This is a genomic window from Mesorhizobium sp. M2A.F.Ca.ET.043.02.1.1 (assembly GCF_003952405.1).
Lineage (GTDB): Bacteria > Pseudomonadota > Alphaproteobacteria > Rhizobiales > Rhizobiaceae > Mesorhizobium.
Genome location: NZ_CP034445.1, coordinates 1,072,150 through 1,183,876, shown reverse-complemented (window position 1 = coordinate 1,183,876; position 111,727 = coordinate 1,072,150). Strand labels below are relative to the sequence as shown.

Here is a 111,727-nt window from a genome sequence, read left to right as displayed (position 1 = left end):
AGCCGCACGCGCTTGACGCGGCGGTCGTCCTTGTCGGGAAAGGTCTCGACATAACCGTCGCGGATCAGCGGTTTCAGCGTGTGGCCGAGCGCCGACAGGTCCATGATCAGCACCTCGGCGATGGCGCCCATCGCCGGCTCGTCGCTGATGTGGATCTGAAAGAGCAGGCCGAACTGCGTGCCCTTCAGGCCTGACGGCGCCAGCGCGTCATCATAGAAGCGGCCGAGACTGCGCGCGGCGCGGCGCAGCGTGGCGTTGTTGCAGTCGCTGAATCCAGGCTTGCGAGCTTCGGTCATGATCACTCCTTGCCGGCGCAAAGACGCGCCAGCCTGCCTCAGAAATAGTTTTTGCCGCTGCCGTTGACAAGATAGTGGCATATACCTACTTCGGTGAAAGTGGCATATGCCACTAATCGAAATCAGAGGCTCGGCGGATGAACTGACCATCGGCGCCGAACCAGCGAAGCGAACAAAAGGAACAGGACAATGAGCACGAAGGACAACAAGGGCACGGCGGTCATCACCGGCGCATCCTCAGGCATCGGCGCGGTCTATGCGGACCGGCTGGCAGGGCAGGGCTACGATCTGGTGCTGGTGGCGCGCCGCGCCGACCGGCTGCAGGAGGTGGCGGAAAGGCTCGCCTATGCCTATGGCCGCAAGGTCGATACGATCGTCGCCGACCTCTCTGTCGATGCCGACCTGCACCGCGTCGAGCAGGCGGTGTCGACGGATGACAGCGTGACGCTGCTGATCAACAATGCCGGCGTGGCCGGCCTGGAGACGGTCGCCGATGCCGATGCCGACACGGCGGAGCGCATGATCAAGGTCAATGTCGTGGCGCTGACCAGGCTGACTCGCGCGGTGTTGCCGGGCTTGCTCAAGCGCAATCGCGGCGGGATCATCAACATCGCCTCGGTGGTGGCCTATGGCATCGCCGTCGGCGGCATCTACAGCGGCACCAAGGCCTATGTCGCCAACTTCACGGAAGCGCTGCAGAAGGAAGTCGCCGGCACCAATGTGAAGGTTCAGTCGGTGGTGCCCGGGCCGATCCGCACCGAGTTGTGGGACGTCTCCGGAATCAGCCTCGACAGGATCAATCCGGACTGGATCATGAGTGCCGAGGATCTGGTCGACGCGGCGCTTGCCGGCTTCGCCCAGGGCGAGACGGTCACCGCGCCCGGCCTTGCCGATGCGGCCGGGCTGACGACGTATCTCGGCGCGAGGGATCAGTTCTTCGGCAGCCTGTTCTCCGGCAAGCCGGCGGCGCGCTACGCCGTCTGACCTCTCTCAAGCTGGCCGCCACATCTGCAGGATCGAGGCGGCCAGCAGCAGGCCGAGCACGATGTTCAGCGCGCGCCACTGGCGCTCCGTCTTGAGCAGGCGGGCAAGCAGGGTTCCCGCCACGCACCACAACGACAGCGACAAAGCCGCGGCCAGGCCGAACACGGCGCCGAGCAGCAGCGCGAGTTGCAACGGACCATCCGCCAGGGCCGCGAAGGACGCGGCGGCGCCCAGCCCCATCGCCCAGCCCTTCGGGTTCATCCATTGGATGCCGGCGCCGCCGAAAAAGCTGTTCGGCCTGGCCATGCTGATGTCGAGGTTGGGCGGACCGCTGCGGCCGATCTTGATCGCCAGCCATATCAGATAGAGCGAGCCCGCTATCTTCATGGCGAGCTGGAGGGAGGGCACCGCGGCGAGCAGGCCGGCGAGGCCTGCGGCGCCTGCGGCCGCCACGGTCGCCAGCCCCGCCGCGCTGCCGGCCATCAGCGGCACCGAGCGGCGAAAGCCGAATTGCGCGCCGGAGGCGGTCGACAATGTCGTGGCGATGCCGGGCGTCGAGGTCGAGATCAGCGCGAACAGGACCAGCGGGATGATGGTTTCGGACATGCGGGGTTCCCAGTCGAGGAGCCGCCATGCTTATGCGCTTGGCGGCATCAGTAAATGCAATGTTTGATATGGTTTGCATTAGAGAATATAATGGAAGCCATGATCCGCGATCTCGACACGAGTCTCATCCGCACCTTCGTCATGACGGCCGACAAGGCCAGCATGACGGCGGCGGCCAATGCGCTCCACCTGACGCAAGGCGCCGTCAGCCAGCAGGTCAAACGGCTGGAAGATGTGCTGGGGCAACGCCTGTTCGAGCGCGACCGCCGCCGTCTGAAGCTGACCCGTTCCGGCGAGCGGCTGCTCGACAAGGCCAGGCGCCTGCTGCAGCTCAATGACGAGATCCTCGCCGAAATCAGGGGCGGGGCGGTTGCCGGACAGGTGCGGATCGGCGTGCCTTACGATCTCGTCGGCACGCTGCTCGCGCCGGTGCTGAAAGCCTATGCCGAAGCCTATCCGCAGGTGGAGATATCGCTGGTCTGCGCCTCGTCGCCGGAACTCGCGGCGGCCCTGGCTGCGGGCACGATCGACCTTGCCGTCATCGAGGAGCGTGTCGGCCCCAGCGCCGGCGAATGCCTGCTCGTCGACCGGCTGGTCTGGGTCGGCGCCAGAGGCGGCTCGGCGCGCCTGAAGCGGCCGCTGCCGGTTTCCATTGTCGCCGACACCTGCGCCTTCCGGCCGGCGGTGCTGGCGGCGCTTGCCGAGCACGGGCTCGACTGGCGCACCGTGTTCGAGAACGGCAACATCGATGCGACGACCGCGACGGTGCGCTCCGACCTCGCCGTGACCACCTGGCTTGCCTCGACGGTGCCGGCCGATCTCGACATCCTGTCCGATGCCGGGCTTCCGGCCCTGCCGAATTTCTCCGTCAACCTGCATCTGCCGAAACATGCCACCCAGCCGGCCGCACAGGCTTTCGCCAGCCATATCCGCGAAGGTCTGGGGCGCTACCGCCAGGCGGCGTGAGCATGTTTTCTTCCTCGCCCGCGGCTCGGCGGGGGCGAGGAAAAGCGCCGGCGCTACTTCCAGGTCCTGCGCCGTTCGATCTCGGCTTGCGAAGGCTCCTGCTGGGCAAACGAGCCAGTGCGGATTTCGCCCGCGCGCTCATAGGTCGCCATGATGACGCCGGTGGTCGTAGCCTGCGATTTGACGAGCTTGAAGGCGGCCGGCATCGCGTTGTCGCCGAACAGCCGCTTGCCCTTGCCCAGCAGCAACGGGAAGATCATCAGCCGGATCTCGTCGATCAGCCCGTTGGCGAGCAAGGTCTGGATCAGATCGCCGGAGCCCTGGATGAGCAGATCGGGCCCGTCTTCCTGCTTGATCTCCTTAAGCCTGGCAAGGATATCGGGCCCGAGCGACTGGGTGTTCTCCCAGGTCAGCGAATTTGGCCGATGCGTCGCTACATATTTGGTCGTGGGGTTGAAAACATCTGCGATCGAATCCTTCTGATACGGCCAGTAGGCGGCGAAGATGTCGTAGGTTCTGCGGCCGAGCAGCAGGGCGAAGGGTTTGGAGAACAGTTCCTCCATCGCCGTGCCCGCGACCTCGTCGAAGTAATGGAACGTCCAGCCGCCGAATTCGAAGCCGCCGACCGGATCCTCTTCCGGTCCGCCGGGCGCCTGCATGACGCCGTCGAGGCTGACGAAGGTGGCGGCGATGATCTTGCGCATAGTCTTTCTCCTTTTGGCTGGCCTGCGCCCGTCACGGCGGGATTTCGAGCTAAGGACGAACGGCAAGGCCGCTTTCCGACACGGCCCCGCGAATTTCTACCGCGTGTTGTCAGCGCTAATGGTGCGTGACGAGAACCAGACATCGCCGAAGACGGCGGTGGCGGTGCGGTCGGGCGCCTTGTCTTCCCTAACCCAGATCGAGCGGGTGCGCGCGGCGCGCTCGCGGGTCGGTATTTTCGCGCCTGGCTCGACGGCGGAGGCGCCGACGCAAGGAATGAACCAGGAGCCCATGAAGGGCCGGCACGCGAAGCCATTTTCCAGGCGGGTTATGAGGACCGCGAGGCCGACGGTTTCGGACGGGCGCCAGGGGAAGATCATGCGGCCGCCAGGCTTCAGCGCTCCCAACCATGCGGCGGGCGGGGCGACGACGCCGGCATTGACATAGATGATGTCGGATAGCGGCAGCGGATTGGCGACGGCGTCGGCCTGGACGATTTCGACATTGTCGTAAGCCGCAAGGTTCGCGTTGGCGCGCGCGGCAAGATCGGCCTCGATCTCGAAGGCGGTGACGCTGCCGCCCGGCTCGACCAGCTTAGACAGCAGCGCCGTATAATATCCGGTGCCGGCGCCGATATGGGTGACGGCCTCGCCAGGCTTCGGCTCGACCTTGCCGAGCCACATGGCATGCAGCAGCGGCTCGCCATTGTTAATGCCCTTGTCGGCATCGAGCACGACGAGCACGTTCTGATAGATATAGCTTGGGTCGGCGCTCGGCGTCTCGAACCGGCCTTCTCCGGCAAAGACGGTCCACGGTCCCGGGCCGAGAAAGGCCTCGCGCGGCACCGAGGCGAACACCTCCTCGATGCGCGGATCGGCCGAGCGGGCCTGCGCGGCCATTAGCCTGGCGTAGAATCTGCGAGCTTCGTCCGGTTTGACCATAGCGCCAAGATAGCGCGTCCGGCTGGAATGTCGCGATCAGCCGGCGAAGGTATCGTAGAGCAGCTTGAAGTTGAGAACGAGGATGACGGCCGCCACCACCCAGGCCAGCGCCGCAAGGCCGCGCGGTATGGCGAAACTGCCCATCTTCTTCCTGTCCGACACGAACTGCACCAGCGGGATGACCGCGAAGGGCAGTTGCATCGAGAGCACCACCTGGCTGAAGACCAGCAACTCGGCCGTGCCCTTTTCGCCATAGAGCGCGGTGACGACAACGACGGGGACGATGGCGATGCCGCGCGTCAACAGGCGCCGCGCCCATTGCGGAATGCGCAAGCGCAGAAAACCTTCCATCACGATCTGGCCGGCAAGTGTCGCGGTGACCGTCGAGTTGAGGCCGGAGGCGAGCAGCGCGACGGCGAACAGGATCGAGGCGATGCTGAGGCCCAGCAGCGGCGACAGCAGCTCGAAGGCCTGGCCGATCTCGGCAACGTCCTGATGCCCGGTGTTGTGGAAGGCGACTGCCGCGACGATCAGGATCGAAGCGTTGACGAACAGCGCCAGGATCAGCGCGATGGTCGAATCCGTCGTCGCCCATTTGATGGCGTCACGCTTGCCGGTCTCGGTGCGCTCATAGGCGCGGGTCTGCACGATCGAGGAATGCAGATAGAGGTTATGTGGCATGACCGTGGCGCCGATGATGCCGATGGCGATGTAGAGCATCGCCGGATTGGTGACGATCTCAGACGACGGCACGAACATCGAATGCAGGATCGTGCCGGCCGGCGGTGCGGCGACGAAGATCTGGATGGCAAAGCAGCCGAAGATGATGATCAGCAGCGCGACGACGAAGGCCTCGAGATAGCGGAAGCCCCTGTTCATCAGCAGCAGCACCAGAAAGGCGTCGAGCGCGGTGAGGATGGCGCCGCCGATCAACGGAATTCCGAACAGAAGCTGCAGCGCGATCGCCGTGCCGATGACCTCGGCGAGGTCGCAGGCGATGATCGCCAGCTCGCAGGCGATCCAGAGCATCAGATTGACGGGGCGCGGATAATAGGCGCGGCAAGCCTGGGCGAGGTCGCGGCCGGTGGCGATGCCGAGGCGCGCGGCCAGCGCCTGCAGCAGGATCGCCATCAGGTTCGACAGCATTATGACGAAAAGCAGCGTGTACCCGAACTGGGCGCCACCGGCGAGGTCCGTCGCCCAGTTGCCCGGGTCCATATAGCCGACCGAAACCATGTAGCCAGGACCCATGAAAGCGAACAGGCGGCGGAACCAGACGCCGGTCCGCGGCACCGCGATCGAGGCGTTCACCTCGCGCAGGCTGGGCTGCTCGTCGTCCGGCCTGTCGAATCGCCATGCGGGTCGGGCTACGGTTACTGCATCGGCATCGGACATGGGATTTCCGCTAGAATTATCGAACGTGCCTCCTATCTATGCCACAGCTCAACATTATGCAATATGCTATATTTCATTGATCATGCTTTCGTGATCGCGGGAGCAAGTTCCAGGGCGGGCGGCGGAAACGCCGGTTGCGCCCGCGCGGGAATGCAAATAAACGGCCGGGCCATCAGGGGTTTCGTGCTATGGATGCGATCCCGATTCAGGAGGAGCGCATATTGGCGCTTAGGAACAAACCAGTTCGACGCGAGGAGCCGCTTCCCGATGCCGAAATCCATTCGGAAGGATTCCGGCAGCAGCGCCAGGCGCGCCGCAGCGCGCTGGTCGAAGACTATGTCGAGCTGATCGCCGATCTGATCGAGGATGGCAACGAGGCGCGGCAGGTGGATATCGCGGCAAGGCTCGGCGTCGCGCAGCCGACGGTTGCCAAGATGCTGACCAGGCTCTGCGCCGACGGGCTGGTCTCGCGAAAGCCCTATCGCGGCGTGTTCCTGACCGAGACCGGCCGCAAGGTCGCGGAGGAAAGCCGCATCCGCCACCAGACGGTGGAAGCCTTCCTGCGCTCGCTGGGCGTCAGCGCCGAGACGGCGCGCATCGACGCCGAAGGCATCGAGCACCATGTCAGCGCCGAAACGCTGGATGCTTTCCGCCGAGCGATGACTCACCGCCAGGCTTAGCTCCCCGGTTCCCATCGCGCGTGTTGACGCGGAACCTACGCACCCCGGCCGCATTACCTCCCACATCGCGCGATTATCGCGCTTAGGGAGGAAGCAATGGGCATCGAACAGGCACCGACCGCCAAGGGAGAGCAGGCAGCCAGGGGATTGCGGCAGGCGGCCGCCGGCGACGAAGGCAAGACCGAGGCAGAGACCGGCCATCCGCTGAAGAAGGGCGCGGCGCGTTTCGAGGAACGGTCGAAAAGTTCGGACGGCAAAAGCGCCGGCGCCAAGCTGAAAAGCTGAGATTTTCAGCCGGTTTATCGGGAGTGGAAATTAACCGGCCGATCGGAGTCTCCTCCGCCTCGCGCATTTTTCGGGCGCGAAAAATTCTGTGACTTGGGCTGGCCGTTGCGATAATTGTCAGCGCGGGGCGGTCGCGGGCCAGCCCCTCCAGGACATTCGCATTGCGAGGAGTTGCCATGCTTTGGAGAGGCCGTCGTCAGAGCGACAATATCGAGGACGAGCGCAGCGACAGCGGCGGTGGCGGCGGATTGGGTGGCGGCGGTCAGTTCCGCGTTCCGATCGGCGGCCGCACCGGGGGTGGCGGCAGCATCCTCCTGGTCATCCTGGTTGTGCTCGCGGGATGGTATTTCGGCTTCGACCCGTCGCAGATCCTGGGTGGCGGCGACGGCGGACTGCTGCCCGGGGGCGGCGGCCAGATCACCGAGACACAGGACAATGGCAACGCGCCCGCCAATGACGAGATGAAGCAGTTCGTCGCGACCGTGCTTGCCGATACCGAGGACACGTGGACCGGCATTTTCAAATCGCAGGGGTTGATCTACGAGGACCCCAGGCTGGTGCTGTTCAGCGGCCAGGTTCGCTCGGCTTGCGGCTTCGCCTCGGCGGCGGCCGGGCCGTTCTACTGCCCTGGCGATCACAAGGTCTATCTGGACATGACCTTCTTCCAGCAGCTCGACCAGCAGTTCGGCGCTTCTGGCGAGTTCGCGCGCGCCTATGTGGTGGCGCACGAGATCGGTCATCACGTGCAGAACCTCACCGGCATCATGGGCAAGTTCAACCAGATGCGGCAGGGCATGAGCGAGGCCGACGCCAACCAGCTCTCGGTGCGCATCGAGCTTCAGGCCGATTGCTTCGCCGGTGTCTGGGCGCATTTCACCCAGCAGAAGGGCATTTTGGAGCAGGGCGACATCGAAAGCGCGTTGAACGCGGCCAAGCAGATCGGCGACGACACGCTGCAGAAGAAGATGCAGGGCTATGTCGTGCCGGAAAGCTTCAACCATGGCACTTCGCAGCAGCGGCAGACCTGGCTGGCGCGGGGCTTCAAGAGCGGCAAGCTGTCCGACTGCAACACGATGAGCGGTCCGATCTGAGGCGGCGTTTCCCCTCTTTTCGAGTGACGATCCGTGATCGGCGCCCGCTGGCAAGTGTGTCAGCATAAGGCATTTGCGTTCGTTCGCGGATTGTTCCGGCCGCTGACCTCGCCTATAAGGTCCATCCGCCCGTCCCCCAGGGCGGATGAGGAACTTGTCACCATGATCGACCCGAAAACCGCCAAGCGGGGCCTTGCGCTCGTTTTCACGACACTTTTGCTCGACATCATCGGCTTCGGCATCATCATGCCGGTGCTGCCAGCCTATCTTGAGGAACTGAGCGGCGTCAGCGTCAGCGAGGCCGCGATCGAGGGCGGCTGGCTGTTCTTCGTCTATGCGGCGATGCAGTTCTTCTTCGCGCCGATCATCGGCGGCCTGAGCGACCGCTTCGGACGCCGGCCGGTCCTGCTTGCCTCGGTGCTGACCTTCTCCATCGACAATTTGATCTGCGCCATCGCCTGGTCCTATCCGATGCTGTTCATCGGCCGCGTGCTCGCCGGCATTTCCGGCGCCAGCTACTCGACGACATCGGCCTTCATCGCCGACATCTCGAATGATGAGAACCGGGCTAAGAATTTCGGCCTGCTCGGCATCGCCTTCGGCGTCGGCTTCGTCATCGGCCCGGTGCTGGGCGGGGTGCTCGGCACGTTCGGGCCGCGTGTGCCGTTCTATTTCGCCGCCGCGCTTGCCTTCGTGAATTTCCTGATCGCCATGGTGTTCCTGCCCGAAACGCTGGACGAAAAACACCGCCGGCCCTTCGAGTGGAAGCGCGCCAATCCGGTCGGCACGCTGATGCAGATGCGCAATTATCCGGGCATCGGCTGGATCGGGCTGGTGTTCTTCCTGATGACGCTCGGCCACATGATGTATCCCGCGGTCTGGGCGTTTGTCTCCAACTACCGCTATGGCTGGAACCAGCAGCAGATCGGCTTCTCGCTCGGCGCCTTCGGCCTGTGCGGCGCGATCATCATGGCGACGGTGCTGCCGCGGATCATTCCGAAGCTCGGTGAGTGGAAGACGGCGGCGATCGGGCTGACCTTCACCGCGCTCGGCGCCTTCGGCTACGCCTTCGCGACGCAGGGCTGGATGGTCTATGCGGTGATCGTTGCCGGCTGCCTGGAGGCGCTGGCCGATCCGCCGCTGAGGAGCCTCGCCGCCGCCAAGGTGCCGCCGTCGGCGCAAGGCGAATTGCAGGGCGCGATGACCTCGATCTTCTCGATCACCTCGATCATCACGCCGCTGCTCTACACAGCGATCTTTTCCTGGTTCACGAGCCCGACCGCGCCGGTCGTGTTCGGCGGCGCGCCCTATGTGCTCGGCGCGATCTTCCTGACGCTGGCGGTCATCGTCTTCGTGACGAAAGTGGCCAGGCCGACGCCGAAGGAAGTCGAGCGCATGCACACCCAGGAAGCGGTCACCGACGCTGCGTGAGGCGTGCTGATATTCAGGTGAGGCCGGTCTGCAAATAGCGGATTCCTGCGCTTCCGGTGCTCACGTACTTCAAGTACGCTCCGCTCCGGTTCTCGGAACCCACCATTTTCGGCTCGGCCTGACCTGAATCTCAGCACGCCCTAGGCCGCTACGCGCGTTCCGCCAGGGCTTGCTCGCCGCGCCGCTCGCGGATCAGGTTGACGAAGCGGCGGAAGAGGTAATGCGAATCCTGCGGACCGGGGGAGGCCTCAGGATGATGCTGGACCGAGAACACTGGACGGCCGGTGAGCGCGATGCCGCAGTTGGATCCGTCGAAGAGCGAGACATGGGTTTCCTCGACGCCTTCGGGCAGCGAGTCGGCGTCAACGGCGAAACCGTGGTTCATCGAGACGATCTCGACCTTGCCGGTGGTGTGGTCCTTGACCGGATGGTTGGCGCCGTGGTGGCCCTGATGCATCTTCTCGGTCTTGCCGCCGAGCGCCAGCGCCAGCATCTGATGGCCGAGGCAGATGCCGAACACCGGAATGTCGGTCTTCAAGAGGTTCTGGATCACCGGCACGGCATATTCGCCGGTCGCTTCCGGGTCGCCGGGGCCATTGGATAGGAAGATGCCGTCCGGCTGCATGGCCAGGATCTCCTCCGCGCCGGTCTTCGCCGGCACGACGGTGACCTGGGCGCCCAGGCCCGCAAGCAGGCGCAGGATGTTGCGCTTGACGCCGTAGTCGATGGCCACGACATGCATCGACGGCGCGTCCTGCTCGCCATAGCCTTCGTTCCACACCCAGGGCGTCTCGCGCCAGACCGAGGACTGGCCCGACGTGACCTCCTTGGCGAGATCGAGGCCGATCAGGCCCGACCAGGCAGCCGCCTGACGCTTCAGATCCTCGATGTCAAAGACGCCGTCGGGCGCATGCGCGATGACGGCATTGGGCATGCCCTTCTCGCGGATCAGCACGGTCAGCGCGCGGGTGTCGATGCCGGACAGCGCGACAATGCCGCGCCGCTTCAGCCACTGGTCGAGATGGCCCGCGGCGCGATAGTTGGACGGGTCGGTGACATTGGCCTTGAAGATCGCGCCGACAGCGCCGGCGCGGGCCGCCGGATGCAAGTCCTCGATGTCCTCGTCATTGGTGCCGACATTGCCGATATGCGGGAAGGTGAAGGTGACGATCTGGCCGGCGTAGGACGGATCGGTGAGGATCTCCTCGTAGCCGGTCAGCGCCGTGTTGAAGCACACTTCCGCGACGGCCGATCCGGTGGCGCCGAGACCGCGGCCCTCGATCACCGTGCCGTCGGCGAGCACCAGAAGGGCGGTCGGCTTTTCGGTGGCCCAGGGGGCGGTGGTTGTGGCCATGGCGGCACTCCTGTCAGGCGCTGCGACTGGTCGAAGGGACCACTCGCGCAGCAAAGCGCGCGAAGCAGGATTTCCCAGCCTCCGCGCGTCAACTCATTGTCTCATGCAGGACCGAGTACATAGGCGAAGGCGCCCGAACGGTCAATGCGGACACCGCCAGCCAGCTCTGATTTCCATTCGTCCAGCAATATCAGCGGCTTGCGGGAATTTGCGTTACCGTTCGGCGAAGCTATTGTCCGGCGTATTCGAAGGAGAAGCACAATGCGCGAGAAAATCGCCGATTCCATGAAGAGCGCGATGAAGGCGCAGGACAAGCACCGCTTGCCGACGCTGCGGCTGATCCAGGCCGCCATTCACGATCGCGATATCGCCAATCGCGGCGCCGGCAAGCCGCCGGCGAGCGAGGAGGAGATCCTGCAGATCCTCGCCAAGATGGTGAAGCAGCGCGAGGAATCGGCTAAGGCCTTCGAGGACGGCAAGCGGCCGGAACTGGCGGCGCAGGAGCGCGGCGAGATGGAGATCATCCGCGAGTTCCTGCCGACGCAGCTCGACGAGGCGGCGATCCAGGCTGCGGCGCGCGAGGCGATCGCGGCGACGGGCGCCGCCAGCCAGAAGGACATGGGCAAGGTGATCGGCGCGCTGAAGCAGAAATATGCCGGTCAGATGGACTTCGCCAAGGCCAGCGCCATCATCAAGGGGCTGCTGCAGTAGGGGCGGCTGCCGAGCGTTTCGCCGTTTCAGGGAACCGGCTAACCGCTATCCCCTTGTTTTTTCGTAATTTCGGACGGAAAACCGTTACACACTTTTCCTGGAATTGCTTCAGTCCTGGCAGATCGGCACCGGCTGCGGCGGCGGCGCCGGATGGTCCTTCTTGTATTGCGCGATGATCGGCTCAAGCCTCTGCTTCGGCCAGAATTTGGGCGTGCCGATCTCCTTCAGGCAGGAGGCGTTCCAATAGGTGCCCGCGCCTGAGAGCGCCTGGCCTGCGGCCTTGGCGCGCGCAACGGCGGCGATGTCGCGCGATTCCGGATAGATGTAGAGCGTCGTCGGGCTGTTCTTCACCAGGGGGATGATCTGCTCGGCATCGGCTGGCGACCAGCTGGTGCAGCCATTGCTGCGGCCGCCGGCGTAATTCACCAGCTTGCCGTAGGGCACAAAGCCGTCACGGTTGGCGTAAGAGCTTTGCGGGTTCTTGCGCATGCACAAGCCCTTCAGGATGGCCGCCGGATGCCCCCCGATGACACGCTGCCTGGCGTTCGCCGCTTCCCCTTCGCCGTCGAACTGGATGAAGCTGCGCATGAACATCGCGTTTTGCGCGCCGAGGCGATAATAGCCCTTGAAGGAGGTCTTGGTCTCGGCGGTCATATAGGCGCCGCCGGCCGTCAGCTCGGAATCCATCGCGTTGCCGAAATTCTTCGCGCAACGCCTGCCGTTGGAGAAATCGGCGACGCCCTTCAGGTTGCGGCCGCCGCCATGGCCTGAGGAAACGGCGCGGAAGAGCTGCTTGGCCTCGCAGATGATGTAATAACGCTGGCCGAGCACGCTGTTGCCGAGGTCGCCAGGACGCGTCGCGTCCATGGCGAAGTAGCAGGGATTGCTGACCGAGCCGTCGCTGACTTTCTTCTGGTAGAGCGCGCGTGCCCGCTCCAGCACGACTTCAGAGATCTGGCCCTCGCCATCGCCGACATGGCGCTGCAGCCAGTCGGGAATGGTCGACGGTCGCAAGGCGGCAAATGAGCTGACCGATGCCGTCAGAGCGGCCAGGATTGCGACAAGGCAAAAGATAGCCGCGCCAAGCGGAACAGATCTCAACCGCACCGTTTTGCCCCTCCTGTCGAAACGTCTCGTACCTGTGAATCACCCGGGCCGATCATAGAAGGTCTCGCACGCATCGGCGAAACACTTCTAGTTTAGCGACGCCTTTTTGCAGGTCGGATTTCCGGTCTGCTTCGATTGCGCTATGATCTGATTCCGGCGCGCCCACGCCTCCTCCCTCCATCGGGAAGCATTGTTCATGCAGGGCAGTCCATCACCAACCAACTGTTCGGGCGCCAGGCATAAGGAGGGGTTGCCAAGACTGCTCGCGGCAGGAGGTTTTTCGATGCGGCTTTCCGCACCCGTCTTTCATCTGAAACGCCAGGCGAGGCTCTTGTCTCGCCGAGAAAATGTCCCCCTTCACGAGGCGCTCGACCGCGTTGCCGCCAAGGAAGGCTTTGGCAGCTGGAGCCTGCTTGCGGCAAAAGCCCCCGAAGCCGAGCCTGGCGACAGGCTGCTGGAGCGGCTTATGCCCGGCGACATGGTCCTCGTGGCGGCACGGCCGGGGCAGGGAAAGACGCTGATGAGCCTCGAGCTCGCCGTGGCGGCCATGAAGCGGGGCAGTCGCGCCGTATTCTTTACCCTGGAATATATGCATGCCGACATTCTCGACCGGTTCCGGGACATCGGCGCCGACCCTGCGGATTTCGACCATCTGTTCGAGTTCGACAATTCCGACGCCATCAGCGCCGCTTACATCATCGAGGCGTTGCGGTCGGCGCCGCGCGGCACGCTGGCGGTGATCGACTATCTGCAGCTGCTCGACCAGAAGCGGGACAATCCCGAGCTCCTGGTGCAGATACGCGCGCTCAGGTCGTTCGCCCGGGAACGTGAACTGGTATTAGTGTTCATCTCGCAGATCGACAGATCATACGATCCCGCCAGGAGGCCGTTTCCGGATATAGGCGATATCCGGCTGCCGAACCCGCTTGACCTGTCGCTGTTCGACAAGGCCTGTTTCCTGAACAAAGGCGAAATCCAGTTCCAGGCGACTTGAGAGCGATCCGCGTGGGGGGGCATGCCGGTCTCGACCTCGACCTGAATCTCGACAAACCCGGGGCCGCGAGACGAACCCATGATCGAAACCGAGCCAACGGTCACTCGCCGGGCCTTGCCAGCCTTCCTTCTTCCGCCTTGTGGTAGAACTGGCTTGCCACGAGCCAGCCTTTGAGCGGCCTGAGCGGCGGAATGCAGGTCGCGAGAACGATCGGGATCGAAACGAAGGCGTGGAACCACATGGAGGGCTCGAAAGTCACCTGCGCCCAGACCGCGAACAGCACCGAAGGCACGCAGGCAAAGCAGATGACGAAAAAGGCCGGGCCGTCGGCGGGGTCGGCAAAGGAATAGTCGAGCCCGCAGACCTCGCATTTCGGCGCCAGTTTCAGGAATCCGTCGAACAGGTGGCCCTCGCCGCAACGCGGGCAGCGGCCGCGGATTCCCACCTGCCAAGGTACCAGGGGTGGATAATGCGCAAGGTCTTGCATGATGGTTTCTCCGGTGGATCTCGCGTGAGCTGGACGGGCCTTGAGATCGCTGATGCATACATATATCATTCTTGTAGGCAGACAATGCGACAAAATGTATGGATGCGAATAAGTGACACGAGAAAGTGACATGGGCTGGCTTCCGGTTCTGGAGGCGGGACCGCGACCGGTCTATCTCAAGATCGTAGATGCCTTGGCGGATGCCCGCTCGGGCGGCCGCTTGCAGCCGGGCGACCGGTTGCCGCCGCAGCGGGAACTCGCGCGGCTGCTCGGGGTCGATCTCACGACCGTGACGCGGGCGTTTTCCGAAGCCCGACGCAGGAACCTGATCGACGCGACGGCGGGCCGCGGCACCTTCGTCACGCCGGGCGAGCCGGAAGAACCTGTCCTCGATCTCAGCATGAACATCCCGCCGGCGCCCGCTGGCCAAAACCTGCCGGCACTGATCCGGGCGGGCATCGAGGGCTTGCTCAAGCGCTCCAGCGCGGAAGCGCTGCTTTCCTATCATCCCGGCCCAGGCTCGCCCGCGGAGCGCGCCGCCGGCTCATCCTGGCTCGCCGCGGCGGGAGACAGGCTGCCGGTCGACAGGGTCGTTGTCGGCTCGGGCGCGCAGGCGCTGCTCACGGCCGTCGTGCTGGCAGAGACGCGCGAGGGCGACACGATCCTTGCCGACGCGCTGACCTATCCCGGGCTGATCGCGCTGGCCGGGACCACGCGGCGCAAGCTCGCTGCTGTCGCAAACGACGGTGACGGCATGCGGCCGCACGATCTCGAAGAGGCGGTGCGGCGGCACGGCGCACGCGTCCTCTACCTCAATCCGACGCTGCAAAATCCGACCGCATCCGTCATGCCCGAAAGCAGGCGGCGCGAACTCGCCCGCATGGCCGACAAGCTCGGGCTGACCATCGTCGAGGACGATCCCTACAGAAGGTTGCTCGCCACACCGCCGCCGGCCTTTCTGACCCTGGCGCCCGAACGAACCTTCCATGTCGCGACATTGGCGAAATGCATCTCGCCTTTCCTGCGCACGGCCTTTCTGGCGGCCCCTGATCCGCAGGCCGCCGAGCGGATCTCGGCAGCAATACGCGGCACCACCATGATGGCGCCGCCGCTGATGGCGGGCCTTGCCTGCGAGTGGTTGCGCAGCGGCCTTGCCGGTGAGATCACCGCCGCCGTGCGGACTGAGGCCAAGGCCAGGCAGGAAATCGCGCGCAACATCCTGCCCAAGGGCTTTGCGGCATCGGAGGCCAGCCTGCATCTGTGGTATCCGCTGGAGAGCCGGTTGCGCTCGGGCGAACTCGCCGACGTTGCCCGCCGCCGCGGGCTCGCCATCAGCCCCGCGGAAGAATTCGCCACAGGGGCACATTTCGCCAATGGCTTCCGCTTGGCGCTGGGCGCCACCTCCAGCCGCAAACGGCTGAAGGAAGGTCTTGAAAGCCTCGCTTCCATCCTTTCGGGAGTGCCGGACTCCTCGCGACCGAAGGTCTGAAGCAGCAAACGTGGCTTGGCGCGGCCCGTTACTCGGCCGCCGCCGGCAGCGGCGGCGTCGCGCGGCTGCGCCATTCCCAGGCTTGCGAGCCGACGGCCACCACCACCGCCACCAGCATGGCCAGGGCGCCGGCGAGCGGCAGGCTGCGATAGCCGTAGCCGGCATTGAGCATCGCAGCACCCAGCGACGCGGCGAGCGCGATGCCGACATTGAAGCCAGATGGGATCAGCGCGGAAGCGAGGTTGGAGGCATCGGCCGTCCAGGCCAGGATGCGCGTCTGGATCGGCGCGCCGATGGCGAAATTCAGACCGCCCCAGATGACGATGGCGACGATCATCGGCACCGGGTAGGGGCTCACCAGATGGATAACGCCGAGCGCCACCGCCTGCAGGGCGAGCATGACGATCAGCGAGGGCATCAGCTTCCAGTCGGCGAGCTTGCCGCCGACCAGGACGCCGATCGTGGCGCCGACGCCGTTGAGCAAAAGCACCCAAGGGATCAGGCTCTCGTCGAGGCCGGTCACTTCGAGCAGCATTGGCGTGATGTAGGTGAACGGCGCAAACTGGCCGATCATCAGCATCAGCATAAGGATCAGCGAGGTCCAGACCTGCTGGCGGCCAAGCACGCGAACTTCGCGCGCCAGCCCGGCGGGGCGGCTGGCGGCGCCCGCCGTTCGCGGCAACAGCGCCAGCATCGCGACGATCGCGATGATGCCGAGAACGCCCATCACCCAGAAGGTCGCGCGCCAACCCCACAGACTGCCGATCGCGGTGCCGGCGGGCACGCCGATGACGTTGGAAACCGTCAGCCCCGAGAGGATCACCGCGACCGCCCGGCCGCGCTGGTCCTCCCGCACTAGGCTGACCGCAACTACCATGGCGACGCCGAAATAACAGCCATGCGCCACCGCGGTCGCGACGCGCAGCAGAAGCATCGCGGTGAAATCGGGCGCCAGCGCGCAGGCCACCTGGCCGAGTGTGAAAGCGATCGTCAGTCCGATCAGCAGCGCCTTGCGCGAGACTTTGCTGGTCATGAGCGCCAGCAAAGGGCCACCGATGGCAATGCCGCAGGCATAGCCGGAGACGAGATAGCCGGCGGTCGGCACCGAAACGCCGAGACCTTGCGCCACCTCCGGCAGCACGCCGGCGATGACGAATTCGGTGGTGCCAAAAGCGAAGGCGGCAAGGAAAAGGGCAATCAGCGGCAGCATGGTTCAAAACATATGCGAGGAATGCATGGCCTCAAACCACGCCCGGCGGACGCGGCAATGGAGAAATTGTCGATACCGCTTTAGCTTTTCTTGAGCGGTCTCAGCTCGCCTTCAGCCGCGAGCCGCCGAGCAGGCCGCGCTCCTCGAGCACCGGATAGGCGATCGAGGCCAACAGCGAGTTAATCTGCTTCAGGTCGCGGATGGTGTCGAGGTGGATCGAGCTGGTCTCGACGCTCTTGGCGGTGCCTGCGCGCAGGCGCAGGAAATGGCTGGCGCTGGTTTCCTTCTCGCGCTCGCGCAAAAGGTCTTTTTCCAGCACCAGTTGGCGCGCGGTCTCGGGGTCGCGCGAGACGAGCACGTTGAAGGCAAGCCGCGCATTGGCAAGCACGGAAGAGTGGAAGGCGCAAAGCTCCTGCCAGCCCTCCGGCGTGAATTCCAGGCCGCGCTCCAGCTTCTTCCTGACATGCACCAGCATGTTGCGCACGATGATGTCGCCGACCTGTTCCAGCTTGACGCAGGCGCCGATCAGTTCCTGGCAGCGCAACGCCTCGTCCTCGGTCAGCGGGTTTCGGGTGACTTTGGCTAGGTAGAGCTTGATCGCGGCGTGCTTCCGGTCGACGCGGTCGTCGAGCGCGGCAAGCGCCTTGATCTTGGCGGGGTCGGCATCCTCATAAAGCTCGATGATGCGCTTCAGCATGATCTCGACCGTCTCGCAAACCCGCACCACCTCGCGCGTAGCGTTGGCCAACGCCTGGCTCGGCGTATCGAGGGCGCTCTCATTCAGCGCCGACAGCTCCACGATCTCGAGCGTGGCGGCCGGCTGCGGCGTGCTGCCCAGCGCCACGATCTTTTCGGAAGCGCGGTAGACGAGGCCGGCCAGCGGCAGTCCGGCCAGCAGGATCAGCACATTGAACAGGATGTGGGCGTTGACGATCTGATCGGGCGCGCTTCTGCCGAGGAAGCCGACATCCGGCTTGAAGGTCATGATCAGGACCAGCATGATCAGCGAGCCGAGGCCGCGCATCAAAAGATTGCCGACCGGCACGATGCGCACCTCGCGCGGCGCCGACCGCGTCAGCATCGGCGCAATCAGCGACGAGCCGAGATTGACGCCCAGCACCAGCACGACGCCCAGTTCCGGCGTGATCAGCCCGCGGCCCGCCAGTGTCGCCATCAAAAGCACCGCGGCGATGCTCGACTGGAACAGCCAGGTGACCAGCGCGGCTAACAGATAGGTGGTGATGGAGTCGCCCGAGAAATAATTGATGATCAGCGGCATCAGCTGGCTGTTGCGCAGCGGCTCCGACGCCTGGCCGATCATCTCCAGAGACAGGATCAGCAGGCCGACGCCGATCAGGATGCGGCCCGTCTGCCGCCAGTCCCGCCGCTCGGTGGCCATGAACATGACCGTGCCCGCGATCAGGCAGAGCGGCACCAGAAGCGTCAGATCGAAGGTGAGCAGCTTGGCCACCAACGCCGAGCCGATCTCGGCGCCGCGCACAGCCAGTTGTCCGGCGGCGCCCGAAACGATGCCGGCGCCGGCGAAGGAGCCGACCAGCAGCGTCACCGCGGTTGAGCTCTGCAGCGCGACCGCCAGGCCGCAGCCTGTGAGCACCGCCATGACCGGATTGCGCATGGTGGCGCGCAGCCTGTGGCGCAGCACGTCACCATAGGCGCGCTCGACCCCTGTCTTCACCATGCGGGTGGCGAACAGCATCAGCGCCACCGCGCCGGCAAGGTGCAGGAGGACGACGGAGCCGCTCACAGCCAACCCCGCGGGGTAGCTCTGGCAGCGCGGAGAGAGGTACGAATCTTAGCCATCTCGAGGCCTGGAAATACACCAATTAAGATTAGCCGGGTAATAGATTTTGTAATGCGGGGATCGTCTCCGCTCGACGGCGCATGTCGGAAATGAACGGAAAAGGCATTGGTTGCATGCGCCTGGCGGCTGCGCTTCGCTTCATGCTGCCCAACGCTTGGCGGCGTGGCCGGGGAAATCCGCAGCGTTGTTGAAGCGGCTTGAGCAAGCATCGGAAATCATTACAGAATTGTAATTCTAACGTTCAGTTTCGGTTCATCCGCTGGCGGTTACTCCTGCGTCTATCGACAACAAGGAGTATCGACCATGAAGCGTCTCATACATTCCGCCGTCACCGCCTCGATGCTGGCCGCCTCGGCCTTCTCCGGCCAGGCCGCGCCGCTCGTCCAGCCGAGGGCGCCGCAGTCGAATTACACGCAGGTCGACTGGCAGAAGCCCGGCCGGCATGTCGACAAGCGGGTCGTCGTGAAGAAGAAGGTCGTAGTTAGGCGCAGCCACTGGCGCAATGGCCAGAAGTATTCCAACTGGAGGCGCCACCAGCCGATCCGCGACTGGCACCGCTACGGCCTGCGCCGCCCGGGCCCCGGCCAGGAGTGGATCCGCGTCGGCAACGATTATGTGCTGGTCAGCATCCTTTCCGGCATCATCTTCGGCGCCATCGCCGCGCGCTAATCCCGGCAACCCGGAAATTCAGAAGGCGGCCATCCGGCCGTCTTCTTTTCGTCTGTGAAAAGCGGGTACGATGGGCCCGACAGAGTCGCAGCGCCCGGCCGGCTTGATTATATGGAGGGCAAACGAGCTTTCTTAGATGCGCTTTCCGCCCGCCTTCCTCGACGAGATACGCGACCGCGTCCCGATTTCATCGGTGATCGGCACGCGTGTCGCGTGGGACAGGAAGAAGACCAACGCGTCGCGCGGCGACTATTGGGCCTGCTGCCCGTTCCACGGCGAGAAAAGCCCGTCCTTTCACTGCGAGGACAAGAAGGGCCGTTATCACTGCTTCGGCTGCTCAGTGTCGGGCGATCACTTCAAGTTCCTCACCGAGCTCGACGGCATGAGTTTCCCCGAGGCGGTCGAGAAGATCGCCGAAATGGCCGGCGTGCCGATGCCGGTGCGCGATGAACGGGAAGAACGGCGCGAGAAGGAGCGCGCCAGCCTGACTGAGGTGATGGAGATGGCGACCGCCTTCTTCCAGGAGCGACTGCAGAGCGCCGACGGTGCCAAAGCCCGTGCGTATCTCAGGGAGCGCGGACTGACGTCGGCCACGCAGCAATCGTTCCGGCTGGGCTACGCGCCCGATAGCCGTAACGCGCTCAAGGAGCATCTCGCCGCCAAGGGCGTGCCGAAGGCCGATATCGAGGCCTGCGGCCTGGTGCGGCATGGCGACGACATTCCGGTTTCGTATGATTGGTTCCGCGACCGCATCATGTTCCCGATCCCGGATTCGCGCGGCAAGATCATCGCCTTCGGCGGGCGGGCGCTGGCGCCCGATGCCTTGGCCAAATACATGAATTCGCCCGACACCGAGCTCTTCCACAAGGGCAACGTGCTCTACAATTTCGCCCGCGCCCGCAAGGCTCTCGCCAAGGGCGGCACGGTGATCGCGGTCGAAGGCTATATGGACGTCATCGCGCTGGCGCAGGCCGGCTTCGAGAATGCCGTGGCGCCGCTCGGCACCGCGCTCACCGAAAACCAGCTCGAGCTGTTGTGGCGCATGGCGCCCGAGCCGGTGCTTTGCTTCGATGGCGACCAGGCCGGGCTAAAGGCGGCGTGGCGGGCGGCCGACATGGCGCTGCCTTCGGTCCAGCCGGAACGTCGCGTGCGCTTTGCGCTGCTGCCCGATGGCAAGGACCCGGACGATCTGGTCAGGGCCGATGGGCCGGATGCGTTCCGCGCCGTGCTTTCGGAGGCGCGGCCGCTTGTCGACCTTTTGTGGATGCGCGAGACGGCCGGCGGTGTTTTCGACACACCCGAGCGGCGCGCGGGGCTGGAAAAGACAGTGGGAGAACTCGCCGGCCGTATCCGCGACGAAAGCACGCGCTACCAATATCAGCAGGAAATGCGCGAGCGGGTGCGGAGCTTCTTCGGCTCGCAACGCGCGGTGCGGCAGGGCCATGGCGGACGCCCCGACGGCCGGCCGGGCGAGCGCGGCAGGGGTTCGGCGCCAGGCGGGGCGTTTGGCCGGGGCGTTGCCGGCGGGCGCGCCGCGATCACCGAGAGCCTGGGCCGCTCGGCGCTGGTCAAACGCGCTGGCGAGGGGATGTCGGTGCGCGAGGCCACGATCATCGTGGCTCTGGTCAACCACCCGGCGCTGATCGACGAGAATTTCGCCCATGTCGAATTTCTCGACCTCGCCAATTCGGATCTGCGCAAACTGCACGCGGCCATCCTTGATGCCATGGCGCATGACGCGGCCGACGAGCGCGGCGCGGTCATCGCCACCATCGAGGGCGCCGGCTGCGGCGGCATCTGGGAGCGGGCGGTGGAACTGATCAAGCGGGCGCGGCAATGGCCGGCACTCGAAACCGCCGCGCTCGACGATGCCCGCGACGCCTTCAACCAGGCGATGCACTTGCAGCGCAGCGCCCGCACCTTACATAGGGAGCTGAAACAGGCGCAGGCGGCGCTCGATGCAGACCCTTCGGACGAAAACTTCCGGCATCTCGTCGAGATTCAAGCGCAATTCAACGATGTGCAGGCAACGGAAGCGCTGATCGAAGGGTTCGGCGTTTCATCGGGCAGGGTTGGCCGCGTCTAGGGCCGAACGCCACCCATTGGAAGTGAGTGGAAATGCGCAGCGCGTCGAATCGACGCCTCTAAGTCGGGTAATTGATTCGCTTTTTTCATGCGAATCATGCCAGAGGCGCTTGACCTTCTGGCAGATTGGCGGAATCAGGACGATTCGAAACGTTAACCGTGCCCCGGCGTCGGCGGGAAATTTGAGCGATGTGAGGTGCCGGTGACGGCTGGACAGGCAAAACGCCTGCTCCAGATATCAGGGTTAATCTGGACTTAATGCATGTCGCCCAAAAGTGAAAACCGGTTTGGGGCAAACGAGATGCAAAAAACAAAAGAGATGACGCGGTTGCCGGGCCGGTAAAAAGCATTCCGGTACGAGCACGTCCGGCGTAACCGGTCCGACAGTTTACGCGGCCTCGATATTGGGCCGCTTGGAGACGACAAAGAATGGCGACAAAGGAAAAGGAAGAGGTCGAGACCGAACGCGAAGGCGCCACCGATGGCCCTCTGCTCGACCTTTCCGACGATGCTGTCAAGAAGATGATCAAGGCCGCGAAGAAACGCGGCTATGTCACGCTCGACGAATTGAACGCGGTGCTGCCCTCGGAAGAGACGGATCCGGACCGCATCGAAGACATCAATGCGATGCTCAGCGACATGGGCATCAACGTCGTCGAGGATGACGAGCAGGGCGAAGAGGCCGAGGCCGAGCCCGCCGGCGACAGCGAGGAAGACGCCAACGAGCTTGCCGAGCAGACCGGCACCGCCGTTGCCGCCACGACCACCAAGAAAGAGCCGACCGATCGCACCGACGATCCGGTGCGCATGTACCTGCGCGAGATGGGCTCGGTCGAGCTTCTGTCGCGCGAGGGCGAAATCGCCATCGCCAAGCGTATCGAGGCCGGCCGCGAAACGATGATCGCGGGGCTGTGCGAAAGCCCGCTGACCTTCCAGGCCATCATCATCTGGCGCGACGAGCTCAACGAATCGAAGATCCTGCTGCGCGAGATCATCGACCTCGAGGCGACCTATGCCGGCCCGGAGGCCAAGCAGGCACCGGTGGTCGAACGTGTCGAGGAATCGCCCAAGCCGGACGAGAAGCCGCGCGGCCGCGCGGCGGCACGCGAGGAAGAAGACGACATCACCAATGTCGGCGGAGACACGCGCGGGCTGGAGGAAGAGGAAGACGACGAGGACGAGGCCAGCCTGTCGCTGGCCGCGATGGAAGCGGAACTGCGCCCGCAGGTGATGGAGACGCTCGACGTCATCGCCGACACCTACAAGAAGCTGCGCAAGCTGCAGGACCAGCAGGTCGAGAATCGTCTCGCCGCCGCCGGCACGCTGTCGCCCAGCCAGGACCGCAGGCTCAAGGAGCTGAAGGACCAGCTGATTAAGGCGGTGAAGTCGCTGTCGCTCAACGCGGCGCGCATCGAGGCGCTGGTCGAGCAGCTCTACGACATCAACAAGCGCCTGGTGCAGAACGAGGGCAAGCTTCTGCGGCTCGCCGAGAGCTATGGCGTGCGCCGCGAGGAATTCCTCAAGGAATATCAGGGCTCGGAGCTCGATCCGAACTGGACCCGCTCGATCGCCAATTTGACTTCGCGCGGTTGGAAGGAATTCACCAAGAACGAGAAGGACACGATCAAGGAGCTGCGCGCCGAGATCCAGAACCTCGCCACCGAAACGGCGATCTCGATCCTGGAATTCCGCAAGATCGTGAACCAGGTGCAGAAGGGCGAGCGCGAGGCCGCGATCGCCAAGAAGGAAATGGTCGAGGCGAACCTGCGTCTCGTCATCTCCATCGCCAAGAAATATACCAACCGCGGCCTGCAGTTCCTGGACCTCATCCAGGAAGGCAATATCGGCTTGATGAAGGCGGTCGATAAGTTCGAATACCGTCGCGGCTACAAGTTCTCGACCTACGCCACCTGGTGGATACGGCAGGCCATCACCCGCTCGATTGCCGACCAGGCGCGCACCATCCGCATTCCGGTGCACATGATCGAGACGATCAACAAGATCGTTCGCACCTCGCGCCAGATGCTGCACGAGATCGGCCGCGAGCCGACGCCGGAGGAACTGGCGGAAAAGCTCGCCATGCCGCTGGAAAAGGTACGCAAGGTGCTGAAGATCGCCAAGGAGCCGATCTCGCTCGAAACGCCTGTGGGCGACGAGGAGGATTCGCATCTCGGCGACTTTATCGAGGACAAGATGGCGATCCTGCCGATCGACGCCGCGATCCAGGCCAATCTGCGCGAGACGACGACGCGGGTGCTTGCCTCGCTGACGCCGCGCGAGGAGCGCGTGCTGCGCATGCGCTTCGGCATCGGCATGAACACCGACCACACCCTGGAGGAAGTCGGCCAGCAGTTCTCGGTGACGCGCGAACGCATCCGCCAGATCGAAGCCAAGGCGCTGCGCAAGCTCAAGCATCCGAGCCGGTCGCGCAAGCTCAGAAGCTTCCTCGACAGCTGATCCGCAGGTCAGACAAGCAAATCCAAAGGGCGCCTCGGGCGCCCTTTGGCGTTTCCGGCCCCTTTCATGCCGCCTTGCCGCACCTGCCCGACAGGAGGATAATTCCGTTGTCGGATGCATTTGTGGGCGACAAGCCGGATGCCCGCCCCGGCGCCGGTCGTACGGCGTCGCGCTCCGTGGCTCCCGGGGGAGGTATGCCATGACAACCTACATCGTGCTTATCAACTGGACCGAGCTGGGCGCCAGGAATGTGCGGGAGTCGCCAAAGCGGCTCGATGCCGCCAAGAAGCTGCTGGGCGAAATGGGCGGATCGTTCAAGTCTTTCTACCTGACGATGGGCGAATGCGACATGGTCGCCATCGTCGAGGCACCGGACGATGCGGTGCTCGCCCGCTTCGCGCTGCTGCTGTCGTCCGGCGGTAACGTCAAGACGCGGACGATGAAGGCGTTCCCGGAATTCGCCTATCGCGAGATCATCAGTTCGCTGGGGTAGGCGGCTGAAGCCGGGACCGGCGCGGCTGTTGCGAAGCCGCGCCACATTCCCGATAGTCGCGCCATGCCCAAGCCTTTGCTGACCGTCTGGTACAACACACGCTGCCCGGTATGCGATGCCGGCATCAGCCGCCAGAAGCGGCGGCTGATCGAGGCGGTCAAGGCGGGCAGCGTCGCATTCCGCGACATCAATTTCGAACCTGAAGCCCTTTCGGCCTTCGGCGCCTCGCTCGAGGACATCCGGCGGCGCCTGCACGCGACCGATAGCGAAGGCCAGCTGCTGGTCGGCGCCGACGTGGTGATCGCGGTCTGGCGGCTTACGCCGGGCGAGGGGTGGCTGGCGAGCTTGTTCGGCAATGTGGCAACGCTGCCGCTGACGCGCATCGCCTATGACCGTTTCGCGGACCTTCTCTACGCCTGGAACCGTCTTAAGGGCCGCTGGTAGGCGGAATGCCATAGGCTTGGCGCCTCCTGCGATACATCGTAAGATATATCTTGACTCGACGAGGAGTGTGCCTTACTTAAGATGTATCGTAAGATATAACTCAAGGAGTAATTCATGCACAGGCACGATCAATCCGGGCATCATTTCGGCGAGCGAATGTTCATGCATATGGCCGGCAAGTTCGGCGGCCGCGGTGGCGGCGGCTTTGGTCCGTTTGGGGGCAGGGGCGGCGGGCGCGGCGGCCCGGGCGACATGTTCCGCGCCGGCCGGATGCTCGCCGACGGCGATCTCAAGCTGATCACGCTGTCGCTCTTGGCCGATGCGCCGCGCCATGGCTACGATATCATCAAGGCGCTGGAAGAGCGCACCAGCGGCGTCTACAGCCCGAGCCCGGGCGTGGTCTATCCGACGCTGACCTTCCTGGAAGAGGCGGGTTATGCGGTGTCGTCCAGCGAAGGCAACAAGAAGGTGTTTTCCATCACCGAGGCCGGCAGGGCGCATTTCGAGGAGAACCGCGAGATGATTGACGGCGTGCTCGACCATCTCGAGCGCTTCGGCCGCAAGATGGCCGCGGCGCGCGAATGGTTCGGCTGGGGCGACGACAAGGATGAGGGGCGCCGCGGCCGTTCGGAAAAGCGCGACCAGTTCCACGCGCTGCGACATCGTCTGCGCGCCGCGCTCGGCGACATCGCCGACGCGCCGGAAGACAAGCAGGCCGAGGCGATCAGCATCCTCGAAGACGCCGCCGAGGCGATCGAGGCGCTGGCGCGGCGCTAAGCCATTTTCATAAGAGCAGCCAAAAAGCCCGGAGCGATCCGGGCTTTTTGCATTCAGTCAGCGATCGATAGAGCAAGGACTATTCCTTGCCGACATATTCGCTGATCAGCTTCTCGTTGCGCGCCTTCTCGATCTTGGCGGTGGTCTCGGCCGCGATCCGCTCGTCGGTGCGATATTTGACCAGGTTCACCAGGCTGCCGGTAAGCAGGAGGACGCCCATCGCCCAGTAGCCCTTGGTCGAAAGGTCGACAGGCGCCAGCCACAGCGACAGGCCGAGCATGAAATAGGCGGCGCCCACCGACACGGTGTTGAACAGGATATAGGTCTGATTGCCGTTCATCGTATTGCTCCTTGGAATTTGATCTGTTTTTCGGAAAGCGGGTTCAGTTCAGGGATTTGAGGCGCGCCAGGACGTCCTCGGCGCGCACCTTGGTGGCCGGTCCATGGCCTGCCTCAGCGAGGCGCTCGCGGATCGCCTCGTGGCGCAACTCGCCATCGATCTCGTCGAGAATGCCGGCCTCCTCGAACGGGTCACTGCTGTCCTTGATGCGGGCCAGCAGTTCCTCCGCCTCGTTGATGCTCGCCGTGCGGCCGATCGAACGGTTGAGGCGCGACTGCGCCTTGCGCTCGGCATCGATTGCTCGGGCCGAGATCATGCCCTGGCTGAGGCCGATGATGCGGCGATGCGCCTGTTCGACGGACAGGCGCATCCGCAAGGTCTTCTCGCCCAGGCTCTTCACGGTGGCGCGGCGCACCTCGCGCTCGTTCTCGAGCTCCGCGATCGCGGAGGCGCCGCCTTCTGCAAGCGCCTGGTTGTTGGCGGAAAGCGCGCTCAGCGTGCGGGTTTCCAGATCGGCGATGCGGCGGTCGAGCTGGTCGAGGCTGGTCTGCTCGGCACGCCGGCGCACGATCAGCGAGGCAAGCGTCTGCTTGGCGGCGGCGAGGCCCGCCTCCGCGTCGCGGATGCGCTGCGCCACAAGGTCGATGGCGAAACGGTCCTTCAGATTGTCCTCGGCCCGGGCGCTGGCGCCGTCCAGCAATGTCTTGATCAGGCTAAGCATTAGGTCTTCTCCCTGTTGATGTGAACTTTGTTCACGAAGCCAACATAACAGGAAATGAACATTGTTCAAGAACAATGTTGAACGCTGTTCATGGGCCGTGGGACATGGTAAACGCAGGCAGACAGGCTGAACGTGGCAGGCCGGCCACCTCACAGAGCGACAGGAAAGAGCATGGCGCTGGACAAGGAAGAAATGAGCGAGAAGGTGCTCGCCATCGCCGAGGCACTGCTCAATGAGGGCGGCGCCGAGAACCTGAAAGCGCGCACCATAGCCGAGCAGGCCGGCATTTCGGTTGGATCGGTCTACAACCTCTTTGCCGATCTCGACGAGGTGCACCGGGCCGTCAACATGCGGCTGCTCGACCGGCTCGGCGCGACAGGCCTCGCGGCCATGGCCGATCTCGAAAGGCAAGGGGTGACCGATGTCCAGCACCGCGTCCTAGCGATGGCGGCGGCCTATGTGCGCTTCGTCGAGGCGCATCCCGGCAGTTGGCCGGCGGTGCTTGCCTTCAACCGCCGCCGCGCGACGCGGCCGGGCCCCGATGCCTATGACGCGCTGCTCGACGCGCTCTTCGACATCGTCGCCGGCGTGCTCAAAGCAGGCGATTTCGGCCTCGACGACAACCGCCGCGCGCTTGCGGCCCGGACCTTGTGGTCAAGCGTGCATGGCATCGTGACCAGCGGCTATGTGGCCAATTCCAACAGCCGGCAGGCCGAGGAGATCTGGAATCAGATCGAGCTGCTGGTCGGCGTTTTCGTCAAGGGACTGGAACATGGCGGCGCATTCGCGCATGCTGAGACAAAGTCTGATTAAACAGGGCGCTGCGGATCTTCGACGCCCGCGTAAAATGGAGTTTCAAAAAATGTCTTTTCTGAAAAAGCTTTTCGGCGGCGGCAGCAGTGAGGCACCGGAGACCGGCAGCGCCAAGCCGGCCAAGCAGGTCGAGCACAAGGGATTCCTGATCAGCGCGACGCCCTACAAGGCCGAGGGCCAATACCAGACCTGCGGCGTCGTCTCGAAGGAAGTGGACGGCGTGCTGAAAGAGCACCGCTTCATCCGCGCCGACCGCTTCGCCGGGCTGGACGACGCCGTCGACATCTCGATCAAGAAAGGCATCCAGCTGGTCGACGAGCAGGGCGAGAAGATGTTCGGCTAGGCGCCGTAGCTTCGGCTGCGCCGGCCAGCTTCTTTCGATTAGAACGCGACCTTATCCCCGCCCTTGAGCTGCAGGATCTGCCGCGCCTCGTCGGGCGTGGCGATCGAGGCGCCGAGGCCTTCGATGATCTGGCGCACCTTGGTCACCTGCTCGGCGCTGGAGCGGGCGAGCTTGCCCTTGCCGATCCACAGCGAGTCCTCCAGGCCGACCCGCACATTGCCGCCGAGCGCAATCGCCTGCGTGGCGATCGGCAGTTGATGGCGGCCGGCGCCCAGCACCGACCAGTGATAGTCGTTGCCGAACAGGCGGTCGGCCGTGCGCTTCATGTGCGCGACGTCTTCCGGATGCGTGCCGATGCCGCCGAGGATGCCGAACACGCTCTGGACGAAGAACGGCGCCTTGACCAGGCCGCGCTCGACGAAATGCGCCAGCGTGTAGAGGTGGCCGATATCGTAGCATTCGATCTCGAAACGCGTGCCGGTGTCGGCGCAGGTTCGCAATATGTGCTCGATGTCGCCGAAAGTGTTGCGGAAGATGCGGTCGCGCGAGGATTCGAGATAGGGCCGCTCCCAATCATGCTCGAAGGTCTTGAACCGCTCCAGCATCGGGAACAGCGCGAAATTCATCGAGCCCATGTTGAGCGAGGCGACCTCGGGCGCAAAGACCTTCGCCGGCCTCACCCGCTCCTCCACGCTCATCGTCGCGGCACCGCCGGTGGTGATGTTGACCACGCAGTTGGAGCGCTGCTTGATGACCTGCAGGAAAGGCGCGAAGGCCTCGGTCGATTGGTCGGGGCGGCCGTCGACCGGATTGCGGGCATGGAGATGGACGATCGCCGCGCCCGCCTCGGCCGCCTCGATTGCGGCGGTGGCGATCTCTTCGGCCGTCACCGGCAGATGCGGCGACATCGATGGCGTATGGATCGAGCCCGTGACCGCGCAGGTGATGATGATCTTGTTCCAGTTCGCCACTTTTGATGCCTCGATCTCTTGGTTGTTTGAAGCGCCTATTTGACCGCGCCTTGCGTGATGCCGGAAATGAACTGCTTCGACAGCACGATATAGAGCACGGTAATCGGCAGCGCCGCCAGTGTCAGCCCGGTGAACAGCACCCCCCAGTCGGTGGTGAATTCGCCGACGAACACGGTCAGCCCTTGCGGCAGTGTCTTCAAATTGTCGGAGGTGATCAGGACCAGCGGAAAGAAGAAGTCGTTCCAGATCGGCACCGCGTTCTGGATCGCCACGATGACTAGCGCCGGCCGCGCCAGCGGCAGCATGATCGACCACATGATGCGAAGCTCGCTGGCGCCGTCCATGCGGGCGGATTCTTCCAGCTCGCGCGGCAAGGTGCGCAGGAAGCCGGTCATGATGAAGACGGCCGATGGGATGCCCATCGCCACATAGACCAGCACCAGCCCGAGATAGCTGTCGACGAGGCCGAGCGTGTCGAGCTGGATGAACAGCGGGATGATCGCCAGCTTCAGCGGCACCGTCATGCCGCTCAGGAAGAACATCAGCACCAGCGAGCTCAGCCGGAACCGGTAGCGGGCGATGGCATAGCCGGCGAGCGTGCTGAACATCAGGATCAGCGCGACCGAGGCGGCGGTGATGCCGACCGAGTTCGCCAGATAGCGGACGAAATTGGTCCCGGTCCAGACCTTCTCCAGATTGGCGGTCGAGAAATGCGTCGGCAGCGAAAGCGGCGAGGAAAAGATCTCGGGGTTTGTCTTGAACGACGAGGCCACCATGACGAACAGCGGATAGATCATGATGACGGCATTGACCGCCAGCAGGAGCTGGATGGCGCCGTTCCTGATCGTCTCGCCGCGATCCCGCATCACTGCTCGATTTCGCGGCGGCGCAGGTAGCGCAGGGCGATTGCCGTGACGCCGGCGACGAAGATGAACATCAGAACCGCCAGCGCGCTGCCCTGGCCGAAATCCTGGATGCCGGTGGTCGTGCTGCCGAAGGCCGTGCGGTAGAAATAGAGGCCGAGCACGTCGGTCGAGCCGCCCGGCGAACCGGTCAGGCCGGCCATGACATAGGGGATCTCGAACCAGTTGAAGCTGCCGATGAAGGTCAGGATGGTTACGATGGTGACGCTGGGCGCGATCAACGGCCAGACGATGTTGGTCATCAGCGCGTAGTCGCCGGCGCCGTCGAGGCGGGCGGCTTCCAGCACGTCCTTGCTGATGCGCTGCATGCCGGCAAGCAGCACCAATGTCGGGAAGCCCAGCCAGTGCCAGATGTTGGCGAAGAGGACGCTGCCGAGCGCGGTGTTTTCGTTACCGAGCCATGGAATGGCGCCGATGCCGACCAGGCCGAGCAGCCGGTTCACAAGGCCGAACAGCGGATGCAGGAACAGCTTCCACAGGAAGCCGACGATCACCGCCGACAGCACCACCGGCAGGAAAACGATGACCTGGTGGATGCGGTGGCCCGGCAGCGCCTTGAGCAGCGCGAAGGCGATCAGAAAGGCGGTGCCGTTCTCGAAGACCATCAGCGCCAGGAAGGCGATGACATTGTGCTTGAACGCATTCCAGGTCCAGTCGCTATAGGGCTTTTCGAACAGGACTTGGCGGAAGTTTTCGAGCCCGATGAAGCCGGATGGCCTGAGCCCGTTGAACTCATAGAAGGCGAAGCGGAAGGCCGACAAAAGCGGCCATAGCACGAACAGCACCATGACCAGCAGCGCCGGCGTCAGCAGCGCGGCAATCCAGAGCGACCGGCGCCATGCAAAAGGTTTCGCTGTGTGGCGCCAGCCGTCTGCCATCTCATTTGCCCTGGAACGGCTTGTACCATTTGGCGAGGCCGTCGGTGAGGTCGGCGGCAAGCTGGTCCGGCGTGATCGACCCCGACATCATCTTGGTGATGTCGCCCTGCAGCAATTCCGATCCCGTCGGCTTTTCGAAGCGGAAATAGACGACATTGATATGCGGCATCGCCGTCTCGTTCAACTTGGCGACGTGTGACAGAAGCTCGTCCTTGATGACGACGCCCTTGATCGGCGAGATGTTGCCGAGAAGCGCCGAGAACTTGTCGCCGAACTCCTTGGTGCCCATCCAGTTGACCAGCTTGAGCGCCGCTTCCTTGTTGGCCGACTTCGAATTGACCGCGTAGCCGCCGTCGAAGAATTTCGTGACTTGCGGCGTGTCGCCGGCCTTGGCCATAGGCGGGGTGACGAAGTCCATGTTGATGGCGGGGTTCTGCGACCGGTAGGTGGCGATGTCGAAGCTGCCGCCGGCGAGCATCGCCGCCTTGCCGCTCAGGAACAGCTGGCCGGCCGTCTCATAGTCGATGCCTTCGAAGCCGTCGGGCATATAGGGGCGCAGCTCGAGCAGCTTGCCGAGTGCCGCGACATAGCGCGGATCCTTGAAGGTGGTCTTGCCGCTGGTCAGGTCGCTGACGAAGTCGGGGCCAAGGAACGGGTTGGTGAAGATGGCCACGAACATTTCGTTGAACCAGCTGGTGCCCATGCCGTTAGCCAAAGGATAGATGCCCTTCTCCTTCAGTGCCTTGCTGACGGTGATGAACTCGTCCCAGGTGGTCGGCGGCGTCAGCCCGGCCTTGGCGAAGACGTCCTTGTTGATGAACAGGCCAAGCGTCTGCGAGGCGAAGGGCAGCGAATAGACCTTCTTGTCGGCGCGGTAGGTGCCGGACACCAGCGCATCCGCCGGCTGGTTGGCGAGCGAGGGTACGGTCGCCATGTCGAGCGGCTCGAAATAGCCGGCCTTTACGAATTGCTCGAGCCAACCATAGGCGTGCGTGTGAATGACGTCGCCGCCCTTGCCGCCCGCCAATGCCGTCGAGACGATGGTCGGGTAGTTCTCGTCCTGGAAGGACTCGAACTTCACGTGGATGTCTGGGTTCGCCTTGGTGAAGTCGGCGAAGAGCTCGTTATAGGCGGCCTTGTCTTCCTGGCGCCAGGTCCAGAACGAGATGTCGGTGGCATGCGCCAGACTTGTTGCAAATCCCCATGCGAAAGAGGCGGCCGCGAGGGCCAGGCCGATCCTTCTCCTGCTCATCTTCCTGATCTCCCATTCAGCGCTTCATGCGCTTGGACGGGGTTGATCAAATCATAGTTCTTGCCGTCTGGAAAGATAGTTTGTAAAGTTTCCTAACTAACGGAATTGCTGCATTGCGCGAAGCTTCGGCGCGCGCGTCTGGCGAAGGGAATGTGCGTGGATCGGAACCTGTTGGTGGGTGTGGACATAGGCGGCACCAAGACGCGCATCCTGGGGCGTCGCGGCGACACCGTGTTGTTCGACAAGACGGTTATCACCGACGAATGGCGGATCCGCCAGATGGAGGCCGACGCGCTGAAGCTCTCGGACATCGTCCTGGATTTGTGCGGCGGTTCAGCGCCTGCCGCGGTTGCCGTCGGCGCGCATGGCTGCGACACCGAGGAGCAATGCGGGCGCTTTCAGGCGCTGCTGTCGGCCAATCTGAAAACCAGCGTGCAGGTGGTCAACGATGCCGAGCTGATGGTGCCCGCCGCCGGCTATGATGATGGCATCGGCGTCGTGGCCGGCACCGGTTCGATCGCGGTTGCGCGCACGGCCGAGGGCAAAATGCTTGCCGCCGGCGGCTGGGGCTGGATCCTGGGCGATGAAGGAAGCGCGGCGGCGCTGGTGCGCGAGGCCGTCAAGGCGATCCGCCGCGCTCTCGATCGCGGCCAGGAGGGCGATCCGCTGATAGCGATGCTTATGCGCGAGATCGGAACCGACGACCAGACCAAGCTCGGCATCTTGCTCAACGAGACACGCGGCGCCGCTGCCTGGGGCCGCTATGCCAACGCTGTCTTCGATGCCGCGAACGCCGGTTCGCCGCTCGCTTCGCGCGTCATCGAGGAAGGCGGGGAGGGGCTCGCGGCGCTTGTGCAACTGCTGATCGAACGCGGCGCCGATGCGTCGCTGGTCGTCGCCGGCGGCGGCGTCATTGCCGAGCAGCCGATGCTGATGGAAGCTTTCGTCAAGGCGATGGCGTCCGTGTCGCCGGCGAGCCGCGTGGTCCTGCTGCGCGAGCCGCCGGTGATCGGCGCGGTGGCGTTGGCCGGACGCCTAATCGTGGGCAAGAAGCGTGGCAACGGCTGAGGGCGGATCGAGGAGCATTGACATGAAGCGTATCGGTTACCGCCCAGCGGTGTTGCGCCAGGCCGAAAGCCTGGAAATCGGAAGGCAGGCCGTGGCAAGGGCGCTCGATTCGCTCGACCTGTCAGGCTTTGCCGCCGGCACGATCGGCTTTGCCGGCATCGGCGCCAGCTATCAGGCGGCCCTCGCGGGCGCCTTCTATCTGCGCCAACTGGGTCGGCGGGGTTTCGCCTTCGTGCCGACCGAACTCTATGGCCGGACGGATGCGGCGGCGGATGCCTTTGTCGCCCTGTCGGCCTCCGGCCAGAGCCGCGAAATCGCCGATGTGATGCGAGAGGCGAAGGCCTATCCACGCCTTGCCATCTGCCGCGGCGCCGACAATCCACTGGCCGACATCACCGGCGCGGTGCTCGCCATGGAATCGGGCGCCGACAATGGCGCCAGTTCGACCGGCTATACAGGAACCCTGCTCGCGCTCGGCATGCTGGCCGACAAGATCGCCGGCGGCTCCTTCGACTGGGCGCAACTGCCGGAGGCGGTCGAGCGGCTGCTGGCCGATGGTTGGGAGAGCGCCGGTCGGGCGGCAAGGCTGCTTGGCGGTCGCGCCTCCATGGACATTGTCGGTACCCGTATCGGCTTTGCCAATGCGGGCGAGGCAGCGATGCTAATCCGCGAGGCGGTCCGGATTCCCGCCTCCGGCTGGGACACGCTGAACTATCTGCATGGCCCGATGGAATCGCAGGACGCGGCCACCAGCCTGATCGCCTTTGGCGAGGACCGCGAGGTCAAGATCGCGCAGGACGTCGCCGGCTTCGGCTGCCCCTCGGTGCTGATCACGCGACGGACCGATATCGCCGCCACGGAGAAGCTCGCAATCATCATCATCCCGGCGCTGGGCAATGCGATCGCGGACGGCATCCTGGAGATCATCGCGCTGCAGATGGTCGTCGCGGATATGCAGGATGCGGCCGGCCTGACCGACATCACCTTCCGCTACCGGCAAACCGATACAAAGCTGAAGCCCTGGTCGCCGACGGAACTTTAGTTCTCCGGGACCACAGAATTGTTCGCTCACCAGGGCGCGTTCGCGCAATCCGCCGAAACGCATCACAATGGCAATGGTCGCGGTTGATTCGTGATATGCGAGCCGGCGATTGGCCGAGCGCCGAGAGGATGAAGGCGGAACAACGTCGCAGATGGCTCCATCCGAAATCCCCAGCCTGACGGAAAGCGCCCGCGCCGTGCTGCGCCTGCTGGCCTCGCAGGGGCCAGTGACCCGGCCGAAGCTTGGCTCGATGCTGGAACTCTCCAAGCCGACCATGTCGGCCGCCGTTTCCGAACTCAGCGCGCTTGGCCTTGTCTCGTCGCGCGGGACGGAACGCGGCGCCATCGGGCGGACCGCCACCATCTATGGCATCGGCCCCGGCGCCGGCTATGTGATCGGCATCGATGTCGGCGCGGCACAGGTGCGCGCCGTCGCCTATTCGATGGATGCCCAGCCCCTGGCGACGGTGGAAGAGAGCATTCCGGACGGAGCGACCGTCGACGAGACCGGGGCGTTCATTCTTGCGGTAGCCAAATCGATCCCGGCCAAGGTCGGCAAGGCTTTTCGCACCTTACGCAGCATCGCGGTTGCGGTGCCGCGCATCGTCTCGCACAGCCGCCTCGGCAATGGCCAGGGCAACGGCCCGGGCGCGGTGCTCCACGCCCTTCGCCGCAAGATCGATGTGCCGATTATCCTCGAAAACAACGTCAACTGCGCGGCGATCGCCGAAAGGCATTTCGGCGCCGCGCAGGGTCACGAGACCTTTGCCTTCCTGCAGGTCGGCGTTCGCGTCGGCCTGGGCCTGATCAATGAAGGCCGGCTTTATCGCGGCGCCGGCGGCGCTGCCGGCGAAGTCGGCCGCATGCCGTTTCCGTGGTCGGCCAGCGAAGTGCCTTTTCGCGAGGGGCTTGAGCACTATCTCGGCTCGCGGGCGCTTGTCGAGCGCAGCCGACAGACCTGGCCGGCGGAAGAGGGGACCCCGCCGAATTCGGCCAAGGAATTGTTCGCGCTGGCACTGGCGGGGTCGCGGCCGGCCGCCGAGGCTGTCTCGCGCCATGCCGCCGATATCGGCCGGCTCGCGGCCGGCTGCATCGGCATGCTCGACCCGGGCCTGATCGTGCTTGGCGGCGGCGTCGGCCGCAACGCGTTGATGACGGCGGAGGTCGAGCGGGTGGCCGGCGAATTGGCCTGGCCGACGCCAATCGCGGTCAGCACGCTGGAAGATGTCGGAACCGCGCTCGGCGCCATGAAGCTGGCGCTGGATTACAGCCTTGGGCTGATCTTGCGCGAGGACCGCCATCCGGCCGTGGTGCTGCCGCCGCTGTAGGGTGGCCGGCTACCGGCGAAATGCAGAAAGAGGCAGGCGCTGGCGGGCGCCTGCCTCTTTCATCTCCAGCATAGGTGATCAGGCAGCCGCGGCGGCCTGGTTGGCGTTGGGGGCGGCGATCGCGTCGACCTTGGCGGTGGCCTTGGCGAGCGCGGCGGTCACGGCATCGGCACCCATGCCGACGCCCTCGACGCGGATCACTTCAACGTCGGTCATGCCGAGGAAGCCGAGCACGCTGCGCAGATAGGGTACCGCATGGTCCATCTGCACCGCGGCGCCTTCCGAATAGATGCCGCCGGAAGCTAGCACGATGTAGACCTTCTTGCCGGCGACAAGGCCCTTCGGACCATTCTCGCCGTAAGCGAAGGTCTTGCCCGAGCGGGCGACGTGGTCGACCCAGGACTTCAACGTCGAGGAGATGTTGAAGTTGATGAAGCCGGTGGCGAGGATGATCGTGTCGGCGGCGAAGACCTCATCGAGCACGGCGTCGGAAACGCCGACGACTTCGGCCTGGCGCGGCGTGCGCGCTTCGGCCGGCGTGTAGATGCCGGTGGCGTAGTCGGGGTCGATATGCGGCAGCGGATTGGCGACCAGATCGCGCACGACAAGCGTGTTGGACGGATCGGCGGCAACAAGCTTCTGGGCGAGATCGGTGGCGACGCGGGTCGAGTGCGAAGCGGCGCCACGCGGGCTGGAGGTAACGAGAAGAATAGACATGGCGGTGTCCCCTTGGGGTTGGATTTAAACTTTCCACGCCAATATGGGATTGCTGCTCCATCAGGATAACTGGTATAATATGTATACAATCCATCAATAAAGTGGATGGCATAGCCATGCAGCCGAACCCGACATTGGACCAACTCCAGATCCTGGTGGCAGTCGCCGATACCGGCAGCTTCTCAGCAGCAGGGCGCAAGCTCAACCGGGCGCAGTCGGTGGTGAGCTACGGCATCGCCAATCTGGAAGCGCAGCTTGGGCTGAAGCTGTTCGAGCGCGAAGGCGTGCGCGAGCCGCAGCTGACCGATGTCGGCAAGGCGATGCTGGAGGATGCGCGGCGCATGATCGGCGTGCTGCAGCGCATCCGCTCGCGCGCCGACGGCTACCGGCAAGGGCTGGAAGCGGAAGTGGCGATATCGGTCGACGTGACGCTGCCTTCGCCGGCGCTGGTGCGCGTGCTCAAGGCCTTTGAGGCGCAGTTCCCGGCGGTCATGCTGCGGCTTTATATCGGCTCGCTCGGCCTGATCGTCGACCAAGTCGTGAACGGCCAGGTGGATCTCGGCTTCGGCGGCCTGCAAGGCGATGCCGACGTCAATCTGCTGCGCATCGGCTTCACCTCCCTGGTGCCTGCGGCGGCGCCCGACCATCCATTGGCCAAACTGCCGAAGCCGGTCGGTGTCGAGGACCTGCGCGAGCACATCCAGCTTGTCGTCACCGACCAGTCGGAGCGGACGCGCGGGCGAGACTATGGTGTCTTTGCCTATCGCACCTGGCGGCTGACGGATGTGCGCACCAAGCATGCGCTGATGCGCGAAGGTCTCGGCTGGGGTGGCTTGCCGCGCTGGCTGATCGCCGACGACCTTGCCAGCGGCAGGCTGGTCGAGCTCGATCTCGAGCCTTACCGCGAAGTCCGCTCGCCGATGTATGCCATGCACCGCAATGACCGCAGCCCCAAGCCGGCGGCGACCTGGCTGATCGACGAGTTCAGGCGGCAACTCGGCTGCTTCAACGAGATGGAGCCAGGCCTGTGGGCGGAGGACGGACCGGAGTCAAGCCGTCCATGAGGGCGATCAGCACAGCACGATAGTCCTCGGCGGGCGCGCCGACCTCGATGGCCAGAGCCGCCCGGTCGAAGGCGGCGGCGAGCAGGGCGGTCAGCGCCTCGGCTGGCAATCTGGTCATCGCCTGCGCCCGCATCGCGGCGACCAGGCCTTCGCGCAGCGAGCGGTTGCCGTGGCGGTTGTCGATCTCGTCCATGGCTGCGCGGCCGAGCACGGCCGGCCCGTCGAGCAGCAGAAGCCGCGTGCGGCCGGGCACCCGCATTGCCTTGAGATAGGCATCCGATCCGGCGATCAAGGCTTCGCGCGCGGAGGGCGACGGCGGCGAGGCATGATCGATCTCGGCGGCCACGGTCGCTGCTTCCTGTTCGACGACCGCGGCGAACAGGGCCTGCTTGTCGGCGAAATGATGATAGAGCGCCCCGCGCGTCACGCCGGCTTCGGCAACGATCTCCGGCGTGCCGGTCTCGGCATAGGATTTTTCCGTGAACAGCTTTCGCGCCGCGCGGATCAGATCGGCGCGCGTCGCCTCGGTGCGGTCGTGGTTGGAGCGGCGTCCGGACTCTTGTTGCATACATGCAGCCTGTATGTTATTTGCATTTACATACAGACTGTATGTTGGGTGAGAGGAGAAGGAAAGATGAAGACGACCAGCTATTATCCGGTGCTGATGACGGACGATGTCGAAGGCACGGCGGCTTTTTATGTCGAGCATTTCCGCTTCAAGCCGCTCTTCAAAAGCGACTGGTATGTGCATCTGCAGTCGGCGGAGGATAGACGCGTCAATCTTGGCATCGTGCAAGGGGATCATGAGACGATCCCGCAGGAGGGGCGCGGACGAACGTCAGGCCTGCTGATCAATTTCGAGGTGCGCGATCCCGACTCCGTCTATGAGCGCGCCATCGCCGCCGGCCTGCCGATCCTGCGCAGCTTGCGTGACGAGCCGTTCGGCCAGCGGCACTTCATCACCAGGGACCCCAACGGCGTGCTGATCGACGTCATCAAGCCGATCCCGCCAAGCGAGGAATTCTTGGCGCAATATGCCGAGGGGATGGCGGGAAGCTAAGCCAGCGAGGCTTAGCTCGTCCGCGCTACCGGCGTCACCGCCACCTGGTTGACGCCGGTGCGGCGCACGACAGTGCAGAGCGTCTCGCGGCCGATGCGCTCGGCGTCGAGCATGCGCACGAGGTCGTCGACGCCGGTGACCGGCCGGCCGTCTATTGCCGCGATGATGTCGCCTTCCTTCAGGCCGGCCTTGGCGGCGGGGCCGTTCTTCTCGACGCTGCGCAGGCGCACCGCCGTGTTCGTGGTGACTTGCGACAACAGGGCCGCCCGGCGCGGCAGGTTGGTCGTGTCGGCAGAGACGCCAATGAAGGCGCGGCGCACGCGGCCGAAGCGGATGATTTCGGAGATGACGAAATTGGCGGTGTTGGAGGCGACAGCGAAGGCGATGCCTTGTGCGCCGTGGATCATGGCGGTGTTGACGCCGATCACCTCGCCCGCCGACGACACCAGCGGCCCCCCGGAATTGCCGGGATTGAGCGCGGCATCGGTCTGGATGACGTCGTCGATCAGCCGGCCGGTCGAGGCGCGCATCGAGCGGCCGAGCGCGGAGACGACGCCGGCGGTGACGGTCCATTCGAAGCCGAGCGGATTGCCGATCGCGATCGCGATCTGGCCGCGGCGCAGGCGCTTGGAGTCGCCGAGCGGCGCGACATCGGCGAAACTGCCGTCGGCGCGCACCAGCGCGATGTCGGTGTCGGGATCGCGGCCAAGCACGTGGCCTTCGCGCGAGGCGCCATCCGGCATGGTGACGCGCACGGCGCGCGCGTCGCCGACGACATGGAAGTTGGTGACGACCAGGCCATCCTGCGCGATGACGAAGCCGGAGCCGTGACCGCCGGCGCCAATGCGCTCGATGCGGCACACGGCCGGACCGATACGGTCGACAGCGTCAGCCACGGATGCCGAGTAGGCGTCGAGCAAACTGTCATCGGATGGAAGTTTTTCGGCTGCGAAAGCCATGGGCGTGTTCCCTCGTAGAATGATGACTATATGTGCGGAGCAGCCAGGGGCGCCGCGACCTGACCACATGGCCAGTCCGCCGGCCGACTAGCCGTCAGGCGAGTACCCGCGGCTGCGCTAGCGAGCGATATCTGGGTCACCGAACCCAGGAGACAGTCTTATGAGCGATTTCAACCTCAGTGCCTTTTCCGACGCGATTGCCGATGTCGCGGCCACAGCTGCGCCCGCGCTGGCGAGTTTCGTCACGCATCACCACCGCACCGCCAGCGCCTTCCACTGGCGCGACGGCTATTTCGTCACCGCCGAGGAAGTGGTCGAAGCCGGCGAGGAGATCGAATTGACGCTGGCCTCCGGCGAAACCGTGAAGGCAGAGCTGGCCGGCCGCGATCCGTCGACGGGCGTTGCGCTGCTGAAGCCCGCTTCCGGCGCTGCCGGTTTGCCGCAATTGGCGCAGGCCGATGCGGTGCGTCCCGGCAATCTGGCGATCGCCGTGGGCAACAGTGATGGCGCAGCGCTTGCCGTGTTCGGCACGGTCGGCGAGGTCGGGCCGGCGTGGCGCTCGATGCGCGGCGGCACGATCGACCAGCGTATCAACCTTGCCATCAACACCGGCGGTCGCTTCGAGGGCGGTCCGGTGCTCGACGCCAGGTGCGGGCTGATCGGCATGCTGTTGTTCGGACCGCGCCGGCGGGCGCTGGTCATGCCTTACGAGACGATCGAGCGCGCGATTGCCACGCTGCGCGAGAAGGGTCATGTCGCGCGCGGCTACCTCGGCGCCGGGCTGCATCCGATCCGCAACGGCGACACCAAAGGCGCCATGGTCATGAGCCTGGACGACAACGGCCCGGCCAAGGCCGCCGGCCTGCATGTCGGCGACATCGTCGTCGCCTGGAACGGCGAAGCCGTGCATGGCCCGCGCGAGCTGATCCGCAAGCTCGGGCCGGACAGCGCGGGTACCACCGTGACGCTTGGTGTTTCGAGCGGCGGCGCTGAGCGCGACGTTTCGATCACCATCGGCGAGAAGCCGCTGAGCTGAGAGGATTGATGGCAAGCAGCGCGGCACAAGTGATCGCACGACCGGAACCGTCAGCCCACCGGCTGACGGTGCTGGTGGCGCTCGGCGATGCCGAGCGGGCCGAGCAGCTTGCCGATGCGCTTGCCGCGAGTGACGATCTGCTGCCGACATTGGCCGGGAGCAGCACAGGCCAGCCAGCGGATGTCGCGGTGACAGACGATGCGGCCTTGGAAAGCCGGGCCATAGGCTCGACGATGCCTGTTGTGCTGCTGTCCCGCCGCAGCGGACACGAGCGGCTTCGCGGCAATGTGGTCGCCGTGCTGCCGTCGTTGGCCGATAGCCTGTTGATCGCCGCGGCGGCGCGGCTCGCAGCTTCCGGCTATCGCATCGACAGGGCAGGGCCATCGGAGGTCGCGCATGGCGATTTCCATGACGGGCTCGCTGAAGAGGACGTGACGGATGACAATCCGGCGCGTCCGGCCCTGTCGCCGCGCGAGGCGGAGGTGCTGGCGCTGCTCGCCGAAGGCGCCCCGAACAAGGTGATCGCCCGGCGGCTCAACATTTCGGTCCACACGGCGAAGTTCCATGTCGCCGCCATCCTGATCAAGCTTGGCGCCGCCAACCGGACGGACGCGATCGCGATAGCGATGCGGCAGGGGCTGGTGCTGGTCTAGGCCTTCCGGCACGACGCTGCGTAATCCGTCTTGCCCCTTGCGCCACGGCTGTCTGCCGCGCAAGTTGCCTCCCTTATTGAACAGGGAGGCAAAAGGATGTCGCTCAACGGAAAGACGCTGTTCATCTCGGGCGGATCGCGCGGCATCGGGCTGGCGATCGCGCTCAGGGCGGCGCGCGACGGCGCCAATGTGACGATCGCGGCCAAGACCGCCGAGCCGCATCCGAAGCTGCCGGGCACCATCTACACCGCAGCGCAAGAAATCGAGCAGGCCGGCGGCAAGGCGCTGCCGGTGCTTTGCGACATCCGCGACGAAGCGCAGGTGGCCGATGCGGTGGCGAAAACCATCGAGCGGTTCGGCGGCATCGACATCTGCGTCAACAATGCCAGCGCCATCCAGCTCACCGGCACGCTGGAGACCGACATGAAGCGCTACGATCTGATGCATCAGATCAACACGCGCGGCACGTTCCTGGTCTCCAAAATGTGCATTCCGCACCTGAAGTTGGCCAAGAACCCTCACATCCTGAATCTGGCGCCGCCGCTCGACATGAAGGCCAAGTGGTTCAAGAACCATGTTGCCTACACGATGGCGAAGTTCGGCATGTCGATGTGCACGCTTGGCATGAGCGCGGAGTTCGCCAAGGACGGCATCGCGGTCAATTCACTTTGGCCGATCTCGACCATCGACACGGCCGCGGTGCGCAATCTTCTGGGCGGAGCCACGGTGGCGGCGATGAGCCGCTCGCCCGACATCATGGCCGACGCCGCACATGCGATCTTCATGCGCCCGTCGCGCGAGGCGACCGGCAATTTCTACATCGACGAAGAGGTGCTGCGCGCCGAAGGCGTGACGGATTTTTCGGTGTACGCGCCAGGCGCCGCCGGTCAGCTCGCGGGCGATTTCTTCGTTCCCGACGAGGTGTTTGCGAACTCGCAGACGAAGGTCAGAAGAATCTACTGAAGGGCGCAGGCGGCCTTAATCCGCCGCGGCCTTCTTGCCTTTCGCCAACGCCATGACCCGGTCGATATGGGCCAGCATCAGCGCCGAAAGCACGAACGCCAGATGGATGATGGTCAGCCACATCAGTTGCTCCGCCGTGTAGGAAGCGTGGTCGAGGAAGGCTCGCGACGAGCGGGTCAAGCCGCCTTGGAAAGCTGGGACACGTCGAAACTCGCCAACCCGTAGCGCCAGCGATGGTTGGTCGCCGCAACGCGGCTCTGATAAAAAAGGGTCAGCCGCTCGCCATCAATCATCACCGTCGAGTGGCCGTTTTCCCCAGGTCCGCCCGGGTCAAGCACTGGACCGACCGAGACGTAAGGTCCGGTAACGGCGCTCGCAACGGCGAAGAACACCCGCTGCCGGCTACCGCGCGGTCCGTGCGGAAGGAAGCAGGTGGCGTTGAGGAGCACGCGGCCGTCCGGAAGTTCCACCAACTGGGCACCTTCAATCCCCCATTCGTAGTCGGGGTCGTCCCGCGTGTTGTGGTGGGGAATGTCATTGTGGTCCAGGATTTTGCCCAAGCGCTTCCAGGGCCCGAACCATGAATCGGACTGGCTCCGGGCCAGATAGATATCCGGCTGCGGCACGCGGGTGAATTTCGGCATGCCGGAATAAACGAGGTAACGCTTGCCCCCGATGAGAGCCGGGTGGGGATCATAGATGCCGTCTTCATCCGTATCAGGCACTGACAGGATTGCCGGCTTGAGCACCACCCAGTTGAACCCATCATTGGACACCGCATGTGCACAGCGGCCGCCGGATTTCATAAACTCAGTTTGGATGAACATGTGGAAGACGCCGTCTTCGTGGACTACACCCGGCGCCGCGACGCCCGAGCCGGTGACCGGAAGCTCGATCGGCGCGTGCTCCGTCCACGGTCCGTGCAACTCCGGCGCCGTGGCGTGAAGAATCTTCCAAGTCTCGCTGGTCACCGTGCCGCTCGATCCGAATACATGCCAAAGCCGGCCGTCATAAACCGGGCACGGGTCCTTGAGATCGTCCACCGCTTGCGGGTGAAACAACGGGAACACATTCGTCTCGAACTCGATCTTCATCTATCTATCCCAGCGATTGTCGGCCGCTAAACGCCCTTGGCGTCGGTCCGACGAATCAATTTAAGCCACCGAATATTCTAGCTGCTCATTCAACGAAAATGCGGCACCCGAGCGGCCGTCCCCAGAAAGCTGCAGCCTGAGATGCCAGACGCTCTGGCCGGCACTCCGCCTGCATATCGCTCGCTGGCTGGAACAAGTTAATCAGCCGACAGTTAGACATGCGGCAGGAATAGCTTCTTGCATCTCGCGATTAACAAATGTTATTCGCAGTATAAACCGCAATGTCACCAGGGAAAAGCTTATATGGACGCGGCGATAAGAATACCAGCCAAAATCAAAACCAGAAAAGAGCAAGATTTATTGATATGCTTCTCCCATTTGCGATGGAATTTCGTCTATCAACGTCCGCAGCACATTCTCACGCATGCCTCGAGAGAGCACCAAATCGTTTACTTCGAGGAGCCCGTTTTTGAAGAATGCTCCCACTCGTCCATTCGGTTTTGCGACGCTGCGCCGGGCATTCGGGTAGCGACCCCTTTGCTCCCGATCGGCACCAGCCCCGCCAGAGCCGATGCGATCCAGCGCAGATATCTGGACCGGATCATCGCGTCGACGCCGCACGCCCAATTGACTGCCTGGTATTATACCCCGATGGCGCTGCGCTTCAGCGCGCATGTCAACTTCGACGTGCGCGTCTATGACTGCATGGACGAGCTTGCGGCGTTCAAGGATGCGCCGGCCCAGCTTGCGTTGCTGGAACGGGCGCTCTTCGAATGCGCCGATGTGGTCTTCACGGGCGGCTTAAGCCTGTTCGAAGCGAAGCGTTGCCAACATCGGGCGATCTATCCCTTCCCCAGCAGCATTGACGTCAACCACTTTCACAAGGCGAGGGCGCCCGGCGAGGAGCCGGCGGATCAACTCACAATCCCGCATCCTCGGGTTGGCTTCTTCGGTGTCATCGACGAGCGCCTCGATATCGATCTCGTGGCGCAGGCTTCCAGCACGATGCCAGATGTGCACTTCGTGATGCTTGGTCCGGTCGTCAAGATCGATCCGGACATCCTGCCGAGGGCAAACAACCTGCACTGGCTCGGCAGCAAAGCCTACAAGGATCTGCCCGACTACCTCCGGCATTGGGATGTCGGGTGGATGCCGTTCGCGCTCAACGAAGCGACACGCTTCATCAGCCCCACGAAAACTCCCGAATTCCTTGCCGCCGGCCTGCCCGTGGTGTCGACTGCGATTGTCGATGTGGTGCGAAGCTACGCTGCCGCCGGCCTCGTCGATATCGCCGACGCCGAAGACATCGAGGCCAAACTGCGCTCCGCGCTGGCGCAACCGCGCGAAATGCGCCTGCCAGCGGTTGATGCCTATTTGGCCAACATGTCCTGGCAGCGAACATGGGATGCCATGGCCGCCCACATCAAGAAAGCCAGTGCAAGCAAGAAGGTCGTGCCCTTCCGCAGGAGCGCGTGACCATGTTCGACTGGCTGATTGTCGGGGCAGGCTTTGCCGGCAGCGTTCTCGCGGAACGGATCGCTTCGCAACGAAGCGAAAGCGTTCTCATCATAGACCGTCGGAGTCACATCGGCGGAAACGCGTATGACTGCTACAACGAAGCCGGCATTCTCATCCATCGTTACGGACCGCATATATTCCATACGAACGCCCAGTCGATCGTCGACTATCTGTCGCAGTTCACAAGCTGGCGCCCTTACGAGCACCGTGTGCTCGCTTTCGTGGACGGCAAGCTTCTGCCGATTCCTATAAACCTCGACACCATCAACCATCTTTATGGTCTCGAGCTAAGCCCGGCAGAGCTGGAAGAGTTCTTCGCGTCGCGTCGTGAAACCGTTGGCGAAGTCCGTACCGCCGAGGATGTGGTTGTCAGCACCGTCGGTAGGGAGCTCTATGAGAAATTCTTCCGCGGCTACACCAGAAAGCAGTGGGGGGTCGATCCCAGCCAGTTGAGCAAGTCCGTGACGGCCCGCGTTCCAACGAGAACGAACCGCGACGATCGCTATTTCGGCGACAGCTTCCAGCAGATGCCGGCCGGCGGCTACACGCGCATGTTCGAACGGATGTTGGACCATCCCAACGTCAAGATCATGCTGCAGACCGATTATCGCGAGGTCCGAGAGCGAATTCCCTTCCGGCGGCTGATCTACACCGGGCCGATTGATGAATTCTTTGACTGGAAGCTGGGCCGCCTGCCCTATCGCTCATTGCGCTTCGAGCATGTCACCCTCGAATGCGAGCAATTTCAGCCGGTAGCCGTGGTGAACTATCCGCAGACGGAAGCCTATACCCGCATCACCGAGTATAAGCATTTGACGGGCCAGAGGAATATCCGGACCAGCCTCACCTACGAATACCCGACAGACATCGGCGACCCATATTACCCCGTGCCGCGGCCGAAAAACGAGGCTCTCTACAAACAATATGAAGCGCTCGCTGACAATTGCCCTGACGTGTGGTTCGTCGGCCGTCTGGCGACGTACCGCTACTACAACATGGACCAGGTTGTAGGGCAGGCCCTGGCCACTTTTGCCCGTATTCAGAAGACTATCCCAGCCTCAGATCGCGCACCGCAATCGGCACTCGCGATGCCCGTCTAAATGCCGTCTGCGCAGCGATGGCTTAATGTTGCGCACACAACGAACCGCCATGATGCCGGACCCGGAGCTGCAAGTTGAGCGATAGTCTCGAAATCTGGGGCGGCGTTGAATGCAGCATCGTGCGCCTGCGCGAGCGGACCCGGGATCAACTCCGCGAGACCGGCCATTTCGACCGTGCCGGCGATCTCAGCCTCATAGCCGAGATGGGTATCAAGACCTTGCGATACCCCGTGCTCTGGGAACTGGTCGAAGGCGATGGTTCGAGCGACTGGCGGTGGCCGGACGCGCGTCTCAACGAATTGCGAAGGCTTGGCGTGAGGCCGATCGCGGGGCTGGTCCATCATGGCAGCGGACCGAAATCGACCCATGTGCTTGATCCGGACTTCCCCGAATTGCTGGCCAGGTATGCCGGGCAAGTGGCGCAACGTTATCCCTGGCTGGAGATGTTCACGCCGATCAACGAGCCACTGACGACGGCGCGCATAAGCGGCCTCTATGGACTTTGGCATCCGCATGGCACCTGCGAGGCAACCTGCTTCCGATTGACCGTCGCGCAGTGTCGCGCAACCGCGCTGGCCATGAAGGCAATCCGAGAACACATACCTGGTGCGCAACTTGTCCAGACCGAAGATTTTGGGCGGGTGTTCTCCACGCCCCGCCTCCGCTACCAGGCCGACTATGAAAACGAGCGGCGATGGCTGGCGCTTGATCTGCTGAGCGGCCTGGTTGACGACGACCATCCATTCCACCGGCGCTTGCTTGACGCGGGCGTGGACCGCCGTCATCTCGACGAGCTGAGCGCGGACCCTTGCCCCCCAATGTCATTGGGATCGATTACTACCTGACGAGCGACCGCCTGCTCGACGACGATCTCCGGCGGTATCCAGACGAGCAGACTGGGGGGAATGGCATCGACGCCTATGTCGACATCGCGGCGGTGCGATCTCAGATGCGCGACCACGCACGTTTACGATTCCGGCTAAAGGAAATTTGGGATCGCTACCGCAGGCCAATCGCCGTCACCGAGTTGCACAACGGATGCACGCGTGAGGAACAGTTGCGGTGGCTGATCGAGGGATGGCAGGAAGCCAAGGCGGCGAGGCACGACGGAGCCGACATACGCGCCATCACTGCCTGGTCACTGTTCGGGGCCACCGACTGGAACTCGATGCTGGCGCATCAAAAGGGCTATTACGAGAGCGGAGCCTTCGACGTGCGGGACGCGAGCCCGAGAAAGACCATCATCGCGAGCGCTGTGAGCCAAATCGCGAAGGAAGGTGCATTCGATCATCCCGCGCTCGATCGGCCCGGTTGGTGGCGAACGGAGTGCCCACCGACAAAGCCTGCACGGTCAATGCTTCTGGCAGGGTTTGGCCGAATGGCGTCCGTCATCGAGGAGTGTTGCCACATGCGTCGATTAGCGGTTCGCCCAACGCCGCCGGACAAGCTCACGCAAGAGCTGGCGCAGACGAATTCCTGGGCCGCGATAAGTATTGACGACGCAGGTCGGTCCTCGCGAGGATCGCTGTCAGCTCTAACCAATCTTCGCTGTCGGTTTCCCGGCATCGCCACGTTGGATCTGCAAGCCGCCCGTACGATCGGCATGGTCGAGACCGCCAACGCCTTCCTTGACCTCGTAGTGGACGGACAAACGGGGATGTTCAGGCTTCTGCGGGCCGAGCCCAACAATCAATATTGGATAGAGGCTGTCGCAGAAGACGAGAGCGGCGCCAGCTACGCCGTCTAACAGGTGCCGTCACGTAACTTATCTGTCGACATTACTGGCTGGCTATGGCGCGCCTTCCCTGCTGCCTGAGATGCGATCGGCCCACCGCCGGCGAAGTCTGCACCTCCGACAAGGCAGCGGGCCGTGTCACGGCTCCCCGATCTTGTTGGTGACGCAACATGGGTTACCAGGCGCCCTGTTTTATTGGTAGTCATCCGTCAAAAAGACTATATACGCACTTCGTGAGCGGCCCACCGGCTTGGCTCGTCCATGCTGCGGAAACAGTATAGCAGGTAGAGAACCGCGCCTGCCTCGTCTCTGGCACAGAAAAACAAGCGCCCACTCTGGACCCAGAGCGGTGCCAACTGCCCATGACTGCGGCTCTCGGGCGGACCCAAGGCGGAGCGGCTTACTGCAAGGCGGGCTGTGAAGGTTGCTTGCCCGGCTGATCACCGCCCGTGCTGGATCGAGGTGTTGGGTCCCTGTCCACCTCTGGATTTCGATCAACGGGGGCCACGTTCATATTGTCAGCTTTGGACTTTGCAGGATCGGTTTCCGCGGGGTTCGGGCTGGAGGATGAGGGCGCCTGACTATTCTCCTGTGGCGCTGGCTTCTCCTCGGTCGCAGGCGTCTTTGCCGCCTCACCATAAATCTCGGCAACGCCCCATGCGATCGCTGCCAGCACCAGTGCGCAGATCAAAACGGCAAGAACCGGAAGTCCGCGGCCACCCTGGCGCGCTTTCTTTCCTGGGATGTCATTGGCCATCGAACACCATCGTCAAGAGCACATGGCCGTGCGAGCACCACGGCCAGAGGTGAAACCTGCTGCTTGGCTAACAAGCGATCCCCAAGGATGTTCCACAATGAACCAATAAAAAGCCGATAGCCGTCGGCCTCATCTCTGGCGAACCGCGTAAGGTAACGCCTGGCCGGAGGGATTCGAGCCCCAACCATGCGGTTATGAGTCACCGGCTCTAACCATCAGCTACAGGCCCCGCGCGGGCTGGCTTAGTGTTTTTCTTGTCTTCGCACAGGGCTTTCGAAAGCGCTGGCGCAAAATGCCAAAATCAGCCCATATTCGAGCCGTAGAGCGGCCTGCGCCTTATGGCGCGAAACAGGTCCGGCCCTTGCGCCGCGCTGCCGGGTATCGACGCTTTTGCGGGGTCGAGGCAGATGCGGCGCGGAGCGTCGGATCGCAGACCTCGAGGAGTTTTCATGACCAGACATCTTTTGCCTATCGCGCTCGCTGCCGCAGTCGCATTCCCGGCGCTGGCAAGCGCCGCCGACACGCAGCCCCCACCCCGCATTATCGTGTCCGGCGAAGGCGAAGCGACGGTGGCGCCCGACATGGCGATCCTTTCGCTGAGCGTCATGCGCGAGGCAAAGAGCGCGCGCGAAGCGCTCGACGCCAACAACGACGCCATGGCGGCGGTCATTGCGGCGATGAAATCCGCCGGCATTGCCGAGCGCGACCTGCAGACGGCGGGCATCCAGATCAACCCACGCTACAACTATACCAACAAGGCCGACGGCAGCCAGGAGGCCGAGCTCGTCGCCTATCAGGTGACCAACACGCTGTCGGTGCGCGTGCGCGACGTCGACAAGACTGGCGAGATCCTCGACAAGGCGGTATCGCTCGGCGTCAACCAGGGCGGCGGCATCGCCTTCACCAATGACGATCCGAAGGCGACGATCACCGAGGCGCGCAAGAAGGCTGTCGCCGATGCGATGGCGAAGGCCAAGACACTCGCCGAAGCGGCCGGCGTCAGCCTGGGCAAGGTGCTCGAGATCACCGACCAGAATATCGCGCCGGCGCCGATGCCGATGGCGGCCAAATCATTCGACGCGGCCCGTTCGGCCGTCCCGGTGCAGGCTGGCGAGAATTCCTACAACGTCCAGGTCACGGTCACCTTCGAGCTGAAGTAACGATCGGCCGGCACGCCGCAGGCGCGCCGCCACCATGCAAAAAACCCCGGGGGATCGTTTCCTCCGGGGCTTTTTCGAGCCACGCCTCATCGTGAGAGGCTGATAGGCGATCCTCGCAGATCGCCCTCTCAACCTCAGCGATAGATGATTGGGCAGCCGCGCTCGTTGGCGAACACAACCACGACGCGGTCGCCATACTGGCGGCCGACGACCTTCACCGTGCGGCGGCTGACGTCGACGATGCGGACGCGGTGGAGGCCCATGCGCTCGGCCTTGTCGAGCGCGCGGTCCGGCGAGCAGCCGCGCCAGCCGCGGTCACGGCGCCAATCGCGGCGGTAGTAGCCGTCGTCGTCGCCCGTATAGACGCCGAAGCGCGGATCCTGGTTGTTGCCGAAACCGAGATAGAGGCTGTCCGCATGCGCCGGGATGGCGGCCAAGGTGCCAAGCCCGACAATAGCCGAAAGGGCTGCCGTCTTGATCTGGTTGAACATTGTCTTCTCTCCTTGTTGTGGGCTTTCGCCCGTAGAACCGATGATTGGAAAATGCCTTTTTGCACCTGAACTTTCCGCGAACCGGCCGTTCATGTCCGGTTCATATAAGCGCGAAGCCGCCAGGGTTCGTCGCTCGCACTCAAAAACGCCACCCCAGGAGTTCTAAACGCGAACCCGCCAGGGTTCGTCGCTCCCCGTGAAAAGTGCCGTTCAGGGTTCTAAACGCGAACCCGCAGGGCGTCGTTCCTCGCCACAAGTGCCCCTCAGCGGTCGTCATCAGGATGCGAACCGGCTACGGTTCATCGTCCAATATATAATCAAAATAGTCGTCCGGCTCGGCCAGATCGGTTTCCTTGGCCTTCACCCGGCCCTGGATCGAAATGCCGGCTTCATGCACGGTCGCAGCACTTCCCGAAACGAGCCTGTGCCACCAATAGAGATCATGGCCCTCGGCGATCAACCGGTAGGCGCAGGTCTTGGGCAGCCAGGTGATGGTGCGCACGTTCTGCGGCGTCAGCCCGACGCAGTCGGGCACCCTTGTCAGCCGGTTTGCATAGTCGGAGCAACGGCAGCTTTCGGCGTCGAACAGCCGGCAGCCAACGCTTGTCCAGAAGATCTCGCCCGTATCCTCGTCCTCGAGCTTCGACAGGCAGCATTTGCCGCAGCCGTCGCATAGCGATTCCCATTCGGCCGGGGTCATCGCCTCAAGCGTCTTGGTTTTCCAGAATGGCGCGGTCATGGGGGTGGATTTGGCCCTCCGCGGCCTCCCGGTCAAGCGCTGCTGTCCCAGCGACCCGGTATCAACATTAGAAAGACACGAAATTGCCTTCAAAAGGCCAGCCGAACATCCTTGGCTGGCGTCAATGCCCTGTAACGGAACCAATTGCGGCTGATGAAAGTTTGGGCAGGGATGGGACCCCATTAGGAGAAAATGATATGAAACGCCAACCACGGATTCTGGCGGGCACGGCCATCGGCCTGCTTATGGCATCCGCGCCGTTGGGCGCGTACCCGCTGCAGGGAGGTGTCGCTTCTGGCAGCCTGCACGGCGCACCGCTGATACTGGCTCAGGCCGCTTGCGCCGAAGGCCAGTCGGCCGAGGAATGCGCGCAGGGCGGAACCGAGCAGCCGAAGAAGAGGAAGCGCGAGCAGCAGCAAAGCGAAACGGCGCCGGCAGCCGAGCAGGCAGCACCTGCCGAGACCGAGCAACAGCCGCGCAAGAAGCGGCACGAGCAGCAGCAGATGGACAATGCCCAGTCCGGGGAAGTCCCGGCCGAGCAGCAGTTCAAGCCGCGCAAGAAACGCGACCAGCAACAGATTGAGGCAGCACCCGCCGATCAGGGCGGCCAGCCCGCGACCGACGAGCAGCAGTTCAAGCCCCGCAAGAAGCGCGACCAGCAACAGCAGATCGAGGCCGCGCCGGCCGACCAGGGTGGCGTACCCGCGACCGAGGAAGTGCAGCCGCGCAAGAAGAAACGCGATCAGCAGCAGCAGATCGAGGCAGCGCCGACTGACCAGCAGCCTGCGGAACAGGTGGCGCCGGCTGCCGGTGACCAGCAGCAAGGCAACCAGGGCCGCAAAAAGCGCAAGCACGATCAGCAGCAGAGCGTGCCCGCCGGCCAGGCCGGCGAGCAGGTCGCGCCGACCGACCAGACCGCCCCCGCCAACGACAATCAGCAAGGCGGCAACCAATTCAAGAAGAGGCACAAGCAGAACCAGCAGGGCGAGACCGCCCCGGCCGAGCAGACGCAGACCAACGAGCCGGCCAAAAAGCTGGCGCCGGCGGGTGAGCCTGTGCCGCAGGCCGAGCCACTGCAGAATGGCGAGCAGCCGGTCCAGGGCGAACAGGCTCAGGACAGGAAGAAGCGCGGCAAGAAACCGACGGCCGAACAGCCGGCGACGGGTGAGCAGCCCGCGACCGGCGAACAAACCAAGACCGGCCAGCCCACGACCGGCGAGCAGCAGCCTGTCACCGGTGAACAGCCGGTCACCGGCAATCAGCCCGCGAACAACAACCAACCGGCCGCCGGCGGCAATGCCGCGCAGGGTGAAACCGCCAATCCCAACGAAGCGCCGGTTCTGGACAGCCAGAAAGATGCCTTCCGCAAGCGTCGCGGTGGCCAGAATGGTGGCGCCCAGAACGACAACGGCCAAGCCGGCAATGGCCAGAACGCCAACCAGGCCGGACAGCAAGGCGGCGAGCAGGCGCAGCAGCCGGCTCCGGTCGATCAGGGCCCGCCGCCCTCAGACGACAAGTCGGCGCAGCAGGCGATCAAGCCCGAGAGGATCGTCCCGGTGGACCAGGAGAAAGGCAAGCGCATCGAGCTTACGCCGGAACAGATCGTGCGCGAGCGTCGCCGGCCGCAGGGCGCGGATGTCGTCAAGCAGTTCGGCGACCGGGTGATCCTGCAGTTCAACAACCAGACGTTCGTGGAAAGCAACGAGGCGCCTCGCATCACCCGCGGCGCCAGGGATGTCTACTACGAGGATCTCTCCGGCGGCCGCACCCGCGAAATCGTCGAGCGCGACAACGGCGTCAGGATCATCACCATCCGCAATCGTAATGGCGACGTCATCCGGCGATCGCGCATTACGCCGGATGGCCGCGAATATGTGCTGACCTATGTCGACGAGCGCTACTACAACGATGTCGACGAGTGGCGCGATCCCGGCGACGAACTGCCGCCGATGCGGCTCACCATCCCGCGACGGGACTACATACTGGATTCGGAGGAAGTCGAGGATCCCGACGAGTATTATACCTTCCTCGAGCAGCCGCCGGTGGAGAGGGTGCAGCGTCTCTACTCGATCGACGAGGTGAAGCGGTCGGCCCGCGTGCGCGATATCGCTCGGCGTATCGATCTCGATACGCTGAACTTCGACTTCGGCTCGGCGACGATCTCCGACACCGAAGTGCAGAAGCTCGATGGCGTTGCCAGCGCCATGGAAAAACTGCTCAAGAAGAACCCGGCCGAGACCTTCCTGATCGAAGGCCACACCGACGCCGTCGGCACGCCGGAGGCAAATCTTGCCCTCTCGGATCGTCGTGCCGAAGCCGTTGCCGAGGCGCTCACCAATGCCTTTGGCATCCCGGCCGAGAACCTCACCACGCAGGGCTATGGCGAGGAATATCTCAAGGTCAACACGCCTGGGCCGAACCGTGAGAACCGCCGTGTCGCTATCCGCCGCATCACTTCGCTGGTGGCGCCGGTGGCAAGCAACAGCGAGCAGTAATCGATGCATGTCGCCCAAAACTGTGCAGCGGTTTTGGGGCAACGACATGCATTAGACAAAGTCATAGACCGCGCCGCGCTGAATTCGTTCAGCGCGACGCGGTTTAGCCTTTGATTTCAAGGTCCTGATCGGATTTTGGAATCAGCGCTTGAGAGGAAGGCCCGTCCGCGTCGGAGGGGCCTTTTTCTTTCTTGGCTCAAGAAGATTTGTCCTGTCGACTGGAGCTAACTCATTGAATTGCCGCATTGGGACACCCAGCTTCCGGTCAGGGCGTTCCCTGCCCTGTCCCGACTCCAGCGGGACATGACTGAGCCCCGCCGGTCCCCCTCTCCGGCGGGGTTTTTTGTCTTGAAAACCGATCCTGTCTGGCCGAAATACCCTCTATCGTAATCTGACCGGAAGCCTTCATGAAGCGTCTCGAACTCGCCATCGAATCCGTCATCCTTGCCTCGCGCTGGCTGCTGGTCGCCTTCTATCTCGGACTCGGCGTCGCGCTCGCGATCTATGCGCTCTCCTTCGGCAAGAAGCTCTACGAGTTCGTGACGAGCGTCTTCACGCTCGGCGACACGGACACGATCCTGAAGATGCTCGGCCTGATCGACGCCGCGCTTGTCGCCTCACTGGTGGTGATGGTGATCATCTCGGGCTACGAGAATTTCGTCAGCCGCTTCGACGATCAGGACGGCGAGGTCCATTGGCTGGGCACGATCGATGTCGGCTCGCTGAAGGTCAAGGTCGCCTCGACCATCGTCGCGATCTCGTCGATCCATCTGCTGCAGATCTTCCTCAACCACGCTTCCTACACGGCGGAGCAACTGATGTGGCTGACCATCATGCATCTGGCCTTCGTGCTTTCGGCGCTGATGCTGGCCTATATCGACCGGGTGATGGCGCTGGCCAAGGGCAAGAAGATGGAAGAATAGGCGCGAAGAGGCGCTCGGGCCCACAAGCGGCCCAAGCGCAGCTTCCGTTTTACCTCCGCGATGGCGTGCAGTGCTCCGTAAACCGCGACACAGCTGCGTGTCGTTTTCGACAGGCGGATGGCGCGGCCCTCAGGCCGCGCTCGCGATCCCGGCCGCAAAGACCATGACCGTGGGCGGGCATTTCGCCGCTCTGGAGCAGCCGGACCTGCTCGCTGAAGAGGTGCGCGCGTTCTTCAGGCCCTGCGCGGCCGGCTCGTAGAGGCGAGGTCCGCGTAACTGCCGCTACCGCTCATCGTTCGAGGCGAAGACACGTCCGTCTCGCCTCGCGCAGAACTTCGGCCCTAAGCAGCGAGGAGCCTCCGGTTCAGCTGCATTTCTCGCCCGGAGCCGCCGTGTCATGGAAGCCAGCTGAGCTCGGCCTTGAGAGCGCGCGTTTGGCCGTGCGGAAGATGGTTTCAAAAAAAGCCGGCCATATAGCTGAAACGGTAATCTTTATCAGGGCGGACAAAATTGTAACCGGTTGCGACCTTAGTATCGTCGCTCTTGTACATAGACCATATGGCCAGCAATTCGCCGTGGTGAACAAAGACCTTGTCGGTCTTGAAGTACGTTCCCGGCATCTTCTTCTGGAAGTCCTCGATATGCGCGATGAGGCCGTTGCGGGTTTTGCCTTCTCCACCCGGGTTCGTGAACACGACGTCGTCGGAAACGCTCTGCTTGAGAAGGCGCTCGCGTTCGGCTGCGGCGATTGGGCCGTAGGCGGCGAGATAGGCGTCCCACCGTCCTTCAAGACTATCGATAGCCATAATCAAATCCTCGGATGTTTTAGTGTTTGCCCCAAGCATGGGAGTGAAACGCGCAATTGACGTTCAACGTGCTCAGGGAATATATGTCTACGGGGCCGTACGGTCGATAATCGAAAGCCCAAAACCGTTTACGTATCGTCCAATCCGCATGGATCCACTCCTCGATCTCATTGGCTTGCTTCGGCCGCGCGCAACATTATGGGGAGGTCTCGAAGCCTCAGGCCGATGGGCTTTGTCGTTTCGAAAGAGAGACGATCTTCTGTTTTGCTGGGTCGAGCAAGGCGAGTGTCAACTGGTCCGGTCCGCTCATTCACCCGTGCTATTGCAACGCGAGGATTTCGTCCTGATCCGGACTTCCGCGCCATTCACTCTCACATCCGACCCGTCGATAGAGCCGGTGGACAGTGAAGCGGCGGTCGCTGCGACGAAGAATCCTCGTCTGCGGCTCGGTGAGGGCACGGACTCCCCCGTTACCTTGCATGCGGGCCGGTTCAGCTTCGATACGGCCAATGAGAATCTTTTGGCCGGTCTGATGCCATCCTTCGTCCATATACTGGCCGATGACACATCCTCGGGCCGCGTGCGCTCGCTGTTGTCGATGAACGAGACAGAATCCAGATATCCTGGACCCGGCAGCGAATTTATCATCGCACGCTTGGTTGAATTAATACTTGTGGAGATATTGCGGACAAAAGTGCCGCAAGTGGATGAAGAGCATGCAGGTCTGCTCGCCGGCCTTGCCGATCCGGTAACCTCGCGCGCGCTCTCTGCAATGCACAAAGACGTTGCCCACAACTGGACCGTTGCGGATCTAGCTCGGCTTTGCGGTGTTTCCCGGTCATCATTTGCTACCAGATTCCGCAAGGTCGTGGGAACAGGTCCTATCGAATACCTGCTGCAGTGGAGGATGGCCGTGGCCAAGGATGAGCTGCGCCGCGGAACGCGGAGCGTTGGGGAGATCGCCTTGGCGATCGGCTTTCAATCGTCGAGCGCATTCAGCACGGCGTTCGCACGCGTTGTGGGATGTCCACCGAAATACTTCAGCTGCCTCCCTCCAGGGCAGCTTTGATCTAGTCGACACGCGGTAGGATGTAGCCGAAGCCACGCATCGTGCGATGAACGATCCCTCAAGCCTGTGTGCGGATTTCCGCAGGAGCTGGCGCGTGGGCCTGCACGTCAGCGACGTGACATCGGCCGAGCGCCCTGGCTCCGTGCAAGGAGGCCGCGACGAGGCCCTGCATCGAGGTGGTCGGACGACCGATCAGCCGCCCCAGTGCGCCACCGTCGTCGAACAGCGCCCCGCGTGAGGCCGCGGCGTCGGCATCGGCCAGAAGTGCAGCGAGATCGGCTGGCAGGCCGGCGCCCGTCAACACATCCCTGTAGTCAGCCTCGGACAGATCGTTGTGGATGATCGTCTTGCCTGATTGCCGCGAGACCTCCGCCGCAAGCTCGGCAAATGTGAAGGCAGGGTCTGCGGCGAGCTCGTAGGTCCTCCCCGCCTGATCGCTGGCCGTGAGCACCGCGGCTGCGGCCTCGGCATAGTCCCGCCGCGCCGCGGATGGCGCGGCCCTCAGGCCGCGCTCGCGATCGCGGCCGCAAAGTCGCGATAGGTGTGCAGGGGGCGGCCCAAAATACTGGTCAGCCGTACAACGTCATCGGTCTCCGGGATCATGCCGTCGCTGACATAGCGCTCGGCCATCAGACGCATTTCATAGGCCGTCCATTTCGGCATGAAGCTCGCCATGTTCTGCTCGAACGCGCCGGGATCGTCGCCTCCATAGACCACCGGGCGACCCAGAAGGTCCGACCAGATCCTGGCCACGTCGAGGCCGGTCAGCGTGTCAGGCCCCACCACGTTGATGGTCTCGATCGGCAGCTTGCCGGGTGCGGCGTCGCGGCGGATCAGCTCGATCGCGGCTACTTCGGCGATGTCACGCGCGTCGACCATGGCTACGCCCTTGCTGCCAATCGGCATCGGATAGACGCCGTGCTCCATAATGACGTCCTTTACCATCGACTCGTTGTCGATGAAGTAGGTCGGACGCAAGATGGTGGCGCTGAAGTCCATCTGCACCAGCATGCGCTCGGCGCCGAACTTAACGGCGAAATGCGGGACGTTCACTGCCCGATCGGCTTTGAAAACCGAGAGATAGACGACACGGTCGACGCCCGCTTCGCGAGCAACGTTGAGCGTGATGATCGCCTGGGCGAATTCGTCACCCGTAACGGCATTGAGCAGGAAGAGCGTGGTCACGTCCTTGAAGGCGCTGCGCAGCGCATCGATGTCGAGGAGATCGCCCTTGGCGACGTCGACACCGGTCGGAAAGCTGGCTTTAGCGGGGTCGCGGGTCAGCACACGCACCGTCGCGCCGCGCTGAAGGAGTTGATCGACGACATGGCGGCCGACGCGGCCGGTGGCACCTGTAACGAGGATGGTCATTGGGGTTCACTTTCTGTTTGAGTTAAAAGGCACGCTCAAAATGAGTGATCCACATTCATCCCGATAGATGGTACGTTTGGACAGGTCGTCTCATTGGTGGAACAGAAAAGAACAAAATCGTGGATCTTCTGGCTCTTGCCGACTTCAACCTGGTGGCCCGCCACGGCGGGTTCGGAAAGGCCTCGCGCGCAGCCGGCCGGCCAAAGGCTACTCTTTCCAGACGCGTGGCCGATCTCGAGGCAAGTCTTGATCTGCGCCTGTTCGAACGTGGTTCGCGGACGCTCAAGCTCACGGAGGAGGGACGGGCCCTGTTTGAACGAACGGGCTTTCTGCTCACAGAACTTGATGAGACGGCGAAGGCGATTGCTTCGGGCGGCCATAGCCCGCGTGGCCGCCTGCGCATTAGCGCGCCACTGCTCTTTTCTCAGACCGCGGTCGGAAAGCTCGCGGCCGGCTTCGTCCTTAGATACCCGGAGGTTCGGTTGGAGATCACCACGGAAGACAGGGCCGTGGATATGATCGAAGAAGCCTACGACCTCGTCATCCGGGTCAACCCGGAGCCGGATGCCACCCTTGTTGGGCGAGTGTTCCTGCGCGATCGGCTGGTGGTGGTGGCCAGTCCGCACCTGACGCTCCCAGCCCCGGGAGGTCTCGTTCCCGCGATCAGTCGAGGCTCGTTGAACGAGTCCGAAGCCTGGCAAGTCACGACCTCGTCCGGCAAGTCGACGATCAACGCCAAGCCGGTGCTCAGCCTGGCGTCGTTCGTCATGGTCCGGGATGCGGTGCGCATGGGGCTCGGCGCGGCGCGCCTCCCGTTGTCGCTTGCCAGTGGCGATTTGGCTGCCGGCAGGCTGGTGCATTGGGGGGATGTGTCGGGGCCCGAGACGGCGCTTTGGGCCCTTTATCCGTCGAGGCGTTTGCTCAGCCCCCGCGTGTCAGCGTTCCTCGACTACTTGAAGGAAGCCTTTCCGCAGGGGACGGCTGATGAATTGGCAGCCTATGTCGCGGACTGAGCAATTCGGCCACCGTTCCTACGAACCCACCCGCGGCGAGCAAAACGGCGAACAAGACAAGCGGAGCAAGTGGGAAAACTCCGGGTGGCGCAACACGCTCAACACCGCAGCCGCCATGGTGACGGCCGTTGGTGTCAGCGCAACGCGTGTTGCACGCCCGTTCTGTCAACGTGACATCGGCTGAGCGCCTGGCTCAGCCGTGCAAGGAGGCCGCGACGAGGCTCTGCATCGAGGTGGTCGGACGACCGATCAGCCGCCCCAGCGCGCCACCGTCATCGCCTCCGACGGTGGAATATGGACTGACGTCATTGGGGCAGGAACTGCTCCCCGCGATCAGATCGATCGTCGAGGTCGGCTCGCGCCTGCTGCTGCGTGACTCTTCAGGCTAGAGCGGTCGCGCGGTTTGCTTGCCGAGAAAAAATTCCGAAGCTGGCCGCCGAATTAGAATAATCTATCTCTACAGACTTAGTGGAATAATACCCTATAGCGCGATGCGGCCGCGTCGAGGCAGTTTGACGCCATAGGAACAGACAGGAATGGTTCACGAAACCCCAGACCGCATCAAAGTGCTGTGGTTCCTGCCGACCCATGGCGACAGCCGCTATCTTGGCACCTCGGAAGGGGGCCGGGCGGTCGACCTGCCTTATCTGACGCAGGTGGCCCAGGCGGCCGACACGCTTGGCTATTACGGCGTGCTCCTGCCGACGGGCAGGTCCTGCGAAGATTCCTGGGTTATCGCATCGGCTCTGGCGCCGTTGACAGAGCGGTTGCGTTTCTTGGTCGCGGTGCGGCCCGGCCTGCAGTCGCCGACGCTCGCGGCGCGCATGACGGCAACGCTCGACCGCATCTCCAACGGACGGCTGCTGATCAATGTCGTCACCGGCGGCGATCCGCTGGAGAACAAGGGCGACGGCATCTTTCAGTCGCATGCCGAGCGCTACGAGGTGACGCAGGAATTCCTGCAGGTCTACAAGCGCGTGCTGAGCGGCGAGACGGTCGAGCATCAGGGCAAGCATTTCCGCATCGAGGATGGCCGCCTCCTGTTCCCGCCGGTGCAGACGCCCTATCCGCCGCTCTATTTCGGCGGGTCTTCCGATGCGGGCTCGACCGTGGCGGCGCAGGAGATCGACAAATATCTGACCTGGGGCGAGCCGCCCGCCGATGTCGCGCGCAAGCTCGACGGCGTGCGCGCGCTCGCCGAAAAAGCGGGTCGCAAGCTCTCCTTCGGCATCCGCCTGCACGTCATCGCCCGCGAAACCACCGAGGAAGCCTGGGCCGCCGCCGATAGGCTGATCAGCCGGCTCGACGACGCGACCATCGCTTCGGCGCAGAAGGTTTTCGCGCGCATGGACTCGGTCGGCCAGGCGCGGATGAGCGCGCTGCATGGCGGCGACCGGTCCAAGCTGGAGATCGCGCCGAACCTGTGGGCCGGCGTCGGCCTGGTGCGCGGCGGCGCCGGCACCGCGCTGGTCGGCGATCCGGCCACGATCGCCGAGCGCATCGACGAATACAGGCGGCTCGGCATCGACACCTTCATCCTCTCGGGCTATCCGCATCTCGAAGAAGCGTATCGCTTCGGCGAGCTGGTGCTGCCGCATTTGCCGACCGAGCATCCGGTCAAGGCGCCCGGCTCGTCCGTCAACACAGGTCCTTTCGGCGAAACGATCGCTGGCGACCATCGTCCGAAATCGCTCGCCAGCGCCTCGTGAACGCGCTGCCGCCCCGGCTGCGAAGCCATGTCGTCATTCTTGGCGGCGGCTTTACTGGCGCTGCCGTGGCCTGGCATCTGGCACGCCAATCCGCGCGGCCATTGATCACCGTCATAGAGCCGCGTCCGTTCCTCGGCGGCGGGCTGGCCTATTCCAGCGAGGAGCCGTCGCATCGCGTCAACGTGCCAGCGTCCAGGATGAGCCTGTCGCCGGACGAGCCGGAGCATTTTTTGCGCTGGCTGGCGCATGACGGCGGGGCCGAGCGCGACCCAGACTCAGTCTGGCGCGATGGCGATATCTTCCCGCAGCGACGGGTCTTCGGCCGCTACGTTGCCGAGCAACTGGCGCCGCATATCGCCAGCGGAGCGATCCGCCATGTTCGCGATCGTGCCAGCGACGTGAGGCGCAACGGCGACGGGTGGATCGTGACTGCTTCCGGTCAACCGATCGCCGCCGACATAGTGGTTCTCGCCATGACGCACCCGTCGCCCGATGTTCCGGTCGCGCTGGAGCCGATCGCCGATGCGGATGGTTTCGTTGCCGATGTCTACTCTGGCGATGCGCTCGGTTCGATCGATCCCGAAGCGTCGGTGCTGATCGTCGGCTCGGGGCTGACGTCGGCCGACACGGTCGCCGAACTCGATCGCCGCGGCCACCGCGGGCGCATCCTGGCCGTGTCACGCCATGGATTGCGTTCGCGCGGGCACCCGCAGGTACGTGGCGAACCTTTTGGCGATTTCACTGCCACGCCGGCCACGACCGCGCTCGGATTGCTCGAAAATATCCGCTCGACGCTGGCAGCGGCCGATGCCGGCGGCGTCAATTGGCAGTCGGTCTTCGATCAGCTGCGGCTGCAGGGACCGGTGATCTGGTCCGCTCTCAAGAAAGATGAGCGCACCCGGCTGGTGCGACGGCTGCGCGCGTTCTGGGACGTGCATCGCTTCCGCATCGCGCCACAGGTCCAGGCGGTGCTCGATCGTCGCCACGCCGAAGGCACGTTCGATAATATCGCCGCGAGTCTTGTGGCCTCGAACGACGACGGAGACGGCCTGGCCGTCACTTTGCGCCGGCGCGGCCAAAGGCAATTCGAGACGATGCATTTCGACGCGGTAATCAACACAACGGGGCCGGCGCATGGCAAGACGCTGCGGACCAATCCGGCGCTGCGCTCGCTTGGGGATGCCAGCCTGATCCGGATCGACAGCCATGGGCTCGGCATCGCAACCGGGCGCGACAGCCGCGCCGTCGGTCCGGACGGCGAGCCTGTGCCTGGCCTTTTCATTGCCGGGCCATTGGCACGCGGCACCTTCGGCGAGCTGATGGGTCTGCCGGAAGTGGCGCGTCACGCGCAGGCGGTCGCCTCGGAGATCGAAAGCCGGTTCGGCGCCCTGTCGTCGATCGTTAGTGGGCGCTGAAAATCCACGACGGTGCAGGCAAGCGAATTGGTATTTCCGTCCGGGCGGGGCTATCAAAACGGAAAATCCTACTTTGTATATATACTCAGTAGACTAATAATGGCGGCGAAATCCGGCCATGTCCGGATCAATCGTTGGGACAGGCCAAACCGGGAGATCTCCATGCCGCAGAATGATCGCGACGCTGTCAAATTCGCCTATTGGGTGCCTAACGTCTCGGGTGGCCTAGTCATCTCGAACATCGAGCAGAGGACCAACCACTCGGCCGAGTACAACCGCAAGCTGGCGCAGATCGCCGAGCAGGCGGGCTTCGATTATGCGCTGAGCCAGATCCGCTTCACGGCAGGCTACGGCGCCGAGGAGCAGCATGAGTCGGTATCGTTCAGCCACGACCTGCTCGCCGCCACCCAGACCCTGAAGGTGATCGCCGCGATCCTGCCGGGGCCGTGGAACCCGGCGCTGGCGGCAAAGCAGCTCGCCACCATCAGCTATCTCACCAACGGCCGCGTCGCCATCAACCTCGTCTCCGGCTGGTTCCGCGGCGAGTTCCACGCCATCGGCGAGCATTGGCTCGACCATGACGAGCGCTACCGGCGGTCGGAAGAATTTATCCGCGCGCTGCGCGGCATCTGGACCGAGGACAGCTTCACCTTCCGCGGCGATTTCTATCGCTTCAACCAGTATTCGCTGAAGCCGAAGCCGGTGAAGCCGTTGCCCGAGATCTTCCAGGGCGGTTCGTCGCGGGCCGCGCGCGACATGGCCTCGCGCGTTTCGGACTGGTATTTCACCAATGGCAACACGCCGACCGAGATCGCCAAGCAGGTCGACGACATTCAGGCAAAGGCCAAAGCCAACAACCATTCGGTGAAGGTCGGAGTCAACGCTTTCGCCATAGTGCGCGAGACCGAGGATGAGGCAAAGGCGGTGCTGGCCGAGATCATCGCCAAGGCCAATCCGGAGGCTGTCAATGCCTTTGGCCAGGAGGTCAAGAATGCCGGCAAGGCCTCGCCGGAAGGCGAGGGCAACTGGGCGAAGTCGTCCTTCGACGATCTGGTGCAATACAATGACGGTTTCCGCTCGAACCTGATCGGCACGCCGAAACAGGTGGCGGAGCGTATCGTCGATCTGAAGCGCGCCGGCGCCGATCTTATCCTGCTCGGCTTCCTGCATTTCCAGGAAGAGGTCGAGTATTTCGGCAAGCACGTCATTCCGCTCGTGCGCGAGCTGGAAAACGCGGAAGCCGCGGCGGCGCTCGCCGCCGAATAACAACGCCAGCCGCCGGCCGGAACTCGTCCGGCCAGCCGACGATCATGAACCGCACGCCCGATCGGGCGCGCGGCAGGGACCGTGCGTGCCTTCACTACAGTTGGGGACGATGGAATGCCGATATCAAACCAAGCCTTCGGGGCGGTCGAGGCTTCGGTCTATGCGCCGGAGATCTTCGCGCAAGGGCTGCCGCCCGCTCAGCGGCAGGCTCACGGCGACAGGTCTCGACAGGCTGCGGCGGAAGATGCCGCGCCGCTTCTCGCTCTCGAGGGCATAGGCCTGTCTTTCGGCGGCGTGGTGGCGCTGGCGGATGTGGATCTGTCGGTTCGGTCCGGCGAGATACGCGCCATCATCGGCCCGAACGGCGCCGGCAAGAGCTCGCTGATCAATGTCATCAGCGGCGTCTACCGGCCTGATCGCGGCCATGTCCGTCTCGATGGCGCGCGCTATGCCCAGGTCCCGACGCAACGGCTGGCAGATCTCGGCGTCGCCCGCACCTTTCAGAACCTCGCTCTGTTCAAGGGGCTCAGCGTCCTCGACAATGTCGCGTCCGGCCTTGCCTACAGGACAAGGTCCAACTTCGCCGGACAGATCCTCGGCATCGGCCGCGCACGCCGCCAGCAGCAGGAGCAGCGCGGGCGCGCCGATCAGGTTCTCGAATTCCTGCACCTGACCGATGTTCGCGACCGGCTGGCCGGCACGCTGCCTTATGGCCTGCAGAAGCGTGCCGAGCTTGCCCGGGCGCTGGTCGCCGAACCGCGGCTGCTTTTGCTCGACGAACCCATGGCCGGCATGACGGCGGGCGAGAAGAGCGAGATGGCGGCCTATGTGCGCGCCGCGCGCGACCGCTTCGCCACCACCGTCGTGCTGATCGAGCACGATGTCGGCGTCGTCATGGGCCTGTCGGACCGCATCGCCGTGCTCGATTACGGGCGCAAGATCGCTGACGGCACGCCGGATGAGGTCAGGAATGATCAGCGCGTCATCGACGCCTATCTCGGCGTCGCGTCTGACAATGAGGACGGGGCAGGGATATGATCGGCGACTTCGACTACCAGTTCTTCCTCGAAGTGCTGACCGGCGGTCTGCTCTCCGGCGTCATGTACTCGCTGGTCGCGATCGGCTTCGTGCTGATCTACAAGACGTCCGGCGTGCTCAACTTCGCGCAAGGCGCGCTGCTCCTGTTCGCGGCGCTGACCTTCGTCAGCCTCGTCGAGCGCGGCGTGCCGTTCGCGCTGGCCTTGGCCGTCACCTTCGCCATCATGGTGGCGCTCGGCATCGGCATCGAGCGCACAGTGCTGAGGCCGCTCACCAACAAGCCGCCCATCATCCTGTTCATGGCGACGCTCGGCCTTTCCTACATCATCGAAGGCGCCGCCCAGCTCATCTGGGGCACGCAGGTGCACGGCCTCGAGCTCGGCATCGAGGACGTGCCGCTGGAAGTCGGCGGCGTGCTGATCAGCCAGTTCGACATCTTCGCCGCCGCGGTGGCCGCGGTCATGGTGCTCTTGTTGTCGCTGCTCTTCCGCTACACCCGCATCGGCTTGAGCTTCCGCGCCGTCGCCGACGACCAGTTCGCGGCTCTAGCCGTCGGGCTACGGCTGCCGCTGATTTGGGCGAGCGTATGGGCCGCGGCAGGTCTCGTCGCGCTGGTGGCCGGACTGCTCTGGGGCGCGCGTCTCGGCGTCCAGTTCTCGCTGTCGCTGGTGGTGCTCAAGGCGCTGCCGGTGCTGGTGCTGGGTGGCTTCGATTCCATCCTCGGCGCGATTGTCGGCGGGCTTTTGATCGGCGCCAGCGAGAAGCTCGCCGAGGTCTATATCGGCGACTATTTCGGCGGCGGCATAGAAAGCTGGTTCGCCTATGTCGTGGCGCTCGTCTTCCTGCTCATCCGCCCATCAGGCCTGTTCGGCCAGAAGCTTGTCGAAAGGGTCTGACGATGAGCGCCGTCGCCACGCAATTGTCTCCGGTCGCCACCCTGCCGAAATGGCTGGCGCCGCTGCTCCTCATCGCCTTCGCCTATGTCGTCGTCCCGCTGATCGGCAGTTCGTATTTGTTCGAGGCGATCCTGCTGCCTTTCCTGGCGCTCAGCCTGGCGGGCCTGGGACTGAACATCCTCACCGGCTATGCCGGCCAGGTGTCGCTCGGCAGTGCCGCCTTCATGGCGGCCGGCGCTTTCGCCGCCTATAATTTCAACCTGCGCGTCGAAGGCCTGCCGCTCGTCGCCAGCATCGTCCTTTCCGGCCTCGTGGCCGCCGCGATCGGCATCGTCTTCGGCTTGCCCAGCCTGCGGCTGAAAGGCTTCTACCTGGCGGTCTCGACGCTTGCCGCGCAGTTCTTCGTGCAATGGGCGCTGACCAAGTTCAGCTGGTTCTCCAACGACTCCGCGTCCGGCGTCATCGATGCTCCAAAACTCTCCATCGCGGGCTTCGAGTTCGACGGCGCGGTCGGCCGCTACCTCTTCGCGCTTACCGTGGTCGTCGTCCTCACGTTTCTCACCAACCGGCTGGTCAACTCGCAGACCGGGCGTAACTTCATCGCCATCCGCGACAACGACACGGCGGCGCGCATCATCGGCATTCCGGTGCTGAAGACGAAGCTGCTCGCCTTCGCCATCTCGTCCTTCATCATCGGCGTCGCCGGTGTCATCTGGGCGTTCGCCTATCTGAGGACAGTGGAGCCGGCGGGCTTCGACCTCGACCGCTCGTTCCAGATCCTGTTCATCATCATCATCGGCGGGCTCGCCTCGATACGAGGCGCGTTCCTGGGCGCTGCGCTCATCGTCGTCTTCCCGTTGGTTCTGTCGCGCCTTGGCGGCTTCCTGCTCGGTGACCTGTTCGATTCCGGCGTGCTCGACATGAGCCAACGCATCGTGCTCGGCGCGCTCATCATCCTCTTTCTGATCCTGGAACCGGACGGGCTGGTGGCCCTGTGGGACAGGGTCCGAAGACGGCTCTCGCTCGCCTGGCAATCGAGCTGAGACCATTTGGCAGCTCCGCGCTCCAACACTGCAAGCATTCAGAAAATGAACCGCGCCAAACCAAGGCCCATATTGGAGAACCTCGAACCATGACCTTCCTCAGCACAGTCAAGGCGGTTGCCATCTCGGCGGCGCTGGCCGTGTCGGTGGCCTTGCCGGCCGCCCACGCGGACGAGCAGTATTTCCCGCTGCAGAGCTATCGCGTCGGGCCCTACGCGGCCGGCGGCACCGGCTTCTTCGGCGGCTTCATCGACTACCTCAACCTGATCAACATCCGCGACGGCGGCGTCAACGGCGTCAAGCTGACCTGGGACGAGTGCGAGACCCAATACGAGGTCGAGCGCGGCGTCGAATGCTACGAGCGTCAGAAGAGCCACGCGGGTGCCGCCGCCTGGAACCCGCTGTCGGTCGGCATCGCCTACGCCATGATCGACCGCATCACCGCCGACAAGGTGCCGCTGATCACGGTGAATCACGGCCGCACCGACTCCACCGACGGGCGGGTCTTCCCCTATGTCTTCCCGCTGCTGCTTAACCCTTACAGCGAGACCTCCGGCATCGTGAACTACATCGCCGCCAAGGAAGGCAGCATCGACAAGCTGAAGGGCAAGAAGATCGTCGTGCTCTACCACGGCTCGCCCTACGGCAAGGAGACGATCCCGATCTATGAGCTCCTGGCGCAGAAATACGGCTTCACCGTGCAGCAGATCGAGGTGCCGCACCCCGGCAACGAGCAGCAGTCGCAGTGGCTGACGATCCGCCGCGCCAAGCCGGACTTCGTCGTGTTGCGCGGCTGGGGCGTGATGAACCCGGTGGCGCTGAAGACGGCGGTCAAGGTCGGCTATCCGGTCGATCACATCATCGGCAATGTCTGGTCGAATTCGGAAGAAGACGTCATCCCGGCCGGCGACGCCGCCAAGGGCTACACCGCCATCACCACCCAGGCTTCGGGCAACACCTATCCGGTGGTGCAGGAGATCGTGAAGACCGTCTACGGCGCCGGCAAGGGCAACCTCGAGGACAAGTCGCGCATCGGCTCGGTCTACCACAATCTCGGCATCGTCAACGGCATCCTCAATGTCGAGGCAATCCGCATCGCGCAGGAGAAGTTCGGCCACCGCACGCTGACCGGCGATGAGGTGCGCTGGGGCTTCGAGCACCTCAAGCTCGATCCGGCCAAGGTTGAGGCGCTCGGCGCCAAGGACCTGTTTCACTCCATCAATGTCAGCTGGGACAACCACGAAGGCGAAGGCTACGTGACCTTCCAGCAGTGGGACGGCAAGAAGTGGAACGTCGTCTCCGACTGGATCGCCCCTGACTGGTCGCTGCTGCGGCCGATCATCGAGAAGTCGGCCGAGGCCTATGCCGCCGAGAAGGGCATCAAGCTGCGCACCGCGGCCGATGCCGACGCGGTAGCCGCCACTAACTGATCCAACGAACCGGGCGCCGGACTATTCTGCGACGCCCGGTCATCCACTTTCGCAGACATCAGGGAAATGCCGATGCCGGGCAATGACGTCATCCTCGCCGTGGACAATATCCACGCCACCTACAATCACGCCATCACGGCGTTGCACGGCGTCAGCTTCGAGATCAGGCAGGGCGAGATGCTGGCGCTGCTCGGCGCCAACGGCGCCGGCAAGACCACCACGCTGAAAGCCGTCTCCAACCTGTTGCCGGCCGAGCGCGGCCAGATCACCGCCGGTTCCATCAGGTTCGATGGCGGAGACGTCTCGCGGCGACAGCCGGGCGACCTGGTGCGCGCCGGACTCGTCCAGGTGCTGGAAGGCCGCCACTGCTTCAAGAGCCTCAGCGTCGAGGAGAATCTGGTTTCGGGCGGCATCGGCCGCAGCGGCAGCCGCGCCGAGATCAATCGGGACCTGGAACGGATCTACGCCTATTTTCCCCGCCTGAGGGAAAAGCGCCGGACCTTGTCGGGCCTGACCTCGGGCGGCGAACAGCAGATGACGGCGATCGGCCGGGCGCTGATGTCGCGACCGCGGCTGCTCGTCCTCGACGAGCCGTCGATGGGGCTTGCCCCGCTCATCGTCCAGGACATCTTCCAGACGCTCAGGAAGCTGAACCGCGAGAGCGGCCTGTCGATCCTGGTCGCCGAGCAGAATTCGGCGGTCGCGCTTGGCTATGCCGACCATGCGACGGTGCTCGAGAACGGGGTCTCGGTTCTCTCCGGCGCCGCCGCCAGCCTGCGCCAGCGCGAGGATGTGCGCGCCTTCTATCTCGGACAACAGCCTTCGTCCGCCGCCCAACCAACCCATCTCCACGCCGTCGTGTGAATAGAAATCCCCAGGAGCCATGAAATGACTGTGTCCAACGTCAAGACCGACAAAGCCGCGGCCGCCGTGCCGCCTGTGCTGCGCCCGGCCACCGCCGCGCATATCATCAAGGATGATGCCGAAGCGATCGCGGTCGCCCATCGTCTCGCGGCCGAGTTCGTCAAGGAGTCCTCCAAGCGCGACCGCGAGCGGATCTGGCCGGTGGCCGAGCTCGACCAGTTCTCGCAGAGCGGCCTATGGTCGATCAACGTGCCGAAGGCGTTCGGCGGACCGGAGGTGTCCTACGCCACATTGGCCAAGGTGATCGAGATCATCTCGGCCGCCGATTCCTCGATCGGCCAGATCGCGCAGAACCACCTCGGCGTCGTCGCGGCCATCCGCACCGTCTCCGACAAGGACCAGCAGGCGCTGCTGTTTGCCGAAGTGCTGAAGGGAACGCGGTTCGGCAACGCCTTTTCCGAATTCGGCTCCAAGCGCGCCGCCGATTTCGAGACGAAGTTCACCGACGCCGGCGACCATGTCATCGTCAACGGCCAAAAATTCTATTCATCGGGCGCGCTGCTTGCCCATCTGGTGCCGATCGTGGCCCTCGACGACGAGGGCCGGGCCTGGTACGCGATCGCCGATCGCGGCGCGCCTGGCCTGACCGTGATCGACGACTGGTCGAGCTTCGGCCAGCGCACGACGCTGTCGGGCACCGTCATCATCGACAACGTCAAGGTGCCGAAGACGCATCTCGTGCCCGGCTATAAGGGTTATGACAAGCCGACCGCAGACGGAGCCATTTTCCAGATCATCCAGGTGGCGGTGGACACCGGCATCGCGCAGGCCGCGATCGACGAAACGGTCCATTTCGTCAGGACCAGGAGCCGCGCCTGGATCGACAGCGGCGTCGCCAATGCCTGGGACGATCCCTACACGATCCAGGCCATCGGCGACCTGACGCTTCGCCTGCACGCCGCGCAGGCGCTGCTCGAAAAGGCCGGCCACGCCATCGATCGGGCAGTCGCCGAGCCGACCGCCGAGACGGTGGCGCATGCGCAGATCGTCACCGCGGAAGCGAAGATCCTGTCGACCGAGATCGCCATCGCGGCGACCAACAAGCTGTTCGAACTGGCCGGCACTCGCTCGACGCTCGCCGAGCACAATCTCGACCGCCACTGGCGCAATGCGCGCACCCACACGCTGCACGATCCGGTGCGCTGGAAATATTCGATCCTCGGCAAGTATTTCCTCAATGGCGAGAACCCGCCGCTGCACGCCTGGAGCTGATCGCGCCGTTCCACCGGGCGAACATCATTCGCGGCGGGCCGGGCGCTGTCCCGCTCGCGCCAGTCGTTGCGTCCAGCGCGATGGTCATAGCGGCGCCCGGTGCCATCGCGCGAAGGTTTCGGCGATCGCGAGGACCGCAGCATGAATCGGTCCCGCGGTGAGATTGGGCATAACCGACGCGTCCACGACAAAAAGATTGTCAAGCGCCTTGAGCCGTAGGTTCGCATTGACGACGGCGTCCACGTCCTTGCCCATCCTGCAGGTGCCGCAGGGATGATGGTGCGTGATGACCGACTGCGCGATGAAATTGTCGATCTCCGCCTCACCATTCAGAGCACCTGGCAGAAGCTCGCGCTCTCGCCAATCGGCGAGTTCGTCTCGATGGCCGATCTCTCGTGCCGCCGCCAGAGCCTGTCGGAACAGTTTTCGATCCTGGCTGGTTTGCAGATATGCGGGGTCGATGATCAACCGGTCATCGAGCTCCGGCCCGCTTATCCGCATGCCGCCGCGGCTCGTGGGATGCGTGATACCGAACAGCAACGAATAGGCCGTGCCGGCGGCAGGCGCCTGAAAGCGTTCGGACACGATCGGTGCCACGCCGCAGCCAACGACAATTTCGGGCTGCCCGGTAACGGCGAACCCGGCCGCCGGCATATAGGTCATCGATTCGGAATGCTGGAGGCGCGACGGCGGAACCGGCTTGCGGGCCGCATAAAGATTGCCGGCACCAAGCAGATGGTCCTGAAGGTTTCGACCGATTTCCGGCATATCGATCAAACAGCCAACGCCGGCGACCTGGAGTATACCGTGCGGACCAATGCCTGAGCGCATCAGCAAAGCCGGAGTTTCCAGCGCGCCGGCGCAGAGCACAACCTGATCCGCAAAGACCTCCAAAAGGCTGCCGTGTCGTCCCACAACTTCGAGACTGCGCATGCGATTGCTGTCCAAGATCAGCCGTCGCACCCGGGATCCCGTCAGGATCGTCAGATTTCCGCGGCTTCGGACAGCCGGCGTGAGCCAGGCGTCGGCGACCGTAACCCGCCGTCCATCTCGAATGTTCAGAGAGTTCGGGGTGACGCCGATCATCTCTCCGCTATTGTGACCCTTAAGGCGAGGCAGACCCAACGACGCGCCTGCCTCGATGAAGGCACGGGCAAGCGGGCTTACTTCGTCTGTCGGCAGATAGACCGGCAACGGCCCGCCCTTGCCGTGGATGCCGTCGCCGCCAAGCGGGTGGTTTTCGATGGCCTGGAAAACCGGCAGCAGTTCATTCCAGCTCCATCGGTGATCGCCGGTCGCGTCGGCCCAGGCCTGGAAGTCGCAGGGATGGCCCCGCATGTAACCCATGGCGTGCAGGCAACTCGAGCCGCCGATCAGCCGCCCCCGCGCCCAATGATGCACCCGACCCGCCGTGCCGGCTTGCGGCTCCGTCCGATAGTCCCAGTCGTAGCTGCGGCCCTGAAGCGCGGGCCAGGCAGCCGGATTCCAAATGTCGGGGTCGGTCGCCTCCTCGCCTGCCTCGATCAGCAGAACGCGACGGGCAGGCTCCTCGCTCAGCCGCGCCGCAAGCAACGAGCCTGCCGAGCCACCGCCGACGATGACGACATCGGCACCCGGTTTGCGCCCGCCAATCCCCTTGGTCATCTCCACTCCCAAGTTCCGTATTAACGCAAGACCTCGATGGTTGCGCGCCCAGCGGTGCCGCAGACGCGCGATCCGAAACAGAGGATTTCAAGATTTCGGCCGAGCGTCGCCTCGGAGACCTCAACTCTCGCTGTTCATGGACATCTTTGCCGCCGCTTTTGCCTTCAAAAGGTGCCGTTTCGAGGCTTTGCGGGCGGCCTTCTCGTCGCCGGCGGCAATGGATTCGTATATCTCCCGCATCTCCGCCAGGCTACTTTGCGCTCTGCCCTCCAAAGACATCGAGCGTCCCCGGAAAAAGCTGATCCTGGCCACCAGACCGCGATGGACTTCCTCGAGGATGGGATTGCCGCAATTCGCAAGTATGATTGAATAGAAGTCGGCCGCGGTCATGACCTGGGCCAGGCTGTCATTGCTCGAGGCGGCTTCTTCGAAGGCGGCAAGCGATTTCTCGAGCTCACGCAACTGTGCCGTGGTGATTCTTGACGCGCATCGTCCGGCCGCCTCCACTTCCAGCAGCTCTCGAACCTCGTAGATTGCGGTTGCCTCGCTCCACGAAAGCGCCGGTATCGACGGCCCGCGATTGGGCACAATCTCGATCAGGCGTTCGGCCTCAAGGCTGCGCAATGCCTCCCTCAGCGAGGGGCGACTGACGCCGAGCTGTGCACACAACTGGCTTTCAATAAGGCGGTTTCCCGGCTGAAACAGGCCGGACAGGATCGCGAGTCGCAGCTTGTCGACAGTCTCTTGCTGCACTGTGCGTGGCGAAATCCGCAAATTCAGTTCGGGCGGCATCGGTTGCGTCTCGTGGGCTCAGGGTCGGAATCTCGCGCATCATATGCGAGGTGGCGAACATTGGACAGCGGGAACAGGTAGATTGTCAACTTTTAAGATTGCAAGAATGTCAGACAATCCAGGTTGACGCCCTCGTGGTTGTATGATCCTTTTACGCAAGAAAGCAGCAGCGCCGGGGATCATAAACGTGGTGGCAGACGTACTTTCCAGCCAGGTTGGTTCGCGACGTGTGGACGCCGGCCGCATCGTCTTGAACGTGCGCGAGATCGGCACCGGTCCGCTGATGCTGTTTTTCCACGGCATAACGTCCAACTCCGCGGTGTTCGCGCCGTTGATGGCGCAGCTTTCGGCCCGCTTCACGACCGTAGCTGTCGACCAGAGAGGGCATGGCCTCAGCGACAAGCCCGAAAGCGGCTACGAGGCGAATGATTACGCGGACGACATCGCCAGCCTGATACGCACGCTCGGCCGGGGGCCTGCCATCCTCGTCGGGCATTCACTCGGCGCCAGAAACTCCGTCACCGCGGCGGCGAGAAATCCGGAGCTGGTGCGGTCCGTGATCGCGATCGACTTCACTCCCTATATCGAGACCGAAGCGCTCGATGCCCTGGAGAGCCGGGTGAACGCCGGAGACCGGATTTTCAGGGATGTCGAGGCCGTCCAGGAATATCTCGCGGGCCGCTATCCGAATATTCCCGCCGACCCCATCAGGATCAGAGCAGAGAGCGGCTATCGGCAGGTCGAAGGCGGTCTGCGTCCGCTGGCGTCGCCCTCGGCAATGGCTCAAACCGCCAAGGGCCTTCGCGCGGACCTGACGCAGGCGTACCGCGACGTGGCGAAGCCCGTCCTCATCGTCCGCGGCGAAGAGAGCAAGCTGGTTTCGGCGGCGGCGCTGGCAAAGACCAGTCGGTTGCGGCCCGATCTGCCCGTGGTGGTCGTCCCGGGAGCCGACCACTACGTCAACGAAGTGTGTCCCGAGGTCACGCTGAAAGCCATCACCAATTTCATCGACGCCTGACGGCCCGTCGCGCCGTCTTCTTGTACGCAGCATCAGGATAGAAAATGGCCAATGTAAACAAAACTCCGGGCAAGACGCGTCGCGCGGAGGTCGCCGGAGGGGGCTTTGCCGGCCTGACGGCCGCCATCGCTCTCAAGCAGAACGGCTGGGAGGTCAGGTTGCACGAAAAAAGCTCCGAGCTTCGGGCGTTCGGCGCAGGCATCTATCTCTGGCACAATGGCCTCCGCGTGCTCGAAGGGCTGGGCGCCTTGGACGATGTTCTCCTGGGGTCGCACACGCCTCCTACCTACGAAACCTGGATGCATAACAAGTCGATCTCCAGGGAGACGTTCAACGGCCTTCCCTGGCGCATCATGACGCGCAGCCATTTGCACAATGCTCTCGTCAGCCGCGCTCGTGCCCTGGGGGTCGATATTCGCGTCGATTCCGAGGCGGTCGCCGCCGACCCGGAAGGCCGCCTGACCCTGCAGACCGGCGAGGTTCTGGAAGCCGACCTGATCGTCGGAGCGGACGGCGTGGGCTCCAAAGTCAGGGACTCCATAGGGTTCAAGCAGGACCGCTGGACGTCGAAGGATGGAATTATCCGGCTGATCGTCCCGCGCAAGAAGAAGGAACTCGGCCACGGCGAGTGGGACAACACCATCGACATGTGGAACTTCTGGCCGCGCGTCCAGCGTATCCTTTACTCGCCCTGCAACGAGAACGAATTGTACCTGGGTCTGATGGCGCCGGCCGCCGATCCGCGTGGGTCTAAAGTTCCGCTCGACCTCGAGGTCTGGGTCGAGATGTTCCCGTTCCTTGAACCATGCCTGGTCGAAGCCGCCAAGCTCGAGACTGCGCGGTACGACACGTATCAGACGAACAAGCTGGACAGCTGGACCAGAGGCAAGGTGGCGCTGGTGGGCGACGCCGCGCATGCGATGTGCCCGGCCCTTGCCCAGGGCGCCGGTTGCGCGATGGTCAACGCCTTCAGCCTGTCGCAGGACCTGGAGGAGGGCGCTTCGGTCGAGGACGCGCTCCTCGCCTGGGAGACGCGTATTCGCCCAATCACGGATCGCTGCCAGGCCCTGTCGGGCGACTATGCGGCGAACCGCTCGCTTTCCAAGGGAAACATGTTCACGCCGGCCGCGCTCGAAGCGGCGCGCTTCGACCCGCTGCGCCGTGTCTACTCATGGCCGCAATAGGGCTCGGGCGGACCGGTCAAAGAATTAATCGGGGCGCGCGAAAGATGCGCGCTCCCTTCAGGAGATAGAGATGAATTATTCCAGTGAAGTCGAGCGCGATTACGATGTCAGGGGATGGTACGCCTCGGTCCAGGAAAGCCGGCATGACGGCGGCACGCCTGGCGAGACCCTCGTCAAGGTCGCGACTGGGGTTGTCATACGCAATCCGTTCGCCGGAAAGTACGTCGCCGAATTGTCCGATCTGACCAATCCGAGTTCGGCTATCGGCCATGCGCTGGGCGAACGCGCCGTGGCGCTGCTCGGCAACAGGCCGGTCGAGAGCTATGGCAAGGGCGGTATCGCGGGCACGGCCGGCGAGCAGGAGCATGTGGTCGCCTGCATCACCACCGTGTTCGGCGATCCGCTGCGCCTGCAGGTCGGCGGCGGCAAAGCCTGGATCTCGTCGGTCAGCAAGGTCGCCGTTGCCGGCACCACCATCGATATTCCGCTTGCCCACAAGGACGAGCTCTACATCCGTTCCCACTACGACGCCGTGACTTTTTCGGTGCCGGACGCGCCGCGCCCGGACGAGCTCTTGATCTGCGTTGCGGTCGCATCGGGCCCGCGCGTGCATCAGCGCGTCGGGGGCAAATCCGTCGCCGACCTCAAGGCCGGCGTCTAGTTCGATCGAATTGCTGAAGGACGAGATTAAATGCCCCTGAACATCAAGGACCTCAAGATTACGTCGGCGGATTTCCAGCCGCTCGGAAGACTGCGCGACGAACACGCAGGCGACAAGGGCAACGTGCTGCCCAGGCTCAGCATCAGCGGGGTTCCTGCAGGAACAAAGGAACTGGCGCTGATCTGTCATGATCCGGACGCGCCCCTGGCCAATGGTTTCACGCATTGGGTCGTCTACGGCATCGATCCCTCGACCACCGATCTTTCGGACGCGCAGGAAAAGTTCCGCGTCGGACCCAACGGCGCAGGCGACAAGCAGTATTACGGGCCGCAGCCGCCCGCCGGCCATGGCGAGCATCACTACTACTTCTGGATCTATGCGCTCGACACGAAGGTCGAAGGCACCCCCACCAGGGAAGAGTTCCTGCAGAAATATGCCGGGAACATCATCGAGCAGAACCGGATCGTCGGTATCTACGAGAACAAGTGAAACCGTGGCGCGGGCGGCCGACAACAAGAATAAAAATGGCCGCCATCGCCGCGTAATGGGAGAATTGGAATGAAAGACAACAACCCCGTGCGCCAGAAGGTCTTCGAAGAACTGGTCACGGCGACGAAGATACTTCTGCACGAAGGCATCATGGACACGTTCGGGCATATCAGCGTCCGCGACCCCGAGGACCCCGAAAGCTTCTTTCTGGGTCAGAAGCTCGCGCCGAGCCTGATAACCGTGGACGACATCCAGCGTTTCAATCTCAGCGGCGAGACGTCGGATAACCGCCCCTCCTATCTGGAGCGCTATATTCATAGCGAAATCTACAAGGCGCGGCCGGACGTCCAGTGCGTGCTCCACACCCACTCGCCGGCCGTCTTGCCCTATTGCTTCGTCGACACGCCGCTGCGGCCGGTCACCCATATGGGGGCCTTCATCGGCGAGTCCGTCCCGGTCTACGAGATCCGCGACAAGCACGGCGACGAGACGGACCTCTTCGGCGGCAGCCCCGATGTCTGCGCGGATATTGCCGAAAGCCTCGGCGGCAGCACCGTGGTCCTCATGGCGCGTCACGGCGTCGTCAATGTCGGCAACTCCGTGCGCGAGGTCGTCTTCCGCGCCTTCTATCTCGAGCAGGAAGCGAAGGCGCTTACGGCCGGCCTGCAGATCGGCAAGATCAAGTATCTGTCGCCGGGCGAGATCAAGACGGCGGGAAAGCTCGTCGGCGCCCAGATCGACCGCGGGTGGAACCACTGGTCGCAGCGCCTGAGAGAGGCTGGCCTGCTCTAGTGCCGGCCGCCTTGTGGAATGACTAGGCGATCTCGGCCCGTGCCGGGATTTCCAGGCTCGGTTTCAACAGTTCACTGGCGCCCCGGGCGCCGGACGAAGGCAATGAAACGCATCATGCAGCACGCGCAAACTTATGATTACGTCATCGTTGGGGCCGGATCGGCCGGCTGCGTGCTCGCCAACCGGCTGAGCGCCGATCCGGGATGCTCGGTGCTGTTGCTCGAGGCCGGCGGCTGGGACCGCGACCCCATGATCCACATACCGCTTGGATGGGGCAAGATCCTGACCGAGCGCCGGCACGACTGGATGTATTTCTGCGAGCCGGAGGACAATGTCGGCGGGCGCAGGGTCGAGTGCGCGCGCGGCAAGGTCATCGGCGGATCGTCGTCGACCAACGCCATGGCCTATGTGCGCGGAAATCGCGGCGACTACGACCGCTGGGCCGCCAGCGGGCTAAGCGACTGGTCGTATGACAAGGTCCTGCCCTATTTCCGGAAACAGGAAAGCTGGGAAGGGGGCGAGAGTCGCTTTCGCGGCGGGTCCGGTCCGGTGAATACCCAGTTCTGCCGCTACAAGGACACGCTGATCGAGGCGTTTGCGCAGGCCAGCGTGCAGGCAGGCTACCCGCAGACCGACGACTACAATGGCGAGCGGCAGGAAGGCTTCGGCCGCCTGCAGATGACGATCTCCAAGGGGCGGCGCAGCTCGACCGCGTCGGCCTATCTGCGGCCGGTCCTGCGGCGGCCCAATCTCACCGTCCTCACCGAAGCGACGGCGACCAAGATCATCCTGGAAGGCACGCGCGCCACCGGCGTGACGATTAACCATCGCGGCAGTGAACGGACGGTCATCGCACGCAGGGAAGTGCTGCTTTCCGGCGGGGTGATCAACACGCCGCAACTGCTCATGCTTTCCGGCATCGGGGCGCCGGACGAGCTTGCGGCGCACGGCATCCAGACACGCGTCAACCTGCCCGCGGTCGGCAAGAACCTGCAGGATCACGTCTCGGTCATTCTCATGTACCGACGCCGCGGCACGGGGCCGTTCCTGCACAACATGCGCGCCGATCGCATCGGGCTGGATTTCGCCAAGACCTACCTTACGGGGCGCGGTTTTTCGGGCGATGTGCCCGGCGGGGTCGTCGCCTTCCTGAAAAGCGGTCCGGACCGGCCGTTGCCGGATGTGCAACTGCTCTTCACTGCGGCTCCACTCGCCGCATGGCCCTATTTCAGGCCATTCAAGGAACCGTTTCCCGATGGTTTCGCAACGCGCGTGGTGGCCACGCAGCCCGAGAGTCGCGGCGCGGTGAAACTCGCCTCGGCCGATCCTTCCGCGGCGCCCCTGATCCACCAGAATTTCCTGGCCTCGCCGAAGGACTGGCAATCGCTGCGGGCCGGCTTCCGGGTGGCAAGGGATCTCGCGGCGCAACCTTCCATGCAGCCTTTCATCGAGGCGGAGTTCTTCCCCGGTCCCAAGTGCCAGAGCGACGACGAGATCGATGAGCATATCCGCAAGACCTCCATCACCGTGCATCATCCGGCCGGCACCTGCCGGATGGGCGCGGACGCGGCCTCGGTCGTAGATCCGCAACTGCGAGTTCGCGGCGTCGATGGCCTGCGCGTGGTGGATGCTTCCGTCATGCCCGACCTCGTCTGCGGAAACATCAACGCGGCAGTGATCATGATTGCCGAGAAGGCCGCCGACCTTGTCGCGGAAACAAAAGCAGCAACCGAAAGCAGGGCAGCGTGATGATCCAACGTATCGCCATCATTGGTCTGGGCACGATGGGGCCCGGCATGGCCGCGCGGCTCGCCAGAGGTGGCCTTCAGGTCGTGGCCTACGATGTCGCTCCGGCGGCGGTCGAGCGGGCTGGAACCATGCTGGGCGTGGCCGAAGCCGTGCTCGATTCCCTGGGCATCGCGCCGCCCCCGGCCGGCGCCGGAACGGTTCGCTTCACCGATGACATAGCCGACGCGGTATCGGGCGCCGACCTGGTCATCGAGAACGTTCCCGAGAACATTTCGATCAAGGCCGATGTCTATCGCGCCATCGATGGGCTGATAGCGGCGGACACGATCGTGGCGTCCGACACGTCGGGTATCCCGATCACCAAGCTGCAGGCGAATATCTCGCATCCGGAGCGGATGGTGGGCATGCACTGGTCGAACCCGCCGCACATCATCCCGATGATCGAGGTGATCGCCGGCGAGAAGACCGCGCCGCAAACCGTGGCGACGATCCGCGACCTGATCCGCTCGATCGGCCTGCTGCCGGTGGTGGTGAAGAAGGACGTTCCGGGTTTCGTCGAGAACCGCGTGCTCTATGCGCTGCTGCGCGAGGCGGTCGACCTTGTCGAGCGCGGCGTCATCGAGCCGGAAGACCTCGACACCTGCGTGTCCTGGGGCATCGGCTACAAGATCGCCGTGGTCGGGCCGATGGCGCTGCTCGATATGGCGGGCCTCGATATCTACAAGTCCGTCTCGTCCTTCCTCAACGCCGATCTTTCCAACCGCGACGATGTCGCGCCGATGGTGCTGGAAAAGACCAACGCGTCGAAGTTCGGCATCAAGTCTGGCGAGGGGATGTTCTCCTACACGCCCGAGCAGATCAAGGCGCTGCAAGGCGAACGGGCGCGCAAGCTCGTCGCGGTGCGGCGCATCCTGGAAGGACGGGAGTAGCCGATGGCCTATCATGCTCACAAGGCCGGCCGGATTTGGGTGCCGCATGGAGGGGCAAGCCATGCGCATTGAACCCATTCGACCAGCAGGCGGCCGGCCGGCCCATATCCGCCACCATGACGACCTGATCTCCGCCCAAGGCGTTTCGGTGACGCTGGCCAAGCAACTGGTTCTGCAAAACATCAATCTTTCGGTACCGAAGGGATCGTTTGTCTCCCTCATCGGCCCTTCCGGTTGCGGCAAGAGCACCTTGCTCAAGATTCTGGCCGGGCTCGTCGATCCGACAAGCGGCAGCGTTTCGATCGCCGGGGTTTCGCCAGTCGAGGCGGCGCGCAAGCGCATGATCGGCCTCGTCTTCCAGGAGGCCAACCTGCTTCCCTGGAAGAATGCCGTCGACAACGCGTCGATGCTGCTTGGCATTGCCGACAAGTCGCTCTCGCGCGCGCAGTTGCGGGCGCGCGGCCAGGAGATGCTGGAGCTGGTGGGGTTGGGCGACAGCGCCCACAAGCGCCCCAATGAACTGTCCGGCGGCATGCGCCAGCGGGTCGCCATCGCGCGGGCGCTCGCGCTCGATCCGGCGGTGCTGCTGATGGATGAGCCGTTCGGCGCCCTCGACGCCATTACCCGCGACCAGATGGGCCAGTCGCTGCTGGAGATATGGCAGCGCACCGGCAAGACGATCGTGCTCGTCACCCACTCCATCGACGAGGCCATTCATCTGTCCCGCCATGTTCACGTGCTGGGCATCAAGCCGGGGCGGATCACCGAAAGCCTCGACATCGGGCTGCCCTATCCGCGGGATCTGTCGGTGACGGAAGATCCCGAGTTCGTCAGGCTGGTGGTTCAACTGCGCACCATGCTGCGCGCCAGCCATCAACCGGGAGGCGCGTCATGAGCGATCAACCCATCACCAATCTCTCGGAGTCGCGGCTTGCCTCGAGCTGGAGTCAGGCGACAGGCAGCTGGCTCCCAGCGGTCATCCTTCTGCTGGCGACGATCGTGGTGTGGGAAGCCGTGGTGCGAGTTTTCGCCATCTCAGCCTTCATCATTCCTGCTCCGACCGAGATCGCGCAATCGCTGGTCGCGCAATGGGCAACGCTGATGCAGGCGACGCTGGTGACGGCGGGCGAGATCCTGTTCGGCTTCCTTGTCTCCGTCGTGATGGGCATCGCCATCGCGTTGGTCATCGTGCGCTTCGACTGGCTGGGGCGGGCGCTATACCCGCTGGTGGTGCTGTTTCAGAACGTGCCCAAGGTGGCGCTGGCGCCAATCTTCATCCTCTGGTTCGGTTACGGGCTCGCGCCCAAGATCGGTCTGATCCTGGTCATCGCCTTCTTCCCGGTGACGTTGTCGATGCTGGCGGGAATGCAGGCGGTCGACCGCTCGCTGCTGTCGCTGATGAATTCGGTCGGCGCCAGCCCGACGCAGATCCTGTTCAGGATACGCGTTCCGCATTCGCTGCCGAACCTGATGGCCGGGACCAAGATAGCCGCCACGCTGAGCGTCATCGGCGCCATCGTCGGCGAATTCGCCGGCGCCTCGGACGGGCTCGGTTACGTCATCCAGTTCGCCTCGACACAGCTCGACACTGCGCTTGTCTTCGCGGCGCTGCTGCTCGTTTCGGTGCTGGGCATCGCCTTCTACTACGCAGCCGAGATTCTCGAACGCATCGTGGTGCCGTGGGCGCCGAAATTCAGCCAGTCGTAGGTCCGCTCTCAAACCAATGAAAAAGGGAACAAAAATGCTCAGACGCTCACTCATCAAGGCAGCCGCGCTTGCGGCGTGTGTCGGGACACTCGGCTTCTCGGGCGCGGCCTTTGCGGCCGACAAGGTCAACGTCCAGCTCGACTGGGTGGTGCGCGGCAACCACGCCATGTTCTTCGTCGGCAAGGAAAAAGGCTTCTTCGCCGAGAACGACATCGACGTCGCCGAAATCCGCAAGGGCTCCGGCTCGCCCGACGCCATGCGGCTGGTCGGCAATGAGAACGCGGATTTCGGCTTCGGCGATCTTCCCACGCTCGCCGTGGCCCGGTCGCAGAATGTCCCGGTGGTCGCGGTGGCCGCCGTCAACCAGCAGTCACCGCTGGCTATCATCTCGCTGGCCAAGACGATCAAGCTCACCAAGCCGGCCGATCTCAAGGGGCTCACCATCGGCATTCATCCGGCCGGCTCGACCTACATCTTCTTCAAGGGCTTCCTCGCGGCCAATGGCCTGACCGAGAAGGACATGACGCTGAACAGCGTCTCGCCGCCCTATGAGAGCTATCTTCTCCTCGGCCGGGTCCAGACTGTGGTCGGCTATGTCGACGCCGAGGTTCCCGAGCTGGAGGCCAAGGCCGGCGGTCCTGGCTCGCTCAGCATCATGATGGGCGCGGACCATGGCTGGAAGGCCTACGGCTCCGGTCTGTTCACCTCCGAGAAGATGATCAAGGACAAGCCGGATGTCGTTGCCCGCTTCGTCAAAGCCTACCGGGAAGCCTTCGACTATGTCGTCGCCCATCCGGAAGAGGCCGCCGAGATCACGGCCAAGGCGGCTCCAGGCTATGCGGACAAGAAGGATGTGCTGCTGGCGCAGATCAACGCCGACATCGCGTCGACCTTCACCAGCCCCGACACAAAGGAACACGGCCTCGGCTGGATGACGAAGACGCAGTGGGAGGAAACGCTGAAGACGCTCACCGATCAGGGCGTGCTCAAGGCGGCCCTGTCGGCGGACGACGTCTTCACCGACAAGTTCCTGGCGAAGGAATAGGGCGCGTCATGTCGCGGGCCGACGGATCGATGGGCGCCTACCGGCACGCGAGCCTGTCCTGCTCCATGCGGCAGGACACGGCGCGCTTCCCTTCGGCCGCGGCGGCACGGTCGAGCGTGATCTGTGCCCGCGTAGCATATACACGACCCGACAGGCCGCACCACAGCCGCTCGACGGGCAGGTTCTCGCGCTTGTCGTTGAGGATGGTGAACGTGCCCGTCTTCGGGTCGAACCAGAGCTCGACACAGGCGCTCTTGCCCGGCTCGACCGTCGTAATCCCGGCCGAATACCAGTGGGCGAAGTCGGCATTGCACGACAGTCCTTCACTGCCCGCATTCGAGATCGTCAACGGCACCATGTCGAGCCCGTCGGTGCCTTTGCGGACGATGACGTGGTGCAACTCAACCGCGCTGGCGAAGGATGTGAACGCCAGCATCGCCGGGAGGACATAACGAATCTTCACTTTGCCTGAGCTCCATGGGTAAATTTTTCTCAGGCAGTCTATCTCGCTTCTGCGCAATAACAACAAGAATATTGATTGGTGAATCAAACAGAGAGGGTAACATGTTAAAGCTTCTTAAGTGCAGTGTGAGTGCAATTATACTGAGCGGCGTCTTGCTCGGCGGGGCGCTTGCTGGCGAAGTCAATTCGATCGCCATCCTGACGCCTGAAGAAGGCACCGATTACGGCTGGAACCAGCAGGGCATCGATGCCGCCAAGGCGGCGGGCAAGGCAGCCGGCGTCGAAGTGGTCGTGGCCCAGGGCCTCGGCTATGGCGACGTTCGTCCGACGCTGCGCGAACTCGCGTCAGACGGCGCCAGCCTGCTGATCGCGCATGCCAGCGGCTACAACACGTCTGCGCCTGAAATCGCCAAGGAGTTGAAGGTTCCGGTGGCGATCGTCGACACGCCGAATGGCTTGGAGAAAGGTCTCGTCGCCGACTACACGCTGAGCGGCCACCAGGGCGCTTATCTCGCCGGCCGTCTTGCCGCCAAGATGTCGCGCTCGAAGTCGGTCGGCATCGTCGTGTCCGGCGAACCGCCTTCGTGGAACTCGCAGTCGGCGGCGTTCGCGCAGGGCGTGAAGGCCGAGAACCCCGACGTCAAGATCACCTATGCGGTGATCGGCCCGGCCGCCTACAGCGACGCGGCGGGTGGCAAGCGCGTGACCGAAAGCGTGATCGCCTCCGGCGCCGACATCATCTTCGGCCAGGGCAACGGCTCCAGCTTCGGCATGTTGCAGGCGGTCGAGACGACCAAGGCCACCGACGGCGGGAAGGTCTATTTCATCGACGTCATCGGCGACAAGTCGCCCATCGACAAGGGCTTCCTGCTGTCGTCGGTGGTGTGGAACATCGAGCCGGTCTACGCCGCGATGATCGCGGATATCAAGGCGGACACGTTCGGCACCAAGCACTATTCGATCGGCCTCCAGGACGATTCGGTGAAGCTTTTGAAGACCGCCGCGATCCCGGACAAGGTATGGTCCGAAATCCAGGCGGTGCGCGACGACGTCATCTCCGGCAAGATCAAGGTCGATCCGGTCTATGACGCCGCCGCCGTCAGGGCGCTGATGACGAGCGTCGCCCAGTAAGGCGGCGACCTGTCGGCTTCCGGAGGGGCGATCGGTTCCCCTCCGGACATTTCCCGTTTTTCCAGTGCTGGGCTTTCATGAGCAGTCTGTCTTCACCGCCTGCCGACAAGCGCGACATCGTCGCGCTCGAAGGCGTGACCAAACGCTTTCCCGGCATCGTCGCCAATGACGGCATCGACCTGTCGATCCGTCCCGGCGAGGTGCATGTGCTGCTCGGCGAGAACGGCGCGGGAAAGTCCACCTTGATCGGCATGCTGTCGGGACTGCAGCAGCCGGATGAGGGGCGCATCCTGGTCGACGGCAAGCCGACGCCGATCACTTCGCCGCGCCATGCGCTGGCGCTGGGCATCGGCACGGTGTTCCAGCACATGATGCTGGTGCCGACGCTGACGGTGGCGGAAAACCTGTTGCTCGGCGGGCCCTGGTGGCAGCGGCCCAGGACCGAGGAGCTGGAGGCGCGCGTCGCCGAGATTACCCGCAGCCTCGGCATCAGCGTCAAGCTGCACGCAAAGGTGTCGGAGCTTTCGCTCGGCGAACAGCAGCAAGTCGAGATCCTGCGCGCGATGGTGCGCAACAGCCGGCTGCTGATCCTCGACGAATCCACCTCGATGCTGACGCCGAAAGGCATCGAGGAACTCGGCGCCTTGATGCGCCGCCTCGTCGGACAGGGGCTGGCGATCGTCTTCATCACGCACAAGCTCAAAGAGGCGGCGGCCTTCGGTGACCGCATCTCGGTGCTGAAGCTCGGCCGCAAGGTCGGCGAGATTCCACCCGAGCGTTTTCGCACGCTCGGCGAGCAGGAGATCATCTCCGAAATCGTGGAGCTGATGTTCGGCAAGCAGAAGGACGATCCGGAGGCCGCCGAGCGGCCCACCCGCACGGTGCGTGCCGACGCCGCGCCGCTGCTTCAGGTCGCCGACCTCGCCGTTGCGCCGACCGAAAACGCGCCGGGCCTGTCGTCGATTTCCTTCGACATCCGCCCGGGTGAGATCCTGGGTATCGCCGGCATCGACGGCAACGGCCAGAAGCAACTGGCGGAGGCCTTGGCCGGCCAGCGTGCGGCGACCGGCGGTTCGGTGCGGCTGGAAGGCGCCGCCATCGAGGCGCTGAGCGTGGGCGAACGCCGCCAGCGCGGCCTTCGCTACCTGACTGACGACCGGCTCGGCGAAGGCACGGTCGGCAGTTTCCCGGTCTCCATCAACTTCTTCCTCAAGCACGTCGGCGCCTCGCCCTTCTGGCGCGGCGGCGTCGAGCAACGCACCGAGATCGACAGGCGCGCGGCCCAGCTGGTGCGCGAATACGATGTTCGCACGCCGAGCCTGAAGACGCCTGTCGCCCGGCTCTCGGGGGGCAATATCCAGAAGGTGCTCCTGGCGCGCGAACTGGCCGAAGGCGCCAGGGCGGTGATCTTCAACAAGCCGACTTATGGACTGGATCTCGCCAACACGCTTGCGTCGCGCCAGCGCATCCGCGACACGGCGGCGCGCGGCCTTGCCGTGCTGCTGATCTCCACCGACCTCGAGGAATTGCTCAGCATGTGCGACCGCATTGCCGTCATCGCCAATGGCTCGCTGGTTGGCACCGTCGCCAATGCCGACGACGCGCGCACCAAGGTCGGCCGCCTGATGATTGGACTGGCCGCATGAGCATCGATACCGCACCCGGCGCCAGCGCCAACGCACTCGACGCCACGAGCGGCGTCGCCACCCGCCGCGATATACTGCACCGGCTGCTGATGACGCTCGGGCCCATCCTTGCAGCCCTTATCATCGCCGGCTGCATCCTGCTTGCCGTCGGCGTCGATCCGCTCGCCTATTACGGCTACGTGCTGGAGAAGGGGCTGTTCTCGCCGCTGGGCATCCAGCAGACGCTGACGCGCATGGCGCCGCTCTTGTTCCTCGCCGCCGGCCTGATCGTGGCCTTTCGCGCCGGCATGTGGAATCTGGGCGGCGACGGCCAGTTCCTGCTCGGGGCTGTCACGGCGGCCGCCAGCGCTCCCGTCCTGGTGCAGGTTATGCCGGCCTGGCTGGCGCTGATCTGTTCGTTCCTGATCTCCATGGTGGTGGCCATGGCGTGGTCGCTGCTGCCCGCGCTGCTGCGCGCCTATCAGGGCGTGAACGAGATCATCACCACGCTGATGATGACGTTCCTCGGCACCTCGCTCGCCAACGTGCTGGTCAAGCTCGTGTTCCGCGACCCCGGCACGACCGTGCCGCAGACGCGTACCTTGCCGGTCGAAGACAGGCTGCCGCGGCTCTTCGACACGACCATCACCAGCGGCCTCGTGCTCGGACTTGCGGCGATCATCATCGTGCATCTGGTGATGACGCGGACAGCGTTCGGACTGAAATTGAGGATCGTCGGCGCCAATCCGCGCGCGGCGGTTCATGCCGGGCTCGGTGTGCCTGGCCTGACGGTTGCCGTCTTTGCCATTTCGGCGGGCCTTGCAGGCCTTGCCGGCGCCGTCGACGTCATCGGCGTGCAAGGCAATGTCCGCGCCGACTGGAACCCCGCCTACGGCCTGGCGGTCATTCCGGCGGTGTTCCTCGCGCGCATGAATGGCTTTGCCGCGATTGGCTTCGTGTTCCTGCTTTCGGTGCTTTCGATCGGCGGCGAGAGCGCGGCGAGGCGGCTTGGCGTGCCCAATCATTTCACGCTGGTGCTGGTCTCGATCGTGCTGATCGTGCTCGCCCTCGCTGAGTATGTCGACCACCGCTACAACCAGTCGAGAAAGGCCTGAGACATGACCGGGCTGTTCAGCGAGGTTTTTCTTGGCGCGCTGTTGTTCGGCGCCGTCACTGCGGCCGTCCCGCTGCTGCTTGCCGGGCTCGGCGAGCAGATGTCGGAAAAGGCCGGCGTGCTCAACATCGGCATTGAAGGCATGATGCTGGCCGGCGCCTATCTCGGCTTTGTCGGCGCCTTCTATTCGGGGTCGCTGTGGCTCGGCTTCCTCACCGGCGCCGCGGGCGGCGTCGCGGTGGCGCTGATCATGGCGCTGCTTTGCGTGTGCATCGGGCTGAACCAGATCGTCATCGGCATTGCGCTGACGCTGGGGCTGGAAGGTCTGACGGCGCTGCTCCATCATTTCCAGTTCTCGCGCAGCTATCCCCGCCTGCCGGCGGCGGATGCGACCGTCATTCCGCTGCTGTCCGACATTCCCGTCATCGGGCCGGCCTTCTTCAAGCATCACCTGATCGTCTACTTGGCCGTCGCGCTGGTGTTCGCCATGGGCTACGTCTACCGGCGCACGCAGCTCGGCCTCAACCTGCAGGCCGCCGGCGACAAGCCGGCCGCGCTCGACGTCGCCGGCATAGACGTCATCAGGACCCGCACCATCGCGGTGCTGACGACCGGCGCGCTGGCCGGACTGGGCGGCGCCTATCTCGCCAATGTGGGAGCGGGCCTGTTCATTCCGTTCATCACCAATGGCGCCGGCTTTCTCGGCATCGTGCTGGCCATGCTGGCGCGCGGCCGTCCGGTCTGGGTGCTGTTCGGCGCTCTGCTGTTCGGCGTGTGCCTGTCGCTGACCACGGCCATGCAGGTGGCGGGCATCAACATCGCGACCGACATCATCCAGATGCTGCCGTTCCTGGCGGTGATGATCATGCTGGTGCTGTTCGGGCGGCGCGCCAGCCTGCCTGCGGCGCTCGGCATTCCATATGAGCGCGGCGCGCGCTGACAGAAACCAGATGCGCGGATGGGATCCGCGCCAAGATAGGAGACGACAAATGTCGGATACCAAGGTCTACCTGCTCGACGGCGGCTCGCTCGTTCTCGACGGTTATCATGTGTTCTGGAATCGCGGCCCCGGCGGCGAAGTGCGCTTTCCCGTCTATTCGATCCTGATCGAGCATGCCGAGGGCCGGTTCCTCATCGACACCGGCTATGATTACGACCACGTCATGAAAGTGCTGCCTTTCGAGAAGCCGATCCAGGAAAAGCACCAGACCATTCCCGGCGCGCTGGCGCTGCTCGGGCTGGAGCCGAAGGACATCGACGTCGTCGTCAACTCGCATTTCCATTTCGACCATTGCGGCGGCAACAAGTATTTTCCACACGCAAAGAAGATCTGCCATCGCTCCGAGGTGCCACAGGCCTGCAATCCGCAACCTTTCGAGCATCTCGGCTATTCCGACCTGAGCTTCTCGGCCGAGGCGGCGGAGGCGCGTGGCGCCACCGCGCAGCTGCTGGAGGGCACGACGCGCGCCAATTCGACCTTCGAAGGCATCGAGGGCGACGTCGATTTGGCCAAAGGCGTGAAGCTGATCTCGACGCCCGGCCATTCGATCGGCCACTACAGCCTGCTGGTCGAGTTTCCCAAGCGCAAGCCGATCATGTTCACCATAGACGCCGCCTACACGCAGAAGAGCCTGGAGACGTTGTGCCAGGCAGCCTTCCATATCGACCCGGTCGCGGGCGTCAATTCGATGCGCAAGGTGAAGAAGCTGGCCGAGGATTACGGCGCCGAGCTGATGTACTCGCACGACATGGAAAACTTCAAGACCTACAAGACCGGCACCCAGTTCTACGGCTGAACGCCGCCAATCCGGAGACCACTCCCATGCGCTATTCCGATCATGCCGATCCTGTCATCACGCTGACCGCCGGGCCTGTCAACGCCTATGCGGAAGTGCTGCGTGGCCTCGGCCGCACCGTGCTCTACGACTATGACCCGGCGTTCCAGCTCTTCTACGAAAGAGTGACCGACAAGGCGCAGAAGGCGATGCGGCTGTCGAACAAGCCGGTCATCCTGCATGGCGAGCCGGTGCTCGGCCTCGAGGCCGCGGCGGCTTCCCTGATCGCGCCCGACGACGTCGTGCTCAACCTTGCCTCCGGAGTTTACGGCAAGGGGTTCGGCTATTGGGCGAAACGCTATTCGTCCAATCTGCTCGAGATAGAAGTGCCCTACAATGAGGCGATCGACCCGCAGGCGGTCGCGGCAATGCTGAAGGCGCATCCGGAAATCACCGTCGTTTCCGTCTGTCACCACGACACGCCATCCGGCACCATCAATCCGATCGACGCCATCGGCGCGCTGGTCTCGGCGCATGGCGCCTACCTTATCGTCGACGCCGTTTCTTCCTTTGGCGGCATGAAGACCCATCCCGAGGATTGCAAGGCCGATATCTATGTCACCGGTCCCAACAAATGCCTGGGCGCCCCTCCCGGCCTCACCATGATGGGCGTCAGCGAGCGGGCTTGGGCCAAGATGAAGGCCAATCCGCTTGCGCCGCGCGCATCGATGCTGAGCATCGTCGACTGGGAAGATGCCTGGTCGAGCGACAAGCCGTTTCCGTTCACGCCTTCGGTCTCGGAGATCAACGGGCTCGATGTCGCGCTCGACCTCTATCTCAACGAGGGGCCGGAGGCGGTGTGGGCGCGACACGCGCTTACAGCCAGGGCCACGCGCGCGGGCGTCGCAGCGATGGGCTTGTCGATCTGGGCAGCCAGCGACGGGATCGCGTCGCCGACCACCACCGCGGTTCGCACCCCCAACGGTGTCGACGAGAAGGCGCTTCGCCAGGCCGCGCGCGCCCGCTACGGCGTGGTGTTTTCATCTGGTCGCAGCGAAACGCTGGGGAAGCTGACGCGCATCGGCCACATGGGGCCGACCGCCCAGCCGATCTACGCCATCGCGGCGCTGACGGCGCTTGGCGGCGCCATGAACGCGGCCGGCCAGAAACTGGCAATCGGCAAAGGCATCGATGCGGCATTGGCCGTCATCGACGCCGACGCCTGAACGGACATCATCGGATCACGGATCGAGGGAGAAATTTCATGACTGGACGGCTTGCGGGAAAGGCGGCCCTGGTGACGGGCGCGGCGCAGGGTATCGGCAAGGCGATCGCGGCGCGGCTGGCGGCCGACGGCGCGACCGTCATCGTCAGTGACATCAACGCCGAGGGCGCAAAGACGGCCGCCGCGTCGATCGGCGGGAAAGCGAAGGCTGTCGCCGCCGATATCTCCGATCCAGCGTCCGTCAAAGCGCTTTTTGCTGAAATCCAGGCGCTGACCGGTGGCGTGGACATACTGGTCAACAACGCCAGCATCGTGCCGTTCATCGCGTGGGACGATGTCGATCTCGACCATTGGCGCAAGATCATCGACGTCAATTTGACGGGCACGTTCATCGTCACCCGCGCGGCCACTGACCAGATGCGGGCGTCGAACAAGGCGGGACGCGTCATCAGCATCGCCTCCAACACCTTCTTTGCCGGCACACCCAACATGGCGGCCTATGTCGCGGCCAAGGGTGGCGTCATTGGCTTCACCCGGGCGCTGGCCACGGAACTAGGCAAATACAACATCACGGCGAATGCGGTGACGCCCGGCCTGATCGAGAGCGACGGCGTCAAGGCGAGCCCGCACAACGAGGCGTTCGGCTTCGTCGAGATGCTGCAGGCGATGAAAGGCAAGGGCCAGCCCGAGCATATCGCCGACGTCGTATCGTTCCTGGCGAGCGAGGACGCCCGCTGGATCACCGGCCAGACGCTGAACGTCGACGCCGGGATGGTCAGGCATTAGCCGCTGAGACCGAAATTTTCCGACGACGTAGCTTCAACTGCTCAGGTCGAGTGTTTGGATACCGCCGGTGAATACGGCGACAACCGCCTCCGTGGTGTCCTTGAGCGATATGCCGGCCGCCGATTGCGCAGCGGAAATGCCGAGCAGACCGATCCCGGTCGCCGTTTTGCGTCTTCCAGGGCGGCACCGGCCCGTGGCCATTGGCACATCCGCCGGAACCGCAATCGCGCGGCGCCCTCGATTCGAGTTCGTCGGCAAGGAAAGGGCCGCTGCTTCGGTTTCGGCGAAGCAAAGGACAGAAAAAGACTTCTTTAGGCGACCCGGCCCGGATGCTCTCTTGCGGAACCTAGAAGAAGGCCCGCCTGGGAGGGCGACGCATAACAAGAGAGCGGCTGCCGAAACGACAGCCTGGCATACGCCACTCGAATGAGGCCGATGCCAGCAACAGCCATGGGGAACCACGACAATGAAGACATTCCGCAATTGCCTGATGACCGCGGTCAGCGCAGGCCTGCTGGGCTTGGGGCTTGCCGCCCCCGCTGACGCCGGCGCCATCCGCCTCGGCATGACCACCTGGGTCGGCTACGGGCCGCTGTTTCTTGCCCGCGACCTCGGCTACTTCAAGGAAGCCGGCGTCGACGTCGACCTGAAAGTAATCGAAGAATCGGCGCTCTATATGGCGGCGGTCGCCGGCGGCGATCTCGATGGCGCGGCATCCACAGTCGACGAATTGATGAAGTACCGCTCCGACGACCTCTGCTTCAAATATGTCGTGGCGCTTGACGACAGCCACGGCGGCGACGGCGTCGTCACGCAGGCCGACGTCAAGTCGCTCAAGGATTTGAAGGGCCAGCCCGTCGCCCTGAACGAGGGCTCCGTTTCCGAATTCTGGTTCAACGTGCTCCTGAAGAAGGAAGGCATGACCGAGGACGATGTCAGCATCACCAACATGACCGCCGATGACGCCGCGACCGCCTTCATCGCCGGCCAGGTTCCCGCCGCAGTGACCTGGGAGCCGCACCTGACCGAAGTCCGCAAGGGCGGCAAGGGCAAGGTGCTGATCGACTCCGCGACGACGCCCGGCCTGATCGTTGACGTGATCGCGCTCAAATGCGACCTGATCGAGAAGCATCCCGAGGATGTGAAGGCTTTGATCAAGGGCTATTACAAGGCGGTCGATTACATCAAGACCAATCCGGACAAGGCCTATGAGATCATGGCCAAGGGCATTGGCGGCTATCTCGAGAAGCCCGAGGATTTCGCGGCCGGCGCCCAGGGCGTGCGCTACTACGACCGCGCCCGCAACCTGGAATTCTTCGGCACTCCGGAAAAGAGCGAGGCGTCCGACCTGGTGAACTTCGCCCAGGATATCTGGGGCAAGGCCGGCAAGCTCAAGATGACGATCGACGCGAAGACCATTCTCGACACCGATTTCATCAAGGAACAGTAAGCCTTCGAAATCCGTCGGGGTCGGCTTGACAGGCTGACCCCGCTTTTTCTCGAAAGCTTCAGTTTCGCGCTTAAATCTACGGAGGCCATCCTATGGCACAGAGGCGGACGGCGTGGACACGCCTGACGACCCCATTCGCCAACATTCCCGCCAGCACCGCAACCACCCTCGCATTGGCAATGTGGATAGCCGTGATCGGCGGCTGGGCTCTTCTGTCCTACGGCCGCGTCGTGCCGAGCATGTTCCTGCCGACGCCCGGAACCGTGCTGCAGACGGCCTATCGCATGTCGCTCGACGGCAGTCTTTTCTATCACACTTTCACCAGCGCCAAGGTGGTGATCCTTGGCTTCATCGTGTCCTCGGCGATCGCGGTGCCGCTAGGGCTGTGGATGGGTACCTACCGGGCGGTGCAGGCGCCGCTGGAGCCGCTGGTCAATTTCATCCGCTACCTGCCGGTGACCTCTTTCGTGCCGCTGTTCATCCTGTGGATCGGAATCGGCATCGAGCAGCGCATAGCGGTGATCTTTTTCGGCACGTTCTTCCAGCAGCTCGTGATGATTTCCGACTGCGCGCGCAGCGTCTCCCGAGACCTGGTCAACGCCTCCTACACTTTAGGCACCAGGCGTAGCGAAGCCGTGTGGCACGTCATCTTTCCGGCAGCGCTTCCGGCGATCCTCGACACGCTTCGCGTCACCATGGGCTGGGCCTGGACCTACCTGGTCGTGGCGGAATTGGTCGCGGCGTCGAGCGGCCTCGGCTATATCAGCCTCAAAGCGATGCGCGGCTTCCAGGTCGATGTGATCTTCATGGCGATCGCTGCGATCGGGCTTCTTGGCCTCATCACTGACACGGCATTCCGCATTCTCCGGGCGAGGGTCGCGCCATGGGCAGCCTGACTATGAACGCCTCCTCGCAAACCGCAGCCGGATCAAGGGTAGTGATGACCGAAACCATCAAGGCGAACAACCCGGCTGGCACGACCCATGCAGCCGGCGATCAGCGTTCGGCCGGCACCACCATGGCCATCGAGGACGTGACATTGCGCTATGGCGACGTCAATGGCGTGCTGGCGCTGGACGATGTGTCGCTGCAGGTCGCCAAGAACGAATTCTGCGTCATCGTCGGTCCGTCAGGATGCGGCAAATCCAGCCTGCTCTATCTGGCCGCCGGGCTCAATGACGCCACCTCGGGCAGCATCAAGGTCGACGGCAGGGAAGTGATCGAGCCAGGTCCCGACCGGGGCATGGTGTTCCAGAGCTACACCTTGTTTCCCTGGCTCACGGTGCGCGCCAACATCGAATATGGCCCCAAGCGCAAGGGTCTGCCGGCGGAGCAGCGCAGGCAGATCGTCGACCAGTATCTCAACGAGGTCGGCCTTGCGCCATTCGCCGACCATTATCCGGCGCAACTCTCAGGCGGCATGAAGCAACGCGTGGCGATCGCGCGCGCCCTTGCCAACGACCCGGCCGTTCTGTTGATGGACGAGCCGTTCGGCGCGCTCGACAGCCAGACGCGCGGCACCATGCAGAAGCTGCTGCTGCGCGTCTGGGAGCGGCAGCAGAAGACGGTGCTCTTCGTCACCCACGACATCGACGAGGCGCTGGTCCTGGGCGACCGCGTCCTGGTGATGACGGCCCGGCCCGGCAAGATCAAGGCCGAGATCAAGGTCGACATCCCGCGGCCGCGCTCTATGGACGTGATCCTCGAACCCGACTTCATCGCGCTCAAGCGCCGCATCCTCGGCCTCCTGCACGATGAGATCGACGAGGATCACTGAGGGCAAATGGTCGGGAGCATCGAACGCCCGAACCCGAGGCGGCGGACGTCTGCCGCCCCGGACCCGATCAGCCTGTCAGCTCAGCTGTCCGGCGGCTTGCGAGATAAGCCGGGCGATCTCGTGCGGGTGAGAGATCAGCGACAAATGGCTTGCCTTCACCTCGATGGTTCTTGCGTTCATCCGCTTTGCCATGAAGCGCTCGAGATCAGGGTTGATCGTGCGATCCTCCGTCGATACGGCATACCAGCTTGGCTTCGAGCGCCAGGCCGCCTGCGTCGTCTTTCCGGTGAAAAGCTTGTCCGAGATCGGCCCCTGGACGGCATAGAGGATACGCGCCTTCGTGTGCGGAATACCGCCGGCGAAATCCCGCAGGAAAGCCTCCTCACTGAGCTTGCCGTAGCCTTCGGACCAGACGAGGCCGGCGGAAGCCGGTGGCGCCGCAAAGGTCTTGGCGAGCGCCGTGTAATCTTCGCCGGCGTCCGGCGCGCGCGCCGCGACATAGACGAGCGAGGAGACCTTCGGGTCCATCCCCGCTTCCGTGACGATCATGCCAGCAAAGGAATGTCCAACAAGCACCGTCGGTCCATCCTGGAGAGCGATCGCGCGGCGCGTTGCCTCGACGCCTGCCTCCAGCGTGGTCAGCGGGTGCTGGACGACGGTTGACCTGAAGCCGGCCTGCTGCAGGATGCCGACCACGTCCGACCAGCACGAACCATCCGCATAGGCGCCATGAACCATGACTACATTGCGCAGCTTCGGGGTCGTCTGCGCTCGCGCCCTGGGTGAGCTGGCAAGGAGGCTCGTGGCCATTCCGGCGGCAAGCGTGGTGGAGAAAGTGCGCCGATTCATCATAATCGTGGGTTCCTTGAGAGATTTGCGGGGGCGGCCGATGCTTGGCCGAGCCGCGCTGGAAGTGCTTCGCGCGGCGTCTACGCCCAGTCTTCGCAACCTGCGGAACCTTCGTTACGGCCGTCACGGCTTCGTGACCGCCTCGGTCGGGGGTCTCGCCGGAAAAATCGGCGCATCACCGCCTTCGCGGCCGCTACGGGTTGCAAGGGCGCTCCCCGGTTCAGGGCAACAATCGGGCAGCTCAGCGAAATGCCGAGCGGCCCAATTTCGAAGGCGAGGCGATCTTTACCGTTCGCCGTTACGCGCCCCTACCAAGGATCATCTCCGAAGCCTTCTGCCCGATCATCATGCTTGGCGCGTTGGTGTTGCCGCCGATCAGCTTCGGCATGACCGAAGCATCCGCGACGCGAAGTCCGTCCACGCCGCGCACCTTGAGCGTCGCCGGATCGACGACGGCCATGTCGTCCGTTCCCATCCTGCAGGTCCCGACCGGGTGATAGACGGTCAGCGCTTCGGCGCGCAGATAGGCGAGGATCTCGTCGTCGCTGCTTATATCCTTGCCCGGAAGCATCTCCTTGCCCCGCACCGCGTCGAATTCGGACGAGGCAAAAATCCGGCGCGCGATCTTGATGCCTTCGACTAGCACCATGGCGTCGTCCTCATGCGTGAAGAAACGGTGGTCGATCAGAACATCCCGGCGAGCACTGTCTCGCGACAGCCTGATCTCGCCCACGCTTTTCGGCCGAAGCACGCAGGTGTGGATAGCGTAGCCGTGACCGTATTCGATCAGCCTGCCGCGATGGCTGCGATATCCGGGCACGAAATGGAACTGGATATCGGGAAGGCCGTTCGCGTACCTGGTCTTCGCAAAACCGCCGGCTTCGACATAGTTGGTGGTTAGCATGCCCTTGCGGCGCGCGAAATACTGGAAAGGCGCTGCCGCCATTCGCGGCAGGTTGGCGAGCGACAGGCCGAGCGTCCTGGTGCTTTTGGAGCGCACCGTGATCATGCCGTCGACATGATCCTGCAGGTTCTTGCCGACGCCCGGCAGATCGAGCACCGGCGTGATGCCGATCTGCTGGAGCTCATCTGCCGGTCCGATGCCGGAGGCCATCAATATCCTGGGCGAGTTGATGGCGCCGGCCGAAAGCACGATTTCGCGGTTGGCCGAGAGCGTCTTCTGCTGGCCCTCATGCCGCACGCGCATCCCCGTCGCCCGCCCTTCGGCGATGACGAGGTCGATCACCTCGCATTCTGTGAGCAGCGTGAGGTTCTTGCGGTCGAGCACCGGACGCATGAAGGCGCTGAAGCTGCTGAAGCGCTGGCCGCGATCCTGGGTGACATTGTAGATGCCGAGGCCGAACTGGCTTTCGGCATTGAAGTCGGTGTTGGCGGGGAGGTCGGCGTTCTTGCCGGCCTTGACGAACATGCTTGAAAGCACGTTCGGGTCGCGCGGATTGTCGACCAGCAGTTCGCCGTCGCTGCCGTGATAGCGCTGGTCCTGGCCGAGCAGGTTGCGCTCAAGCTTCTTGAACACGGGCAGCACGTCCCGATAGGCCCAGCCGGCGCAGCCGAGTCCGGCCCACTCGTCATAGTCCTCGGCGGCGCCACGGATATAGACCATCGAGTTGATCGAGCTCGATCCGCCCAGCGCCTTGCCGCGGTTGACCGGAATGCTGCGGTTGTTGAGGGGCGGCTGCGGCACGCCGACGAAACAATAGTCGTAATTAGGATTGCCGTAGAGCGAAAGGATGCCTGCCGGCACCTTGACCCGCAGGCTGTTGTCGCTGCCGCCGGCCTCGATCAGGCATACTTTGACTGACGAATCGGCGCTCAGCCGATTGGCGACCACGCAACCGGCCGAACCGGCGCCGACGACGATGTAGTCAAAGCTCTCAGTCTGCATCCCAGCCCCTCGAGAATTCCGGAACTCTAGGTGCGTCTCTCGGCGCGAGAAATTCGGAAATGGTTACGCGTGACTTCGGAGATTCGTTATGGGCCCGCGCTGGTACGTGCTGCTACTTGTGAGCGCCAGAAGCGGTCGGATGGCGCAGCCTGTGTGCACCCACCCGTGGCCCAAGGTCGGTTTCATCCCGCGCGGCGGAAGCTGTCGGATGATCAAAAAAGGACTGAGCATGTCGGTTGAGACGGTAGACACGCTTGTCGTTGGCGGCGGCCAGGCGGGGGTGGCCATGAGCGAGCACCTGAGCAAATGCGGGGTACCCCATCTCGTCCTCGAGCGCGGCCGGATTGCCGAGCGCTGGCGCTCGCAGCGCTGGGATTCCTTGGTCGCCAACGGCCCGGCCTGGCACGACCGTTTCCCGGGCATGGAGTTTCCGGTGACAGGACCCGACGGCTTTCCTTCCAAGGAAGAGGTCGCCGACTATTTCGTCGCCTACGCAAAGCAGATCAACGCGCCGATCCGCTGCGGCGTCGAGGTCAAGCTCGTGCAGAGGAATGTCGGCCGTCCGGGATTCCGCGTCGAAACCTCGGATGGCGTGATCGAAGCCAACAGCGTCGTCGCCGCGACCGGGCCTTTCCAGGTCCCCGTCATCCCCTCTCTCGTTCCTGCTGATGCCGGCCTCCTGCAAATCCACTCCAGCGCCTACCGCAATCCGGCGCAGTTGCCGAGAGGCGCGGTGCTGGTGGTCGGCGCGGGATCTTCGGGCGTGCAAATTGCCGATGAGCTGCAGCGCGCCGGGAGGCGCGTTTATCTCTCGGTCGGCCCGCACGATCGTCCGCCGCGTTCCTATCGCGGGCGCGACTTCTGCTGGTGGTTGGGCGTGCTCGGCAAATGGGACCTCGAAACGCCAGGGCCTGGCACGGAACATGTCACGATCGCTGTGAGTGGCGCGCGTGGCGGCGAGACGATCGATTTCCGCCGCCTGGCCGCGCAGGGGCTCACCCTCGTCGGCATGACCAAGGCATACCAGGACGGCGTGATGAGTTTCGCGCCCGATCTTGCGAAGAATATTGCGCGAGGCGACGCCAATCTGATGTCGCTGCTGGACGAGGCCGATGCCTATGTCGCGCGCAACGGCCTCGACCTTCCGGAAGAGCCCGCTCTCCGCAAGATTGACCCCGATCCGGACTGCGTGACCAATCCGATCCTTAATCTCGATCTTGCCGAAGCCGGCGTGGCGACGATCATCTGGGCGACGGGCTTCGCCGTTGACTACAGCTGGCTGAAGGTCGATGCCTTCGACGAGAAGGGCCGGCCAAGGCACCATCGCGGCGTCTCGACCGAGCCGGGGATCTATTTCCTGGGGCTGCCCTGGCAATCGCGCCGAGGGTCGAGCTTCATCTGGGGCGTCTGGCACGATGCCAAGCATGTGGCAGACCGTATTTCGACGCAGCGCAAATATCTGGCCTACCATGCCGCCGCGAAGCGCGAGCCCGTGGACGCCTGACCAAAGCTGCGAGCCCGACCCAATTGGAGACCAAGATGGCGCATACGCGAATTCGCAAATTCAACACCAAGGAAACCTATCCCGAGCAGAAGCTCGACAATGATCTCTGCCAAGCGGTTGTCACCCGCGGCGGCCGCACCGTCTATCTGCGCGGCCAGTGTCCGCAGGATCTCGACACGGCCAAGAACATCGACAGCCACGATCCGGCCGAGCAGACGCACAAGGTCATGCAGAACATCAGGCAGCTCATCGAGGAGTGCGGCGGCACGATGGAGCATCTGGTGAAGGTGGTGGTCTACATCACCGACGTCCGCCATCGCGAGGCCGTCTACCGGACGATGGGTGAATACATCAAAGGCGTGCATCCGGTCTCGACCGGGCTGGTCGTGTCGGCGCTGGCGCGGCCGGAATGGCTGGTCGAAATCGACGGCACCGCCGTCATACCGGACTGAGGCCATGACCTTTTCCATCGTTGCGCGCTGCAGGCGGACAGGCATGTTTGGGGTGGCGGTGTCGTCGTCGTCTCCGGCTGTCGCGGCGCGCTGCGCCTACGCCCAGGCGGGTGTCGGCGCGGTCGCCAGCCAGAACGTCACCGATCCGACGCTCGGGGTCCGGGCGCTGGAGCTGATGGCGCGCGGCGCCTCCGCTGCCGAGGCGGTTGCGATCATCAAGCGCACGGCCGCCTTCAGCGAATACCGGCAGGTGCTGGCGGTCGACGCGGCCGGCGGCAGCGCGATCCATTCCGGGCCGAAAGCGCTGGGCATCTGGGCCGAGGCGCGCGGCGAGGACGTCGCCTGCGGCGGCAATTTGCTCGCAAATGGTGGCATCCCGCAAGCCATGGTCGACGCCTTCCTCGCTTCCGAGGGCCATCTCGGCGACCGGCTGATCGCCACGATGCGCGCCGCGCTCAAGGCGGGCGGCGAGGCGGGGCCTGTCCGCTCCGCCGGCATGAAGCTGGTGCGCGATGTGTCCTGGCCCGTCGCCGATTTGCGCTGCGACTGGACCGAGGCGTGTCCGATCGAGCAACTCGCAACGCTGTGGGAGATCTACAAACCGCAGCTCGATGCCTACGTCACCCGCGCCCTCAATCCGTCCGATGCGCCGAGCTACGGCGTGCCCGGTGACGAGTAGTCCGACCAGTTCCGGAGTCGGCATACGAAACCCGGCGACCCGCTCGACCCGGCATCCAGAATAGGTGCGATGGTCGATGCGCGGCGTGCCGCGAACGTCGTGCGTTCTGAAGACCGCCTGAATCAAGTACCGAGCGGCCGCGACTTGATCGCCGGGTGCAAACCGGCAACATAGGACTATGCCGCTCCGCTTCACGCTCAGACAGCTCGAATATTTCGTCGCCGTGGGCGAAGCCGGCTCGATCGCCAAGGCGGCCGAGCAGGTGAATGTCTCGCCGCCCTCGATCTCGGCTTCGATCGCGCAGCTCGAAGCGGAGTTCGGCGTCCAGCTCTTCGTGCGCAAGCATTCGCATGCGCTGGCGCTCACCGCGGGAGGGCGCCTGTTCCTCAAGGAAGCCGCGCGGCTGCTCAACGATGCCGATGCGCTGCACGACATTGCCGGCGATATCGCCGAAAAGGTGCGCGGGCCGCTGGCCATCGGCTGCCTGCTCACCTTCGCGCAGATCGTGCTGCCGGCGCTGCGCAAAAAGTTCGAGGACGCCTATCCGGATGTGCGCGTCCGGCAGTTCGAGCGCAACCAGGGGCAATTGTTCGAGATGCTGCAGCGTGGCGAAATCGATGCCGCGCTGACCTACGATCTGGAATTGTCGCAGGACATGACGTTCGAGCCGTTGATGCAATTGCCGGCCTATGTGATGCTGCCGGCCGAGCATCGCCTGGCAGGGAGGGCGGGTATCACGCCCGAGGAACTGGTCGACGAGCCGATGGTGCTGCTCGATCTGCCCTACAGCCGGGAATACTTCCTTTCGGCGTTTCAGGGCCTGCGGCCCAAGATCGCCGAGCGCACCGGCGACATCGCCGTGATGCGTTCGATGGTCGCCAACGGCTTCGGCTACGGCATCGCCAATATGCGGCCGCTCAACGCCATGTCGCCGGACGGCAAGCTGCTGGTCTTCGTGCCCTTGCTGGGCGACATCAGACCGCTGACCATGGGCATTGCGCTGCCCAACGCCGAGCACCGCACGCTGACGGTGCAAGCCTTCATCGACCATTGCCGCCGCTTCGTCGTCGAGCAAGGCGTCTTCGGCACCGAACGCATCGTCAAGTGAGATTCACGGCCAGCCGTCGGCGAGCCGCGACAGCAGCCGCTCCAGCATCTCGTCGCAGCGCCGCAACTGCTCGACGCTGACGAATTCGTCAGGCTTGTGCCCCTGCGCCATCGAGCCCGGGCCGCAGACGACGGAAGGTGTGCCGAGATCGCGGCTGAACAATCCGCCTTCGGTACCGAAGGCGACTTTCATGGTGCTGTTGGCGCCGGTCAGCGATTTGACGAACGCGACCGCTTCCGAAGCGGCCGGCGTGTCGAGGCCCGGATAGGTGTTGGTGATCTCGATGTCGATTGCCGCTTCGGGGGCGATCGAAGCGGCATCCGCGGCAATGCGTGCGGCCGCACTGCGCAGCCTGTCGAGGATGCCCGTGGCATCCTCGGCGGCGACGTTGCGGATCTCGAAGTCGACCACGCAAAGGTTGGGCACGATGTTGAGCGCCACGCCGGCATTGATCTTGCCGACATGCACCGTCGTGTAGGGAATGTCGTAGTCGCCGTCGCGGGCGCCGTCGCGGGCAAGCCGGTCCTGTTCGTCGCGCAAGGCTCGCACAAAATCGCAGCCGAGATGGATGGCGTTGAGCGCCAGCGGAGCAAGCGCCGAATGGCCTTCGCGTCCCCTGCAGACGGCGCGTGCGGCGAGCTTGCCCTTGTGCCCGGTGGCCACCTGCATGTCGGTCGGCTCTCCGACGATGCACAGCAGCGGGCGCCGGGGCGCCGCGTTCATCATGTCGATCAGGTCGCGCACGCCGAGGCAGCCGACCTCCTCGTCATAGGAGAGCGCCAGATGCAAGGGCGTGCGCAGCGGCATCTTCGCTGCCTTGAGGCAGGCCGCGAGCGCTGAGGCGACGAAGCCCTTCATGTCAGCCGCGCCGCGCCCATAAAGCTTGCCGTCGCGTTCGGTCATGGAGAATGGCGGCAGCGTCCAGTTCTGGCCGTCGACAGGAACGACGTCGGTATGGCCAGACAGCATGATGCCGGGCCTGTCGGACGGGCCGATGGCGGCAAACAGATTGGCCTTGTGGCCGTCGGCGCTGTGGATGAGCTGGCTGGCTATGCCGCTCGTTTCGAGCAAGTCAGCCACATAGAAGATGAGGTCGAGGTTCGACTCGCGGCTCACTGTCGGGAAGGCTATCAGCCGTTCGAGGATATCGATGCTGCCCATGTGTCTTGTCCCGTTGCCGCAACCGGCTGTCTACATCGGGCGATGTCCGCCCTGAAGTCGCATTTGGCTCAGCTTCGATTCATTGCAGCCTAATCCCGGCGACGCGAGATTAGGCATGTCCTAACCCGCGCAGAAGAATTCCGTAGTTTTCCCGCGCCGGCGCCAACTTATGAGTAGTCTCCGGAGCATCGGCAGCGCCAGCCGACGAGAAGGGAAGTACAATGCGCGACCCACGCTACGACATTCTGTTCGAGCCGATGAAGATCGGTCCGGTGACCGCCAAGAACCGCTTCTACCAGGTTCCGCACTGCAATGGCGGCGGCTATCGCGATCCGTCGGCCGCGGCCGAGATGCGCCGCATGAAGTCCGAAGGCGGATGGGGCGTCATCTTCACCGAACAGACGGAGATGCACCACACCTCGGAGATCACGCCCTTCATCGAGCTCCGCCTGTGGGACGACGCCGACATTCCGGCTTTGGCCAAGATGGCGAAAGCCATGCACGAATATGGCGCGCTGGCCGGCATCCAGCTCGCCTATTCCGGCATCAATGGCCCCAACCTCTACACCAAGGAGGTTCCGCGCGGGCCGTCGGCTTTGCCGATCCGCACCTTCACCAATGATCCGGTGCAGGCGCGCGCCATGGACAAGCAGGATATCCGCAACCTGCGCCGCTGGCACCGCAACGCTTTCAAGCGCGCCAGGCAGGCGGGTTTCGACCTTGTGTGCCTCTACGGCGCGCATGGTTTCGGCATCATCCAGCATTTCCTGTCCACCGCCACCAACCAGCGCAGCGACGAATATGGCGGCTCGCTGGAGAACCGTTCGCGGCTGATGCGCGAGCTGATCGAGGAAGGGCGGGACGCGATCGGCGATACCTGCGGCCTGACGCTCAGGCTGTCGCTGGACGAGATGATCGGCGAGCTTGGCTTCGCCAATTCCGAAGTCCGCGACATGATCGAGATGCATGCCGAGCTGCCTGATCTCTGGGACCTCGCCCACGGCGCCTGGGAGGATTGCTCGGGACCCTCGCGCTTCAAGGAAGAGGCAGCGCAGGAGAGCCTCGTCTCCGGCATCAAGAAACTGACCTCGAAGCCGGTCGTCGGCGTCGGCCGCTTCACCTCGCCGGATGTGATGGTGAGGATGATCAAGTCCGGCACGCTCGACTTCATCGGCTGCGCGCGCCCGTCGATCGCCGATCCCTTCCTGCCGAAGAAGGTCGAGGAGGGCCGCATCGAGGACATACGCGAATGCATCGGCTGCAACATCTGCATCATCGGAGACATGACCATGTCCATCTCGCGCTGCACGCAGAATCCGACCTTCATGGAGGAATGGCGCAAGGGCTGGCATCCGGAGCGCATGCAGGCCAAGGGTGACAGCGACAGCGTGCTGATCGTCGGCGCTGGGCCCGCCGGGCTGGAGGCCGCCCGCGCGCTCGGCCTGCGCGGCTATCAGGTGGCCTTGGCGGAAGCGGGCACCGAACTCGGCGGGCGCGTGGCGCGCGAGTGCCTGCTGCCGGGCCTGTCGGCCTGGGGCAGGGTGCGTGACTATCGCCAATACCAGATCAGCCAGATGCCCAATGTCGACATCTATTTTCAGAGCCGGCTGTCGGCGGACGACCTCCTGTCCTTCGGCTTCCAGAATGTCGCCATCGCCACCGGGTCGACCTGGCGGCGCGACGGCGTGGCACGCGCGCATGTCGTGCCGATGCCGATCGACGCCGCCATGCCGGTCTACACGCCGGACGATCTGATGGACGGCAAGGTGCCGGCCGGCAATGTCGTGCTGTTCGACGACGACCACTATTACATGGGCGGAGTTCTTGCCGAACTGATGGCGCGGCGGGGCGCCAAGGTGACCCTGGTGACGCCATCGGCCTATGTGTCGGACTGGACCCGCAACACGCTGGAGCAGGGCGCCATCCACCGCCGCCTGGCGGAGCTGGGTGTCGATATCGTCCTCAACAGGACCGTCACGGTCATCGTATCAGGCGGCGTGTTCACGGCCTGCGTCTACACCGGCGTGCGCCAGGAACTGGCGGCCGATGCCGTCGTCCTGGTCACGTCGCGCAACCAGGACGACGCGGTCTGGCGCGAGCTGAAAGCCCGCGAAAACGAATGGGCGGACAACGGCATCCGTTCGATCAAGGTCATCGGCGATGCCGAGGCGCCAGGGCCCATCGCCTGGGCCACCTATGCCGGCCACCGCTTCGCCCGCGAGCTGGACGAACCCGATATCGGCGATGCCTTGCCTTTCCGGCGCGAGGTGACGGCGCTGGCGGCGGAATAGAGCCGGTTCAGCTCAATCACACGTCGTCGCAGCCTTGAGCGCTTCGGCACGGGAGGGCGCGGGCAACGCGCCGATACGTCGAACAGAGGCATAGAATCTCGGATAGTTGCCGGAGCACAAGTCGAACAGGCGAAGGAAGGCCGGGACCTCTTCGCCGTAAACGGCAGTCGCGGCGAGCTTCGCGTTGTTGATCGGGCTGTCGAACCAGGCGTCGTAACCCCGGTATCCCGCCCAGCGCTTGTCGCGCATCTGCCGGTAGCGCATCCGCAGCCTGTCGATCGTGGCCGCCTTGGCGGCCGCCATTTGCGCGGGGCTGCGGGGACTTCCATAGACCTGTTTCAGCTCGTTCCGGGTCTTCGAGATCAGTCCGAGGAAATCCGCCTTGCGCTTGCGATCGGCTTCGTAGCTGCGCAATCCGGCGCGATTGCCGGTGGCGCGCAGCCATTTCCTCGTGCCGGTGGTTTCGACAGTAACCGCGAAAGCCTCGTTGAACGCAGAGTCGCCGTTCACATAGACTTTCTGATGCGCCAGCTCATGGAAGACAAGACTGGCGAGATAGGTGTCGTTCTGGCGCAGCATAGTGCTGAGCAGCGGATCGCTGAACCAGCCCAGTGTGGAATAGGCCGTGATGCCTGTCACATAGACGTCCAGCCCCTGCCGCTGCAGCGCGGCGGCATTTTCGAGCGCGTCCTTGCGCGAAAAATAACCCTTGTAGGGAACGCAGCCGAACACCGGAAAGCACCATGTTACCGGCGCGAGCGAGAATTGCGGCGCGGCAAAGACCGCCAAGGTCACATCGTTGCGGCCGACATCGACATAGCTGCGGTAACTGCTGTTGTCGGGCAGCGCCAGTTCTTCCGTGGCAAAGCGGCGGATGGCGGTGGCCGATGTCAGCTTGGCGCGCAGCGCCTTGGGCGTAGAGGGATCGCGGATCAGTTTTCCAACATTTTTCCGCGCGGCCATGATCTCGACATGGCCCTCCAGCGACTGCGCGTAGTAGGAAATGCTGGTGCAGCCGGTCACACCGGACGCCATGATCGCAGCAGCAAGCAATCGAAAAACGCGCTTCAAAGCTTGCCCACCGCCTGCTCATCTCCTCGGGAGCGAATGTCCCCTTGCTCGCCGAGTCTCAAACAGGCGCACCTGTTTTCGTCAAGACCTCGAGCGGGCGGCGCGGCGCTTGCCGCTCCGTCAAGACTTGACGATCTCCGTTACGCAGTGGACGTAGTCCATGCGATGGCCTTCGGGAGCTTGCGCGACGTCGGCTTCATAGGCGCCGTAGAAATCGTCGATGATCGCGGAGCGTTCGCTTGGCGGCCGCGAGGGATCGAGCGCGTTGGCGAAAACGGTCTCGGACCAGGAGCGCAGCGTCGGCACATAGGCGCGGGCGAAATCCTGCGCATTGCGGTGGGTGCGGAACGCCTCGGCATATGGGCAGGGCGTCACCATGGTGAATATCGTCTCCAGCCTTAGCCCGGCTTGCGACACAGGCGAAGCGGGATCGCGGAAGGGTGCCGCGAACTCGTCGGGCGTCTTGTAGAACTGCTGGAACGTCGCGTTGACATATTCGGTCTCGCTGATCCGCCCAGCCCGCAGCAGATCGCGCCAATGGCGGGCGAAGCTGTCGAACATGTCGGCGCCCGTCGTATGTCCGAGATAGCGGCCTTCCTCGTCGATGCAGAAATTGGCCAGCGCAAGCCGCCCGCCTGATCGCAATTCGCGCGCCCTGGCAAGCAGGATCGTCTCCCAATCGCGCAGCGCCTGGGCGCGGAACTGCTCGCGCTCGGCATTGCTTGCACCGACCGCCTGGACGTGGTCGGCGATCATGCACGGCCGCTTGCTGATCCAGTGCATCGCCGTCGCGGAAAAGCCGAAGGAGAGCGAATTGTCCGGCAGGATCTGGCGGTAGAAGCTGGTGCCGCTACCGAAGATGTAAAGCCCGGGCGTCTCGGCCAGCGGCGCTTCGGTGGAGGTTCCAAGAAGGCCCTGGCTGAGCCGGAACAAGGTCGAGAAATCGTTATGGGGCAGGTCGGTGTAGGTGATCGATATCGCCCGGTTCGGTTCCCTCTCCCGAACGGCGCCGATCAGCCGTCGCATCATGTCCATGGAAGTGCCCCCATCGGCGGCGCCGAAATCGGCGATGGCGAAGGGCAGGCCGTCGGCCAGTCGGGGCATCCTGGCGACAGCCTCGATGACGAGATCGCCGACCTTGTCGATGACGTATTTGGCGCCGACGGTGTTGGCCGAATAGTAGCCTGCGCCACGCATGGCGATCTTCTGGCCGTCGGCTGCACTCATTTTGTTCTCCCCTTGTTATTCATCGTCCACCCGGCCGCCACCGGCACCACGCACGCGCGATCTTTCGCTTTCCGGCACATAGGTTCTGGCGGCGAAGGAATTGAGCGCCGCAAGTGTCCGCTCGTCGATCGCGCCGCGCCGGCCTGTGGCTGGCTGCTCGGTTTCGGCGCGGCGTTCGATGACGACATCGGCGCGCGTCGCCAGCCCCACGGGCCGCGCTACGCGCATGGGTGAGCGGCGCAGCATGGCGTCGAACCAGACCGGCAGGCCGACATCCAGGATCGTCAGCGGCATAACGTTCGCTGGAGGCGGTTCGTCGAGCAGTAGGGCCGCCGTCCGGATCGGACAGAGCGGCCTTCCAGTCGCGGCGTCAGTCTCGCCGCTCCGCCAGCGCGCCGCGCGGGCAAGGCTGGGAGACTCGAAGGATTGTGCTTGTTCGGCAAGGCTCAGCATGGCCTTGCCCCAGTTGTCGTCCTCGGCCGCGATCCGGCGCGCCGCGCGGCCGACATCCTCGGCCAATCCCCATGAAAATCCGGCGCCCCGGGCCGTCTTGGCGCTCAGCGTTTCCACCTCGTTGAGCGACAGGTCGATCACGCGGCTTTTCCTGCCATCGTGGCGACATCCTCGATCAGCGGCTCGCCGCTGAACAGCGCGATGCGCAGCCAGCGGTCGGAGCGCGGATCGAAGCTCCGCGCGCCGAAGAACGCCAGCTTGGCGCGCAATATGTCGACGGGCCGCAATTCAGCGCCGATCAGATTGTCGTGGATCTCGGCATAGGGAAATTGCGCGACGATCTGGGCGCGCCGCACCGCATGGCGCCATTCGGGCCAGCGCAGCAGGAAGTCGGCGACACTGGCCGAGGCCGGCTCCTTTGCCAGCGCGGCCGCCAGGCCAAGCGCGTCGCGCGCGGTGGCCAGAGGCTGTTCGAGCTCGGCGCCGTCCTCCTCGAAGCGCTCGCCAAGCCGGGGCTCGAGCTTTTCCGCCGAGACGTACCAGAAGCGCGCATTGGCAGCCGGGTCGGCGAAGTCGATTGCCCTCGCCCAGGAATAGCAGTCGAGGAGCGCCCGGCGCAGCAAAGCGCAACTTATGCCGCCTTCGATGGCATGGCCTGGCGTTTCGTCGGCCTTCATCGTGTCGCCGAGCTCGTCGATCAAGGCGCCGTGCGGTTCGAGGATAAGGGAGACGCAGGCTTCCTGCCCCTCCAGCGAGAAGTGATCTTCGGCGAAGCGATAGAGTGCATCCCAAGGCCGCGGCTTCGCCAGAAGCTGATCGAGGTTTTCCGCCAGCGCGCCCAGGTCGGCGGCCAATATTCGGGTTGCCGTGGCCTGGCGGCTATCGTCGCTGTGCCAGCGGGCAACGCGCCGGCGCAGATCGGCGAGCGCGTTCGAGAAGGCGTCTCGTTCCGCCGCGCCGGCATGTGGTTCGGCGCGCACCCGCGCCAGCGCGGTTTCGCGGGCGAGGAACCAGCTATGCGTCAACAGCGGATGGCGCACGAGGAAGGGCGCCATGCCGAGTCCGGTCGCGTTGCCCACACCGAGCGCCCGGCGCAGGTCCGGCGCCAGCTTTGCCGCGCCGGCCGGATTGCGGCGACGGGCAATGTGATCGACAAGGTCGAAAGTGAAGGACCGGATCAGCCAGACGGTGAGCATTTCAGCCTGGAAGGATCCGGCAAGCTCCGGCCGTGAGGATATCTCGTCGCGATCCACGATGCCGAACTTGCCGTTGCCGTAGACCGCCGTGGTGCGAAGCAGATAGCCGACGCCGAGCAACTGCTCCTCATCCGGCTGTTGTCCCTGCGCCAGCGCCGCGGCGACGTCCTCGAAGAGCCTGACACTCTTGTTCGCGCGCGCCAGCACCAGTTCGCGGCTGGTGTAGCGGCCCGCCTCCTGCAGCGGCGCATTTGCCTCCAGCCGGGCGATGTCGGCGGCGTCCGGCAATCCGTCATAGAGCACGTAGCTCGTGTCCCAGGCCTGCGCGATCACGCGGTCCGAGCGCTTCTCGTCGTCGAGCGGCGTGGAGAACGCGACCAGGCTGTATATCCTTGCCGGCGTCTCGACCGCATAGACCGCGCGCCCGAACCCATTGTCGTCGAGGTCGAACAGGTGCTTGCGGACACGCCATTTCTCCCTGGCGGCGCGGCGGATCAACTGGCGCAGGAAGCTGAGCCGCGTCGGATGCGCCGCGCCAAGCCGCTTAAGGCGCATGACGACCTCCGGCGGGCGCAGCGCGATCGCCTCATGCGGCGATCCTGCGCAGGTTTTTCCGCGTGGCGAGGCGAAGAGCCTGACACCTCCACTCCCTGGGCTTCTCCCGGCGGGCCGCCAAATGAAATGACACCAGTCTCCGGCCCTAGGCTGGATACCGCGTGCCAGCGTCGGCGCCGCTTCTCTGGCTAGGCCGCGCATTTGACTCCAGCGCCGCGAACGACGCATTGCTGGCGGACAGTTCGCGTTCGCGCAGATCCAAGAATTCATCCAACCACCGCAGCCGCACGTAGCCTCCGTGTCGAGTACCCTAGGTACTCTGCAACGCGATCACGCGGTCCGAGCGCTTTCGTCGTCGAGCGCGTGGAAACTCCGAATTGCGATTCGTGACAGGCTGTATATCTTGCCGGCGTCTCGTACTTCCATCCACCCTTGCCGAACCAACACTCCGGCTATCAGACCGCGCGCCGAACCCATTTGTCGTGAGGTCGGACAGGTGTTGCGGACCGCATTCGGCCGCACCTCGATCGGCATGCCCGCGCGCGCCGAGCGCCTCGTGCCGGGAAGCCGCGCTTCGCCGATGAAGGCGCCGGCGACGGTTTCCAGATTGCCGGCGAACGCGCCGCCCGACGTGGCCTCGGGCGAGACCGCCAGGAGAACTGGCCGGTTCCGGGTGGCCCCTCCGGCCGTGCCGGAGAAGGGCTGGCGACAGCCCTGGATTGCCCCGGTCAGGCATGCGGCAAAGATCTCCACCAGTAATGCGGTGCCGACGCCCTTGTAGCCGCCCGCCGGCGCCATGGTGCCCTCAACGCTTCGCCTGCGTCGGTCGTCGTCTCGCCGCTCGCATCGAAGGCCCAGCCGGGCGGGATCGGTTCGCCGGCGCGAGCGCGCTTGATGACCTCGCTCTTGGCGACGACGCTTGCGCTCTGGTCGATGACGAAGCGCGCGCCGCCTGTCCGTCCGGGACGGCGAGCGACAAGGGATTGGTGCCCACGGCTGCCTTGCGGCCGCCCCAGGGCGCGATCGAGGCCGGCGCGTTGGTGAAACCCAGCCCGACCAGGCCGGCTTGAGCGATCCGTTCGGTGTGATAGCCGAGCGCGCCGCAATTGTAGGAATTACGGATGGCGAGCGCGGCGACACCTTGGGAGCGCGCCGCTTCGATCAGCGGCGGCAGGCCGAGGGCGATGCCGCGTGGCAAAGCCGTTGCCGGCATCGACGGCGACAAGCCGGCGCCGGGGCAGGCCGGAGTCAGGCCGGCTCGGCCGATACCACAGCCCGTGCGCTCAGCCGTCGCGCTCCGCAATAGTCGGCAGATACATCAGCCCGTGCGACTTCAAGCCGTCGCGCTCCGCCGCCGCGATGCCGGCGGCCAACGCCTCGGCCTGCCGCTCGCTTGCGCCGTGTCGGGTCAGCGCTTCTCGGGCGAGCGTTTCGATGCGGACTCTGCCTCCATCTCCGCCCCGAACTCTTTCTCGCCCGCCTGGGTCTGCTGGCGAATGCATTCGATGAAGCGCAGAGACGCGGGCTGCAGGTTCCGGCCTTCCCTGGTGATCCAGCCGACCCTCCGGCTCGAGCGTGGATCGGCAAGCGGGACGAAGCGCACGGCATGGCTGCATTTCCAGCGGCAGAGCCTGGGCAGGATGGTGACGCCGAGCCCGGCCTCCACCATCGCCAGGTTGGAGCTCACATTGGTCGCGGTGAGTTTCGAGCCGGCGGCAAGCGCCTCGGTCTCGGCAAGCCCGAGTGCTTCGGCCGCGCCATTGCGGATGAAGCTCTCGCCTTCAAGCTGCGCCCATTTCAACGGGCGCTTCGATGTCGCCAGCGGATGATCGACCGGACAGACGAAATCGAGCGGCTCTTGGAACAGAGGCTCGAAACTGAGCTGCGGCCGCTTGCTGGCAAGCACGCAAAGGCCAACCTCGACCATGCCGTTTTCCACCGCCTCGACGATGGCACTGGAATCGCTGTCGCGGACATGGATGTCGAAACTGCTGCCCTCGGCGCGAAGCTGGGCGATCGCGCGCGGCAGCAACGTCACGGCGACCGAAGGCACGCTTGCCACGTCGCAGCGTCCCTGCAGGTCCGCGGCGTAGCTGGTCATCGCCAGGCAGGCGCGATCGTAATGGGCGATCATGGCGCGCGCCTCGTCGAGCACGATGCGGCCGACCGGCGAGAGCGCGCCCTTGCGCTCGCTCTCGAACAGTGGCGCGCCGATATCGTCTTCCAGTTGCTTCAAGGTCATCGACACGGCGGACGGCGTACGGCCGATCTGATCGGCAGCGGCGCGCACGCCGCCGGTCTCGCAGACCGCGACGAAGCTGCGCATGCCGGTCAGGCTGATGGTTTTGGTCACTGTTAAGCTTGCCTGAACGTTTGTGCCAAAAATTGAGCTTGATTGAAGTTCACAGCATTGCTTAGGTTGTTGTCAACCGAATTGATGCAGGTCGAACAGGATGCTGAACGGTCGGAACTTCGTCGCCGGCGAATGGCGTGACGGCGCCGACTGGGTCGAGGACCTCAATCCATCGGATGTGACCGACATCGTCGGGCGCTTTGCCCAGGCGCGACCGTCCGACATCCATGACGCCGTTGCGGCGGCGCAAGGCGCGCAGCGCGAATGGGCGGCGGCGGGGCTGGAGGCGCGGGCCGCCGTTCTCGACGCCATCGGACGCGAGTTGATGGCGCGCTCGAAGGAGCTTGGCGAGTTGCTTTCGCGCGAGGAGGGCAAGACCCTGCCCGAAGGGATCGGCGAGGTCTATCGCGCCGGGCAGTTCTTCACCTATTTCGCAGCCGAGGCGCTGCGCAATCTCGGCGCCTCCACCGACTCGGTCCGGGCCGGCGTGGATGTCCTGATCGAGCGCGAGCCGCTCGGCGTCGTCGCGATCATTTCCCCTTGGAATTTCCCTGTCGCCACCGCGTCCTGGAAGATTGCGCCGGCGCTGGCCTTCGGCAATGCGGTGGTCTGGAAACCGGCCAGCATTACCCCCGCCAGCGCCTGGGCGCTGACCGAGATCATCAGCCGGCAGGCGATCCCGGAAGGCCTGTTCAACCTGGTGATGGGGTCAGGATCGACGATCGGCCGCGAGCTTGCCGCCAATGCCGACATTCAAGGGCTGAGCTTCACCGGTTCGGGCGCCGTCGGCTCCGGCATAGCCGCGCTCGCGGCGGCGCGGTTCGTGAAGCTGCAGCTCGAAATGGGATCGAAGAATCCCTTCGTGATCATGGACGACGCAGACCTCGATCGCGCGGTCGACCTTGCCGTGAACGGCGCCTTTGGCGGGACAGGCCAGAAATGCACTGCCTCGTCGCGCCTGATCGTGCAGCGGCCGATCCATGACGCCTTTGTCGAGAAATTGCTGGCGAAAACCAGGGCCTTGAAGGTCGGCCATGCGCTTGAGGCGGGCGTCCAGATGGGACCTGTCGTCAGCGCAGAGCAGCTCTCGGCCAATCTCGATTATGTGACGCTCGGCATCAGCGAGGGCGCCGAGCTTGCTACCGGCGGCGAGGCGCTCGACCTGGCACATAACGGGCACTACATGGCGCCGGCCGTCTTCCTCAACGGGCGCTCGCGCATGCGCATCAACCAGGAGGAGATGTTCGCGCCGATCACCTGCGTGATGACGGCCGACGATCTCGACGAGGCGATCTTCCTCGCCAACGACACGCCCTATGGGCTGACGGCCGGCATCGCCACGCGCTCCCTGGCGCGCGCGACGAAATTCCGCCACGCCTCGCGCTCGGGCTGCGTCATGGTCAACCTGGCGACCGCCGGCACTGACTATCACGTGCCGTTCGGCGGCGTTCGCGCCTCGAGCTACGGCCCGCGCGAGCAGGGACGTTCGGCGGTCGAGTTCTACACCCAGGTCAAGACGTCCTACATCCATGCGGGCGCGGGCGAATGACCGGCGACGCGCCGCAAGTGCTCATCGACGGGCTGCAATATTGCAACTGGTCGCGCGAAATTTTCCAGGAGATGCGCCGGGGCGGGCTGACCGCGGTCCATGCCACGGTCGGCTATCACGAAGGTTTTCGCGAGACGGTGCGCCATCTGGTGGATTGGCGCACACGCTTCCGCGACAATGAGGATCTCATCCTTCTGGCGCGCGACGCCGGCGACATCGAGCGGGCGCGAGCCTCGAACCGGACGGCTATTTTCCTCGGGCTGCAAAACCCGATGCCGATCGAGGACGACATCGGCCTGATGGAAATGCTCTTCGATCTCGGCATCCGTTTCATGCAGCTCACCTACAACAACCAGTCGCTGCTCGGCTGCGGCTGGATGGAGAAGGAAGACAGCGGCGTGACGCGGATGGGGCGCGAGGCGATCGCCGAGATGAACCGGCTCGGCATGATCATCGATCTGTCGCATGCGGGCGAGCGGACGACGCTGGAGGCGATCGCGCTCTCTGAGCGTCCGGTGGTCATCAGCCACGCCAACCCGCGCTGGCTCCGCGACAGCAATCGCAGTGTGTCCAAGGAGGTATTGCAGGCATTGCGCGAAAGGGAAGGGCTGCTCGGCCTCTCGCTCTATTCACTGCATCTTCCGAACGGCTCGGACACGACACTCGATCAATTTGGCAAGATGGCCGGGGAAGCGGCTGAAATCATGGGAGCGGAGCATCTCGGCATCGGCTCGGATCTCTGCCAGGACCAGCCCGACAGCATCCTGCGCTGGATGCGCGAGGGTCGCTGGACCCGCGAGGTCCAAGCCGCTGCAAGCTTCCCGACTCAGCCGTCCTGGTTCGGATCGAACCTCGATTTTCCCGGGCTTTCGCAGGGCCTACTCGCGGCGGGCTTCGACGAGACGGGAACATCCTTTGTGCTCGGCGGCGCCTGGAATCGCTTCATCCGGGACAGCCTGCCTTCCGCTGGCTGAATGCCGCGCTATTCTGCCGGCTTGTCGTCCGGGTGGCCAAGCTCGCAGAACCAGCCGCCGAGATATTTCACCGAGGGTCTCTTCGGATCGGGAATAGGCGTCTTCGCCTCGACGGCGGCGCGGTACGGCTCGGCGCTGTCCTGCGGGATGAAGCCGAGATGGCCGGCGCCGCTGTTGTCGACCATCTTCAGCTTGTTGTCGGATATGCCGAAGGAGATGGTGTGTCCGACGCGC

114 protein-coding genes (2 of these 114 running past the window's edge) are annotated in these 111,727 nt (G+C 64.1%); 71 read left to right on the top strand and 43 right to left on the bottom strand.

Annotated elements, in window-relative coordinates:
- Nucleotides 1-296 carry the 5' portion of a MarR family winged helix-turn-helix transcriptional regulator gene (locus EJ068_RS05580; RefSeq protein ID WP_128315462.1) on the bottom strand. Its footprint begins 169 nt before the window's first position, so the window shows 296 of its 465 coding nt (coding positions 1-296); its start codon is at nt 294-296; the stop codon falls past the left edge of the window.
- 189 nt (nt 297-485) lie between these two features.
- On the opposite strand from EJ068_RS05580, the gene EJ068_RS05575 reads away from it, so the two are divergent.
- The gene (locus tag EJ068_RS05575; RefSeq protein WP_127252893.1) at nt 486-1,280 is read left to right on the top strand and encodes an SDR family oxidoreductase; all 795 of its coding nucleotides are present in this window, start codon (nt 486-488) and stop codon (nt 1,278-1,280) included.
- 6 nt (nt 1,281-1,286) lie between these two features.
- Here EJ068_RS05575 and EJ068_RS05570 read toward each other — a convergent pair whose 3' ends face one another.
- Nucleotides 1,287-1,886 carry a LysE family translocator gene (locus tag EJ068_RS05570; protein ID WP_127252894.1) on the bottom strand — a complete coding sequence of 200 codons (600 nt, stop codon included), beginning with the start codon at nt 1,884-1,886 and terminating at the stop codon, nt 1,287-1,289.
- Between the two features lie 99 nt (nt 1,887-1,985).
- Between EJ068_RS05570 and EJ068_RS05565 the strand changes: the two genes are divergently transcribed.
- Nucleotides 1,986-2,852 carry a LysR substrate-binding domain-containing protein gene (locus EJ068_RS05565; RefSeq protein ID WP_129554991.1) on the top strand — a complete coding sequence of 289 codons (867 nt, stop codon included), beginning with the start codon at nt 1,986-1,988 and terminating at the stop codon, nt 2,850-2,852.
- A 53-nt stretch (nt 2,853-2,905) separates the two neighbouring features.
- Here EJ068_RS05565 and EJ068_RS05560 read toward each other — a convergent pair whose 3' ends face one another.
- The 3 genes from EJ068_RS05560 to EJ068_RS05550 all read right to left on the bottom strand — a co-directional run bounded on the left by EJ068_RS05560 (nt 2,906) and on the right by EJ068_RS05550 (nt 5,890).
- Nucleotides 2,906-3,556 (bottom strand): dihydrofolate reductase family protein, encoded by a 651-nt coding sequence (locus tag EJ068_RS05560; RefSeq protein ID WP_127252895.1) that lies wholly within the window; start codon nt 3,554-3,556, stop codon nt 2,906-2,908.
- A 96-nt stretch (nt 3,557-3,652) separates the two neighbouring features.
- Nucleotides 3,653-4,495 carry an rRNA adenine N-6-methyltransferase family protein gene (locus EJ068_RS05555; RefSeq protein ID WP_127252896.1) on the bottom strand — a complete coding sequence of 281 codons (843 nt, stop codon included), beginning with the start codon at nt 4,493-4,495 and terminating at the stop codon, nt 3,653-3,655.
- A gap of 36 nt (nt 4,496-4,531) precedes the next feature.
- The gene (locus tag EJ068_RS05550; RefSeq protein ID WP_127252897.1) at nt 4,532-5,890 is read right to left on the bottom strand and encodes an Nramp family divalent metal transporter; all 1,359 of its coding nucleotides are present in this window, start codon (nt 5,888-5,890) and stop codon (nt 4,532-4,534) included.
- Between the two features lie 221 nt (nt 5,891-6,111).
- Between EJ068_RS05550 and mntR the strand changes: the two genes are divergently transcribed.
- From mntR to EJ068_RS05530, 4 genes are all read left to right on the top strand, one after another.
- Complete coding sequence (mntR, locus tag EJ068_RS05545; RefSeq protein WP_042647014.1) at nt 6,112-6,570, top strand: manganese-binding transcriptional regulator MntR; 459 nt, start codon at nt 6,112-6,114, stop codon at nt 6,568-6,570.
- A 96-nt stretch (nt 6,571-6,666) separates the two neighbouring features.
- Nucleotides 6,667-6,855, top strand: coding sequence for a hypothetical protein (locus EJ068_RS05540; RefSeq protein ID WP_127252898.1), 189 nt, complete (start codon nt 6,667-6,669; stop codon nt 6,853-6,855).
- Nucleotides 6,856-7,031: 176 nt separating this feature from the next.
- Nucleotides 7,032-7,946, top strand: a complete 915-nt coding sequence (locus tag EJ068_RS05535) for a neutral zinc metallopeptidase (RefSeq protein WP_127252899.1) — start codon at nt 7,032-7,034, stop codon at nt 7,944-7,946.
- A gap of 162 nt (nt 7,947-8,108) precedes the next feature.
- Nucleotides 8,109-9,377 carry a TCR/Tet family MFS transporter gene (locus EJ068_RS05530; protein WP_128315043.1) on the top strand — a complete coding sequence of 423 codons (1,269 nt, stop codon included), beginning with the start codon at nt 8,109-8,111 and terminating at the stop codon, nt 9,375-9,377.
- Between the two features lie 148 nt (nt 9,378-9,525).
- Here the strand turns inward: EJ068_RS05530 and carA are convergent, their stop codons facing one another.
- Nucleotides 9,526-10,731: a glutamine-hydrolyzing carbamoyl-phosphate synthase small subunit gene (gene carA / locus EJ068_RS05525; protein ID WP_127252901.1), complete on the bottom strand. Its 1,206-nt coding sequence runs from the start codon at nt 10,729-10,731 to the stop codon at nt 9,526-9,528.
- A 261-nt stretch (nt 10,732-10,992) separates the two neighbouring features.
- Between carA and EJ068_RS05520 the strand changes: the two genes are divergently transcribed.
- Nucleotides 10,993-11,442 (top strand): GatB/YqeY domain-containing protein, encoded by a 450-nt coding sequence (locus EJ068_RS05520; protein WP_127385977.1) that lies wholly within the window; start codon nt 10,993-10,995, stop codon nt 11,440-11,442.
- A gap of 108 nt (nt 11,443-11,550) precedes the next feature.
- Here EJ068_RS05520 and EJ068_RS05515 read toward each other — a convergent pair whose 3' ends face one another.
- Entirely contained in the window at nt 11,551-12,549 is a 999-nt protein-coding gene (locus EJ068_RS05515) for a hypothetical protein (protein WP_127253751.1), read from the bottom strand.
- A 283-nt stretch (nt 12,550-12,832) separates the two neighbouring features.
- On the opposite strand from EJ068_RS05515, the gene EJ068_RS05510 reads away from it, so the two are divergent.
- Nucleotides 12,833-13,543 (top strand): DNA helicase, encoded by a 711-nt coding sequence (locus EJ068_RS05510; RefSeq protein WP_127253752.1) that lies wholly within the window; start codon nt 12,833-12,835, stop codon nt 13,541-13,543.
- Nucleotides 13,544-13,643: 100 nt separating this feature from the next.
- Here EJ068_RS05510 and EJ068_RS05505 read toward each other — a convergent pair whose 3' ends face one another.
- Complete coding sequence (locus EJ068_RS05505) at nt 13,644-14,030, bottom strand: DUF983 domain-containing protein (RefSeq protein ID WP_127253753.1); 387 nt, start codon at nt 14,028-14,030, stop codon at nt 13,644-13,646.
- A gap of 130 nt (nt 14,031-14,160) precedes the next feature.
- Here EJ068_RS05505 and EJ068_RS05500 point away from each other — a divergent pair, with 130 nt between their 5' ends.
- The gene (locus EJ068_RS05500; RefSeq protein WP_127253754.1) at nt 14,161-15,519 is read left to right on the top strand and encodes a PLP-dependent aminotransferase family protein; all 1,359 of its coding nucleotides are present in this window, start codon (nt 14,161-14,163) and stop codon (nt 15,517-15,519) included.
- A 28-nt stretch (nt 15,520-15,547) separates the two neighbouring features.
- Here EJ068_RS05500 and EJ068_RS05495 read toward each other — a convergent pair whose 3' ends face one another.
- Nucleotides 15,548-16,729: an MFS transporter gene (locus EJ068_RS05495; RefSeq protein WP_127252864.1), complete on the bottom strand. Its 1,182-nt coding sequence runs from the start codon at nt 16,727-16,729 to the stop codon at nt 15,548-15,550.
- Between the two features lie 100 nt (nt 16,730-16,829).
- Entirely contained in the window at nt 16,830-18,494 is a 1,665-nt protein-coding gene (locus EJ068_RS05490; RefSeq protein WP_127252863.1) for a Na/Pi cotransporter family protein, read from the bottom strand.
- A 360-nt stretch (nt 18,495-18,854) separates the two neighbouring features.
- Here EJ068_RS05490 and EJ068_RS05485 point away from each other — a divergent pair, with 360 nt between their 5' ends.
- The 6 genes from EJ068_RS05485 to EJ068_RS05460 all read left to right on the top strand — a co-directional run bounded on the left by EJ068_RS05485 (nt 18,855) and on the right by EJ068_RS05460 (nt 25,476).
- A complete protein-coding gene (locus tag EJ068_RS05485) occupies nt 18,855-19,220 on the top strand; it encodes an RcnB family protein (protein WP_127252862.1) in 366 nt (121 codons plus the stop codon).
- A 136-nt stretch (nt 19,221-19,356) separates the two neighbouring features.
- Entirely contained in the window at nt 19,357-21,306 is a 1,950-nt protein-coding gene (gene dnaG / locus EJ068_RS05480; RefSeq protein ID WP_127252861.1) for a DNA primase, read from the top strand.
- Between the two features lie 428 nt (nt 21,307-21,734).
- On the top strand, nt 21,735-23,762 hold the full coding sequence (rpoD, locus tag EJ068_RS05475) for an RNA polymerase sigma factor RpoD (RefSeq protein ID WP_126081757.1): 2,028 nt from the start codon (nt 21,735-21,737) through the stop codon (nt 23,760-23,762).
- 199 nt (nt 23,763-23,961) lie between these two features.
- Entirely contained in the window at nt 23,962-24,255 is a 294-nt protein-coding gene (locus tag EJ068_RS05470; protein WP_042646984.1) for a GYD domain-containing protein, read from the top strand.
- A gap of 63 nt (nt 24,256-24,318) precedes the next feature.
- The gene (locus EJ068_RS05465) at nt 24,319-24,699 is read left to right on the top strand and encodes a DCC1-like thiol-disulfide oxidoreductase family protein (protein ID WP_189342113.1); all 381 of its coding nucleotides are present in this window, start codon (nt 24,319-24,321) and stop codon (nt 24,697-24,699) included.
- A gap of 114 nt (nt 24,700-24,813) precedes the next feature.
- Nucleotides 24,814-25,476, top strand: coding sequence for a PadR family transcriptional regulator (locus EJ068_RS05460; protein ID WP_128315209.1), 663 nt, complete (start codon nt 24,814-24,816; stop codon nt 25,474-25,476).
- Between the two features lie 79 nt (nt 25,477-25,555).
- On the opposite strand, the gene EJ068_RS05455 is transcribed toward EJ068_RS05460, so the two are convergent.
- Entirely contained in the window at nt 25,556-25,816 is a 261-nt protein-coding gene (locus EJ068_RS05455) for a YiaA/YiaB family inner membrane protein (RefSeq protein ID WP_040996673.1), read from the bottom strand.
- Between the two features lie 43 nt (nt 25,817-25,859).
- A complete protein-coding gene (locus EJ068_RS05450) occupies nt 25,860-26,537 on the bottom strand; it encodes a PspA/IM30 family protein (protein WP_127252859.1) in 678 nt (225 codons plus the stop codon).
- 171 nt (nt 26,538-26,708) lie between these two features.
- Between EJ068_RS05450 and EJ068_RS05445 the strand changes: the two genes are divergently transcribed.
- Both EJ068_RS05445 and EJ068_RS05440 read left to right on the top strand, forming a co-directional pair.
- Nucleotides 26,709-27,350, top strand: coding sequence for a TetR/AcrR family transcriptional regulator (locus EJ068_RS05445; RefSeq protein ID WP_127252858.1), 642 nt, complete (start codon nt 26,709-26,711; stop codon nt 27,348-27,350).
- A 49-nt stretch (nt 27,351-27,399) separates the two neighbouring features.
- A complete protein-coding gene (locus EJ068_RS05440) occupies nt 27,400-27,693 on the top strand; it encodes an HlyU family transcriptional regulator (RefSeq protein ID WP_126081762.1) in 294 nt (97 codons plus the stop codon).
- Nucleotides 27,694-27,731: 38 nt separating this feature from the next.
- Here EJ068_RS05440 and EJ068_RS05435 read toward each other — a convergent pair whose 3' ends face one another.
- From EJ068_RS05435 to EJ068_RS05420, 4 genes are read right to left on the bottom strand one after another with little or no spacing between them, the layout of a single operon-like run.
- On the bottom strand, nt 27,732-28,664 hold the full coding sequence (locus tag EJ068_RS05435; RefSeq protein ID WP_127385978.1) for a 3-keto-5-aminohexanoate cleavage protein: 933 nt from the start codon (nt 28,662-28,664) through the stop codon (nt 27,732-27,734).
- Between the two features lie 35 nt (nt 28,665-28,699).
- Complete coding sequence (locus EJ068_RS05430; RefSeq protein WP_127253897.1) at nt 28,700-29,530, bottom strand: carbohydrate ABC transporter permease; 831 nt, start codon at nt 29,528-29,530, stop codon at nt 28,700-28,702.
- Complete coding sequence (locus EJ068_RS05425; protein ID WP_127385979.1) at nt 29,530-30,465, bottom strand: sugar ABC transporter permease; 936 nt, start codon at nt 30,463-30,465, stop codon at nt 29,530-29,532. The genes EJ068_RS05430 and EJ068_RS05425 overlap by 1 nt, the downstream gene beginning before the upstream one ends.
- 1 nt (nt 30,466) lies before the next feature.
- Nucleotides 30,467-31,717 (bottom strand): extracellular solute-binding protein, encoded by a 1,251-nt coding sequence (locus tag EJ068_RS05420; protein WP_127252573.1) that lies wholly within the window; start codon nt 31,715-31,717, stop codon nt 30,467-30,469.
- 174 nt (nt 31,718-31,891) lie between these two features.
- Here EJ068_RS05420 and EJ068_RS05415 point away from each other — a divergent pair, with 174 nt between their 5' ends.
- From EJ068_RS05415 to EJ068_RS05405, 3 genes are all read left to right on the top strand, one after another.
- Nucleotides 31,892-32,785, top strand: coding sequence for a BadF/BadG/BcrA/BcrD ATPase family protein (locus EJ068_RS05415; protein WP_245463346.1), 894 nt, complete (start codon nt 31,892-31,894; stop codon nt 32,783-32,785).
- Nucleotides 32,786-32,807: 22 nt separating this feature from the next.
- Nucleotides 32,808-33,827 carry an SIS domain-containing protein gene (locus EJ068_RS05410; RefSeq protein WP_127252575.1) on the top strand — a complete coding sequence of 340 codons (1,020 nt, stop codon included), beginning with the start codon at nt 32,808-32,810 and terminating at the stop codon, nt 33,825-33,827.
- Nucleotides 33,828-33,978: 151 nt separating this feature from the next.
- Entirely contained in the window at nt 33,979-35,154 is a 1,176-nt protein-coding gene (locus tag EJ068_RS05405) for an ROK family transcriptional regulator (RefSeq protein WP_127252576.1), read from the top strand.
- A gap of 78 nt (nt 35,155-35,232) precedes the next feature.
- Here EJ068_RS05405 and EJ068_RS05400 read toward each other — a convergent pair whose 3' ends face one another.
- Nucleotides 35,233-35,871, bottom strand: a complete 639-nt coding sequence (locus EJ068_RS05400; protein WP_127252577.1) for an FMN-dependent NADH-azoreductase — start codon at nt 35,869-35,871, stop codon at nt 35,233-35,235.
- A 116-nt stretch (nt 35,872-35,987) separates the two neighbouring features.
- On the opposite strand from EJ068_RS05400, the gene EJ068_RS05395 reads away from it, so the two are divergent.
- Entirely contained in the window at nt 35,988-36,935 is a 948-nt protein-coding gene (locus EJ068_RS05395) for a LysR family transcriptional regulator (protein ID WP_127252578.1), read from the top strand.
- Here EJ068_RS05395 and EJ068_RS05390 read toward each other — a convergent pair.
- Entirely contained in the window at nt 36,877-37,503 is a 627-nt protein-coding gene (locus EJ068_RS05390) for a TetR/AcrR family transcriptional regulator (RefSeq protein ID WP_127252579.1), read from the bottom strand. The genes EJ068_RS05395 and EJ068_RS05390 overlap by 59 nt on opposite strands.
- A gap of 66 nt (nt 37,504-37,569) precedes the next feature.
- Here EJ068_RS05390 and EJ068_RS05385 point away from each other — a divergent pair, with 66 nt between their 5' ends.
- Complete coding sequence (locus EJ068_RS05385; RefSeq protein ID WP_126081772.1) at nt 37,570-37,995, top strand: VOC family protein; 426 nt, start codon at nt 37,570-37,572, stop codon at nt 37,993-37,995.
- Between the two features lie 11 nt (nt 37,996-38,006).
- On the opposite strand, the gene EJ068_RS05380 is transcribed toward EJ068_RS05385, so the two are convergent.
- Nucleotides 38,007-38,954 carry a trypsin-like peptidase domain-containing protein gene (locus EJ068_RS05380; protein ID WP_127252580.1) on the bottom strand — a complete coding sequence of 316 codons (948 nt, stop codon included), beginning with the start codon at nt 38,952-38,954 and terminating at the stop codon, nt 38,007-38,009.
- A gap of 160 nt (nt 38,955-39,114) precedes the next feature.
- On the opposite strand from EJ068_RS05380, the gene EJ068_RS05375 reads away from it, so the two are divergent.
- From EJ068_RS05375 to EJ068_RS05365, 3 genes are all read left to right on the top strand, one after another.
- Nucleotides 39,115-39,990 (top strand): S1C family serine protease, encoded by an 876-nt coding sequence (locus tag EJ068_RS05375; RefSeq protein ID WP_127252581.1) that lies wholly within the window; start codon nt 39,115-39,117, stop codon nt 39,988-39,990.
- Nucleotides 39,991-39,998: 8 nt separating this feature from the next.
- Complete coding sequence (locus EJ068_RS05370) at nt 39,999-40,643, top strand: helix-turn-helix transcriptional regulator (protein ID WP_127252582.1); 645 nt, start codon at nt 39,999-40,001, stop codon at nt 40,641-40,643.
- A 96-nt stretch (nt 40,644-40,739) separates the two neighbouring features.
- Complete coding sequence (locus EJ068_RS05365; protein ID WP_129554494.1) at nt 40,740-41,606, top strand: NAD(P)-dependent oxidoreductase; 867 nt, start codon at nt 40,740-40,742, stop codon at nt 41,604-41,606.
- 15 nt (nt 41,607-41,621) lie between these two features.
- Here EJ068_RS05365 and EJ068_RS32510 read toward each other — a convergent pair whose 3' ends face one another.
- Together EJ068_RS32510 and EJ068_RS05360 are read right to left on the bottom strand one after the other, a co-directional pair.
- The gene (locus EJ068_RS32510; protein WP_189341934.1) at nt 41,622-41,786 is read right to left on the bottom strand and encodes a hypothetical protein; all 165 of its coding nucleotides are present in this window, start codon (nt 41,784-41,786) and stop codon (nt 41,622-41,624) included.
- Nucleotides 41,783-42,700: a hypothetical protein gene (locus tag EJ068_RS05360; RefSeq protein ID WP_127252584.1), complete on the bottom strand. Its 918-nt coding sequence runs from the start codon at nt 42,698-42,700 to the stop codon at nt 41,783-41,785. The genes EJ068_RS32510 and EJ068_RS05360 overlap by 4 nt, the downstream gene beginning before the upstream one ends.
- Before the next feature lie 303 nt (nt 42,701-43,003).
- Between EJ068_RS05360 and EJ068_RS05355 the strand changes: the two genes are divergently transcribed.
- From EJ068_RS05355 to EJ068_RS05340, 4 genes are all read left to right on the top strand, one after another.
- Nucleotides 43,004-44,176: a glycosyltransferase gene (locus EJ068_RS05355; RefSeq protein WP_127252585.1), complete on the top strand. Its 1,173-nt coding sequence runs from the start codon at nt 43,004-43,006 to the stop codon at nt 44,174-44,176.
- A 2-nt stretch (nt 44,177-44,178) separates the two neighbouring features.
- Entirely contained in the window at nt 44,179-45,318 is a 1,140-nt protein-coding gene (gene glf / locus EJ068_RS05350) for a UDP-galactopyranose mutase (protein WP_127386237.1), read from the top strand.
- Nucleotides 45,319-45,392: 74 nt separating this feature from the next.
- The gene (locus tag EJ068_RS05345) at nt 45,393-46,163 is read left to right on the top strand and encodes a family 1 glycosylhydrolase (protein ID WP_129554493.1); all 771 of its coding nucleotides are present in this window, start codon (nt 45,393-45,395) and stop codon (nt 46,161-46,163) included.
- A complete protein-coding gene (locus EJ068_RS05340) occupies nt 46,127-47,065 on the top strand; it encodes a hypothetical protein (protein WP_129554492.1) in 939 nt (312 codons plus the stop codon). Before EJ068_RS05345 ends, EJ068_RS05340 begins: the two co-directional genes overlap by 37 nt.
- 388 nt (nt 47,066-47,453) lie before the next feature.
- Here EJ068_RS05340 and EJ068_RS05335 read toward each other — a convergent pair whose 3' ends face one another.
- Complete coding sequence (locus tag EJ068_RS05335; protein WP_127252715.1) at nt 47,454-47,810, bottom strand: hypothetical protein; 357 nt, start codon at nt 47,808-47,810, stop codon at nt 47,454-47,456.
- Between the two features lie 449 nt (nt 47,811-48,259).
- On the opposite strand from EJ068_RS05335, the gene EJ068_RS05330 reads away from it, so the two are divergent.
- Nucleotides 48,260-48,970, top strand: a complete 711-nt coding sequence (locus EJ068_RS05330) for an SIMPL domain-containing protein (protein ID WP_127252716.1) — start codon at nt 48,260-48,262, stop codon at nt 48,968-48,970.
- Between the two features lie 134 nt (nt 48,971-49,104).
- On the opposite strand, the gene EJ068_RS05325 is transcribed toward EJ068_RS05330, so the two are convergent.
- From EJ068_RS05325 to EJ068_RS33110, 3 genes are all read right to left on the bottom strand, one after another.
- Nucleotides 49,105-49,461, bottom strand: a complete 357-nt coding sequence (locus EJ068_RS05325; RefSeq protein ID WP_126081782.1) for a hypothetical protein — start codon at nt 49,459-49,461, stop codon at nt 49,105-49,107.
- A 292-nt stretch (nt 49,462-49,753) separates the two neighbouring features.
- Complete coding sequence (locus tag EJ068_RS05320) at nt 49,754-50,200, bottom strand: YcgN family cysteine cluster protein (protein ID WP_095817408.1); 447 nt, start codon at nt 50,198-50,200, stop codon at nt 49,754-49,756.
- A gap of 182 nt (nt 50,201-50,382) precedes the next feature.
- A complete protein-coding gene (locus EJ068_RS33110) occupies nt 50,383-51,141 on the bottom strand; it encodes a hypothetical protein (protein WP_245463345.1) in 759 nt (252 codons plus the stop codon).
- Between EJ068_RS33110 and EJ068_RS05315 the strand changes: the two genes are divergently transcribed.
- From EJ068_RS05315 to EJ068_RS32505, 3 genes are all read left to right on the top strand, one after another.
- Entirely contained in the window at nt 51,070-52,695 is a 1,626-nt protein-coding gene (locus tag EJ068_RS05315) for an OmpA family protein (protein WP_245463344.1), read from the top strand. The two genes, EJ068_RS33110 and EJ068_RS05315, sit on opposite strands and share 72 nt — an antisense overlap.
- Nucleotides 52,696-53,102: 407 nt before the next feature.
- Nucleotides 53,103-53,618: a TIGR00645 family protein gene (locus tag EJ068_RS05310; protein ID WP_042647491.1), complete on the top strand. Its 516-nt coding sequence runs from the start codon at nt 53,103-53,105 to the stop codon at nt 53,616-53,618.
- 97 nt (nt 53,619-53,715) lie between these two features.
- Complete coding sequence (locus tag EJ068_RS32505) at nt 53,716-53,877, top strand: hypothetical protein (RefSeq protein ID WP_189341975.1); 162 nt, start codon at nt 53,716-53,718, stop codon at nt 53,875-53,877.
- Nucleotides 53,878-54,073: 196 nt separating this feature from the next.
- Here the strand turns inward: EJ068_RS32505 and EJ068_RS05305 are convergent, their stop codons facing one another.
- Nucleotides 54,074-54,424 carry a nuclear transport factor 2 family protein gene (locus tag EJ068_RS05305; protein ID WP_189341974.1) on the bottom strand — a complete coding sequence of 117 codons (351 nt, stop codon included), beginning with the start codon at nt 54,422-54,424 and terminating at the stop codon, nt 54,074-54,076.
- A gap of 37 nt (nt 54,425-54,461) precedes the next feature.
- Here EJ068_RS05305 and EJ068_RS05300 point away from each other — a divergent pair, with 37 nt between their 5' ends.
- Nucleotides 54,462-55,493, top strand: a complete 1,032-nt coding sequence (locus EJ068_RS05300; protein ID WP_348633424.1) for an AraC family transcriptional regulator — start codon at nt 54,462-54,464, stop codon at nt 55,491-55,493.
- 58 nt (nt 55,494-55,551) lie between these two features.
- Here EJ068_RS05300 and EJ068_RS05295 read toward each other — a convergent pair whose 3' ends face one another.
- Both EJ068_RS05295 and EJ068_RS05290 read right to left on the bottom strand, forming a co-directional pair.
- Nucleotides 55,552-55,944, bottom strand: coding sequence for a hypothetical protein (locus tag EJ068_RS05295; RefSeq protein ID WP_210212036.1), 393 nt, complete (start codon nt 55,942-55,944; stop codon nt 55,552-55,554).
- Nucleotides 55,945-55,994: 50 nt separating this feature from the next.
- On the bottom strand, nt 55,995-56,864 hold the full coding sequence (locus EJ068_RS05290) for an NmrA/HSCARG family protein (protein WP_127252720.1): 870 nt from the start codon (nt 56,862-56,864) through the stop codon (nt 55,995-55,997).
- A gap of 119 nt (nt 56,865-56,983) precedes the next feature.
- Here EJ068_RS05290 and EJ068_RS05285 point away from each other — a divergent pair, with 119 nt between their 5' ends.
- From EJ068_RS05285 to EJ068_RS05235, 10 genes are all read left to right on the top strand, one after another.
- Complete coding sequence (locus EJ068_RS05285) at nt 56,984-57,877, top strand: LysR substrate-binding domain-containing protein (RefSeq protein ID WP_128314780.1); 894 nt, start codon at nt 56,984-56,986, stop codon at nt 57,875-57,877.
- A gap of 536 nt (nt 57,878-58,413) precedes the next feature.
- The gene (gene ssuD, locus EJ068_RS05275) at nt 58,414-59,586 is read left to right on the top strand and encodes an FMNH2-dependent alkanesulfonate monooxygenase (protein WP_128298413.1); all 1,173 of its coding nucleotides are present in this window, start codon (nt 58,414-58,416) and stop codon (nt 59,584-59,586) included.
- Nucleotides 59,583-61,001, top strand: a complete 1,419-nt coding sequence (locus EJ068_RS05270; protein ID WP_127252297.1) for an FAD/NAD(P)-binding protein — start codon at nt 59,583-59,585, stop codon at nt 60,999-61,001. Before ssuD ends, EJ068_RS05270 begins: the two co-directional genes overlap by 4 nt.
- Nucleotides 61,002-61,163: 162 nt before the next feature.
- Complete coding sequence (gene sfnG / locus EJ068_RS05265; protein WP_127252295.1) at nt 61,164-62,267, top strand: dimethylsulfone monooxygenase SfnG; 1,104 nt, start codon at nt 61,164-61,166, stop codon at nt 62,265-62,267.
- A gap of 114 nt (nt 62,268-62,381) precedes the next feature.
- Entirely contained in the window at nt 62,382-63,305 is a 924-nt protein-coding gene (locus EJ068_RS05260) for an ABC transporter ATP-binding protein (RefSeq protein WP_127252293.1), read from the top strand.
- The gene (locus tag EJ068_RS05255) at nt 63,305-64,201 is read left to right on the top strand and encodes a branched-chain amino acid ABC transporter permease (protein WP_189342062.1); all 897 of its coding nucleotides are present in this window, start codon (nt 63,305-63,307) and stop codon (nt 64,199-64,201) included. Before EJ068_RS05260 ends, EJ068_RS05255 begins: the two co-directional genes overlap by 1 nt.
- A 2-nt stretch (nt 64,202-64,203) precedes the next feature.
- Nucleotides 64,204-65,244 (top strand): branched-chain amino acid ABC transporter permease, encoded by a 1,041-nt coding sequence (locus EJ068_RS05250; RefSeq protein ID WP_127252289.1) that lies wholly within the window; start codon nt 64,204-64,206, stop codon nt 65,242-65,244.
- 89 nt (nt 65,245-65,333) lie between these two features.
- Nucleotides 65,334-66,674, top strand: a complete 1,341-nt coding sequence (locus EJ068_RS05245) for an ABC transporter substrate-binding protein (protein WP_127252287.1) — start codon at nt 65,334-65,336, stop codon at nt 66,672-66,674.
- A 72-nt stretch (nt 66,675-66,746) separates the two neighbouring features.
- On the top strand, nt 66,747-67,538 hold the full coding sequence (locus EJ068_RS05240; protein WP_126081796.1) for an ABC transporter ATP-binding protein: 792 nt from the start codon (nt 66,747-66,749) through the stop codon (nt 67,536-67,538).
- A 24-nt stretch (nt 67,539-67,562) separates the two neighbouring features.
- Nucleotides 67,563-68,810 (top strand): SfnB family sulfur acquisition oxidoreductase, encoded by a 1,248-nt coding sequence (locus tag EJ068_RS05235; protein WP_127252285.1) that lies wholly within the window; start codon nt 67,563-67,565, stop codon nt 68,808-68,810.
- An 84-nt stretch (nt 68,811-68,894) separates the two neighbouring features.
- Here EJ068_RS05235 and EJ068_RS05230 read toward each other — a convergent pair whose 3' ends face one another.
- Together EJ068_RS05230 and EJ068_RS05225 are read right to left on the bottom strand one after the other, a co-directional pair.
- Entirely contained in the window at nt 68,895-70,454 is a 1,560-nt protein-coding gene (locus EJ068_RS05230) for a GMC family oxidoreductase (RefSeq protein WP_127252283.1), read from the bottom strand.
- 120 nt (nt 70,455-70,574) lie between these two features.
- A complete protein-coding gene (locus tag EJ068_RS05225) occupies nt 70,575-71,246 on the bottom strand; it encodes a GntR family transcriptional regulator (protein WP_127252282.1) in 672 nt (223 codons plus the stop codon).
- A 142-nt stretch (nt 71,247-71,388) separates the two neighbouring features.
- Between EJ068_RS05225 and EJ068_RS05220 the strand changes: the two genes are divergently transcribed.
- The 10 genes from EJ068_RS05220 (at nt 71,389) to EJ068_RS05175 (ending at nt 80,820) form a co-directional block, all read left to right on the top strand.
- Nucleotides 71,389-72,264 (top strand): alpha/beta hydrolase, encoded by an 876-nt coding sequence (locus tag EJ068_RS05220; protein WP_281059014.1) that lies wholly within the window; start codon nt 71,389-71,391, stop codon nt 72,262-72,264.
- Nucleotides 72,265-72,308: 44 nt separating this feature from the next.
- On the top strand, nt 72,309-73,448 hold the full coding sequence (locus EJ068_RS05215; RefSeq protein WP_127252281.1) for an NAD(P)/FAD-dependent oxidoreductase: 1,140 nt from the start codon (nt 72,309-72,311) through the stop codon (nt 73,446-73,448).
- Between the two features lie 70 nt (nt 73,449-73,518).
- A complete protein-coding gene (locus EJ068_RS05210; RefSeq protein ID WP_127252280.1) occupies nt 73,519-74,109 on the top strand; it encodes an amino acid synthesis family protein in 591 nt (196 codons plus the stop codon).
- Nucleotides 74,110-74,139: 30 nt separating this feature from the next.
- The gene (locus EJ068_RS05205; RefSeq protein ID WP_127252279.1) at nt 74,140-74,598 is read left to right on the top strand and encodes a YbhB/YbcL family Raf kinase inhibitor-like protein; all 459 of its coding nucleotides are present in this window, start codon (nt 74,140-74,142) and stop codon (nt 74,596-74,598) included.
- 69 nt (nt 74,599-74,667) lie between these two features.
- A complete protein-coding gene (locus EJ068_RS05200; RefSeq protein ID WP_127386090.1) occupies nt 74,668-75,390 on the top strand; it encodes a class II aldolase/adducin family protein in 723 nt (240 codons plus the stop codon).
- 114 nt (nt 75,391-75,504) lie between these two features.
- A complete protein-coding gene (locus EJ068_RS05195) occupies nt 75,505-77,139 on the top strand; it encodes a choline dehydrogenase (RefSeq protein WP_129554990.1) in 1,635 nt (544 codons plus the stop codon).
- Complete coding sequence (fhmpcd1, locus tag EJ068_RS05190) at nt 77,139-78,068, top strand: 5-formyl-3-hydroxy-2-methylpyridine 4-carboxylate 5-dehydrogenase (protein WP_126083747.1); 930 nt, start codon at nt 77,139-77,141, stop codon at nt 78,066-78,068. Before EJ068_RS05195 ends, fhmpcd1 begins: the two co-directional genes overlap by 1 nt.
- Before the next feature lie 61 nt (nt 78,069-78,129).
- On the top strand, nt 78,130-78,963 hold the full coding sequence (locus tag EJ068_RS05185) for an ABC transporter ATP-binding protein (protein ID WP_127253426.1): 834 nt from the start codon (nt 78,130-78,132) through the stop codon (nt 78,961-78,963).
- Nucleotides 78,960-79,775 carry an ABC transporter permease gene (locus tag EJ068_RS05180; RefSeq protein WP_127253427.1) on the top strand — a complete coding sequence of 272 codons (816 nt, stop codon included), beginning with the start codon at nt 78,960-78,962 and terminating at the stop codon, nt 79,773-79,775. Before EJ068_RS05185 ends, EJ068_RS05180 begins: the two co-directional genes overlap by 4 nt.
- Before the next feature lie 34 nt (nt 79,776-79,809).
- Nucleotides 79,810-80,820, top strand: coding sequence for an ABC transporter substrate-binding protein (locus EJ068_RS05175; protein WP_127253428.1), 1,011 nt, complete (start codon nt 79,810-79,812; stop codon nt 80,818-80,820).
- Between the two features lie 37 nt (nt 80,821-80,857).
- Here EJ068_RS05175 and EJ068_RS05170 read toward each other — a convergent pair whose 3' ends face one another.
- On the bottom strand, nt 80,858-81,283 hold the full coding sequence (locus tag EJ068_RS05170) for a hypothetical protein (RefSeq protein ID WP_127253429.1): 426 nt from the start codon (nt 81,281-81,283) through the stop codon (nt 80,858-80,860).
- Nucleotides 81,284-81,384: 101 nt separating this feature from the next.
- On the opposite strand from EJ068_RS05170, the gene EJ068_RS05165 reads away from it, so the two are divergent.
- The 7 genes from EJ068_RS05165 (at nt 81,385) to EJ068_RS05135 (ending at nt 88,938) form a co-directional block, all read left to right on the top strand.
- Entirely contained in the window at nt 81,385-82,413 is a 1,029-nt protein-coding gene (locus EJ068_RS05165; RefSeq protein WP_129554491.1) for a BMP family protein, read from the top strand.
- 77 nt (nt 82,414-82,490) lie between these two features.
- Nucleotides 82,491-84,059, top strand: a complete 1,569-nt coding sequence (locus EJ068_RS05160; protein WP_127253430.1) for an ABC transporter ATP-binding protein — start codon at nt 82,491-82,493, stop codon at nt 84,057-84,059.
- Nucleotides 84,056-85,153, top strand: a complete 1,098-nt coding sequence (locus EJ068_RS05155) for an ABC transporter permease (RefSeq protein ID WP_127386089.1) — start codon at nt 84,056-84,058, stop codon at nt 85,151-85,153. The genes EJ068_RS05160 and EJ068_RS05155 overlap by 4 nt, the downstream gene beginning before the upstream one ends.
- Nucleotides 85,154-85,156: 3 nt before the next feature.
- A complete protein-coding gene (locus tag EJ068_RS05150) occupies nt 85,157-86,092 on the top strand; it encodes an ABC transporter permease (protein ID WP_129554490.1) in 936 nt (311 codons plus the stop codon).
- 49 nt (nt 86,093-86,141) lie between these two features.
- On the top strand, nt 86,142-86,948 hold the full coding sequence (locus EJ068_RS05145) for a 4-pyridoxolactonase (protein WP_127252766.1): 807 nt from the start codon (nt 86,142-86,144) through the stop codon (nt 86,946-86,948).
- 26 nt (nt 86,949-86,974) lie between these two features.
- Complete coding sequence (locus EJ068_RS05140; protein WP_128314865.1) at nt 86,975-88,153, top strand: alanine--glyoxylate aminotransferase family protein; 1,179 nt, start codon at nt 86,975-86,977, stop codon at nt 88,151-88,153.
- A gap of 38 nt (nt 88,154-88,191) precedes the next feature.
- Entirely contained in the window at nt 88,192-88,938 is a 747-nt protein-coding gene (locus EJ068_RS05135) for an SDR family NAD(P)-dependent oxidoreductase (RefSeq protein ID WP_127252764.1), read from the top strand.
- A gap of 33 nt (nt 88,939-88,971) precedes the next feature.
- On the opposite strand, the gene EJ068_RS32500 is transcribed toward EJ068_RS05135, so the two are convergent.
- On the bottom strand, nt 88,972-89,139 hold the full coding sequence (locus tag EJ068_RS32500; RefSeq protein ID WP_189341993.1) for a hypothetical protein: 168 nt from the start codon (nt 89,137-89,139) through the stop codon (nt 88,972-88,974).
- A 265-nt stretch (nt 89,140-89,404) separates the two neighbouring features.
- Between EJ068_RS32500 and EJ068_RS05130 the strand changes: the two genes are divergently transcribed.
- From EJ068_RS05130 to EJ068_RS05120, 3 genes are all read left to right on the top strand, one after another.
- Nucleotides 89,405-90,388, top strand: a complete 984-nt coding sequence (locus tag EJ068_RS05130) for an ABC transporter substrate-binding protein (RefSeq protein WP_127252763.1) — start codon at nt 89,405-89,407, stop codon at nt 90,386-90,388.
- A 92-nt stretch (nt 90,389-90,480) separates the two neighbouring features.
- Complete coding sequence (locus EJ068_RS05125; protein WP_127252762.1) at nt 90,481-91,284, top strand: ABC transporter permease; 804 nt, start codon at nt 90,481-90,483, stop codon at nt 91,282-91,284.
- A gap of 122 nt (nt 91,285-91,406) precedes the next feature.
- Nucleotides 91,407-92,165 carry an ABC transporter ATP-binding protein gene (locus EJ068_RS05120; RefSeq protein ID WP_245463438.1) on the top strand — a complete coding sequence of 253 codons (759 nt, stop codon included), beginning with the start codon at nt 91,407-91,409 and terminating at the stop codon, nt 92,163-92,165.
- 75 nt (nt 92,166-92,240) lie between these two features.
- Here the strand turns inward: EJ068_RS05120 and EJ068_RS05115 are convergent, their stop codons facing one another.
- Both EJ068_RS05115 and EJ068_RS05110 read right to left on the bottom strand, forming a co-directional pair.
- Entirely contained in the window at nt 92,241-93,020 is a 780-nt protein-coding gene (locus tag EJ068_RS05115) for an alpha/beta hydrolase (RefSeq protein WP_127252768.1), read from the bottom strand.
- Between the two features lie 292 nt (nt 93,021-93,312).
- Complete coding sequence (locus EJ068_RS05110) at nt 93,313-94,920, bottom strand: GMC family oxidoreductase N-terminal domain-containing protein (RefSeq protein WP_127252760.1); 1,608 nt, start codon at nt 94,918-94,920, stop codon at nt 93,313-93,315.
- 229 nt (nt 94,921-95,149) lie between these two features.
- Here EJ068_RS05110 and EJ068_RS05105 point away from each other — a divergent pair, with 229 nt between their 5' ends.
- From EJ068_RS05105 to EJ068_RS05090, 4 genes are all read left to right on the top strand, one after another.
- The gene (locus tag EJ068_RS05105; RefSeq protein ID WP_127252759.1) at nt 95,150-96,424 is read left to right on the top strand and encodes an NAD(P)/FAD-dependent oxidoreductase; all 1,275 of its coding nucleotides are present in this window, start codon (nt 95,150-95,152) and stop codon (nt 96,422-96,424) included.
- A 35-nt stretch (nt 96,425-96,459) separates the two neighbouring features.
- A complete protein-coding gene (locus tag EJ068_RS05100) occupies nt 96,460-96,876 on the top strand; it encodes a RidA family protein (RefSeq protein ID WP_042647582.1) in 417 nt (138 codons plus the stop codon).
- Between the two features lie 4 nt (nt 96,877-96,880).
- Nucleotides 96,881-97,555, top strand: coding sequence for a DUF1028 domain-containing protein (locus EJ068_RS05095; protein WP_129554489.1), 675 nt, complete (start codon nt 96,881-96,883; stop codon nt 97,553-97,555).
- 178 nt (nt 97,556-97,733) lie between these two features.
- Nucleotides 97,734-98,663 (top strand): LysR family transcriptional regulator, encoded by a 930-nt coding sequence (locus EJ068_RS05090; RefSeq protein WP_127251861.1) that lies wholly within the window; start codon nt 97,734-97,736, stop codon nt 98,661-98,663.
- Between the two features lie 3 nt (nt 98,664-98,666).
- Here EJ068_RS05090 and argE read toward each other — a convergent pair whose 3' ends face one another.
- Nucleotides 98,667-99,824: an acetylornithine deacetylase gene (gene argE / locus EJ068_RS05085; RefSeq protein WP_127251860.1), complete on the bottom strand. Its 1,158-nt coding sequence runs from the start codon at nt 99,822-99,824 to the stop codon at nt 98,667-98,669.
- A gap of 221 nt (nt 99,825-100,045) precedes the next feature.
- On the opposite strand from argE, the gene EJ068_RS05080 reads away from it, so the two are divergent.
- Nucleotides 100,046-102,115 carry an FAD-dependent oxidoreductase gene (locus tag EJ068_RS05080; protein ID WP_127251859.1) on the top strand — a complete coding sequence of 690 codons (2,070 nt, stop codon included), beginning with the start codon at nt 100,046-100,048 and terminating at the stop codon, nt 102,113-102,115.
- A gap of 12 nt (nt 102,116-102,127) precedes the next feature.
- Here the strand turns inward: EJ068_RS05080 and EJ068_RS05075 are convergent, their stop codons facing one another.
- The 7 genes from EJ068_RS05075 to EJ068_RS05050 form a co-directional block, all read right to left on the bottom strand.
- Nucleotides 102,128-103,150 (bottom strand): aminopeptidase, encoded by a 1,023-nt coding sequence (locus EJ068_RS05075; protein ID WP_127251858.1) that lies wholly within the window; start codon nt 103,148-103,150, stop codon nt 102,128-102,130.
- A gap of 156 nt (nt 103,151-103,306) precedes the next feature.
- Nucleotides 103,307-104,413, bottom strand: coding sequence for an SAM-dependent methyltransferase (locus tag EJ068_RS05070; RefSeq protein WP_127251857.1), 1,107 nt, complete (start codon nt 104,411-104,413; stop codon nt 103,307-103,309).
- Between the two features lie 15 nt (nt 104,414-104,428).
- Nucleotides 104,429-105,007, bottom strand: a complete 579-nt coding sequence (locus tag EJ068_RS05065) for a DUF3726 domain-containing protein (protein WP_189342015.1) — start codon at nt 105,005-105,007, stop codon at nt 104,429-104,431.
- The gene (locus EJ068_RS05060; RefSeq protein WP_189512602.1) at nt 105,004-106,617 is read right to left on the bottom strand and encodes a hypothetical protein; all 1,614 of its coding nucleotides are present in this window, start codon (nt 106,615-106,617) and stop codon (nt 105,004-105,006) included. The genes EJ068_RS05065 and EJ068_RS05060 overlap by 4 nt, the downstream gene beginning before the upstream one ends.
- Before the next feature lie 330 nt (nt 106,618-106,947).
- On the bottom strand, nt 106,948-107,415 hold the full coding sequence (locus EJ068_RS32925) for a hypothetical protein (protein WP_210212035.1): 468 nt from the start codon (nt 107,413-107,415) through the stop codon (nt 106,948-106,950).
- Between the two features lie 7 nt (nt 107,416-107,422).
- On the bottom strand, nt 107,423-107,830 hold the full coding sequence (locus EJ068_RS32920) for an Ldh family oxidoreductase (protein WP_210212034.1): 408 nt from the start codon (nt 107,828-107,830) through the stop codon (nt 107,423-107,425).
- Between the two features lie 195 nt (nt 107,831-108,025).
- Complete coding sequence (locus tag EJ068_RS05050; RefSeq protein WP_129554488.1) at nt 108,026-108,970, bottom strand: LysR family transcriptional regulator; 945 nt, start codon at nt 108,968-108,970, stop codon at nt 108,026-108,028.
- A gap of 100 nt (nt 108,971-109,070) precedes the next feature.
- On the opposite strand from EJ068_RS05050, the gene EJ068_RS05045 reads away from it, so the two are divergent.
- Both EJ068_RS05045 and EJ068_RS05040 read left to right on the top strand, forming a co-directional pair.
- Nucleotides 109,071-110,519 (top strand): aldehyde dehydrogenase family protein, encoded by a 1,449-nt coding sequence (locus EJ068_RS05045; protein WP_126081829.1) that lies wholly within the window; start codon nt 109,071-109,073, stop codon nt 110,517-110,519.
- Nucleotides 110,516-111,493 carry a membrane dipeptidase gene (locus EJ068_RS05040; RefSeq protein ID WP_126081830.1) on the top strand — a complete coding sequence of 326 codons (978 nt, stop codon included), beginning with the start codon at nt 110,516-110,518 and terminating at the stop codon, nt 111,491-111,493. Before EJ068_RS05045 ends, EJ068_RS05040 begins: the two co-directional genes overlap by 4 nt.
- Nucleotides 111,494-111,501: 8 nt before the next feature.
- Here EJ068_RS05040 and EJ068_RS05035 read toward each other — a convergent pair whose 3' ends face one another.
- Nucleotides 111,502-111,727, bottom strand: partial view of an NAD(P)-dependent oxidoreductase gene (locus EJ068_RS05035; protein WP_126081831.1) — the 3' portion only. The gene runs 590 nt beyond the window's last position; only the last 226 of its 816 coding nucleotides appear in the window; its start codon lies off the right edge, out of view; its stop codon occupies nt 111,502-111,504.

Coding starts and splice junctions, on each gene's coding strand:
- EJ068_RS05575 (WP_127252893.1), top strand. CDS start 486: ATGAGCACGAAGGACAACAAGGGCACGGCGGTCATCACCGGCGCATCC.
- EJ068_RS05570 (WP_127252894.1), bottom strand. CDS start 1,886: ATGTCCGAAACCATCATCCCGCTGGTCCTGTTCGCGCTGATCTCGACC.
- EJ068_RS05565 (WP_129554991.1), top strand. CDS start 1,986: ATGATCCGCGATCTCGACACGAGTCTCATCCGCACCTTCGTCATGACG.
- EJ068_RS05560 (WP_127252895.1), bottom strand. CDS start 3,556: ATGCGCAAGATCATCGCCGCCACCTTCGTCAGCCTCGACGGCGTCATG.
- EJ068_RS05555 (WP_127252896.1), bottom strand. CDS start 4,495: ATGGTCAAACCGGACGAAGCTCGCAGATTCTACGCCAGGCTAATGGCC.
- EJ068_RS05550 (WP_127252897.1), bottom strand. CDS start 5,890: ATGTCCGATGCCGATGCAGTAACCGTAGCCCGACCCGCATGGCGATTC.
- EJ068_RS05540 (WP_127252898.1), top strand. CDS start 6,667: ATGGGCATCGAACAGGCACCGACCGCCAAGGGAGAGCAGGCAGCCAGG.
- EJ068_RS05535 (WP_127252899.1), top strand. CDS start 7,032: ATGCTTTGGAGAGGCCGTCGTCAGAGCGACAATATCGAGGACGAGCGC.
- EJ068_RS05530 (WP_128315043.1), top strand. CDS start 8,109: ATGATCGACCCGAAAACCGCCAAGCGGGGCCTTGCGCTCGTTTTCACG.
- carA (WP_127252901.1), bottom strand. CDS start 10,731: ATGGCCACAACCACCGCCCCCTGGGCCACCGAAAAGCCGACCGCCCTT.
- EJ068_RS05520 (WP_127385977.1), top strand. CDS start 10,993: ATGCGCGAGAAAATCGCCGATTCCATGAAGAGCGCGATGAAGGCGCAG.
- EJ068_RS05510 (WP_127253752.1), top strand. CDS start 12,833: ATGCGGCTTTCCGCACCCGTCTTTCATCTGAAACGCCAGGCGAGGCTC.
- EJ068_RS05505 (WP_127253753.1), bottom strand. CDS start 14,030: ATGCAAGACCTTGCGCATTATCCACCCCTGGTACCTTGGCAGGTGGGA.
- EJ068_RS05500 (WP_127253754.1), top strand. CDS start 14,161: ATGGGCTGGCTTCCGGTTCTGGAGGCGGGACCGCGACCGGTCTATCTC.
- EJ068_RS05495 (WP_127252864.1), bottom strand. CDS start 16,729: ATGCTGCCGCTGATTGCCCTTTTCCTTGCCGCCTTCGCTTTTGGCACC.
- EJ068_RS05485 (WP_127252862.1), top strand. CDS start 18,855: ATGAAGCGTCTCATACATTCCGCCGTCACCGCCTCGATGCTGGCCGCC.
- dnaG (WP_127252861.1), top strand. CDS start 19,357: ATGCGCTTTCCGCCCGCCTTCCTCGACGAGATACGCGACCGCGTCCCG.
- rpoD (WP_126081757.1), top strand. CDS start 21,735: ATGGCGACAAAGGAAAAGGAAGAGGTCGAGACCGAACGCGAAGGCGCC.
- EJ068_RS05470 (WP_042646984.1), top strand. CDS start 23,962: ATGACAACCTACATCGTGCTTATCAACTGGACCGAGCTGGGCGCCAGG.
- EJ068_RS05465 (WP_189342113.1), top strand. CDS start 24,319: ATGCCCAAGCCTTTGCTGACCGTCTGGTACAACACACGCTGCCCGGTA.
- EJ068_RS05460 (WP_128315209.1), top strand. CDS start 24,814: ATGCACAGGCACGATCAATCCGGGCATCATTTCGGCGAGCGAATGTTC.
- EJ068_RS05455 (WP_040996673.1), bottom strand. CDS start 25,816: ATGAACGGCAATCAGACCTATATCCTGTTCAACACCGTGTCGGTGGGC.
- EJ068_RS05450 (WP_127252859.1), bottom strand. CDS start 26,537: ATGCTTAGCCTGATCAAGACATTGCTGGACGGCGCCAGCGCCCGGGCC.
- EJ068_RS05445 (WP_127252858.1), top strand. CDS start 26,709: ATGGCGCTGGACAAGGAAGAAATGAGCGAGAAGGTGCTCGCCATCGCC.
- EJ068_RS05440 (WP_126081762.1), top strand. CDS start 27,400: ATGTCTTTTCTGAAAAAGCTTTTCGGCGGCGGCAGCAGTGAGGCACCG.
- EJ068_RS05430 (WP_127253897.1), bottom strand. CDS start 29,530: ATGCGGGATCGCGGCGAGACGATCAGGAACGGCGCCATCCAGCTCCTG.
- EJ068_RS05425 (WP_127385979.1), bottom strand. CDS start 30,465: ATGGCAGACGGCTGGCGCCACACAGCGAAACCTTTTGCATGGCGCCGG.
- EJ068_RS05420 (WP_127252573.1), bottom strand. CDS start 31,717: ATGAGCAGGAGAAGGATCGGCCTGGCCCTCGCGGCCGCCTCTTTCGCA.
- EJ068_RS05410 (WP_127252575.1), top strand. CDS start 32,808: ATGAAGCGTATCGGTTACCGCCCAGCGGTGTTGCGCCAGGCCGAAAGC.
- EJ068_RS05405 (WP_127252576.1), top strand. CDS start 33,979: ATGGCTCCATCCGAAATCCCCAGCCTGACGGAAAGCGCCCGCGCCGTG.
- EJ068_RS05400 (WP_127252577.1), bottom strand. CDS start 35,871: ATGTCTATTCTTCTCGTTACCTCCAGCCCGCGTGGCGCCGCTTCGCAC.
- EJ068_RS05395 (WP_127252578.1), top strand. CDS start 35,988: ATGCAGCCGAACCCGACATTGGACCAACTCCAGATCCTGGTGGCAGTC.
- EJ068_RS05390 (WP_127252579.1), bottom strand. CDS start 37,503: ATGCAACAAGAGTCCGGACGCCGCTCCAACCACGACCGCACCGAGGCG.
- EJ068_RS05385 (WP_126081772.1), top strand. CDS start 37,570: ATGAAGACGACCAGCTATTATCCGGTGCTGATGACGGACGATGTCGAA.
- EJ068_RS05380 (WP_127252580.1), bottom strand. CDS start 38,954: ATGGCTTTCGCAGCCGAAAAACTTCCATCCGATGACAGTTTGCTCGAC.
- EJ068_RS05375 (WP_127252581.1), top strand. CDS start 39,115: ATGAGCGATTTCAACCTCAGTGCCTTTTCCGACGCGATTGCCGATGTC.
- EJ068_RS05370 (WP_127252582.1), top strand. CDS start 39,999: ATGGCAAGCAGCGCGGCACAAGTGATCGCACGACCGGAACCGTCAGCC.
- EJ068_RS05365 (WP_129554494.1), top strand. CDS start 40,740: ATGTCGCTCAACGGAAAGACGCTGTTCATCTCGGGCGGATCGCGCGGC.
- EJ068_RS05360 (WP_127252584.1), bottom strand. CDS start 42,700: ATGAAGATCGAGTTCGAGACGAATGTGTTCCCGTTGTTTCACCCGCAA.
- EJ068_RS05355 (WP_127252585.1), top strand. CDS start 43,004: ATGGACGCGGCGATAAGAATACCAGCCAAAATCAAAACCAGAAAAGAG.
- glf (WP_127386237.1), top strand. CDS start 44,179: ATGTTCGACTGGCTGATTGTCGGGGCAGGCTTTGCCGGCAGCGTTCTC.
- EJ068_RS05335 (WP_127252715.1), bottom strand. CDS start 47,810: ATGGCCAATGACATCCCAGGAAAGAAAGCGCGCCAGGGTGGCCGCGGA.
- EJ068_RS05330 (WP_127252716.1), top strand. CDS start 48,260: ATGACCAGACATCTTTTGCCTATCGCGCTCGCTGCCGCAGTCGCATTC.
- EJ068_RS05325 (WP_126081782.1), bottom strand. CDS start 49,461: ATGTTCAACCAGATCAAGACGGCAGCCCTTTCGGCTATTGTCGGGCTT.
- EJ068_RS05320 (WP_095817408.1), bottom strand. CDS start 50,200: ATGACCGCGCCATTCTGGAAAACCAAGACGCTTGAGGCGATGACCCCG.
- EJ068_RS05310 (WP_042647491.1), top strand. CDS start 53,103: ATGAAGCGTCTCGAACTCGCCATCGAATCCGTCATCCTTGCCTCGCGC.
- EJ068_RS05305 (WP_189341974.1), bottom strand. CDS start 54,424: ATGGCTATCGATAGTCTTGAAGGACGGTGGGACGCCTATCTCGCCGCC.
- EJ068_RS05300 (WP_348633424.1), top strand. CDS start 54,462: ATGGGAGTGAAACGCGCAATTGACGTTCAACGTGCTCAGGGAATATAT.
- EJ068_RS05290 (WP_127252720.1), bottom strand. CDS start 56,864: ATGACCATCCTCGTTACAGGTGCCACCGGCCGCGTCGGCCGCCATGTC.
- ssuD (WP_128298413.1), top strand. CDS start 58,414: ATGGTTCACGAAACCCCAGACCGCATCAAAGTGCTGTGGTTCCTGCCG.
- sfnG (WP_127252295.1), top strand. CDS start 61,164: ATGCCGCAGAATGATCGCGACGCTGTCAAATTCGCCTATTGGGTGCCT.
- EJ068_RS05260 (WP_127252293.1), top strand. CDS start 62,382: ATGCCGATATCAAACCAAGCCTTCGGGGCGGTCGAGGCTTCGGTCTAT.
- EJ068_RS05250 (WP_127252289.1), top strand. CDS start 64,204: ATGAGCGCCGTCGCCACGCAATTGTCTCCGGTCGCCACCCTGCCGAAA.
- EJ068_RS05245 (WP_127252287.1), top strand. CDS start 65,334: ATGACCTTCCTCAGCACAGTCAAGGCGGTTGCCATCTCGGCGGCGCTG.
- EJ068_RS05240 (WP_126081796.1), top strand. CDS start 66,747: ATGCCGGGCAATGACGTCATCCTCGCCGTGGACAATATCCACGCCACC.
- EJ068_RS05235 (WP_127252285.1), top strand. CDS start 67,563: ATGACTGTGTCCAACGTCAAGACCGACAAAGCCGCGGCCGCCGTGCCG.
- EJ068_RS05230 (WP_127252283.1), bottom strand. CDS start 70,454: ATGACCAAGGGGATTGGCGGGCGCAAACCGGGTGCCGATGTCGTCATC.
- EJ068_RS05225 (WP_127252282.1), bottom strand. CDS start 71,246: ATGCCGCCCGAACTGAATTTGCGGATTTCGCCACGCACAGTGCAGCAA.
- EJ068_RS05220 (WP_281059014.1), top strand. CDS start 71,389: ATGATCCTTTTACGCAAGAAAGCAGCAGCGCCGGGGATCATAAACGTG.
- EJ068_RS05215 (WP_127252281.1), top strand. CDS start 72,309: ATGGCCAATGTAAACAAAACTCCGGGCAAGACGCGTCGCGCGGAGGTC.
- EJ068_RS05210 (WP_127252280.1), top strand. CDS start 73,519: ATGAATTATTCCAGTGAAGTCGAGCGCGATTACGATGTCAGGGGATGG.
- EJ068_RS05205 (WP_127252279.1), top strand. CDS start 74,140: ATGCCCCTGAACATCAAGGACCTCAAGATTACGTCGGCGGATTTCCAG.
- EJ068_RS05200 (WP_127386090.1), top strand. CDS start 74,668: ATGAAAGACAACAACCCCGTGCGCCAGAAGGTCTTCGAAGAACTGGTC.
- EJ068_RS05195 (WP_129554990.1), top strand. CDS start 75,505: ATGCAGCACGCGCAAACTTATGATTACGTCATCGTTGGGGCCGGATCG.
- fhmpcd1 (WP_126083747.1), top strand. CDS start 77,139: ATGATCCAACGTATCGCCATCATTGGTCTGGGCACGATGGGGCCCGGC.
- EJ068_RS05185 (WP_127253426.1), top strand. CDS start 78,130: ATGCGCATTGAACCCATTCGACCAGCAGGCGGCCGGCCGGCCCATATC.
- EJ068_RS05180 (WP_127253427.1), top strand. CDS start 78,960: ATGAGCGATCAACCCATCACCAATCTCTCGGAGTCGCGGCTTGCCTCG.
- EJ068_RS05175 (WP_127253428.1), top strand. CDS start 79,810: ATGCTCAGACGCTCACTCATCAAGGCAGCCGCGCTTGCGGCGTGTGTC.
- EJ068_RS05165 (WP_129554491.1), top strand. CDS start 81,385: ATGTTAAAGCTTCTTAAGTGCAGTGTGAGTGCAATTATACTGAGCGGC.
- EJ068_RS05160 (WP_127253430.1), top strand. CDS start 82,491: ATGAGCAGTCTGTCTTCACCGCCTGCCGACAAGCGCGACATCGTCGCG.
- EJ068_RS05155 (WP_127386089.1), top strand. CDS start 84,056: ATGAGCATCGATACCGCACCCGGCGCCAGCGCCAACGCACTCGACGCC.
- EJ068_RS05150 (WP_129554490.1), top strand. CDS start 85,157: ATGACCGGGCTGTTCAGCGAGGTTTTTCTTGGCGCGCTGTTGTTCGGC.
- EJ068_RS05145 (WP_127252766.1), top strand. CDS start 86,142: ATGTCGGATACCAAGGTCTACCTGCTCGACGGCGGCTCGCTCGTTCTC.
- EJ068_RS05140 (WP_128314865.1), top strand. CDS start 86,975: ATGCGCTATTCCGATCATGCCGATCCTGTCATCACGCTGACCGCCGGG.
- EJ068_RS05135 (WP_127252764.1), top strand. CDS start 88,192: ATGACTGGACGGCTTGCGGGAAAGGCGGCCCTGGTGACGGGCGCGGCG.
- EJ068_RS32500 (WP_189341993.1), bottom strand. CDS start 89,139: ATGGCCACGGGCCGGTGCCGCCCTGGAAGACGCAAAACGGCGACCGGG.
- EJ068_RS05130 (WP_127252763.1), top strand. CDS start 89,405: ATGAAGACATTCCGCAATTGCCTGATGACCGCGGTCAGCGCAGGCCTG.
- EJ068_RS05125 (WP_127252762.1), top strand. CDS start 90,481: ATGGCACAGAGGCGGACGGCGTGGACACGCCTGACGACCCCATTCGCC.
- EJ068_RS05120 (WP_245463438.1), top strand. CDS start 91,407: ATGGCCATCGAGGACGTGACATTGCGCTATGGCGACGTCAATGGCGTG.
- EJ068_RS05110 (WP_127252760.1), bottom strand. CDS start 94,920: ATGCAGACTGAGAGCTTTGACTACATCGTCGTCGGCGCCGGTTCGGCC.
- EJ068_RS05105 (WP_127252759.1), top strand. CDS start 95,150: ATGTCGGTTGAGACGGTAGACACGCTTGTCGTTGGCGGCGGCCAGGCG.
- EJ068_RS05100 (WP_042647582.1), top strand. CDS start 96,460: ATGGCGCATACGCGAATTCGCAAATTCAACACCAAGGAAACCTATCCC.
- EJ068_RS05095 (WP_129554489.1), top strand. CDS start 96,881: ATGACCTTTTCCATCGTTGCGCGCTGCAGGCGGACAGGCATGTTTGGG.
- EJ068_RS05090 (WP_127251861.1), top strand. CDS start 97,734: ATGCCGCTCCGCTTCACGCTCAGACAGCTCGAATATTTCGTCGCCGTG.
- argE (WP_127251860.1), bottom strand. CDS start 99,824: ATGGGCAGCATCGATATCCTCGAACGGCTGATAGCCTTCCCGACAGTG.
- EJ068_RS05080 (WP_127251859.1), top strand. CDS start 100,046: ATGCGCGACCCACGCTACGACATTCTGTTCGAGCCGATGAAGATCGGT.
- EJ068_RS05075 (WP_127251858.1), bottom strand. CDS start 103,150: ATGGCGTCCGGTGTGACCGGCTGCACCAGCATTTCCTACTACGCGCAG.
- EJ068_RS05070 (WP_127251857.1), bottom strand. CDS start 104,413: ATGAGTGCAGCCGACGGCCAGAAGATCGCCATGCGTGGCGCAGGCTAC.
- EJ068_RS05060 (WP_189512602.1), bottom strand. CDS start 106,617: ATGCGCCTTAAGCGGCTTGGCGCGGCGCATCCGACGCGGCTCAGCTTC.
- EJ068_RS32925 (WP_210212035.1), bottom strand. CDS start 107,415: ATGGCGCCGGCGGGCGGCTACAAGGGCGTCGGCACCGCATTACTGGTG.
- EJ068_RS32920 (WP_210212034.1), bottom strand. CDS start 107,830: ATGCCGGCAACGGCTTTGCCACGCGGCATCGCCCTCGGCCTGCCGCCG.
- EJ068_RS05045 (WP_126081829.1), top strand. CDS start 109,071: ATGCTGAACGGTCGGAACTTCGTCGCCGGCGAATGGCGTGACGGCGCC.
- EJ068_RS05040 (WP_126081830.1), top strand. CDS start 110,516: ATGACCGGCGACGCGCCGCAAGTGCTCATCGACGGGCTGCAATATTGC.